At 63.4% G+C, this 112635-nt stretch carries 110 protein-coding genes and 1 tRNA gene (1 of these 111 running past the window's edge); 55 read left to right on the top strand and 56 right to left on the bottom strand.

The annotated features are described in order from the left end of the window. Positions 1-106 precede the first annotated feature (106 nt). Positions 107-571, top strand: a complete 465-nt coding sequence (locus tag QM801_RS08010; protein ID WP_415018686.1) for a hypothetical protein — start codon at positions 107-109, stop codon at positions 569-571. 35 nt (positions 572-606) lie between these two features. Further along, a complete protein-coding gene (locus tag QM801_RS08005; protein WP_415018685.1) occupies positions 607-1698 on the top strand; it encodes a hypothetical protein in 1092 nt (363 codons plus the stop codon). A 37-nt stretch (positions 1699-1735) separates the two neighbouring features. On the opposite strand, the gene QM801_RS08000 is transcribed toward QM801_RS08005, so the two are convergent. The 3 genes from QM801_RS08000 to QM801_RS07990 form a co-directional block, all read right to left on the bottom strand. Continuing rightward, positions 1736-2932, bottom strand: coding sequence for a tyrosine-type recombinase/integrase (locus tag QM801_RS08000; RefSeq protein ID WP_415018684.1), 1197 nt, complete (start codon positions 2930-2932; stop codon positions 1736-1738). A gap of 166 nt (positions 2933-3098) precedes the next feature. Beyond that, positions 3099-3188, bottom strand: a tRNA-Ser gene (locus QM801_RS07995). Positions 3189-3266: 78 nt separating this feature from the next. After that, the gene (locus QM801_RS07990) at positions 3267-4034 is read right to left on the bottom strand and encodes a class II aldolase and adducin N-terminal domain-containing protein (RefSeq protein ID WP_415018683.1); all 768 of its coding nucleotides are present in this window, start codon (positions 4032-4034) and stop codon (positions 3267-3269) included. 81 nt (positions 4035-4115) lie between these two features. Between QM801_RS07990 and QM801_RS07985 the strand changes: the two genes are divergently transcribed. From QM801_RS07985 to mazG, 11 genes are all read left to right on the top strand, one after another. Continuing rightward, the gene (locus QM801_RS07985; RefSeq protein ID WP_415018682.1) at positions 4116-4571 is read left to right on the top strand and encodes a DUF2147 domain-containing protein; all 456 of its coding nucleotides are present in this window, start codon (positions 4116-4118) and stop codon (positions 4569-4571) included. Positions 4572-4621: 50 nt separating this feature from the next. After that, entirely contained in the window at positions 4622-5410 is a 789-nt protein-coding gene (locus tag QM801_RS07980; protein WP_415018681.1) for a tetratricopeptide repeat protein, read from the top strand. A 171-nt stretch (positions 5411-5581) separates the two neighbouring features. Continuing rightward, positions 5582-6640 carry a septal ring lytic transglycosylase RlpA family protein gene (locus tag QM801_RS07975; RefSeq protein ID WP_415018680.1) on the top strand — a complete coding sequence of 353 codons (1059 nt, stop codon included), beginning with the start codon at positions 5582-5584 and terminating at the stop codon, positions 6638-6640. Between the two features lie 92 nt (positions 6641-6732). Then, entirely contained in the window at positions 6733-7902 is a 1170-nt protein-coding gene (locus QM801_RS07970; RefSeq protein ID WP_415018679.1) for a D-alanyl-D-alanine carboxypeptidase family protein, read from the top strand. Beyond that, a complete protein-coding gene (gene tmk, locus QM801_RS07965) occupies positions 7899-8531 on the top strand; it encodes a dTMP kinase (protein ID WP_415018678.1) in 633 nt (210 codons plus the stop codon). The genes QM801_RS07970 and tmk overlap by 4 nt, the downstream gene beginning before the upstream one ends. Then, the gene (locus QM801_RS07960; RefSeq protein WP_415018677.1) at positions 8524-9513 is read left to right on the top strand and encodes a DNA polymerase III subunit delta'; all 990 of its coding nucleotides are present in this window, start codon (positions 8524-8526) and stop codon (positions 9511-9513) included. Before tmk ends, QM801_RS07960 begins: the two co-directional genes overlap by 8 nt. 22 nt (positions 9514-9535) lie before the next feature. Then, positions 9536-11086 (top strand): methionine--tRNA ligase, encoded by a 1551-nt coding sequence (gene metG, locus QM801_RS07955; protein WP_415018676.1) that lies wholly within the window; start codon positions 9536-9538, stop codon positions 11084-11086. Then, positions 11083-11898 (top strand): TatD family hydrolase, encoded by an 816-nt coding sequence (locus tag QM801_RS07950; protein WP_415018675.1) that lies wholly within the window; start codon positions 11083-11085, stop codon positions 11896-11898. The genes metG and QM801_RS07950 overlap by 4 nt, the downstream gene beginning before the upstream one ends. Continuing rightward, a complete protein-coding gene (locus QM801_RS07945) occupies positions 11895-12689 on the top strand; it encodes an MBL fold metallo-hydrolase (protein WP_415018674.1) in 795 nt (264 codons plus the stop codon). The genes QM801_RS07950 and QM801_RS07945 overlap by 4 nt, the downstream gene beginning before the upstream one ends. 24 nt (positions 12690-12713) lie before the next feature. Then, positions 12714-15209, top strand: a complete 2496-nt coding sequence (locus tag QM801_RS07940) for a hypothetical protein (protein WP_415018673.1) — start codon at positions 12714-12716, stop codon at positions 15207-15209. A gap of 166 nt (positions 15210-15375) precedes the next feature. Next, positions 15376-16239, top strand: a complete 864-nt coding sequence (gene mazG, locus QM801_RS07935; protein ID WP_415018672.1) for a nucleoside triphosphate pyrophosphohydrolase — start codon at positions 15376-15378, stop codon at positions 16237-16239. Between the two features lie 7 nt (positions 16240-16246). Here the strand turns inward: mazG and QM801_RS07930 are convergent, their stop codons facing one another. From QM801_RS07930 to dusB, 8 genes are all read right to left on the bottom strand, one after another. Then, positions 16247-16576, bottom strand: coding sequence for a hypothetical protein (locus tag QM801_RS07930; protein WP_415018671.1), 330 nt, complete (start codon positions 16574-16576; stop codon positions 16247-16249). 34 nt (positions 16577-16610) lie between these two features. Then, a complete protein-coding gene (gene hflX / locus QM801_RS07925; RefSeq protein WP_415018670.1) occupies positions 16611-17972 on the bottom strand; it encodes a GTPase HflX in 1362 nt (453 codons plus the stop codon). After that, positions 17969-18214, bottom strand: coding sequence for an RNA chaperone Hfq (gene hfq / locus QM801_RS07920; protein ID WP_415018669.1), 246 nt, complete (start codon positions 18212-18214; stop codon positions 17969-17971). The genes hflX and hfq overlap by 4 nt, the downstream gene beginning before the upstream one ends. Before the next feature lie 96 nt (positions 18215-18310). Then, positions 18311-19702, bottom strand: a complete 1392-nt coding sequence (locus QM801_RS07915; RefSeq protein WP_415018668.1) for a sigma-54-dependent transcriptional regulator — start codon at positions 19700-19702, stop codon at positions 18311-18313. Position 19703: 1 nt separating this feature from the next. Further along, positions 19704-21929 carry an ATP-binding protein gene (locus tag QM801_RS07910; protein WP_415018667.1) on the bottom strand — a complete coding sequence of 742 codons (2226 nt, stop codon included), beginning with the start codon at positions 21927-21929 and terminating at the stop codon, positions 19704-19706. 93 nt (positions 21930-22022) lie between these two features. Beyond that, a complete protein-coding gene (gene ntrC / locus QM801_RS07905; RefSeq protein WP_415018666.1) occupies positions 22023-23483 on the bottom strand; it encodes a nitrogen regulation protein NR(I) in 1461 nt (486 codons plus the stop codon). Between the two features lie 2 nt (positions 23484-23485). Continuing rightward, the gene (locus tag QM801_RS07900; RefSeq protein WP_415018665.1) at positions 23486-24622 is read right to left on the bottom strand and encodes a two-component system sensor histidine kinase NtrB; all 1137 of its coding nucleotides are present in this window, start codon (positions 24620-24622) and stop codon (positions 23486-23488) included. Further along, on the bottom strand, positions 24622-25635 hold the full coding sequence (gene dusB / locus QM801_RS07895) for a tRNA dihydrouridine synthase DusB (protein ID WP_415018664.1): 1014 nt from the start codon (positions 25633-25635) through the stop codon (positions 24622-24624). The genes QM801_RS07900 and dusB overlap by 1 nt, the downstream gene beginning before the upstream one ends. A 123-nt stretch (positions 25636-25758) precedes the next feature. On the opposite strand from dusB, the gene QM801_RS07890 reads away from it, so the two are divergent. Together QM801_RS07890 and QM801_RS07885 are read left to right on the top strand one after the other, a co-directional pair. Beyond that, positions 25759-26931 carry a bifunctional 2-C-methyl-D-erythritol 4-phosphate cytidylyltransferase/2-C-methyl-D-erythritol 2,4-cyclodiphosphate synthase gene (locus QM801_RS07890; RefSeq protein ID WP_415018663.1) on the top strand — a complete coding sequence of 391 codons (1173 nt, stop codon included), beginning with the start codon at positions 25759-25761 and terminating at the stop codon, positions 26929-26931. Between the two features lie 7 nt (positions 26932-26938). Further along, positions 26939-27412 carry a CinA family protein gene (locus QM801_RS07885; RefSeq protein WP_415018662.1) on the top strand — a complete coding sequence of 158 codons (474 nt, stop codon included), beginning with the start codon at positions 26939-26941 and terminating at the stop codon, positions 27410-27412. On the opposite strand, the gene QM801_RS07880 is transcribed toward QM801_RS07885, so the two are convergent. From QM801_RS07880 to QM801_RS07820, 13 genes are all read right to left on the bottom strand, one after another. Further along, entirely contained in the window at positions 27376-27855 is a 480-nt protein-coding gene (locus QM801_RS07880; protein ID WP_415018661.1) for a type II toxin-antitoxin system RatA family toxin, read from the bottom strand. The genes QM801_RS07885 and QM801_RS07880 overlap by 37 nt on opposite strands. Next, a complete protein-coding gene (lipA, locus tag QM801_RS07875; protein WP_415018660.1) occupies positions 27855-28805 on the bottom strand; it encodes a lipoyl synthase in 951 nt (316 codons plus the stop codon). The genes QM801_RS07880 and lipA overlap by 1 nt, the downstream gene beginning before the upstream one ends. Positions 28806-28812: 7 nt before the next feature. After that, positions 28813-29064, bottom strand: a complete 252-nt coding sequence (locus tag QM801_RS07870; RefSeq protein ID WP_415018659.1) for a GlsB/YeaQ/YmgE family stress response membrane protein — start codon at positions 29062-29064, stop codon at positions 28813-28815. A gap of 18 nt (positions 29065-29082) precedes the next feature. Further along, positions 29083-29370, bottom strand: a complete 288-nt coding sequence (locus QM801_RS07865) for a GlsB/YeaQ/YmgE family stress response membrane protein (RefSeq protein ID WP_415018658.1) — start codon at positions 29368-29370, stop codon at positions 29083-29085. 9 nt (positions 29371-29379) lie between these two features. Next, on the bottom strand, positions 29380-29631 hold the full coding sequence (locus tag QM801_RS07860) for a GlsB/YeaQ/YmgE family stress response membrane protein (protein WP_415018657.1): 252 nt from the start codon (positions 29629-29631) through the stop codon (positions 29380-29382). An 80-nt stretch (positions 29632-29711) separates the two neighbouring features. Further along, complete coding sequence (gene lpdA, locus QM801_RS07855; RefSeq protein ID WP_415018656.1) at positions 29712-31151, bottom strand: dihydrolipoyl dehydrogenase; 1440 nt, start codon at positions 31149-31151, stop codon at positions 29712-29714. A 17-nt stretch (positions 31152-31168) separates the two neighbouring features. Further along, positions 31169-31870 (bottom strand): hypothetical protein, encoded by a 702-nt coding sequence (locus tag QM801_RS07850; protein WP_415018655.1) that lies wholly within the window; start codon positions 31868-31870, stop codon positions 31169-31171. A 22-nt stretch (positions 31871-31892) separates the two neighbouring features. Next, positions 31893-32531, bottom strand: a complete 639-nt coding sequence (locus QM801_RS07845) for an SGNH/GDSL hydrolase family protein (protein WP_415018654.1) — start codon at positions 32529-32531, stop codon at positions 31893-31895. A gap of 10 nt (positions 32532-32541) precedes the next feature. Beyond that, positions 32542-33840, bottom strand: a complete 1299-nt coding sequence (locus tag QM801_RS07840) for a pyruvate dehydrogenase complex dihydrolipoamide acetyltransferase (RefSeq protein ID WP_415018653.1) — start codon at positions 33838-33840, stop codon at positions 32542-32544. 18 nt (positions 33841-33858) lie between these two features. Beyond that, positions 33859-34209 carry a DUF5076 domain-containing protein gene (locus tag QM801_RS07835; protein WP_415018652.1) on the bottom strand — a complete coding sequence of 117 codons (351 nt, stop codon included), beginning with the start codon at positions 34207-34209 and terminating at the stop codon, positions 33859-33861. A gap of 18 nt (positions 34210-34227) precedes the next feature. After that, positions 34228-35604 carry a pyruvate dehydrogenase complex E1 component subunit beta gene (locus QM801_RS07830; RefSeq protein WP_415018651.1) on the bottom strand — a complete coding sequence of 459 codons (1377 nt, stop codon included), beginning with the start codon at positions 35602-35604 and terminating at the stop codon, positions 34228-34230. Between the two features lie 15 nt (positions 35605-35619). Further along, positions 35620-36669, bottom strand: coding sequence for a pyruvate dehydrogenase (acetyl-transferring) E1 component subunit alpha (gene pdhA, locus QM801_RS07825; protein WP_415018650.1), 1050 nt, complete (start codon positions 36667-36669; stop codon positions 35620-35622). A 107-nt stretch (positions 36670-36776) separates the two neighbouring features. Next, positions 36777-37079, bottom strand: coding sequence for an FtsB family cell division protein (locus QM801_RS07820; protein WP_415018649.1), 303 nt, complete (start codon positions 37077-37079; stop codon positions 36777-36779). Between the two features lie 125 nt (positions 37080-37204). Between QM801_RS07820 and QM801_RS07815 the strand changes: the two genes are divergently transcribed. From QM801_RS07815 to QM801_RS07800, 4 genes are all read left to right on the top strand, one after another. Next, positions 37205-37621: an RrF2 family transcriptional regulator gene (locus QM801_RS07815; protein WP_415018648.1), complete on the top strand. Its 417-nt coding sequence runs from the start codon at positions 37205-37207 to the stop codon at positions 37619-37621. Between the two features lie 186 nt (positions 37622-37807). Further along, complete coding sequence (locus QM801_RS07810; protein WP_415018647.1) at positions 37808-38296, top strand: PepSY domain-containing protein; 489 nt, start codon at positions 37808-37810, stop codon at positions 38294-38296. A gap of 15 nt (positions 38297-38311) precedes the next feature. Then, a complete protein-coding gene (locus QM801_RS07805; RefSeq protein WP_415018646.1) occupies positions 38312-38977 on the top strand; it encodes a response regulator in 666 nt (221 codons plus the stop codon). Further along, positions 38974-40326: a sensor histidine kinase gene (locus QM801_RS07800; RefSeq protein WP_415018645.1), complete on the top strand. Its 1353-nt coding sequence runs from the start codon at positions 38974-38976 to the stop codon at positions 40324-40326. The genes QM801_RS07805 and QM801_RS07800 overlap by 4 nt, the downstream gene beginning before the upstream one ends. A gap of 61 nt (positions 40327-40387) precedes the next feature. Here QM801_RS07800 and eno read toward each other — a convergent pair whose 3' ends face one another. After that, complete coding sequence (gene eno, locus QM801_RS07795; protein WP_415018644.1) at positions 40388-41665, bottom strand: phosphopyruvate hydratase; 1278 nt, start codon at positions 41663-41665, stop codon at positions 40388-40390. 195 nt (positions 41666-41860) lie between these two features. On the opposite strand from eno, the gene QM801_RS07790 reads away from it, so the two are divergent. Then, on the top strand, positions 41861-42670 hold the full coding sequence (locus tag QM801_RS07790; protein ID WP_415018643.1) for an aspartyl/asparaginyl beta-hydroxylase domain-containing protein: 810 nt from the start codon (positions 41861-41863) through the stop codon (positions 42668-42670). Positions 42671-42687: 17 nt separating this feature from the next. Here the strand turns inward: QM801_RS07790 and QM801_RS07785 are convergent, their stop codons facing one another. Beyond that, on the bottom strand, positions 42688-43323 hold the full coding sequence (locus QM801_RS07785; RefSeq protein WP_415018642.1) for a helix-turn-helix domain-containing protein: 636 nt from the start codon (positions 43321-43323) through the stop codon (positions 42688-42690). Positions 43324-43501: 178 nt separating this feature from the next. On the opposite strand from QM801_RS07785, the gene cysG reads away from it, so the two are divergent. From cysG to xth, 7 genes are read left to right on the top strand one after another with little or no spacing between them, the layout of a single operon-like run. Further along, complete coding sequence (gene cysG, locus QM801_RS07780; RefSeq protein ID WP_415018641.1) at positions 43502-44908, top strand: siroheme synthase CysG; 1407 nt, start codon at positions 43502-43504, stop codon at positions 44906-44908. After that, on the top strand, positions 44905-45243 hold the full coding sequence (locus tag QM801_RS07775) for a DUF2849 domain-containing protein (RefSeq protein WP_415018640.1): 339 nt from the start codon (positions 44905-44907) through the stop codon (positions 45241-45243). The genes cysG and QM801_RS07775 overlap by 4 nt, the downstream gene beginning before the upstream one ends. Positions 45244-45247: 4 nt before the next feature. Beyond that, on the top strand, positions 45248-46903 hold the full coding sequence (locus QM801_RS07770) for a nitrite/sulfite reductase (protein WP_415018639.1): 1656 nt from the start codon (positions 45248-45250) through the stop codon (positions 46901-46903). Continuing rightward, complete coding sequence (locus QM801_RS07765) at positions 46890-47420, top strand: DUF934 domain-containing protein (RefSeq protein WP_415018638.1); 531 nt, start codon at positions 46890-46892, stop codon at positions 47418-47420. Before QM801_RS07770 ends, QM801_RS07765 begins: the two co-directional genes overlap by 14 nt. Further along, complete coding sequence (locus QM801_RS07760; protein ID WP_415018637.1) at positions 47410-48141, top strand: phosphoadenylyl-sulfate reductase; 732 nt, start codon at positions 47410-47412, stop codon at positions 48139-48141. Before QM801_RS07765 ends, QM801_RS07760 begins: the two co-directional genes overlap by 11 nt. 24 nt (positions 48142-48165) lie before the next feature. Then, positions 48166-48927 (top strand): sulfite exporter TauE/SafE family protein, encoded by a 762-nt coding sequence (locus tag QM801_RS07755; RefSeq protein ID WP_415018636.1) that lies wholly within the window; start codon positions 48166-48168, stop codon positions 48925-48927. Positions 48928-48971: 44 nt separating this feature from the next. Next, positions 48972-49751 (top strand): exodeoxyribonuclease III, encoded by a 780-nt coding sequence (xth, locus tag QM801_RS07750; RefSeq protein ID WP_415018635.1) that lies wholly within the window; start codon positions 48972-48974, stop codon positions 49749-49751. Positions 49752-49827: 76 nt separating this feature from the next. Here xth and QM801_RS07745 read toward each other — a convergent pair whose 3' ends face one another. After that, positions 49828-50169: a phasin family protein gene (locus QM801_RS07745; RefSeq protein ID WP_415018634.1), complete on the bottom strand. Its 342-nt coding sequence runs from the start codon at positions 50167-50169 to the stop codon at positions 49828-49830. A 281-nt stretch (positions 50170-50450) separates the two neighbouring features. Here QM801_RS07745 and QM801_RS07740 point away from each other — a divergent pair, with 281 nt between their 5' ends. Beyond that, complete coding sequence (locus tag QM801_RS07740; RefSeq protein WP_415018633.1) at positions 50451-51950, top strand: serine hydrolase; 1500 nt, start codon at positions 50451-50453, stop codon at positions 51948-51950. A gap of 12 nt (positions 51951-51962) precedes the next feature. Here QM801_RS07740 and QM801_RS07735 read toward each other — a convergent pair whose 3' ends face one another. From QM801_RS07735 to QM801_RS07725, 3 genes are all read right to left on the bottom strand, one after another. Beyond that, positions 51963-52652 (bottom strand): DnaJ domain-containing protein, encoded by a 690-nt coding sequence (locus QM801_RS07735; RefSeq protein ID WP_415018632.1) that lies wholly within the window; start codon positions 52650-52652, stop codon positions 51963-51965. A gap of 19 nt (positions 52653-52671) precedes the next feature. Continuing rightward, complete coding sequence (locus QM801_RS07730; protein WP_415018631.1) at positions 52672-53373, bottom strand: VWA domain-containing protein; 702 nt, start codon at positions 53371-53373, stop codon at positions 52672-52674. A gap of 73 nt (positions 53374-53446) precedes the next feature. Next, the gene (locus QM801_RS07725) at positions 53447-54250 is read right to left on the bottom strand and encodes an EipB family protein (RefSeq protein WP_415018630.1); all 804 of its coding nucleotides are present in this window, start codon (positions 54248-54250) and stop codon (positions 53447-53449) included. A 50-nt stretch (positions 54251-54300) separates the two neighbouring features. Here QM801_RS07725 and QM801_RS07720 point away from each other — a divergent pair, with 50 nt between their 5' ends. From QM801_RS07720 to QM801_RS07705, 4 genes are read left to right on the top strand one after another with little or no spacing between them, the layout of a single operon-like run. Then, the gene (locus QM801_RS07720) at positions 54301-55275 is read left to right on the top strand and encodes a 2-hydroxyacid dehydrogenase (protein ID WP_415018629.1); all 975 of its coding nucleotides are present in this window, start codon (positions 54301-54303) and stop codon (positions 55273-55275) included. 9 nt (positions 55276-55284) lie between these two features. Then, a complete protein-coding gene (locus QM801_RS07715) occupies positions 55285-55749 on the top strand; it encodes a RidA family protein (RefSeq protein ID WP_415018628.1) in 465 nt (154 codons plus the stop codon). Then, the gene (locus QM801_RS07710; protein ID WP_415018627.1) at positions 55749-56507 is read left to right on the top strand and encodes a glycerophosphodiester phosphodiesterase family protein; all 759 of its coding nucleotides are present in this window, start codon (positions 55749-55751) and stop codon (positions 56505-56507) included. The genes QM801_RS07715 and QM801_RS07710 overlap by 1 nt, the downstream gene beginning before the upstream one ends. After that, a complete protein-coding gene (locus QM801_RS07705; protein WP_415018626.1) occupies positions 56507-57652 on the top strand; it encodes a GNAT family N-acetyltransferase in 1146 nt (381 codons plus the stop codon). The genes QM801_RS07710 and QM801_RS07705 overlap by 1 nt, the downstream gene beginning before the upstream one ends. 1 nt (position 57653) lies before the next feature. Here the strand turns inward: QM801_RS07705 and metZ are convergent, their stop codons facing one another. Continuing rightward, entirely contained in the window at positions 57654-58853 is a 1200-nt protein-coding gene (gene metZ, locus QM801_RS07700) for an O-succinylhomoserine sulfhydrylase (RefSeq protein WP_415018625.1), read from the bottom strand. A gap of 12 nt (positions 58854-58865) precedes the next feature. Further along, on the bottom strand, positions 58866-59267 hold the full coding sequence (locus QM801_RS07695; protein WP_415018624.1) for a rhodanese-like domain-containing protein: 402 nt from the start codon (positions 59265-59267) through the stop codon (positions 58866-58868). Between the two features lie 193 nt (positions 59268-59460). Between QM801_RS07695 and QM801_RS07690 the strand changes: the two genes are divergently transcribed. After that, on the top strand, positions 59461-61932 hold the full coding sequence (locus QM801_RS07690; protein WP_415018623.1) for a GcvT family protein: 2472 nt from the start codon (positions 59461-59463) through the stop codon (positions 61930-61932). 111 nt (positions 61933-62043) lie between these two features. Then, positions 62044-62700, top strand: coding sequence for a peroxiredoxin (locus tag QM801_RS07685; RefSeq protein WP_415018622.1), 657 nt, complete (start codon positions 62044-62046; stop codon positions 62698-62700). A gap of 53 nt (positions 62701-62753) precedes the next feature. Here QM801_RS07685 and QM801_RS07680 read toward each other — a convergent pair whose 3' ends face one another. From QM801_RS07680 to QM801_RS07665, 4 genes are read right to left on the bottom strand one after another with little or no spacing between them, the layout of a single operon-like run. Continuing rightward, complete coding sequence (locus QM801_RS07680; RefSeq protein WP_415018621.1) at positions 62754-63299, bottom strand: hypothetical protein; 546 nt, start codon at positions 63297-63299, stop codon at positions 62754-62756. Between the two features lie 46 nt (positions 63300-63345). Beyond that, positions 63346-64812 carry an Asp-tRNA(Asn)/Glu-tRNA(Gln) amidotransferase subunit GatA gene (gene gatA / locus QM801_RS07675; RefSeq protein ID WP_415018620.1) on the bottom strand — a complete coding sequence of 489 codons (1467 nt, stop codon included), beginning with the start codon at positions 64810-64812 and terminating at the stop codon, positions 63346-63348. Positions 64813-64814: 2 nt separating this feature from the next. Beyond that, positions 64815-65102: an Asp-tRNA(Asn)/Glu-tRNA(Gln) amidotransferase subunit GatC gene (gatC, locus tag QM801_RS07670; protein ID WP_415018619.1), complete on the bottom strand. Its 288-nt coding sequence runs from the start codon at positions 65100-65102 to the stop codon at positions 64815-64817. Positions 65103-65149: 47 nt separating this feature from the next. Next, positions 65150-65857, bottom strand: a complete 708-nt coding sequence (locus QM801_RS07665) for a GNAT family N-acetyltransferase (protein ID WP_415018618.1) — start codon at positions 65855-65857, stop codon at positions 65150-65152. Between the two features lie 34 nt (positions 65858-65891). Here QM801_RS07665 and ruvX point away from each other — a divergent pair, with 34 nt between their 5' ends. From ruvX to dprA, 5 genes are read left to right on the top strand one after another with little or no spacing between them, the layout of a single operon-like run. Next, positions 65892-66383 (top strand): Holliday junction resolvase RuvX, encoded by a 492-nt coding sequence (gene ruvX / locus QM801_RS07660; RefSeq protein ID WP_415018617.1) that lies wholly within the window; start codon positions 65892-65894, stop codon positions 66381-66383. Positions 66384-66435: 52 nt separating this feature from the next. Then, on the top strand, positions 66436-67398 hold the full coding sequence (locus QM801_RS07655) for an aspartate carbamoyltransferase catalytic subunit (protein WP_415018616.1): 963 nt from the start codon (positions 66436-66438) through the stop codon (positions 67396-67398). Next, positions 67395-68702 (top strand): dihydroorotase, encoded by a 1308-nt coding sequence (pyrC, locus tag QM801_RS07650; RefSeq protein WP_415018615.1) that lies wholly within the window; start codon positions 67395-67397, stop codon positions 68700-68702. The genes QM801_RS07655 and pyrC overlap by 4 nt, the downstream gene beginning before the upstream one ends. A gap of 18 nt (positions 68703-68720) precedes the next feature. Then, positions 68721-69323, top strand: coding sequence for a glycerol-3-phosphate 1-O-acyltransferase PlsY (gene plsY, locus QM801_RS07645; RefSeq protein ID WP_415018614.1), 603 nt, complete (start codon positions 68721-68723; stop codon positions 69321-69323). An 11-nt stretch (positions 69324-69334) separates the two neighbouring features. Beyond that, a complete protein-coding gene (gene dprA, locus QM801_RS07640) occupies positions 69335-70438 on the top strand; it encodes a DNA-processing protein DprA (RefSeq protein ID WP_415018613.1) in 1104 nt (367 codons plus the stop codon). Here dprA and QM801_RS07635 read toward each other — a convergent pair whose 3' ends face one another. Both QM801_RS07635 and QM801_RS07630 read right to left on the bottom strand, forming a co-directional pair. After that, complete coding sequence (locus tag QM801_RS07635) at positions 70439-71110, bottom strand: glutathione S-transferase family protein (RefSeq protein WP_415018612.1); 672 nt, start codon at positions 71108-71110, stop codon at positions 70439-70441. It lies immediately after the preceding gene. Positions 71111-71124: 14 nt separating this feature from the next. Next, positions 71125-72321, bottom strand: coding sequence for an MFS transporter (locus QM801_RS07630; RefSeq protein ID WP_415018611.1), 1197 nt, complete (start codon positions 72319-72321; stop codon positions 71125-71127). A gap of 180 nt (positions 72322-72501) precedes the next feature. Between QM801_RS07630 and topA the strand changes: the two genes are divergently transcribed. From topA to rpmG, 4 genes are all read left to right on the top strand, one after another. Next, a complete protein-coding gene (topA, locus tag QM801_RS07625) occupies positions 72502-75135 on the top strand; it encodes a type I DNA topoisomerase (protein ID WP_415018610.1) in 2634 nt (877 codons plus the stop codon). A 36-nt stretch (positions 75136-75171) separates the two neighbouring features. Further along, the gene (gene rnr, locus QM801_RS07620) at positions 75172-77460 is read left to right on the top strand and encodes a ribonuclease R (RefSeq protein ID WP_415018609.1); all 2289 of its coding nucleotides are present in this window, start codon (positions 75172-75174) and stop codon (positions 77458-77460) included. Positions 77461-77548: 88 nt separating this feature from the next. Beyond that, positions 77549-77968 (top strand): DUF983 domain-containing protein, encoded by a 420-nt coding sequence (locus QM801_RS07615; RefSeq protein ID WP_415018608.1) that lies wholly within the window; start codon positions 77549-77551, stop codon positions 77966-77968. A gap of 55 nt (positions 77969-78023) precedes the next feature. Continuing rightward, positions 78024-78191 carry a 50S ribosomal protein L33 gene (rpmG, locus tag QM801_RS07610; protein WP_415018607.1) on the top strand — a complete coding sequence of 56 codons (168 nt, stop codon included), beginning with the start codon at positions 78024-78026 and terminating at the stop codon, positions 78189-78191. Positions 78192-78626: 435 nt separating this feature from the next. Here the strand turns inward: rpmG and hslU are convergent, their stop codons facing one another. From hslU to hslV, 3 genes are read right to left on the bottom strand one after another with little or no spacing between them, the layout of a single operon-like run. After that, positions 78627-79931 (bottom strand): ATP-dependent protease ATPase subunit HslU, encoded by a 1305-nt coding sequence (gene hslU / locus QM801_RS07605; RefSeq protein ID WP_415018606.1) that lies wholly within the window; start codon positions 79929-79931, stop codon positions 78627-78629. Positions 79932-79943: 12 nt separating this feature from the next. Then, positions 79944-80975: a hypothetical protein gene (locus tag QM801_RS07600; protein ID WP_415018605.1), complete on the bottom strand. Its 1032-nt coding sequence runs from the start codon at positions 80973-80975 to the stop codon at positions 79944-79946. Between the two features lie 2 nt (positions 80976-80977). Then, on the bottom strand, positions 80978-81526 hold the full coding sequence (hslV, locus tag QM801_RS07595) for an ATP-dependent protease subunit HslV (protein ID WP_415018604.1): 549 nt from the start codon (positions 81524-81526) through the stop codon (positions 80978-80980). A 162-nt stretch (positions 81527-81688) separates the two neighbouring features. Here hslV and QM801_RS07590 point away from each other — a divergent pair, with 162 nt between their 5' ends. Continuing rightward, positions 81689-82327: a hypothetical protein gene (locus QM801_RS07590; RefSeq protein WP_415018603.1), complete on the top strand. Its 639-nt coding sequence runs from the start codon at positions 81689-81691 to the stop codon at positions 82325-82327. A gap of 63 nt (positions 82328-82390) precedes the next feature. On the opposite strand, the gene betA is transcribed toward QM801_RS07590, so the two are convergent. Both betA and QM801_RS07580 read right to left on the bottom strand, forming a co-directional pair. Then, entirely contained in the window at positions 82391-84046 is a 1656-nt protein-coding gene (gene betA, locus QM801_RS07585) for a choline dehydrogenase (RefSeq protein WP_415018602.1), read from the bottom strand. After that, a complete protein-coding gene (locus QM801_RS07580) occupies positions 84046-84918 on the bottom strand; it encodes a MurR/RpiR family transcriptional regulator (RefSeq protein WP_415018601.1) in 873 nt (290 codons plus the stop codon). The genes betA and QM801_RS07580 overlap by 1 nt, the downstream gene beginning before the upstream one ends. An 89-nt stretch (positions 84919-85007) precedes the next feature. Here QM801_RS07580 and QM801_RS07575 point away from each other — a divergent pair, with 89 nt between their 5' ends. From QM801_RS07575 to QM801_RS07555, 5 genes are read left to right on the top strand one after another with little or no spacing between them, the layout of a single operon-like run. Further along, positions 85008-85778, top strand: coding sequence for an N-formylglutamate amidohydrolase (locus QM801_RS07575; protein WP_415018600.1), 771 nt, complete (start codon positions 85008-85010; stop codon positions 85776-85778). A 22-nt stretch (positions 85779-85800) separates the two neighbouring features. Next, positions 85801-87177 (top strand): glutamine synthetase family protein, encoded by a 1377-nt coding sequence (locus QM801_RS07570; protein WP_415018599.1) that lies wholly within the window; start codon positions 85801-85803, stop codon positions 87175-87177. A 2-nt stretch (positions 87178-87179) separates the two neighbouring features. Next, a complete protein-coding gene (locus QM801_RS07565; RefSeq protein WP_415018598.1) occupies positions 87180-88574 on the top strand; it encodes an aldehyde dehydrogenase family protein in 1395 nt (464 codons plus the stop codon). Between the two features lie 24 nt (positions 88575-88598). After that, complete coding sequence (locus QM801_RS07560) at positions 88599-89759, top strand: iron-containing alcohol dehydrogenase (protein ID WP_415018597.1); 1161 nt, start codon at positions 88599-88601, stop codon at positions 89757-89759. 13 nt (positions 89760-89772) lie between these two features. Beyond that, the gene (locus QM801_RS07555) at positions 89773-90801 is read left to right on the top strand and encodes a trans-3-hydroxy-L-proline dehydratase (protein ID WP_415018596.1); all 1029 of its coding nucleotides are present in this window, start codon (positions 89773-89775) and stop codon (positions 90799-90801) included. A gap of 7 nt (positions 90802-90808) precedes the next feature. Here the strand turns inward: QM801_RS07555 and QM801_RS07550 are convergent, their stop codons facing one another. The 3 genes from QM801_RS07550 to QM801_RS07540 form a co-directional block, all read right to left on the bottom strand. Beyond that, positions 90809-91450, bottom strand: coding sequence for a class I SAM-dependent methyltransferase (locus QM801_RS07550; protein WP_415018595.1), 642 nt, complete (start codon positions 91448-91450; stop codon positions 90809-90811). A gap of 269 nt (positions 91451-91719) precedes the next feature. Continuing rightward, complete coding sequence (locus tag QM801_RS07545; RefSeq protein WP_415018594.1) at positions 91720-92106, bottom strand: DUF4260 domain-containing protein; 387 nt, start codon at positions 92104-92106, stop codon at positions 91720-91722. Then, positions 92103-93146, bottom strand: a complete 1044-nt coding sequence (locus tag QM801_RS07540) for a threonine aldolase family protein (protein WP_415018593.1) — start codon at positions 93144-93146, stop codon at positions 92103-92105. Before QM801_RS07540 ends, QM801_RS07545 begins: the two co-directional genes overlap by 4 nt. Positions 93147-93286: 140 nt before the next feature. On the opposite strand from QM801_RS07540, the gene QM801_RS07535 reads away from it, so the two are divergent. Further along, a complete protein-coding gene (locus QM801_RS07535; RefSeq protein WP_415018592.1) occupies positions 93287-93703 on the top strand; it encodes a CHRD domain-containing protein in 417 nt (138 codons plus the stop codon). Positions 93704-93706: 3 nt separating this feature from the next. On the opposite strand, the gene QM801_RS07530 is transcribed toward QM801_RS07535, so the two are convergent. Continuing rightward, positions 93707-94609, bottom strand: coding sequence for a DMT family transporter (locus QM801_RS07530; protein ID WP_415018591.1), 903 nt, complete (start codon positions 94607-94609; stop codon positions 93707-93709). 54 nt (positions 94610-94663) lie between these two features. Then, positions 94664-95548 (bottom strand): MBL fold metallo-hydrolase, encoded by an 885-nt coding sequence (locus tag QM801_RS07525; protein ID WP_415018590.1) that lies wholly within the window; start codon positions 95546-95548, stop codon positions 94664-94666. 150 nt (positions 95549-95698) lie between these two features. Between QM801_RS07525 and QM801_RS07520 the strand changes: the two genes are divergently transcribed. The 4 genes from QM801_RS07520 (at position 95699) to QM801_RS07505 (ending at position 103025) form a co-directional block, all read left to right on the top strand. After that, entirely contained in the window at positions 95699-96010 is a 312-nt protein-coding gene (locus QM801_RS07520) for a rhodanese-like domain-containing protein (RefSeq protein ID WP_415018589.1), read from the top strand. A 1-nt stretch (position 96011) separates the two neighbouring features. After that, positions 96012-96794, top strand: a complete 783-nt coding sequence (locus tag QM801_RS07515; protein WP_415018588.1) for a sulfite exporter TauE/SafE family protein — start codon at positions 96012-96014, stop codon at positions 96792-96794. 133 nt (positions 96795-96927) lie between these two features. Further along, positions 96928-101604 carry a glutamate synthase large subunit gene (gene gltB, locus QM801_RS07510; protein WP_415018587.1) on the top strand — a complete coding sequence of 1559 codons (4677 nt, stop codon included), beginning with the start codon at positions 96928-96930 and terminating at the stop codon, positions 101602-101604. Positions 101605-101606: 2 nt separating this feature from the next. Continuing rightward, positions 101607-103025 carry a glutamate synthase subunit beta gene (locus QM801_RS07505; RefSeq protein ID WP_415018586.1) on the top strand — a complete coding sequence of 473 codons (1419 nt, stop codon included), beginning with the start codon at positions 101607-101609 and terminating at the stop codon, positions 103023-103025. Here the strand turns inward: QM801_RS07505 and QM801_RS07500 are convergent, their stop codons facing one another. From QM801_RS07500 to galE, 3 genes are all read right to left on the bottom strand, one after another. Continuing rightward, positions 103026-104147 (bottom strand): DUF459 domain-containing protein, encoded by a 1122-nt coding sequence (locus QM801_RS07500; protein WP_415018585.1) that lies wholly within the window; start codon positions 104145-104147, stop codon positions 103026-103028. A 9-nt stretch (positions 104148-104156) separates the two neighbouring features. Continuing rightward, on the bottom strand, positions 104157-105347 hold the full coding sequence (locus QM801_RS07495; RefSeq protein WP_415018584.1) for a lytic murein transglycosylase: 1191 nt from the start codon (positions 105345-105347) through the stop codon (positions 104157-104159). A gap of 195 nt (positions 105348-105542) precedes the next feature. Continuing rightward, positions 105543-106532 carry a UDP-glucose 4-epimerase GalE gene (gene galE / locus QM801_RS07490; protein ID WP_415018583.1) on the bottom strand — a complete coding sequence of 330 codons (990 nt, stop codon included), beginning with the start codon at positions 106530-106532 and terminating at the stop codon, positions 105543-105545. A 105-nt stretch (positions 106533-106637) separates the two neighbouring features. On the opposite strand from galE, the gene galU reads away from it, so the two are divergent. Then, a complete protein-coding gene (gene galU, locus QM801_RS07485; protein WP_415018582.1) occupies positions 106638-107540 on the top strand; it encodes a UTP--glucose-1-phosphate uridylyltransferase GalU in 903 nt (300 codons plus the stop codon). A gap of 4 nt (positions 107541-107544) precedes the next feature. Here the strand turns inward: galU and QM801_RS07480 are convergent, their stop codons facing one another. The 5 genes from QM801_RS07480 to QM801_RS07460 form a co-directional block, all read right to left on the bottom strand. Further along, positions 107545-108894 (bottom strand): outer membrane beta-barrel protein, encoded by a 1350-nt coding sequence (locus QM801_RS07480; protein ID WP_415018581.1) that lies wholly within the window; start codon positions 108892-108894, stop codon positions 107545-107547. A 76-nt stretch (positions 108895-108970) separates the two neighbouring features. Then, on the bottom strand, positions 108971-109753 hold the full coding sequence (scpB, locus tag QM801_RS07475; protein ID WP_415018580.1) for an SMC-Scp complex subunit ScpB: 783 nt from the start codon (positions 109751-109753) through the stop codon (positions 108971-108973). Between the two features lie 15 nt (positions 109754-109768). Continuing rightward, on the bottom strand, positions 109769-110644 hold the full coding sequence (locus QM801_RS07470) for a segregation and condensation protein A (RefSeq protein ID WP_415018579.1): 876 nt from the start codon (positions 110642-110644) through the stop codon (positions 109769-109771). A gap of 84 nt (positions 110645-110728) precedes the next feature. Next, on the bottom strand, positions 110729-111772 hold the full coding sequence (gene nagZ / locus QM801_RS07465; protein ID WP_415018578.1) for a beta-N-acetylhexosaminidase: 1044 nt from the start codon (positions 111770-111772) through the stop codon (positions 110729-110731). 42 nt (positions 111773-111814) lie between these two features. Next, positions 111815-112635 carry the 3' end of an SPOR domain-containing protein gene (locus QM801_RS07460; RefSeq protein WP_415018577.1) on the bottom strand. The gene runs 1675 nt beyond the window's last position, so 821 of the gene's 2496 nt are visible here — the last part of the coding sequence; its start codon lies off the right edge, out of view; the stop codon is at positions 111815-111817.

Genomic DNA, 112635 nt, shown 5'->3' with positions numbered 1-112635 from the left:
GGTGGTCTTTGATCCAAATGGCACGGTCCGGGTGGTGCCGGCCTCCCTGCAAGGTGCCCCGGGGGCAAGACCCGGCGAACCAAAATGGGTGCCATAGGAGGGGCAAATGAAAGGGCTCATTTTTTTCGCGCTGGTGTCAGCGCAGCTGAGCAGTACCTCAGCGGGAGCATCAGAAGCCACGAAGCTAGGCCGAACAGTTTGGGCTGGTTTCACCTGCGCCACATACGCTGAGCTTTCGAAACAATCCGAAGAGCAGCGTCGCCTATTTGGCCTGGCGCACGACGCGGGTGTTAAGCTCGTTGATGGACTGCTAGATCAAACCATAACACCAAAAGACCTCTCGGACACTCCAATAGCCGTGACTTCCCGACTGCAGGGACCGAACGCCGATTTCATCGTAGGTCGCATCTTTGAAGCAGCAATGAATGAGGCATTTGACAACGTGGTGAAGCGCGATGCCGGGGGCTCCGAGATCAAGGACCCGGCGCATTGGGTGATGGAACCGGCGACGCGCGAACTCGATGCACGAATAAAGTTTCAGAACGCCAACTGCGAACTCGTGGGACGGTAGAGTGGACGTGCTAAGGCTGATCATGAGATAGAAAAATGTTTCGAGCAAAGACGGTTTTAGTTTTGGGTGCCGGTGCGAGCTACGAAGTGAACATGCCCCTAGGAAGCGAACTCCTAGAGCGTATTTGCCGATTGGTGGACATCAGATTCGACCACTATCAACCCATATCAGGAGACCTCTGCATCATCGATGCTCTGCGGGCCATCATCGATGAGGGTCGTTCTGTAGACATATTCAACCAACACATAGGTGCCGCCCGTGTTCTCTTGGAGGCTGCAAAACTTGCACTATCGATTGATAATGTCATTCACACTCTTGAAAACCCCAAAGTCGAAATGCTCGGCAAGCTAGCAATTGCTCGCGCTATATTGCATGCAGAAGGTGAGGCAAATCAGTTTCGCACGACGGAGCGAAGACCAGAAGATCTCGATCTTTCACAGTTTAAAGGCACGTGGTACGAGATTCTTGCGAAGCTCATCACTGAGGGGTTGCGATCAAGCGATCACCAAAGAGCATTCGACAATCTCACAATCGTCAATTTCAATTATGACCGGTGCTTGGAGCACTTTTTGAGGTTCCATATGTCGGGCGCGTTAGGCATTAAGCCGGAACTTGCTGAGCAGGACGTGGTTTCACTTTCAATGTATCGGCCGTACGGGCAAGTGGGACGATTGCCGTGGATGCCTGGGACCGTCCAACCTGCAAAATTTGGAAGCGCAAGCACACGCGATATTCTGGCGACCTACGGGCAAATTAGAACGTTCACGGAGCAAGTGAACGACGACGCGCTTCTTGAGAGCATACAACATGCGCTGAGCGTTGCCGATCGCATAGTGTTTTTGGGGTTTGGTTTCCATCGTCAGAATATTGAACTCATCAAGGCGCCGATTCAAAATCACGCTATTGTGCTGGGCACTGTACAGGGCATCTCTCGGAACGATCAGGAAGTTATCAAAGCTGAGCTCTGCGAGGCATTCCAAATTGATGAAGAATCTGGACAACATCGAATTCGACTTGCTGCCGAAACATGCAATGATTTCATGAAAAACAATTGGCGCACACTTACTGGGGCGGCGCCAGAGAGGCGAGACACGCCTCAATTCTATGATCCACCGTTAGAAAACTAGTGGCAGCTTGTATCTCAATGGGCGAAGCGGATCGGTGCTAGGATCGCGACACAACCGCACCCCAAGCGGCCATGAGCTGCCGGCGTTTTTCGTACAGGTCGCCGCGCCGGTAAGCCGCCTCAGTGTCGCTCTCAACCACATGGGCCAGCGCCATCTCGGCAACTTCCCGCGGGAAGTTCGTCGTCTCCGCTGCCCAATCCCGGAAGCTGGACCGGAAGCCGTGGGCGGTGACGTCGGTGCTGTCCAGGCGCCGGAGCAGCATCAACAGCGCCATGTTGCTCAGGGGCCCATCGTGGCTTGGGGCAGGGAAGACATAGTCCGAATGCTTGCCCTTGGCAGCCTTGAGAACGTCCAGCGCTGCTTCTGACAGCGGCACCCGGTGAGGGCGTCTCGACTTCATGCGCTCGGCCGGGATCGTCCAGACCTTCTTCTCTTCGTCGATCTCCGGCCAAGTCGCCCCGATCACTTCGCCGGTCCGGGCTGCCGTCAGGATCAGGAAGCGCAACGCCAGCGCAGCAACTGACCATTTCTCGGTGAGCTTCGAGTAGAACTCCGGAACTTGGTGGAAGGGCATTGCAGCGTGATGGCTGCGAGTGACCTTGCTATGGCGGGGGAGCAGGTGATCGAGATTGCCCTTCCAGCGGGCCGGATTGTCGCCTGAGCGCAGGCCCTTCACCTTTGCAGCGTCCAGCACCTTCTCAAGGCGCATGCGCACACGCCTCGCAGTCTCCGGCCTGCTTTCCCATACCGGCGTGAGGACTTCGAGAACCTGGTCCACGCCGATCTCGGGCAAGGACAGATTGCGGATCGGTTTGCAGTAGGCGACCCCGAGGGTCATCGACCACTGTGCTGCGTGCTTCTCGTTCGACCACGCGGCCTTGTGGGTCTTGATGTAGTCGTCGGCGAACTTCCCGAACTTGACTCCCTTGGCCTCTGCAGCGCTCTCTGCCAATCGCTTCTTGGCCAGAGGATCCTCGCCGGCCGCCCGGTTCTTCCGGAACTGCTCCGCCCGCTCCCGGGCCTCGGCAAGAGAGACGCCGCCAGCAGCGGCGCTGCCCAGGCCGATCTCGGTCTGGGAACGCTTGCCGTTGACGATGTTGGCGAAGAGGAAGACCCACTGGCGGGAGCCGCCTGGCCGCACCTTGAGATAGAGCCCGCCGCCATCGGAGTAGCGGCCGGAATCGGTGATCGACTGCACCTGCCGAACGGTCAGTCTGTTGAGTGTCCGGGCCATTTTTGGAGGTCTCCGCCTAACACTTGTCCTAGCGTTTGTCCTAGCAGAGAAGCTGGCTCAGGGCAAACGCCGGGAGACGCCCTCGGATAGTGGCGGATTTCAAGGCTTTCGAGTCAATAGCTTAAGAGACGGTGGCGAACAGGGAGAAACAGGCGCGGACGCCAATTGGCGGAGGGGGAGGGATTCGAACCCCCGGGAGGCTTGCACCCCCAACGGTTTTCAAGACCGCCGCGATCGACCACTCTGCCACCCCTCCGCGCCGACGCAACCGCCGTATGGCGGACGGTGCAGGCTTGGTCAAGGACGAGGGCCACGGCCCTCTCAGTCGGCCTCCTCAGTCGGCGTAGCCGGGATCCTTGCCGTCGAGGATCGCCTTCATCTCGGCGAAGTGGGAATGGAACTGCTCGCGGTCGGCCTCCCATTCGAGTGCTGTCTTTTCAGCAATCGCATCCGACATCACATGCAGTTTCTGGCCCGTCGAATAGGCGAGGATCAGGTTCCGGCAGGCGCGCTCCAGGTAGTAGGTGAGGTCGAAGGCCTCTGCCACCGTCGAGGCGCACACCAGCACGCCGTGATTACCCATCATCATGATCGAGCGGTTGCCGAGCGATGAGGCGAGGCGCTCGCCTTCGGCATCGGTGTTGGCCATGCCGCCGTAGTCGAGATCGATGGCAACGCGCTTGAAGAAGCGCGCCGTGTTCTGGTCGATGGGCTTGATCTCGGGATCGGCAAGCGAAGCGAGCGCCGTCGCATAGGGCGGATGCAGATGGATGATGCAGCGGGCATGCGGGAGCAGGGCATGCAGGCGGCCGTGAATGCTCCACGCGGTCAGGTCCGGCGCATCAGGGCGGTCCATCGTGCTCTTGTCATTCGAGTCGAGCAGCATCAGGTCAGAGGCGCGGATGCGGCTAAAGTGTTTCCAGCGCGGGTTCATGAGGAACTGCCGTCCATCCGGCGAAACCGCGAGGCTGAAATGATTTGCCACTGCCTCATGCCAGTCATAGTGGGCTGCCAAACGGAAGGCGGCAGCGAGATCCACCCGCAATTGCCTCTCGGCAGCGTTTGTGGTGGGCTTGCGGTTGAAGGCGGTCACGTCGGCCATGGGCGTTCTCCTCACGATGCGGCAATGCTAGTGCAGGCGGCAGCCACTGGCAAATGACGGCAGAACATGAGGCGGATGCAGATGGCGAAACGGACAACGGCGGTTTCACGCGTAGTGGCGATGGCAATTCTGGCGGCGGGTGTAGTCGCCGGCTCCACAATTCCATCGCTCAGCGACCCGGGCCCGGAAGGGACGTGGCGGCTGAACAGCGGCAAGGTAACGGTGCGCGTGCGCTACTGCGGCGGCAGCCGCCTGTGCGCCACCATCATCGGCCTTGCACATCCGCTCAACAAGGCGGGGAGACCGAAGGTCGATCACGAGAACCCGAACCCGTCGTTGCGCAACCGGCAAATCATCGGCCTGCAGGTGGCAAGCGGGCTCAAGCCCGCAGGCCCAAACCGCTGGAAAGGTTACATCTACAACGCCGATGACGGAGGCACTTACGCGTCAGAACTGCAACTCTCGGGCAACGCCATGACTCTCCAGGGTTGCTGGGGCCCATTTTGCAAAAAGAACCGTTTCATTCGCGTCCCGTAGTGTTATAACCCCATAACGGCGGGGGTAGTTTAATCAATCTGGTGGCTAAAATGGCGTTGCGCCTGCTTTCCTGCGTTCCGCGTGTAATTTTTGCTGTTGTGTTCGCCGGCCTGATTGCCATTTCCGCCATGGCTCAAGACGCCATGCCGTTGGAAGGCCTGTCCTTTGCCAAGAAGATGAAGCTCGCAAAGGCGGGGGATGACACGGCCCAGCTTGCCGTCGGCATCCACTACGAACTGGGCATCGAAGCCAAGAAGGACGCCCAGCAGGCCGCCCGCTGGTATCGCGAATCAACCCTCAAGGGAAACATCGAAGCGCAATACCGCCTTGCCCGCTTGATCAGCCGCGGCGCCAAGGGCCTGACCCCTGACAAGATTGCAGCAGCGACGCTGCTTCAGGCGGGTGCTGAAAAGGGGCACGCGCCTTCGCAGAACGAATTCGGTCTCCGCCTCCAGAACGGCGACGGCATCGATGCCGACAACGAGAAGGCCGCCTTCTGGTTCCAGAAGGCCGCGGACCAGGACTACGCCCCGGCCAAGGTCAATCTCGGATTGCTCTATGTGCGCGGACAGGGCGTGGTGCGCGACTACAAGCTGGCTCTGAAGCTCTTTAGCGAAGCCGCCGACCAGGGGGATGCCTGGGCCCTCAACAATCTCGGCAGCCTCTACGAGATGGGCTGGGGCACCACGAAGGATGTGGTGAAGGCACGTGAATTCTATCGTGCGGCCATCGCCAAGGGCAACCAGATGGCGCAGGCCAACCTGTCCCGCCTCGACGGCATGCAGGCCAATGCAGGCCAGGCGGGTGCGCCGGCCCCTGCACAAACCCAGGGTAATTGATCCCCGTCATCGTGAACAACCGGTGCAGCAAAAGTGTTGCATACGAACCATTAACCAAGATTCTCAACCGGGCATTCAGCCTGTTGGCCGCATTGTGCGTTGAGTGGTCACGGGGGCCACACGACGATCACACCTCCTTTTGGGACGGGGAGGCCGGTTGGGAGTGCAGCCATGCGGCGCCAAGGTTTCTTTCTGGTGGTAATGGGGCTTGTGGCCCTCGGTCTCGTAGGCTGCGCCTCGAGCGGCAAAAAGCTTGATCCCTTCGCGGGCAAGGGCAGCGCCTATTACAAGGGTAAGGGCCCCATCCCGGAAGGCGGTGGCCGCTACTTCGTCGGCAAGCCCTATCAGGTGGCGGGCCGCTGGTACACGCCGAAGGAACAGCCGGGCTACGACAAGACAGGCGAAGCCTCCTGGTACGGTGAGGCCTTCCATGCCCGCCGCACCTCTAACGGCGAATACTTCGACATGAACGATCTGACCGCGGCGCATCCGACGCTGCCGCTGCCCAGCTACGCCAAGGTCACCAACCTCGACAACGGCCGCCAGATCATCGTCCGCATCAACGATCGCGGACCCTTCGTGGGCACCCGTCTGATCGATCTCTCCAAGCGCAGCGCCGATGCCCTGGGCTATCGCAACCGCGGCAAGGCGCCGGTGCGCGTGCAGTGGATCGCCAACGCGCCGCTGAACGACAAGGGCTACCGCCATCTGATGATGATGAACGCTGAGATGGAGCAGGGCGCAAGCATCCGCCAGCTCGCCGCGCTGTCAGACAGCAAGGCGCCGGCCAACACCATGGTGGCCTCCGCCGACCCGCCCGTGCGCAAGCGCCGTGCGCAGCAGCCGCTCTACGACGATCCGCAGGATGACCAGGACAGCCAGGACCCGCAGTCGACGACGGTGGCCTATCAGCCGCCGCCCGAACCGCCTCCGCCGCCGCAACAGCCGCAGGACGACGGTTACGCAACGGCGGGCTTTGTCGTCCATGTCGCCACCTTCGCCAACCGCGACAATGCCGATGCGGCCTATGAGGAGCTCTCAGGCGAACTCGACCTGCAGATGTTCCAGTTCGAGGGCCAGGACGGCCCGCTCTACCGCATCCAGACGCGGCCCGTGGGGGACGAGAACACCGCCACGCAGATTGTCTACCAGCTGCAGGACCGGGGCTACACCGGCGCCAAGATCCGCCGCGTGCGGGTGCAGCAGGTCGCCGACAAGAACGCCGGATAACTGCCGCAATTCCAAGGTCAGAATTGCAATTCGGGTGAGGGGGTCCTAAAACCCGGGGACTGACGAAGTCCCCCTGTTCGATGAGACCTGACATGCGATTTGCCGTGCGTTTTGCGTTCCTTCTGCTCGTCTCGTTGATGACCGTGGCAGCGCCCGCGGCAGCCCAGGCACTGGGTGACGAGACCTATGTCTCGACGGCGCGCGCCGCGATCCTGATGGACGCGAAATCCGGCCGCATCTTCTACGAGAAGGATGCCGATACGCCGCTCGCCCCCGGCAGCATGAGCAAGCTCATGACGCAGGCCGTGGTCATGGACCTTGTGAAGTCCAACGCGCTCTCGCCTGACACCATGTTCACCGTCAGCACTAATGCCTGGAAGAAGGGTGGCGCCGCCTCCAAGGGCACCACCATGTATGCCAAGGCCAAGTCAGAGATCAGCGTGCTCAATCTTCTGCGCGGCTCGATCATCGCCTCGGGCAACGACGCCTGCATCACGCTTGCGGAAGGGATCGACGGCAAGGAGCAGACCTTCGTCAACCGCATGAACACCAAGGCGGAAGAGATCGGCCTCAAGAACAGTTCCTTCCGCAATTCCACAGGCCTTGCCGATCCGGCCCAGAAGATGAGCGTGCGCGATCTTGCACTCCTCGCCCGCTACATCATCCTCAATCATCCCGCTTTCTTCACCATCTACTCCGAGAAGAGCTTCAATTGGAGCGACATCAACCAGCCCAGCCGCAATCCGTTGCTGGTGGACTATCCCGGTGCCGACGGCATGCAGACGGGCTTCACCAAGGACGGCGGCTACGGCATTGTCGGCACCGTCGAACGTGACGGCCGCCGCCTGATCATGGTGCTGGCCGGAATGCCTTCGGTCGACGAGCGCAAGGCGGAAGCCGAGAAGATGCTCGATTGGGGCCTGTCGAAGTTCCGCGCCGTCGAAGTCTATGCCGAAGGCGACCGCGTCGGCCGTGCCCGCGTCTGGGGTGGCAAGGACGATTGGGTCGATCTCGTCACCAAGACCTCCTTCAGCGTCGCCCTCACCAAGGAAGAGCGCAAGACCGCAGAAGTGAAGCTCACCTACAAGGGCCCGCTGCTTGCACCAGTCAAAGCCGGTGACGAGGTGGGCATCGTCAAGGTCTTCATCGAAGGCCGCGTTGTGGCCGAACTCCCCGTGATGACATCGACCTCAGTCGATCCGGTCGACTCCATGTGGCAGAAGGCGCTCGACAGCGCCATGATCATGGCGTTCGGCGGTTGAAGCGCGGAGTCTTCATCACGCTGGAAGGCGGGGAGGGGAGCGGCAAGTCCACCCAGGGCAAGCGCCTCGCAGACGCCCTGCGCGCCACGGGGCGTGATGTGGTGCTGACCCGCGAACCCGGTGGCACGCCCCAGGGCGAGGCGCTGCGGGCGCTTCTGGTGCGCGGCGAAACCGGTGCCTGGTCTGCCGCCTCGGAAGCAATGCTCATGTCTGCGGCGCGCGAGGTCCATGTGCGCACGGTGATTGCGCCGGCCCTTGCGGCAGGCGCCGTCGTCATCTCCGATCGCTTCATGGATTCCACCCGCGTTTATCAGGGTTTTGCCGGGGGCGTTGCGGCAGAAGAGATCGCCGCTCTTGAAAAGATGGCAATCGGGGACTGCAAGCCTGACCTCACCCTGATCTTCGACCTGCCCGCCGAACAAGGCCTTGCCCGCGCCACGGCGCGCGGCAGCGACGCCGAAGACCGCTTCGAGCGCAAGGGCAGGGACTTCCACGAACGTCTGCGCGACGGCTTCCACGCCATTGCTGCGGCCGAGCCGCGCCGCTGCGTGGTGATTGATGCGGCACGGGATGTGGAGGCCGTCTTCGCCGATGTCTGGACAGCAGTGGAGACCCGTCTCCATGGCTGAGGACATAGAAGACCCACGCGAGGTGCCGTGGCACCCTCGCTTCGCAGAACGCGTGCTGGGGCATGAGGCGGAGCGGGAGCGCTTCACCTCCGCGATTGCCTCTGGTCGCCCGCATCACGCCTGGCTCATCACCGGGCCCCGTGGCATCGGCAAGGCGACGCTTGCCTACAAGCTTGCTGAACACGTCCTGTCGCTCACCAATCCGGCGCAGACGCCCCGCTGGATCGCCGCCCGCTCGCACCCCGATCTCTTCGTGCTCGAGCGCGGCTTCACGGACTCCAAGCCGAAGCGCCTCCGTCAGGAAATCGTCGTCGATGACGCTCGCCGCATGTCGGAGTTCTTTGCCCGCACGTCGGGCAGCGGCGGTTGGCGCATGGCAATCGTCGACAGTGCCGATGAACTCAACACCGAAGCCGCCAACGCGCTTCTGAAACTGGTCGAAGAACCGCCCGACAAGGCCCTGATATTGCTGCTCTCCCACCGGCCGGGACGGCTCCTGCGGACGCTCCGTTCGCGGTGCCGCCGCCTCACACTTTCGGCACTCGGGCCGGAGACGGTGGCAGAGATCCTCCGGCAGCTTCCGCTCGACGGCAAGGAGAGCGACGGCCTCGCCGCGGCCGCACGCCTCTCCGGTGGTTCCCCGGGCCGTGCCCTCGAACTTCGCGACAGCCTCGGCGCCAAGGCCTTCGACAGCTTCCTCAAGGCAAAGACCCTGAGCTCCGGAACGAAGCTCGCCGTGGCGGGATACTTTGCCCAGCGGCAGGCGGCGGTGCAGGACTTCGAGATCTTCGCGGACCTTCTTCTGGACTGGCTGGCCCGGGAAGCCGCCGCCGAGCCCGGCACGGGCAGGGCAGCCGCCCTCGCCAAGGCGCATCAGGAGATTTCCGGCGCACGGGGCGTGGTGGCCGGCTACAATCTCGACCGCCGGACTGCCGCGCTCAATGCCCTCGCCACCCTAGAAGATGCCTTGAAGGCGGCCTGATTCCGGGGCACAAGCCCCTGTCATGAGCGAAAAATACCTGATTACGACGGCCATTCCCTATGCCAATGGCGCCCCGCACATCGGCCATGCCTACGAGCGCATCGCCACCGACGTGATGGCGCGCTTCAAGCGCCTCGATGGCGCCGACGTGTTCTTTGTCACCGGCATGGACGAGCATGGCCAGAAGATGCAGCAGACGGCGGCCCGCGAAGGGCTCTCGCCGCAGGGCCTTGCCGACCGCACCGCCGCCCAGTTCGAGGCCATGGGCGATCTCCTCAACGCCCGCGCCGACGACATCGTGCGCACCACCTCGCAGCGACACAAGGACTCCGTCACCGAGATCTGGAAGCGGATGGAAGCCAATGGCGACATCTATCTCTCCAAGTATTCCGGCTGGTACTCGGTGCGCGACGAAGCCTATTACGGCGAAGACGAGATCGAGGAACGCGAAGGCAAGCGCTATTCGCTGAAGACCAATACACTGGTGGAGTGGGTGGAAGAGGAGAGCTACTTCTTCAAGCTTTCGGCCTATGCCAAGCCGCTGCTCGAGTTCTACGCCAGGAACCCGGACTTCATCGTGCCCGAGCAATACCGGAACGAGATCATCTCGTTTGTGGAGCGTGGCCTCAACGATCTTTCGGTGAGCCGCACGACGTTCGACTGGGGCATACCGGTGCCGGGCGCGCCCAAGCACGTGATGTATGTCTGGGTCGATGCACTCACCAACTACATCACCTCGACGGGCTTCCCCGATCCAAGCGCGCCGAAGGCTGCATTCTGGCCGGCGTCGGCCCATGTCATCGGCAAGGACATCACCCGCTTCCACGCCATCTACTGGCCTGCCTTCCTCATGTCGGCGAAGTTGCCGGTACCGAAGCAGATCGTGGTCCACGGCTTCCTGTTCAACAGGGGCGAGAAGATGTCGAAGTCGACGGGCAACATCGTTTCGCCTTCCGACCTTGTTGAACGCTACGGCGTCGATCCGGTGCGCTACTTCTTCATGCGCGAAGTGCCCTATGGCTCTGATGGCTCCTACAGCCACGAGGCCATCATCGGCCGCATGAACGCGGAACTGGCGAACGACCTCGGCAACCTCGCGCAGCGGTCGCTCTCCATGATCAACAAGAACTGCGGCGCCAAGGTGCCGGTGCAGGGCCCGCTTTCGGAGGCCGACACCGCGATGCTCGATGCCGCCAAGGGCCTGCTTGCCGAGGTCCGTGCCCAGCACAAGGCCTATGCCATTTCGAAGGCGATGGACGCGGTGTGGAAGGTGGTGGCCGATGCCAACCGCTATTTCGCGGGGCAGGAGCCCTGGGCCCTGAAGAAGACCGATCCCGCCCGGATGGAAACGGTGCTCTACGTCACCGCCGAAGTGCTGCGCCGCGTGGGCCTGCTGATCCAGCCGTACGTGCCTGCATCCGCCGCGAAGCTGCTTGATCTTCTGGCCGTGCTCGAAGGTGCGCGCCGCTTTGCCGACTTCGATGCGGCGCTCGTCTCCGGTACGGCGCTTCCGGCACCGGCGCCGGTGTTCCCGCGCTATGTCGATCCCGAAGCGGAGACGGCAAAGGGATGAGCGCCATGCGCGTCATCGACAGTCACTGCCATCTCGATTTTCCGGGGATGGCGGAAAAGCTTTCCGGCATCATGGAGCGGGCGGAGGCGGCTGGTGTCGGCCTCATGCTGTCGATCAGTTCGCGCGTCCGCGCCTTTCCCAACCTGCTGAAGATCGCGGAAGCCTATCCGCACGTCTACTGCACGGTGGGCACGCATCCTCACAACGCCCATGAGGAACTCGATGTGCCCGTCTCGGAGATCGTGCGGCTCACCGCGCACCCGAAATGCGTCGGGATCGGCGAGGCGGGCCTCGACTATCACTACGACCTGTCGCCCCGTGACGCGCAGATGACCGGTTTCCGAAATCACATCGCCGCCGCGCGCGAGACCGGCCTGCCGCTCGTCATCCACACGCGCGAGGCGGAAGACGACACCGCCCGCGTGCTGGAAGAGGAAATGCGCAAGGGCGCCTTCAAGGCGGTGCTGCATTGCTTCACCTCGCAGGAGTGGCTCGCCCACAAGGGGGTGGAGCTCGGTCTCTATGTCTCCTTCAGCGGCATCCTCACCTACAAATCGGCGGAGAACCTGCGAGTCACGGCGCGAGCTTTGCCGGAAGACCGCATTCTGGTCGAAACGGATTCGCCCTACCTTGCGCCCGTGCCCCATCGCGGCAAGGACAATGAACCCTCCTTCGTTGTGAAGACGCTGGAACACCTCGCCGCGGCGCGTGGCGCCGACGTCGCCCACATGGCAAAGGTGACGAGCGACAACTTCTTCCGCCTCTTCAGCAAGGTGCCGAAGCCTGCAAGCTATGGCGGGGCATCTGCATGAGCCTGCGCATCACCATTCTCGGCTGCGGCTCGTCAGGTGGCGTTCCCCGCATCGGCAATGAATGGGGTGACTGCGATCCGTCCAACCCGAAGAACCGCCGCCGCCGCTGCTCGGTCATGCTGGAGCAGACAGGTGCCGGCGGAACAACGCGGGTCATTGTCGACACCTCGCCCGACCTCCGCGACCAGATGCTGACCGCCGGCATCGGGGAGATCGATGGGGTCTGGTTCACCCACGAACACGCCGATCATACGCACGGGATCGACGAACTCCGCGTCTTCTTCCTGCGCTCCCGCCGCAAGGTGCCGGTCTGGGCCGATGCGCCCACCACGGCCGTGCTGATGTCGCGCTTTGCCTATTGCTTCGCCTCGCCGGAGGGCAGCGACTATCCGCCCATCCTCCGTCACCACGCCATCGTTGCGGGTGAGCGCTTCGGCACCGAAGGGGCAGGGGGCATGCTTTCCGCCCTGCCGTTCAACATGCAGCACGGCAACATCAAGGCCCTCGGCTTCCGGATCGGCGACATCGCCTATTCGCCTGACGTGAATGACCTCGACGAGGACGCCGTGGCTGCCCTTCAAGGCCTCGACATCTGGATCGTGGACGCCCTCCGGCGCACCCCGCATTCCAGCCATTTCAGCCTGCCCGAAACCCTGGCCTGGATCGACCGGATCAAGCCCCGGCAGGCGATCCTGACCAACATGCATATCGACCTCGATTACCAAACCTTGTTGCGTGAACTCCCATCCCACGTGAAACCGGCCTATGATGGGCTGGTGATCGAATCCTAACTCTTACCTCCTGGAGGATTCTTCATGTTCACCCGCCGCCTTGCAAGCCTTGCGCTTGCGCTTTCCGTGGCCTCGCTGGCCGCCGCCGCGCCATCCTTCGCCCAGACGGCCTGCGCCCCCGAAAAGCTGAATGCCTCCCTCGACCAGTTCGCCCGCGAGCCCTTCAGTGCTGCAAGCTGGCGCCAGTTGAACGGCCTCGGCGCCCCCCAGGTCGATCCCGACAGCCCCTTCAACGGAAGCTATGCCGCCACCGACACCTGGCGCAAGACGACCGCCGAACTCGCCCCCGACATGCCCGAGCTTCAGGACGTGCCCTACGAGTGCCGCATGGGATATCCGCTCGAGGTCCTGAACCAACGCGTCGGCAAGCTGGGCAAGACCGATCCCTACATCAAGCAATGGCTGAAGGCGCAGGCCCGCGTGCTCAAGGCCTGCTCGGGCAATGCCACAGAGGCCGATACGGCGCTTCCCGATCCGATCGAGGTGAAGCCGGAACTGGCGCAGATGCAGTCCGACGATCGCGCCTATCAGGCCGCATCGGTGGCCTTCTACGGCCAGGACAAGACCAAGGCCGTGCAGCTCTTCAAGGCGATCGGCGCCAGCAACTCGGTGCACAAGGCCGCCGCCCGCTACAACGTGGCGAACCTCCTCGCCAATGCCAAGAACCTGACGGAAGCCCGCGCCGAAGCGGCCGCCATCCTCGCTGATCCGTCGCTCGCCTCCGTGCATGGCATCACCAAGGCGCTGCAAGGCTACATCGCCAATCTTGAAGACACCGCCGAAGGCTGGACCACGCTCATCGACAACACCGTCGATGTCCTGAGCAAGCCTGCCTCCGCCATCACCGCCGATCCGAAGGTACAGGCCGAATATGCTGCCGCGCTCTACGACATCGATTTCGTCGGCGTTCGCGACAAGGAGAGCGACTGGTGGGTGAAGGGCACGCTCCCTGAAAACCCGACCGTCTCGAAGGCGCTCGTCGATGCGAGCCGCAAGCACCCCATGGTGCTGTGGATGATGGCGGGCCAGTCCGTCGACAAGATGTATTCGCGTGCGCCCTGGACCATGGTGGGACCGAAGTGGACGGCGTGGTCAGCGGCCTATGTGGATGGCGCCATGGCGGTGCAGCCTGCAGCCGCAGGCATCACGGGGCCTGCGCGTGACATGATCGACGCGCTCAAGACCGGCAGCGACGACGCCAGCCGCGCCGCCCTCTGGGCCAAGGTAAAGGCCGCCGCCGACAAGGTGCAGACCTCCTGCGGTGACGCGCCCGAAGCGGCCGCCATCACGGAACTGGCCGCCCAGGCAACGCGCGCCTCGGTGATCGCCGGCAAGTTCGATGAAGCCTATGCCGGCCTCAAGGACCTGCCGATCACCGGCTCTGTCGGTTACGTCGACATCATCCTGCCGAAGCTGATGCAGAGCGTTCTCGCCACGGGGAACGCGGAGGAGGGGCGTCGCCTGCGCGATGCCCTCGTCACGCCCGCTCTCATCGACGGCATCAACAAGCGCCAGGACTACGACCGCGATGCGACGCTCGCGAACCTCAGCGGCTTCCTCGGCTGGGTGGCCGAAGATCAGGCGAAATTCCTGGAGGCGGTGAAGCTCAGCAACGCGAAGCTCTCGCACCCGGTGCTGAACCTGCTGCCAGCGGCCACGCTGCGCAAGCTCGCCGACGACGCAACCTTCGCGCCCGAACAGAAAGCGCTCCTGCTGCGCGCCGCCTGGACCCGCGACTATGCCCGCGGCCGCACGCCGAAGAAGGCCGACACGGAAGCCATGCTCGCCGCCAATCCGGAGGTGAAGACGGCCTACGAGGCGGTGAAGACGGAGTTCCCGAAACTGCGCGCTGATCGCCAGTGGACGTTAACCATCCTCCGCAATCCGCGCTTCGGCATCTTGGTTAATTCTCCGGACTGGACCGACCCCATCGAGTCCACCAAGCGCGAGTCCTTCGCCGAGATCGACAGCTACGATCACAACGACAAGAACTGGTGGTGCCCGCTGGAGACCGACCGTCACCTCGGCGCCATCCGCAAGCGCTTCGACGATGACGCCGGCCTGACCGCCGTCAAGGACTACAATGCCGACGACCTGAAGCCCGTGCTCGAAGACACCGCCGTTGCCAATGCCGACACGGCGCGTGACGGCTTGCTGAAGGCCCATGCCATGGTCAAGGCCGTGGACTGGTCCGAGGCCGGCAAGCTGGCCAAGGCGCCTCAGGCGCCACGGCTGTTAACGCAGGCGGCCATCCGCTGGGCCAAGGCCACCAAGGACGGTGCTGCGGAAGCCCTGGGGCGCGCCAATCAGGTGGTGCGCTACGGCTGCAACTGGCACGGCGGCCACAAGGCGTACTCGAAGCCGGCGCAGGAGATGTTGCAGAAGCGCTTCGCAGACACGTCCTGGGCCAAGCAGACGCCGTACTGGTTCGACTGCCTGAACAACGAGTGGGACGACCAGGGCAACAAGGTTGCCACCTGCAAGCCCCGGGAATGGCCGAAGCAGGCACCGCTGCGCTGAGGCCAACAGGGAGCGCTCTGGCAATCCGTCAGGGCATCAGGCTATGTCTTTGATGGGGGCACGTTTTCAGGCCTTTGGCCCGGTCTCATGCCTGCATCAGAATATTCCATAATATATATTATGCGAATGGCGCCATGGGAGGCGCGGATCGCGACAGGATACCGTCATGGCCACCTCCACCACGCCCCCCGAACCCTCGCCAGAGACGCCCGGGACGCCTGAGACTACTGAGCGCCTTGACCCCACCACGCTCGATCCCCGCGACATCGGCACGCTCCGGGCGATCATGCAGGCGCTGCGGACACCGGTGACGGGCTGCCCATGGGACCTTGAGCAGGACTTCGCGTCCATCGCGCCATACACCATCGAGGAGGCTTACGAGGTCGCTGACGCCATCGCGCGCGGCAACCGCGCCGATCTCTGCGACGAGCTCGGCGACCTCCTCCTCCAGCCCGTCTACCACGCCCAGATGGCCGCCGAGGAAGGCAGCTTCACCTTCGACGACGTGGTCGAGGGCGTCGTCCGCAAGATGATCCGCCGCCACCCCCATGTTTTCGGTGATGAGCAGGCCCGCTCCGGCGGCGTCGCCAAGGGCTTCTGGGAGGCCAACAAGGCCAAGGAGCGTGCCGCGCAAGGCAAGGCACCCGATCGCGTGCTGGCAGGCGTGCCGCTGGCCCTGCCGGGTCTCACCCGCGCCCAAAAGCTGCAGGCCAAGGCGGCCAAGGTGGGCTTCGACTGGCCGCACGTGGACCACGTCTACGACAAGATCAGCGAAGAGCTGAGCGAGCTGAAGGACGCCCCTGAGGAGAAACGCGCCGAGGAGCTGGGTGACCTGCTCTTCGTTCTCGCCAACCTCGCCCGTCACTACGGCATCGACCCGGAGGCAGCGCTGCGTGGCGCGAATGCGAAGTTCGAGCGCCGCTTCGCCCATATCGAGGACGCCCTGAAGGCCAAGGGCAAGACACCAGCCCAATCCGATCTCGCAGAGATGGATGGCCTGTGGAACGAGGCCAAGGCGAAATGCCTGTGACCCGCCTTCAGAGGAAGAGCGCCAGCCCCACGCCGCTCACCGCAATCACGATCGCCGCCACATAGAGGCGGTAGGTGGTGAAATAGCGCGCCACCTGCACATGGTCTGGCTGCCGGATGTCGAGCAGGCGGAACAGCACGATGCACATCAGCGCAATCGACAGCAGCAGGGTGAAGGCCACCGCCCGGTCGGCATTGGTAAACACGGTAGCGCGGCCCTCGTCTTCCGTCGCCCAGCTGGCGAGGAAGTTCAGGATGAAGCCCATGATGATGCCGATCGAAGTCACCATCGGCTGGCGAAGGGGTGCTATGTCCCGTGGCTTCGGTTCGCTGCTCATGCGGTCCTCTCCCTTGCTCCTCAGCCGAGGTTGCTCATGCCAGCTTGCTCATGGCCCGGCCGAACATGGCCTTGGCCTGGCCTGCCCTGTCCTCGTCCATGCGCACCTCAATCCGGATCTTGCCGTTCTTCTGGTCCTTGCGCGAGATCACCTCACCGCGGCGGTGCAGCCAGGCCAGCCCCTTGCCGTCGTCAGGCGCCACGGTGACGGAATAGATGTCCGCCGTCCGGCTGAGACGCTCTTCGACACGCGCCAGCAATTCCTCGACACCTGTGCCATCCACCGCCGAGACCAGCACGCAGTCCGGCCGCCGCGCCGCCGAGGCTTCATACTTCGCATATTCCAGCCCTTCGAGTTGGTCGGCCTTGTTCCAGACCTCGATCATGTGCTCCCGCCGGTCCTCGCTGATACCGAGTTCCTCGAGCACGCTGAGCACGTCCTTGGCCTGCGCTTCCGTTTCATGATGGCTGACATCGCGCACGTGCAGGATCACGTCTGCGGCCACCACCTCTTCCAGCGTGGCGCGGAAGGCGGCGATGAGTGCGGTCGGCAAGTCGGAGATGAAGCCCACCGTATCGGAGAGGATCACCTTGCGGCCACGCGGCAGCGTCATCACCCGCATGGTGGGATCGAGCGTCGCGAAGAGCATGTCCTTGGCCAGCACCTGCGCGTTGGTCAGCCGATTGAAGAGCGTGGACTTGCCGGCGTTGGTGTAGCCAACGAGAGCGACCACCGGATACGGCACGCGCGAGCGCCCTGCCCGGTGCAGCCCGCGTGTCTTCACCACATCTCCAAGCTGCTTCTCCAGACGCGCGATGCGTTCCTGAATGAGGCGGCGGTCGGCTTCAATCTGGCTTTCACCGGGGCCGCCGAGGAAGCCGAAGCCGCCGCGCTGCCGTTCAAGGTGGGTCCACGAGCGGACGAGACGGCTCTTCTGGTAGCGGAGATGGGCAAGTTCGACCTGCAGCGTGCCCTCGCGGGTGGAGGCGCGCTCGCCGAAGATTTCGAGAATGAGCCCGGTGCGGTCCAGCACCTTGGCCTTCCACGCGCGTTCGAGATTGCGCTGCTGGATGGGCGAGAGCTGGGCATTGACGATGACGAGCCCGGCATCGCGTTCGGCCACGATGGTGGCGATTTCATCCACCTTGCCGCTGCCGATGAGAGTTGCAGGCTTGGGCGTGGCGAGCGGAACGATGAGGGATTGCGCCACCAGCAGGCCGATGGCCCTGGTGAGACCGAGTGCCTCTTCGAGCCGGGACTCGGCCGAGCGCGCGTGTTCGGTCGCGGGGGATTTGGGTTCCACGTGGACGACAACGGCAACACCGGTTTGACCGGTATGGGCTTCTCCGTCGCCGATCGTGACGGACCGCGCCCTGGCGGGCTTACGTGAACTCAAGAGCCACCGCTTTCATCATCGAACAGGCTGATGGGAGCCCCCGGCATGATCGTTGAGATCGCATGCTTGTAGACAAGTTGCGACACGCCATCGCGGCGCAGAAGCAAGCAGAAATTGTCAAACCAGGTGATGATGCCCTGCAGTTTGACGCCATTCACAAGAAATACCGTCACCGGCACCTTGGACTTGCGCACATGGTTGAGAAAGGTGTCTTGCAAATTCTGGGGCTTGTCTTGGGCCATTGGTTCCCTCCGCCTCTTTTGTTTATTCTTGCCACCCAACGCCTGCCCTGACTACCATAATCGCAAAGCAGGCAAAAGATACCATCAGAGCGTGTGCTACTGGGGGAGTTCCCCGGCCTCCTCCTCGCGGGATGCAAGCCCCAGCATCTTGATCTTGCGGTGAAGCGCCGATCTTTCCATGCCGATGAAGCCGGAGGTGCGGGAAATATTGCCTCCGAACCGCGACAGCTGGGCCGCGATGTAGTCACGCTCGAAAACCTCCCGCGCCTCGCGGAGCGGCATGGTGAGCAGGTGCTCGCCACTGAAGCTGCCGTTGCCTGTCTGGGTGGTTTCGGCGGGGAATGTGGCAGCGGTGATTTCGTCGTGTCCCTCGCCAGCTGCGAGGATCATGATCCGTTCAACGTTATTGCGGAGTTCGCGCACGTTGCCGGGCCAGTCGCGGGTTTGCAGCAGGGCAATGGCATCGTCGGCGAAGCGCCGCGTGGCCTGGCCCGACGCGGCCGAATAGCTCTTGGCAAAGTGTTCGATCAGTCCGGGAATGTCCTCTCGCCGTTCCGAGAGCGCCGGCACACGCACCGGCACGACGCTGAGGCGGTGATAGAGATCCTCGCGGAAGGTCTGGGCCACGATGGCCGCCTGCAGGTCGCGGGCCGTCGATGACAGGATGCGCACATCCACCTTCACCTTCTTGGTGCCACCCACCCGCTGGAACGTCTGGTCCAGCAGAACGCGCAAGACCTTCGCCTGGGTTTCGAGCGGCATGTCGGCCACTTCGTCGATGTAGAGCGTGCCGCCATGGGCCTCTTCAAGGGCGCCAACGCCCTGCCCGCCGGTATCACCCTGCTCCACCCCGAACAGGCTTTCCTCAAGACGTTCCGGCGTCATGGTCGCGGCACTGAGGACAACGAAGGGACCATTGGCGCGCGTCGACATGGCATGCAGCGTGCGCGCGACGAGTTCCTTGCCCGAGCCCATCGGCCCCATGATCATCACGCGGCTGTTGGTGGGTGCGATTTTTTTCAGCGTCTGCTTCAGCGTCTTGATCGCTGCCGATTGCCCGATCAGCTCGGCATCGAAGCCGCTGCGGCCCTTCAGCTGCTCGTTCTCGCGCTTCAGCCGCAGGGTTTCGAGCGCCCTGCTCACAACCAGCAACAGGCGGTCGGAATTGAACGGCTTCTCGATATAGTCATAGGCGCCGCGCTTGATGGCTGCGACCGCGGTTTCGATGTTGCCATGACCGGAGATGATCACCACGGGCAGGTCGGGCACACGCTGCTTCAGTTCCAGCAGAAGGTCGAGACCATCCAGCTTCGATCCTTGCAGCCAGATATCGAGCACGACCAGTGATGGCCGCCTCTGCGAGACCTCGGCAAGGGCCGCATCGGAATTGTGCGCAAGCCGGGTTTCGAAGCCTTCGTCCTGCAGAATGCCGGAGATCAACTCGCGGATGTCTGCTTCGTCATCGATGATCAGTATGTCGGCAGCCATGTTAACTCAACGCATCCTCAACAGGTGTATGTTGCAGAACATCAATGGACGGGAAATTCAGCGTCACGCATGCGCCCTGCCCGGCAGGTGAATCAGACAGCGACAGCGTTCCGCCATGCTCCTCCATGATGCGCTTGACGATTGCAAGCCCCAATCCCGTCCCCTTCTCGCGCGTCGTCATGTAGGGTTCGGCGAGGCGGTGACGGTTCTCCTGCGGCAGACCAATGCCATTGTCGATGACCGACAGGTACGGCGCGCCGTTCTTCATGCCGTAGCTCACGATGATGTGCCCCTGCTCGATCTCGTTGGAGGAGATTCGGGGCTCGATCGCCTCGCGGGCATTCTTCACCAGATTGGTCACGGCCTGTGTCACCAGGCGGCGATCGAAGGCGAAAATCGGCACGTCGCTCTCGGCGCGGATCTCGATCCGGGTATCGGCGGCGGAGACACGCTGCAGAACCGTGGCGTCCGAAACCACATCCTGAAGCCGGTTCGGCTCCGGCGCAGCTTTCGGCATGCGCGCGAAAGACGAGAACTCGTCGACGATACGGCCAAGGTCGCCCACCTGCCGGATGATGGTGTCGGTGCATTGCTCGAATACCGCCTTGTCGGAGGTGATCTCCTTCAGGTACTTGCGCTTCAGCCGTTCCGCTGACAGCTGGATCGGCGTGAGCGGGTTCTTGATCTCGTGGGCGATGCGGCGCGCAATGTCGGCCCAGGCGGAATTGCGCTGCGCCGAAACGAGGTCGGTGATGTCGTCGAAGGTGATCACGAAGCCATGCTCGGCATCATCCGAGCGCTCCGTCGTAATTCGCACGAAGAAGCTCTTTTCACGCCCCTCTGCCACCACGTCCACCTGCCCTTCAGCCGAACCCGAGGGGCGGGACTTCGCCAGTTCGAAGAGCTTCGCGAATTCCGGCGTGCTGTCCGCAAGCGAGGTGCCCACAAGATCACCTTCCATCTTGCCGAGAAGATACATGGCCGAACGGTTGACGATCGAAATGCGGCTGCCGGGATCAACACCGATCACGCCGGCACTGACGCCCGAGAGCATCGCTTCCGTGAAGCGGCGGCGCGTATCCAGCTGCTCATTGGTATAAACGAGCTGGTCGCGGTGAAGCGCGATCTGGTCCGTCATCATGTTGAAGGTGTTGGAGAGGGTGACGAGATCTCCCGGGCCGTCGACGGTTGCCACCTTGGCGCTGAAGTTGCCGCGTGCCACGTCCCTCGCGGCATTGAGCAACCGGACAATGGGCGCCACGAGATTGTCAGCGAAGCGCAAGCCCGCCCAGATCGCTGCCAGAAGGAACACGAGCGCCACGAGCGCATAAACGAGGCCGAATGTCACCTGCACGCCGGCCCTCTGCTGCAGCATGCGGTCGTATTCCGCCTTGGCATCGCGGGTCTTTGTGAGTTGGTCGATCACCACCGGCGAGATCAGGCGGTAGATGTAAAGATAGACGTTGTCGTAGCCTTGCAGCTTGACCATGGCGCGGACCACGTTGCCGCCCCGTCCTGGCTGCATGACCACGGCATCGCCACCCTTCGCCTTTTCCAGATTGTAGTCCTCCGGCGCGATGAAACGGATGCGGTCGTTCGCGGTGACGCTGACGTCAATCCGCTTCGATGCGGGATCGAAGACAAATACGCCGGCGAGATTCCGGAGTGCCGCATGCCGCGCCACCCGGCGGACAAAGGCCTGGCGGTCGTTCTTGTAAAGGTCCGTCTGCTGCGAGAGGTCCTGTGATATTCCGGCGAGGTCGTTGCGGGTGGCTTCGCCGGCATTCGTGAGATAGGCCTCGGCCACGGTCGTCGCGGTGTCGACGATATTGCGGGTACGTTCGGAGAACCACGCATCGAGGCCTCGGTTCAGAGTCACAGCGGCGAAGGCGGCAACGAGCAAGGCAGGCGCAACGGCGACGATGGAAAACAGCCCCACAAGGCGAAGGTGAAGCCCGGCACCAGCCGTGCCCCGCGCCCGCTCCCGCAGCAGCTGGATGAGCTGGAAGCCGACGAGCAGCGCCATCAGCACCACGACCGTGACGTTGGTGACCAGGAACCAGGATATGACTTCGTCGTTCGGCCGGATCGGCGTCATGCCGGTCAGGACGAGGAAGGTCGCAAGGCCGACGACCATGCCGGCCACCACCAGCACGAGGGCCGCCACAGCCGTGTACCCGCTGATGCGGGCAGGAATGGACTGTTCGACGAGGCGGCGCAGCTGCATGGGCGCCAATATGCGCCAGACTGTGGCGGGAATTCAACAGATGATGTTGCCGAAAAGATACGGTCGCCGTGTGGTGCCGCTTCTGGCGTTACATTAACTGGAGCTCATAATGCCCCGCATCGGAACGACTTTCCGCTCCCGCAACTTCGACCGCAACGTGTTGCGGTTGATGCCGAGAAGGTCGGCGGCGCGCAGCTGATTGCCATGGGTGGCCGCAAGGGCCGCCCGCAGCAGCGGCGGCTCGATCTCCGCGAGGATGCGCTCGTAGAGGCCGGCCGGCGGCAGGTTCTGGCCGAAGCTGGCGAAGTATTGCGCGAGGTGGCTCTCCATGAAACTCGGCAGGTCCTGGCCCTGTGGCGCCTGTCCGGCATTCGCAGCATGGGGCTGGACCGGCGGCATGCTGGCGAGCTCGCGCTCCACCGCCGCCAGCGGGATGACATCATCCACCTCCATGGCGAGCAGGCGCTTCATCAGGTTCTCAAGCTCGCGGACATTGCCCGGCCAGCGGTGAGTCATGAGCCGCGTCAGGGCATCGGGCGCGATCTCCTTGCGCGGCAGGCCATCCTTTTCGGCCCGGGCGAGGAAGTGCCGGACAAGATCGGGAATGTCCTCGGTGCGCTCACGGAGCGGCGGCAGTCGAAGCGGCACGACGTTCAGGCGGTAGAACAGGTCTTCGCGGAAGAGACCCTGATTGATCAGCTGCCGCAGGTCACGGTGGGTCGCACAAATGATGCGCACGTTGGTCTTGATCGGCGTGGTGCCACCAACCGTGGTGTATTCACCCTGCTGCAGCACGCGCAGCAGCCGTGTCTGGGCCTCCAGCGGCATATCGCCGATTTCGTCGAGGAACAGGCTGCCGACCTCGGCCTGCTCGAAGCGGCCGGCCATGCGCGTCGCGGCCCCGGTGAAGGCGCCCTTCTCGTGGCCGAAGAGTTCGGACTCGATCAGTTCGCGCGGGATCGCCGCCATGTTGAGCGCAACGAAGGGTCCCTTCTTGCGCTTGCTGAAATCATGGAGCGCGCGGGCCACCAGTTCCTTGCCCGTGCCGCTTTCGCCAACGATGGTGACGGTGAGGTCGGTCTGGGTCAGGCGGGCAATGAGGCGGTAGATATCCTGCATCGCCGAGGAGCGGCCAATGATTGGCAGTGGCTCGCCCTGCACCGAGGGCGCGGGCTTTGCCGCCTTGGCGGATTGATCGAGGGCGCGCGCCACCGTCTGCACAAGCGCCGTAAGGTCGAAGGGCTTCGGCAGGTAGTCATAGGCGCCAAGTTCGGCCGAACGGATCGCCGTCATGATGGTGTTCTGCGCGCTCATGACCACCACCGGCAGGGTCGGGCGCATCTTGCGGATGCGCGGCAGCACGTCGAAGGCGTTTTCGTCCGGCAGCACCACGTCGGTGACCACGACGTCGCCCTCTCCTTCACTCACCCACCGCCAAAGCGCGGCGGCCATGCCGGTTGCCCGCACCGTGAAGCCGGCGCGGGTCAATGCCTGGGTGAGCACAGTGCGAATGGCACTGTCGTCATCGGCGATAAGAACGGTACCACTGGCCATGGTCAGCGAGTCTCCAGATTGAGAGGGGCGTTGTCTGCGGAAGGCGTGAGCGGCAGGAGCACGCGGAAGGTCGTGCCCTTGTGCTGCCGGGGTTTGCATTCGACCACGCCCCCGTGGTCACGAACGATCTTGGCAACGAGCGCAAGGCCGAGGCCCCTGCCCGAACGCTTGCTGGATACGAAGGGCTCGAAGATGTGCGGCAGCAATTCATCGGGCACGCCGGGGCCGGTGTCATGCACGCAGACTTCAAGCGGCAGAGAAATGCGCTCGCTCGATCCGGCAACGGAAAGGCGCACACCGGGGCGGAAGGCCGTGGTGAACAGCAGCTCCCCCGACCCTTCCGACAAGCGCATCGCTTCGAGCGCATTCTTCGCCAGATTGAGGAAAACCTGTACGAGCTGGTCGGAACTGCCGTGCACGGCGGGAAGCGACGGATCATATTCCTCACGGATCGTCACGCCGTCGAGGCCGCCTGCGACCATCAGTTGCTTCACGCGGTCCAGAACCACATGGATGTTGACGGGGCGCCGCTCCAGCGGACGCTCGTCGGAAAAGACTTCCATCTGATCGACGAGCTGGCGGATGCGGTCTGTCTCATCACAGATGAGGCGCACAAGGCCGCGGTCCGCGTCACCCAGCGATGGCTCCAGAAGCTGAGCCGCGCCGCGAATGCCGGCGAGAGGATTCTTGATCTCATGGGCCAGCATCGCCGCCATGCCGGATACGGAGCGGGCCGCACCCTGATGGGAAAGCTGCAGATCGAACTTCTGCGCCATGGAACGCCGCAACAGCATCATCATCACGAAGCGGCCATCGTCACCGATGGGGGCGGTCTGCATGTCGACAATGCGTTCGCCACCGAGGCGCGGCGTACCGACGCCGATTGCATATTCATTCACGACGCCCACGCTCTCGCGCACCTTCTTCACCGATTGCAGGGCGGGGCTTGAGAACGGCACCAGTTCCGAAATGCTCAGGCGCGTGAGAACCGTCGAACTCGCCTGGAAGAAATCCTCAGCGGCCGTGTTCACGGCAACGACGCGGTCATAGGCATCAAGAACCACGAGCGGGTTCGGCAGCGCATCCACGACCAGGCGAAGGTCGGGCGGCACGGTGGTGATCTCGGCAAGCGCACCCATCACGCGGCCTCCTCTTCGCCCAGGATTCGGGCATATGTTTCACGAATGCCGCGCGCGACGCGGGCGTTATCCTTGTCGGAAAGAAGCGTGGCGCGAAGGCCTGCATGGACCTCGCTGTCGAGCACGCCGCGAAGTTCCAGGCGCGACAGCGTCCAGCCCAGATGCTTGCGGAAGGTCTTGTTGCCGAGAGCCTGCCCATAGAGCCTCAGCGTCTCGTCCTGATGCCAGAGCAGAATGTCGCGCTCTTCCTCGAGCGAAGGTTCGTCGCGGCCGGAGCCCGGCTCCAGTTCATTCGCGACAACGCCCGGCCACCAGGGGCGGCCATAGCAGGAGCGGCCGAACATCACGGCATCGGCACCGGATGCGGCCATCATGGCGCGGGCATCCGCAGCCGTCTCCCCGTCACCGTTGGCGACGAGCGGAATGGTGATCGCCTCGCGCACGGCCCGGATCGCCGGCCAGTCGGCCTTGCCGGTGTAGAACATGCAACGGGTGCGGCCGTGCACGGTGATCATCTGCGCGCCCGCCTCCTGCGCGCGGCGCGCGAGCTCCGGAGCATTCAGCGTGTCATGGTCCCAACCGAGCCGCATCTTCACCGTCACCGGAACCCGCGAAGCACCGACCGTCGCTTCGATCAGCTTCACCGCGTGATCGAGATTCCGCATCAGCGCCGAACCCGAGAGACCACCCGTCACCTGACGCGATGGGCAGCCCATGTTGATGTCGATGATGTCGGCCCCGAGATCTTGCGCAAGGCGCGCGCCCTCGGCCATCCAATGCTCTTCGCGGCCTGCAAGCTGAATGACGAAAGGAGATATCTTCTGGCTGCCCTGAGCGCGGCGCACCATGTCCGGACGTTCGCGGAAAAGCGCATCGCTCGCCACCATCTCGGAAACGACAAGTCCCGCCCCATGCGCGTGCGCAACCGTGCGAAAGGCTTCGTCGGTCACACCCGACATGGGAGCGAGGAACACGGGATTGCGGAGCCGGACAGGTCCGATAGAGATGCTCATAAATTGTGCAGTACTTATTGACGTTCAAGTTTTGTGCAGAATACGATGTTGCGTTGCACCGTCAACGAAAATCTCATGTCCTCCAGCTTCCCTTGACGGTGCGCACTGGCTATTCCGTTAGACATGTCAGTGGCAGCGGTCATCGTTGCGGGCGGCAGCGGCCTGCGCGCGGGGGGCGAAATCCCCAAACAGTACCAGTTGATCGGCGGAAAACCCGTGATTCGCTGGACACTTGAGGCTTTCCTGAGCCACCCGAACGTGAGCTTTGTCCAGCCCGTGATCGGCCAGGGGCATGAGCATTTCTTCGCCGAGGCGACCCAGGGGATGGATATCCCCAAACCGGTGACCGGGGGGGCCAACCGGCAGGATTCCTGCCGTCTGGGGGTGGAAGCGCTCGCCGGGATCAAGCCCAACCGGGTTCTGATCCATGACGCCGCCCGGCCCTTCATTTCCCATCAGGTGATCAGCAACGTCATTGCCGAGCTGGACCGGGGCGACGCCGTGATTCCCGGCCTGCCCGTGGCCGACACCATGAAATTCGCGCCCGGCGGCGTAATCGAGCGCACCGTCGACCGCGGCTCCATGTGGTTCGTGCAGACGCCCCAGGGCTTCACCTTCGACAAGATTCTCGAGGCCCACCGCCGCGCCGCCCGCGAAGGCCAGATGGGTTTCACCGACGATGCCGCGGTTGCGGAATTCGCCGGCATGCCCGTCCGCATCACCGCCGGCGATCAGGCCAACCGCAAGCTGACCACCTCGCACGATGTGCGCACCGCCGACAGCGAAGTCTCGGCCAAGCTCTTCGTGGAGCGGCCGGATGTACGCAACGGCCAGGGCATCGACTTCCATGTCTTCGAGCCGGGTGATGCGGTGACGCTCTGTGGCATCAGCATTCCGCACACGGCGAAACTCAAGGGCCACTCCGACGCGGACGTGGCCATGCATGCACTCACCGACGCGATCCTCGGCGCTATCGGCGAGGCCGACATCGGCAAGCACTTCCCGCCGAGCGACCCGAAGTGGAAGGGCGCTGCGTCATCCATCTTCCTGTTGAAGGCGGTCGAACTTCTCACCGCACGCAAGGGCATCATTGCCAATGCCGACATTACCATTCTTGCAGAAGCGCCAAGAGTGGGGCCGCACATCGCCGCGATGAAAGCGGTGCTGGCGCCCCTGCTCCAGGTCTCTGCCGACCGCATCGCCATCAAGGCCACCACGACCGAAGAGATGGGCGCCATCGGCCGGAAGGAAGGGATCGCCGCCTTCGCCACCGCTACCGTGCGCCTGCCGCTCTGAGCGCGCCATGAGCCTCGCGCAGGACATCGTCACCGCCTATACCGCCCGCGGCTGGATGATCGCCACGGCCGAAAGCTGCACGGGCGGACTCGCCGCCGCCGCCATCACAGACATTTCGGGATCAAGCGCCGTGCTCGACCGCGGCTTTGTCACCTATTCCAATGCCGCCAAGGTGGAGATGCTGGGCGTGACCCCTGTCACGCTTGATGCACATGGTGCGGTCTCGGAAGAAACAGCGCGTGAGATGGCGGCGGGGGCTCTCGCCCATTCGGCAGCGCACGTCGCCGTCGCGATCACGGGAGTTGCCGGTCCGAGCGGCGGAACGGCGCAGAAGCCTGTCGGCCTCGTCCATTTCGCTTGTGCCGTGAAAGGTCGCGGCATCACCCATGTGGAGCGCCGCTTCGGGCCCTTGAGCCGCGCGGAGATCCGCAGCGCCTCGGTCGATCAGGCGCTGGAATTGCTGATCGCCGCCCTGCGCTGAATGAGCCGCGCCCGCTCTTCGAAGGCGGCCATCACCTTCTGTACCGCCATGGGCATCAGGCCGCCCGCCGCCAGTTGCATCAGCGCACTGCGGAAGGCGTAGTCGATGCGGATGGCGATATCGGAGTCGTTCCCCACCGGGGTGATCTTCCACTGCGCCTCGATGGACCGGAACGGCGGCTCGGTCGAGATCGCCCGCACGGTGCGGGCCTCGCGGCTCACCTCCACGCGGCTGGTGAAGGATTCCGACAGCCCAAGCTTCGGATAGGCAATCGAAAGCTCTGCCGCGAAGGTTTCCCCGCCGGGGATCGGTGTCCGCGCACTGCGGATGACAGACCGCTGCATCAGCGGCAGGAAATCCCGGTAAGCTGCCACATCCGACGCCACTTCATAGGCGATGTCGGGCGGAACGGTGACGCGCTTCGATGTCTGGAAGACCGGCATCAGGCCTTGCCGGCCCGGGCGGCGCGGAGTCGCGCGAAGTCGTCGCCCGCATGGTGCGACGAGCGTGTCAGAGGCGAAGCCGACACCATCAGGAAACCTTTCGCATAGGCAATCGTCTCGAGGGACTTGAATTCATCCGGCGTCACGAAACGGTCGATGGGTGCGTGCTTTCGAGTGGGCTGCAGGTATTGCCCGATGGTGATGAAATCGATGTCGGCGGAACGCATGTCGTCCATCACCTGCATCACCTGCTCACGCGTTTCGCCGAGACCCACCATGATGCCCGACTTGGTGAACATGGTGGGGTCGAGGTCCTTCACCTGCTGCAGAAGGCGGAGCGAATGGAAGTAGCGCGCCCCCGGCCTGATCTTCAGATAGAGGCCGGGCACGGTTTCGAGATTGTGGTTGAACACGTCCGGCTTCGCCGCCACGACTTTCTCAAGCGCCCCATCCTTCTTCAGGAAGTCGGGCGTCAGGATTTCGATGGTGGTGTCGGGCGAGGCCGCGCGGATCGCCTTGATCACGCGGACGAAGTGGTTGGCGCCGCCGTCATCGAGATCGTCGCGGTCCACCGAGGTGATGACGGCATGGGAGAGGCCCATGCGGGCCACGGCATCCGCCACGCGCTCCGGCTCGCCCGCATCGAGTGCATCGGGCAAACCCGTGCGTACGTTGCAGAAGGCGCAGGCCCGCGTGCAGGTGTCGCCCATGATCATGAAGGTGGCGTGCTTCTTGGTCCAGCACTCGCCGATGTTGGGGCAGCTTGCCTCCTCGCAGACGGTGACGAGCTTGTTGTCGCGCACCAGCTTCTGCGTCTCGTGGTAGGTGGCGGAACCCGGCGCCTTCACGCGGATCCATTCCGGCTTGCGCAGGATGGGCGTGTCGGCCTTGTGGGCCTTTTCCGGGTGGCGTGGCCGGGTTCCGCCGCTGTTGTCGATCAGTGTTGCCATCGGAGGCTCAGGCACGTCCCTTGATGGCGCGATAGACGAAGATCAGCACACAGGCGCCCAGGATGGCGACAACGAGCTGTCCGATCAGGCCGCCGAGGCCGATGCCGATGAGGCCGAGAAGCCAGTTGCCGACGATGGCGCCGACAATGCCCAGGATGATGTTCATGATGAGTCCGGTGTCGAACTTCATCACCTTCTCTGCGATCCACCCGGCGAGTCCGCCGAGGATGATCTGCATGATGATTCCATAGCCTTCCATTGTGGTCCCCTTCCCTCGTTAGCGCCTGGAGCCGCGGAACAGCTTCAGCACGGTGAGCAGGATAATCGCACCCGCAGCCGAAACAAGCAAATTGCCCCAGAACCAGCCGTGGAAGATCTCGCCCAACTGGATATCAGCCTTGCTGGCGATGAAGAAGCCGATCCACGAGCCGATCAAACCGATGATCAGGTTCATGATCAGGCCATGGTCAGAGCCTGTGAACTTCTCGGCGAGCCAGCCCGCCAGAATGCCGATCAGCACCGTGCCCCAGAAGCCGACGCCGCCCAATTGCATGATTTGGTCCATGTGTGTCCCTCAGGTCAGGATGTGGGCAATGATCATGACGATCACCGCACCGATGGTGGCCGTGACGATGTCGCGGCCGATTTCGTTCTGGATGCCAAGGCTGATCTTGGCCCGCTGCAACACATAGGAGCCCACGAAGGAGCCCAAAACGCCGCTCACCAAATATTGCAGGAAGCCGCCATGGCCGCCGGTGACGAAGCTTGCCAGCCAGCCGGCAATGAGGCCGATCAGGATGGCAATCAGGATGTTCTTTGTGTCCATGGTGTCCCCCATCAACCTCCGGAAAGGAGCGGGCCTCATATGGCCCGCCCGCCCCGGCGCTTCAAGAGCATGGAATCCCGTCACATATGAATGACGCGGCCATAGGCATCGAGCACGCTCTCATGCATCATTTCGGAAAGCGTGGGATGCGGGAAGACCGTGTGCATCAGTTCCTCTTCGGTGGTTTCGAGGCCCATGGCGACGACGAAACCCTGGATGAGTTCGGTCACCTCGGCGCCCACCATGTGTGCGCCCAGCAGGCGGCCGGTCTTGGCGTCGAAGATGGTCTTGATCAGGCCCTGGTCTTCGCCGAGCGCAATGGCCTTGCCGTTGGCGAGGAAGGGGAAGCGGCCGATCTTGAGTTCGAAGCCGGCAGCCTTCGCCTTGGCTTCGGTGAGACCGACGCTCGCCACCTGCGGATGGCAATAGGTACAGCCCGGGATCTGGTCCTTCTTCATGGCATGCGTATGCAGGCCCTTGATGGTCTCGATGCAGATCACGCCTTCATGCTCGGCCTTGTGGGCCAGCATCGGCGGGCCGGCCACATCGCCGATCGCATAGATGCCCGGAACATTGGTGCGGCCGAAACCATCGGTGACGATGCAGCCCTTGTCGAGCTTCACGTTGAGCGCCTCGAGACCGAGGTTCTCGATATTGGCGACAACACCCGCCGCGGCGATGACGCGATCAACCGTGATCTGCTCGCTCTTGCCACCCGCCTCGATCGTGGCGGTCACGCTGTCGGCCTTGCGGTCGAGCTTCGCCACCTTCGCCGAGAGCTTGAACTTGAGGCCCTGCTTCTCGAGCTGCTTCTGCGCCACCTTGGAGATTTCGGTGTCCTCGACCGGCATGATCTGGTCCATGATCTCGACCACCGTCACGTCAACACCCATGGCGTTGTAGAAGGAGGCGAACTCGATTCCGATGGCGCCCGAGCCGATGACCAGGAGCGACTTCGGCATGGCCTTCGGCACCATGGCCTCGAAGTAGGTCCACACCAGCTTGCCGTCGGGCTCAAGGCCCGGCAGCACGCGGGGACGCGCGCCCGTCGCGATGATGATGTGCTTGGCCTTGTATGTACCGGCACCCGCCACGCCCTTCGGAATGGGGTTCTGCGGCTGCACGATGGCCTTCTTTGTGTCGGTGACGACCACTTCGCCCGCCTTCGTCACCTTGGCCTCGCCCCAGATCACCTGCACCTTGTTCTTCTTGAGCAGGCCGGCAACGCCGCCATTGAGGCGGCCTGAAACGCCGCGCGAACGCTGCACCACCTTCGACGCATCGAAGCTGATGTCCTTGGCCGAAAGGCCGTAGCTGTCGGCATGCTTCATGTAGTGATAGATTTCCGCCGAGCGCAGCAGCGCCTTGGTGGGAATGCAGCCCCAGTTGAGGCAAATGCCGCCCAGGTGTTCGCGTTCCACGATGGCCGTCTTGAAGCCGAGCTGTGCGGCGCGGATGGCCGTCACATAGCCGCCGGGCCCTGCCCCGATGATGAGAACGTCGAAGGTGGTATCGGTCATGGGTCTTGCCTTTCAGATCAGGGTGTTGAGAGAGGTTGCCACAGGAGTTCCGCCTTGGCGGGGTCATTCTCCTGAAGCAGGGATGTGATGAGGAAGGTGTTGCCTGTGGGCTCCACTTGTTTGGCCCAGTATTCGTTTTCCCGCGCGGATGAATCGACAAGGGCCGTCGGATCGACGAGCCACGTTCCATCGTAGGAGCGCACGAAATTCAGGTAGATCCCGAAGCCGAGCGCCATGCTGTAGGCCATGAATTCCGGTTTGCCTGCATAGGCGAGATCGAGATAGCCGCGGGCCGTATTGGGCCCGGTCGGCATCGCCAGGATGACGGTCGCAGTCTGGAACGTTTTCGCCCGCGCCTCCATTGGTTCGAGAGCGGCGTACATGGTGATGGGGTCGGCCGACTGCAGCAGGGTGAGCGGCAACTTTCCATCGCGCACCTGCTTGCGAAGACCCAGCACCGCGGCCCGGCGGGAGAAATCGAGCGCCTCCACTGCGGCGCGCGGCGCCGTGAGCGCAAGCTGACGCACGACATCGGCACGGGCAACGGCTTCCGGCGCCGTCAGGCGGGTGACGAGGTTCCGGTCGCCCGCAAGATAGGCCGCGCGATAGGTGTTGAAGGCCTGCGCAAGTTGCGCATGCGGACCGAACAGATAGACGAGCGCAGCGAGTGCGGCCGCAGCCACGACGATGAGAAGCAGGATGCGGCGGATCACTTTCATCCTGTGCTGCCCCGCCTCCTACTCACAGTCCGAGGATCTTCTTCACGACCGGAACAAGGCCCTCGCCGATCTTCCGGGTGTTGGCGGCATCGAGATGCCCGCCATCGGTCTTGTCGGCCACGGCGACACTGGCGGCGTCGAAGAAATGACATTCATTCTCCTCCGCAACCCGCTTGTAATGCTTGCCAAAAAGCTTCGACTCTTCGATCGCGTGGCCCCACAGGTCGTTGAACCATTCGTCGTCGGTCTTCACCAGATGCGGCGGCGAGACGAGCAGAATCTGCGGCACTGCATAGTCGGCATTGTAGTCGTGGTTCTTCACCAGCCCGACGAGACGCTGCATGCCCATGGAGGCATCGAAGGCGCGGCAGCGGTTGGCATACTTGATGTCGTTGGTACCAAGCATGATGATGACGAGATCAAGCGGATGATGGCTTTCGAGCAGGATGGGAAGGGCAACGGCGCCATTCCGCTCCGCATCGGCCACCGGATCGGGGAACACCGTGGTGCGCCCGTTCATGCCCTCTTCGATCACGCGGGCCTTGCCGCCCAGCCCCGCAGCCAGAACGTTCGGCCATCGGCTCTCGAAGGGATGGCGCTTGAAGGTGCCGGCCTCGAAACCCCACGTCAGGCTGTCACCAAATGCGAGGATGGATTTCATCGTCCCCTCCTTACACCAGCATCAGGCCGGGTTCTTCGAGATAGAGCTTGATGGCGTTGATGAACTCCGCGCCGAGTGCACCGTCGATGCAGCGGTGGTCGGTGGAGAGCGTCATCGTCATCTGCTGTTCGATCGCGATGTCGTTGCCGCGCACCACGGGGCGGCGCGTGCCGGTGCCGATCGCCAGGATCGAGGCATGAGGCGGGTTCACGATGGCCGCGAAGTTCGAGACGTTCATCATGCCCATGTTGGAGATCGCCGCCGAGCCGCCGGTGTATTCCTCCGGCTTCAGCTTCCGGTCGCGGGCGCGCTTGGCATAATCCTTCATCTCGGTCGAGATCTGGGCGAGACCCTTGGTCTCTGCCTTGCGGATGACCGGCGTGATCAGGCCGCCGGGGATCGAAACGGCAATGCCGATGTCGGCATGCTTGTGCTTCACCATCGCGGTCTCGGTCCACGAGACATTGGCATCCGGCACCTTGATGAGGGCCATGGCCATCGCCTTGATGATGAAGTCGTTCACCGAAATCTTCCAGAGGTGCACGCCCTCCTTGTTTTTGGGCGCCTGGGCATTGAGCCGCTCGCGCAGCTCCAGCAGGTGGTCGAGCGTCACATCGACCGAGACATAGAAGTGCGGAATGGTCTGCTTCGATTCCGTAAGGCGGCGCGCGATCACCTTGCGCATGCCGTCGTGCGGCACGAGATCATAGGAACCCGGCTCGAAGAGCCTGAGCACGGCGTCGTCCGATGGTGGCTGGGCAAGGGCAGCGGCAGCGGGCTTGGCAGCCGGAGCCACAGCGCCGGGCTTCGCCTTCTCCACGTCACGCGACACGATGCGGCCATGGGGACCGGTGCCGGTCACCGCAGCAAGATCGATGCCCTTCTCCTTGGCGAGACGGCGGGCGAGCGGCGAGACAAAGACGCGCGCTCCTGAAGCAGCCGGTGCAGCAGCCTTCGCCTGCGGTGCCGCAGCAGCGGCAGCGGGCGCAGAGGCGGCGGCAGGTGCCGCGGCAGCAGCGGGCTTCGCTGCCGGTGCGGCAGCGGCGGGTGCGTCGCCAGCCTTCTCGCCCTCACCCAGGATGACGGCGATCAGCGTGTTGACGAGAACATCCTCGGTGCCCGCCGGAACCATGATCTTGCCGAGCGTGCCTTCGTCCACGGCTTCCACTTCCATGGTGGCCTTGTCGGTTTCGATCTCGGCAAGAACGTCACCGCTCTTCACCTTGTCGCCTTCCTTCTTGAGCCACTTGGCAAGCTTGCCCTTCTCCATGGTGGGAGACAGTGCGGGCATCAGGACATTTGCAGGCATCGGGACGCTCCCCTCGCGTTAGCTCTTGTTGGCGAGAACCGAATTCTGGGCCGCGGCCTTGGCGAGGCCGTCGTTCAGGGTCTTGCGGATTTCCTCGAGATTGGCACCGGCCGTGCCGTGGCCCATCTCGGCCATGGCGCCGGCAACCTGCGAGGCCATGCCGGCCAGAACGTGGCCCCAGATGTCGGCCTTGCCGAAAGCCATGGCATGGAGCGACAGGCTCAGGTGACCGTTGGTGATCCAGGCGCGGGCAATTTCGCCAGCCTTCGGATCATGGAAGACCTCGTGAGGCGGCTGCAGCTGGTGCGGATGGGTCTCGTGCGAATGGTCGTGGTGATGATGATCGTGGTGATCGTGATCTTTGGACATGTAAATTCCTTTTCGGATTTAAGCGTAGAGAACCGACTTCACCGCAGCGATCACTTCATCGACCGACGGCAGGGCAAGCTTTTCGAGATTGGCCGCATAGGGCATGGGCACATCCTTGCCGGCCACGCGGGCAACCGGCGCATCGAGATAATCGAAGGCATGTGTCATGATTTCGGCAGCAAGCTCGCTCGTCACCGAGAAGCGGGGATAACCCTCTTCAATGCACACGCAGCGGTTGGTCTTGCGCACCGACTGGAGAACCGTATCCAGATCGAGCGGACGGATGGTGCGGAGATCAATGATCTCGCAGTCGATCCCCTCTTCCGCCAACTTGTCGGCAGCGGCGTGGGTATAGGTCATGCCGATGCCGAAGGAGACGAGGGTCACATCCGAGCCGGGCCGCGCCACGCGCGCCTTGCCGATGGGAACGGTCCAGTCGTCAAGCTTCGGCACGTCGAAGCTCTTGCCGTAGAGGATTTCGTTTTCGAGGAAGACCACCGGATTGGGATCGCGGATCGCTGCCTTCATCAGGCCCTTCGCGTCAGCCGCCGTGTAAGGCATGACGACCTTGAGGCCGGGGATGTGGCCGTACCACGCGGCATAATCCTGACTGTGCTGGGCGGCGACGCGGGCCGCCGCACCATTGGCGCCACGGAAGACGATCGGGCAACCCATCTGGCCGCCCGACATGTAGAGCGTCTTGGCGGCGGAGTTGATGATCTGGTCGATCGCCTGCATGGCGAAGTTGAAGGTCATGAACTCAACGATGGGCTTGAGGCCCGCGAAGGCCGCACCCACGGCAATGCCGGTGAAGCCGTGTTCGGTGATCGGTGTGTCGATCACGCGCTTGTCGCCGAACTCTTCGAGCATGCCCTGGGAAATCTTGTAGGCGCCCTGATACTGGCCCACTTCCTCGCCCATCAGGAAGACGTCCGGGTCGCGGCGCATCTCTTCCGACATGGCGGCACGAATGGCTTCACGCACCGTCATCTGCACCATTTCGGTGCCCGGCGGGATTTCAGTGTCGACGGGCGCAGGCGTGACAGCCTTTGCGGCAGCCACGGTGGCCTGAAGATTGGCGTGCGGTTTGGTATGGCTCTCGGCGCCCTCGTAAGGCAGCGTGCCCGGCGCCTTTGCGGGCGGCGGCGTTGCGGCATCGGCCTCGCCGATCACGGCGATGGGCGTGTTCACTTTCACGCCTTCGGTGCCGGCGGGAACGAGGATCGAGGTGAGCGGGCCTTCATCGACCGCTTCCACTTCCATGGTCGCCTTGTCGGTTTCGATTTCGGCAATCACGTCGCCGGGCTTGACCGCGTCGCCGACGTTCTTGAGCCACTTGGCCAGCTTGCCCTCTTCCATGGTGGGCGAGAGGGCGGGCATGAGGATTGTAGGCATGGGTGGTCTCGCTCCTCAGCCGTTCACGTAGATGTCGGTCCACAGCTCGGACTCATCCGGCAGCGGATCATTGGTGGCAAAGTCGGACGCCTTGGTGACGATGTCACGGATCTCGGCGTCGATCTTCTTGAGTTCCTCTTCCGAAGCGCGGTTCGACTTGAGAAGGCGCGCCTTTACCTGCTCGATCGGATCATGCTCCTCGCGCATCTTCTGCACCTCTTCCTTGGTGCGGTACTTAGCGGGATCGGACATGGAGTGTCCGCGATAGCGGTAGGTCATCATCTCGAGGATGTACGGCCCCTCGCCCTCCCGGCAGTGTTCTGTGGCGCGGTCTGCCGCTTCCTTCACGGCACGGACGTCCATGCCGTCCACCTGCTCGGCGGGAATGCCGAAGGCTTCGCCGCGGGCGCCGAGATGATCGGAAGCAGCGGTCGAGCGGGTGGCCGCCGTGCCCATGGCGTAACGGTTGTTCTCGATCACGAAGATCACCGGCAGCTTCCAGATCGAGGCCATGTTGAAGGTCTCGTAGACCTGGCCCTGGTTTGCCGCGCCATCGCCGAAGTAGGCCATGGAAACGTTCTGGTTGCCCCGGTAGCGGTTGGCGAAGGCCAGCCCCGCACCGAGCGGCACCTGGGCGCCGACGATGCCATGGCCACCGTAGAAGTTCTTCTCGCGGCTGAACATGTGCATCGAGCCGCCCTTGCCCTTGGAAATGCCGCCCTTGCGGCCGGTCAACTCGGCCATCACGCCGCCCGGGTCCATGCCGCAGGCCAGCATGTGGCCGTGGTCGCGGTAGGAGGTGATCACCTGATCGCCCTCGATGGCCGCCATCTGCATCCCCACCACCACGGCCTCCTGGCCGATGTAGAGGTGGCAGAAACCGCCGATGAGGCCCATGCCGTAAAGCTGGCCGGCCTTCTCCTCGAAGCGGCGGATCAGCAGCATGTCGCGGTAGGCCTGAAGCTCTTCCGCCGCTGTAAAACCTGAGTTCTTGAGATCCGAGTTCTTGGCGCCCTTTGGCACCTTGTCGCCCTTGCGGGCCAGATAAGCAGACTTCACGGCCATGCCTCACCCTCCGTCAGTGCTGTTCTCATAGCATTAAACGGTTGTGTGCACTTGCGAAAATGACGATTAACCGGATTTCGGTTAATCTTCGGAAACACAACGGGAAATCAGTCGTCGAGGCGGACGATCAACTCGTTGCGGCGCGACAATTCGAGTTCCGTGCGGGCCAGTTCCTCGAGCATGTCCGGGTCCACGCGCTCGGGGCGCATCAGCGAAACCTTGGCCTCCAGCCGCTTCATTTCCGCCTCGTCGGAGGAGAGATCGTTCTCAAGCTGCACCGCCTCGGCCCTGAGTTGCTCCAGGAAACCGTAACCCCGGGGTCCCTTTTCGGCGTACCAGGCGAAATAGCTCAACAGGGCGAGGCAGCCGATGGTGACCAGATAGTCGAATCTCTTGAGGCGCAGACGCATGGCCGTTTCTTGCCAGCCCGGCCTTAACACCCCGTAAACCAATTCACCCTGCCCGCCGCCCGCGACACCACGGCCGTGCGATACCCCTTGATTTTCGCAACAGAAGTTACAATTTAGGGCACATCATGTTGTCATCCAGCCGCTTCGTTGTCGCGATTCACGCCCTCTCGGTGCTCGCCCGTCATTCGGGCAAGGGCCCGGTGTGCTCGAACATGATCGCACAGAGCGTGCACACAAATCCGGTGGTGATCCGCCGCCTGATGTCCGAACTCGAAAAGGCCGAGCTGGTGGCATCGACTGCTGGCCGCTCCGGCGGCTTCAGCCTGGCACGCCCTGCCCCGCAGATCACTTTGGCAGACGTCTACAAGGCAGTTGAGGACGATGCGGTTTTCCGTATGCACAAGCTCGACCCTGAGGCGGTGTGCCCGGTTGCTGCACAACTGAGCAAGGTTCTGTCGCCGCCCCTCAAGGCCGCTGAGACCGCCATGACGGCCTCCCTCCAGCGGACGACCCTGGAAGACGTTTCGGCCGCTATCCACTAAAATTGGCCTTCTGGCCGGTTTTGCCAGCGAATTGTCAGCAAGCGGATGCCAGAAAGATTCCCGCCGGCAAACCTTGCTTAGCCACAAACTTGTCCGGTACCCTCGAAACCAGACCCGTGGCGGTTCCTTCTTGCTGCCGTCCAGGAAACAATGCGGGTCTGGTTTCACCCTTTCAGTTAGTTGATTATGAAATCCGAACTCTCACGCCGCTCCCTCCTGCTGATGATGCTGGGCCTTGCCATCGCCCTGCCGGCAGCCGACGCGCCCGCTGATGATGACGACGGAGGTGGAGGTGGAAGTGGCAGCGGTGGCGGCGGTTCCGGATCAGGTTCAGGCAGTTCCGGCAGTGGTGGAGGGTCCGACGACCACGACGGTGGTGATTCCGGCGACGATGACGGCAAGGACGACGACAAGTCTGAAGACGGCGATAACGACAGCGAGATCGGCGAGAGCGGCAGCCAAGAAGCCGCAGAGGCCAAGAACGCCGTCCTGGAAGGCCAAGCCAGGCCACTGAGCGATCTTCTTTCGTATCTCAAACAGAATTATCCCGGACAGATTCTCGATGTCGACCTGAAGCAGCACTCGGGCAAGTTCGAATATCGCCTGAAGATCCTGCAGGACACGGGCAAGGTGATTAAGTTGCGTCTTGATGCTATGACACTGGCGCTCAGATAATCATCAGATACTCCCATGCGAATACTCATCGCTGAAGACGAAGCTACAGTGGCGAAGGCTGTCGCAGCAGCTGTGGAAGCGGCCGGCTTCGTCGCTGACATTGCCTCGAACGGCGAAGACGCCTGGTTCCGGGGGTCAACCGAAGAATACGCAGCGATTGTTCTCGATCTCGGACTTCCCGGCATCGACGGACTGACGGTGCTGCGGCGCTGGCGTTCGGAAGAACTACGCACACCGGTCATCATCCTCTCGGCCCGCGGCACCTGGGCGGAGCGTGTCGACGGAATCGACAACGGCGCAGACGACTATCTGCCGAAACCCTTCGAAATGGGCGAGCTGCTGGCGCGCATTCGCGCCCTTGTCCGCCGCGCAGGCGGACTCGCCTCTTCGACGCTCGATGTGGGGTCGCTCCGCCTCGACCTGAAATCGGCAAAGGCAACCCTCGATGGCCAGCCCGTCGAACTGACGCCCCTCGAATTCCGCCTGCTCCACCATCTCGCCATCAACCCGGGTGTTCAGGTGAGCAAGGAAGACCTTTCGGAGAAGCTCTACGCGGTCAACCACGAGCGTGACCCCAACGCCATCGAGGCGCTGGTCAGCCGCCTCCGCCGCAAGCTCGGCCGCGGCATCATCGAAAACAAACGCGGCTTCGGCTACAGCCTCGCCGTTCCGGAGGCATGACACTGCTTCGCGCGGGCGCACTCCGTTTCCGGCTGACGCTTCTTGCAGCCTTTGCGATCAGCGCGCTTCTGGCCGTGGCAGGCGTGGCGTTTTCGTACCTCTTCGAAGTGCACGTGCAACGCTTCGTTGTCGGCGAACTGAACACCCACTTCCAGCAACTGGCAAGCGGCCTCGCCTATGACACGGACGGCAAGCTTCGCAACAGGGCGGTCATGAGCGATCCCCGCTTCGCTCAGCCCCAGGGGGGCATGTACTGGCAGGTTGACGAAGTGGGGCAGCCGTCGCTCCGGTCGCGCTCCATGTGGGATGAAAGCTTTTCTGTTCCCACTCCCCCGACGGCCCCGGAAGAAGACCACGCCCACGTCATGCCTGGTCCCGGGGGCAAGGATGTGCTGGCGCTCGAGAAGTTGATCTTCGTCACCGACCGGAGTGGCGTCGACCACCGGCTCGTCGTCACCATCGGCATGGAAAAGGCCCGCGTGCAGGGGACCATCTCGAATTTCGGCAAGCCCATGATCGCCGGACTTGCCGTGCTCTATTTCACCCTCCTCGCCTCGGTGCTGCTGATCATTTTCCTCGGAATGCGGCCCCTGAAGATGCTGCGCGAATCCGTCGAGGCGCTGCGCATGGGCAAGGCCACACGGGTCGGCGGCGAGCATCCGGAGGAAGTGGCGCCGCTCGTGAACGAGGTGAACGCCCTCGTGGAAGCTCGCGAAAAACAGCTTGAACGCGCCCGGCAGCGCGCCGGAAATCTGGCCCACGGCCTGAAGACGCCGCTCACCGTTCTCACCGCCACCGCGACACAGCTTGCCGTCAGCGGCCAGACGGAACGATCATCACAGATCCGGCTTGCCGTCGACCAGATGCGCGATCTCGTCGACCGGGAACTGGCGCGGAGCCGCATGGCAGCGGGCGCGAGCAGTCATCGTTCTCCCCTGCTCCCCGCGGTGGAGCGCGTGGTCGAGACATGCCGCCGGGCGCCGCGCGGCGAAGACATCACCTGGGCGGTGGACGTGCCGCCGAGAACACAGATCGCCATAGACGGCACCGACCTGCTCGAGCTTCTCGGCAATCTGATCGACAACGCCCGCAAGCATGCACAGAGTGAGGTGCGCGTGACCCACGATGGGCGCTATCTGGTTGTCGAAGATGATGGTCCCGGCGTGGCGCCAGACAAGCTGGCAACGATCACCCGCCGCGGCGTGAAGCTTGATGCCCTGTCGCCAGGGAGCGGCCTTGGCCTCTCGATCGTCAGCGATCTCGCCGAGGTCTACGACTTCGAACTTGCCTTCGAGAAGAGCAGTCTCGGCGGACTGAAGGCGAGTGTCGGGCTTCCCGCGCTGACATGAAGCCTGACATGAAAAAGGCGGCGAACCCCGGGGTCCGCCGCCTTGCAAAAATGTCCGAAGATCAGCCCTTCAGAATGGCACGGCCCTGATACTGGGCCGCGGTGCCGAGTTCTTCCTCGATGCGGAGGAGCTGATTGTACTTGGCCAACCGGTCGGAGCGGGCCAGCGAGCCGGTCTTGATCTGGCCGCAGTTCGTGGCGACCGCGAGATCGGCAATGGTCGAGTCCTCGGTTTCGCCCGACCGGTGCGACATGACGGCGGTGTAGCCGGCCTTGTGCGCCATCTCGACGGCTTCGAGCGTCTCGGTGAGCGAGCCGATCTGGTTCACCTTCACCAGGATGGAGTTCGCCGTCTTCTTTGCGATACCGTCCTTCAGGCGCTTGGTGTTGGTGACGAAGAGATCATCGCCCACCAGCTGCACCTTGCTGCCGATGAGATCGGTGACCTGCTTCCAGCCATCCCAATCGTCTTCCGAGAGACCGTCCTCGATCGAGATGATCGGATAGGCCTTCGCGAGCTTGGCGAGATATTCCGCCTGCTCCTTGATCGAGCGGGTCACGCCCTCGCCCTCATAGACGTACTTGCCGTCCTTGAAGAACTCGGTCGCGGCGCAGTCGAGCGCGAGATAAATGTCCTCGCCCGCCTTGTAGCCGGCCTGCTCGATGGACTTCATCACGAAGTCGAGGGCCGCTTCGGCCGACGGAAGGTTGGGGGCGAAGCCGCCCTCGTCGCCGACGTTGGTGTTGTGACCCGCCTTCTTGAGGGCGCTCTTCAGCGTGTGAAACACTTCCGCACCCATGCGCAGGCCCTCGCGGAACGACGGCGCGCCCACCGGCATGATCATGAATTCCTGGAAGTCGATCGGGTTGTCGGCATGCACGCCACCATTGATGATGTTCATCATCGGCACCGGAAGGATGCGCGCCGAAGCACCACCCACATAGCGGTACAGCGGCAGGGCCGAGGCATCGGCCGCAGCCTTGGCCACAGCGAGCGACACACCGAGAATGGCGTTGGCACCGAGACGTGACTTGTTGGGCGTGCCGTCGAGCGCGATCATGGCGCGGTCGATGCCGATCTGGTCCTCGGCGTCGAGGTCGGCAAGCGCCTCGTAAATCTCGCCGTTCACGGCAGCGACCGCCTTGGTCACGCCCTTGCCGAGATAGCGCTTCTTGTCGCCGTCACGGAGTTCCACGGCCTCGTGGGCGCCGGTGGAGGCACCCGAGGGAACCGCTGCCCGGCCGAACGAACCATCCTCGAGGGTCACGTCCACCTCGACGGTGGGATTGCCGCGGCTGTCGAGAATTTCGCGGGCGGTGATGTCCAGAATGGCAGTCATAGGGCGCTCCTTGGGCGTGCGTGCGATTGTCCGGCGGCGCTTATGTAAGCATCCCATGACGATTGCAAGAAATTTGAGGGGCGCACATCAGAATGACCCATTTGCGGCGCAGCAACCGCTGACCGCTTGGCGTGGGCCGCCGGGAGTGGTACGTGCTGGCGGGGCTCGAAGTCCGTTCACCGCGAGGATGCAACAATGCAGGACACCCAGCCCGCCACGGCGCCGACCTGGCGGCAGAAGCGCAGGAAGATGGTCAAGAACACCGGGCGCTGGGTGACCCGCCGGCTTTCGGATTTTCTGGGCCGGCAATCGCTTGTGGGCGATACGCCGATCATTGAGACGTCCCACTTTCCTAATCTCAAAGCCTTCACCGACAACTGGGAGGCGATCCGCGCCGAGGTGCAGGAAATCCTCAAGCACCGCGACGCCATTCCCGCCTTCCACGATGTCTCACCCGACCAGCACAAGATTTCCAAGGGCACGAACTGGCGCACCTTCATCCTCTTCGGTTTCGGCGAGAAGCTTGAGAAGAACTGCTCGCAGGCCCCCTTCACCACCAAGCTGCTGTCCGAAGTGCCGAACCTGCAGACGGCATGGTTCTCGATTCTGAGCCCGGGCTACCACATCCGCGCCCACCGTGGCGTGAGCAAGGGAATCCTGCGCGCCCACCTCGGCCTGATCATTCCGAAGGAAGCGGAAAAGTGCCGCATCCGCGTGGGCGATGTGATCAAGGTCTGGCATCCCGGCGAAATCTTCGTCTTCGACGATACCTATGAACACGAAGTCTGGAACGACACCGACGAGGAGCGGGTCATTCTCCTGTTCGACTTCGACCGGCCCATGCGCTTCTGGGGCCGCACGGTCAGCAACACCTTCGTTCGCCTGATGAAGCTCACCGCCTTCTATCAGGAGCCCAAGAAGAACATGCAGGGTTTCGAGGCGCGCTTCGAGGCGGCAACGAAGCGCTACAACGACAATCTCGAGAAGATGTCACACCACGACTGATCAAGCAGCCGTAGGAACTAGCCCTGCGCGCCGAACTGGCGGAGCGCCAGCATCATCACAGCGTGGGCTTCCGTGTCACCGATGTTGACCAACTTGTGCGGAACGTCGGCCCGGTAGCGCAGCGCTTCGCCGGCCTTGGCGATCCGCGTCTCGCCGCCTGTCGTCACTTCAAGTTCCCCCGTCACCACATAGAGGTGCTCGATGGTGCCCGGCGGGTGCGGCGAGGATTCCAGCACGCCCGAGGGCTTGGCGTGGAAGTCGTACCACTGGAAGAAGTCGATCAGGTTGAGAGGTCCGGCAATGGCAAGGCGGCACAGCCCGTCCTGGCTTTCCAGGATCGGCACCGCTGACTTCTGCTGGTGCTCGATGAAGAAGGACTGGGTCTCGCCCCGGAGTACCTCGTCCACCGTTGTGTCGAGGGCGCGCGAAAGCTTCACGACCGTCGACAGCGTCGGGTTCGTCTCGTTCCGCTCGATCTGCGAAATGATGGACTTCGCCACGCCGGATTGCTCCGACAACTCGCCCAACGACAGGTTGTAGGCCTTGCGCAGACGCTGGATCGTCTTGCCCAGGTCGGCAGTCGTATCCTCGGGGGCAGCCTGTGTCCGGGCGCCCCGGCTTCCGCTTCCTGCTGCTCCGCCCTGCCTTGACATTCGCCGCGTCTCTCTCTAAATCCGCTGTTCGGAATAACGAACAGACCGTTCGCAACACTGTTTCCCTGATAAATACCCTGAAAACGGGGCGTTTTACAACCGGAAACATCGGAAAAGGTGAACCGGGCAATTCCGTCCGGCCAACCGAACGGACCGGCCAAACGGGAAGGAAGACGAGATGCGCTATTTCCCCATTTTCGTGGACCTCAAGGACCGCCGCGTGGTCGTGGTGGGGGGTGGCGAGGAAGCCACCCGGAAGATCCGCCTGTTGCTCAAGACCGAGGCCGTGATCGAAGTTGTCGCATCCGAACTCCACCCCGAACTCTCCGCAAACCCCCGCATCCGCTGGGCCGCGAAGGACTTCAGCCCTGACTTGCTCGATGGCGCCGCCCTCGTCTACTCCGCCGACAAGGACCTGAATCCCACCGTCAGCGCCGCCGCCCAGGCCCGCGGCATCCCGGTGAATGCGGTGGACGAGGCTGATATCTCAACCTTCATCGTCCCCTCCATCGTCGACCGTGACCCCGTGGTGGTGGCGATCGGCACGGAAGGCACCGCCCCCGTGCTCGCGCAGGGCATCCGCGCCCGCATCGACGGCATGCTGCCCCACGGCCTCGGCAAGCTCGCCGCCCGCGCCCAGTCGCTCCGTGACAAGGTGGCGTCGATCGTTCCCCACGGCAACCGGCGCCGCGCCTTCTGGCAGGAATTCTTCTTCGGCGGCCCGCGCGCCGCACTCGAAGGTGGCGACGAGGTGGCCTTCGACCTCGCCCTCAACGATGCGCTCTTCAACGAGGGCAAGCCTGCGGCAGGCCGCGTCTCGCTGGTGGGTGCGGGCCCCGGCGATCCCGAACTTCTGACCCTCAAGGCCCACCGCAAGCTGCAGGAAGCGGACGTGATTGTTTACGACCGCCTCGTTTCGCCTGCTGTCCTTGAACTCGCCCGCCGCGACGCGGTGCGTATTCCCGTCGGCAAGACACCTTTTGAGCCCTCGCCCCGCCAGTCGGAGATCAACGACATTCTCCTCCGTGAAGCAAAGAAGGGCCTGCACGTGGTCCGCCTCAAGGGCGGTGACCCCTACATCTTCGGCCGCGGCGGCGAAGAGCAGGCCGCCCTCGAAGCCGCAGGCATTCCCGTTGACGTGGTGCCCGGCATCACCGCCGCTCTCGGCTGTGCGGCCTCCGCCAAGCTGCCGCTCACGCAGCGCGGCCAGAACCGCTCGATCACCCTCCTCACCGCCGCCAGCGAACACGGTGTCGCCGAGCACAACTGGGCGGCACTCGCCCAGCCCGGCCAGGTCTGCGCCATCTACATGGGCGTGAACGCAGCAGGCGACGTGGCAGCGAACCTTCTCAGCGCCGGCATGTCCCCGGCAACGCCCGTCACCATCGTCGAGAACGGCACGCTTCCCACTGAACGCGTGATCGAGACGACCATCGGCAGCGTCTGGGACGCCATACACACCCGTGGCGTCAGCGGCCCCGCCATCATTTATGTCGGCCTGCCGTCTGACCGCGCCGCCGCCAACATTGTTCCCTTCCCCGTGCGCGAAGACATTCGCGACGCCATCCTGAGAGCCGCATCATGAGTGAAGTCGAAAAGGGTCAGGTCATGACCGCAAACCGTTTGCGCGATGGCGAGGTGGTGTTCCTCACCCGCGCTGGCGTGTGGAGCGAGAAGATCGATGATGCCGCCCTTGCGCTTGAACCGCAGGCCAAGGCCGCCCTGGAGGCGCGCGCCGCCGAAGACGTGCGGAAGACGCTGGTGACCGGCCACTACTTCTTCGATGCCGAACGGATCAACGGCAGCATCCGCGCCAATCATTTCCGCGAGCGCGTGCGCACGCTGGGTCCCACGGTGCGCCGCGATCTCGGCAAGCAGGCCCTCGGCACCGCCGGCGCCTTCCCGGTTTTCAAGGACTGATCCCATGTACCGTTACGACGAATTCGATCACCAGTTTGTCCGCGAGCGCACCGCGCAGTTCCGCGACCAGGCCGCGCGCCGACTCTCGGGTGAAATGAGCGAGGACGAGTTCCGCCCCTTGCGCCTGATGAACGGCCTTTACCTGCAGCTTCACGCCTACATGCTGCGCGTGGCCATTCCCTACGGCACGCTCTCGTCCAGACAGATGCGCCAGCTCGCCTACATCGCCGACAAGTGGGACAAGGGCTACGGCCATTTCACCACCCGCCAGAACATCCAGTACAACTGGATCAAGCTGGAAGACACGGCCGACATCCTGCAGGCGCTGGCCGATGTGGAGATGCATGCGATCCAGACCTCCGGCAACTGCATCCGCAACGTGACGACCGACCATTGGGCGGGTGCCGCTGCCGACGAGATCGCCGATCCGCGTCCGGTGGGCGAACTGATCCGTCAGTGGTCGTCGCTGCATCCGGAATTCTCGTTCCTGCCGCGCAAGTTCAAGATCGCCATTACCGGCGCCCCGACGGATCGTGCCGCCGTAAAAGTGCACGACATCGGCCTTCGCATGCACCGCAATGACAAGGGCGAAGCCGGCTGGGAAGTGATGGTGGGTGGCGGCCAGGGCCGCACTCCGATGATCGCCGTCACCGTACGCGACTTCCTGCCCGAGAAGGAACTGATCCCCTATCTCGAGGCGATCATGCGCGTGTACAATCTCTATGGCCGTCGCGACAACAAGTACAAGGCGCGCATCAAGATCCTCGTGCACGAAATCGGCGCCGAGAAGTTCCGCAGCGAAGTGGAAGCCGAATACGCCCGCCATCCGCAGCAGACGACCGAAGTCGAGGAACGCGAACTCGCCCGCATCGCCGCCTATTTTGCCGATCCGAAGTTCGAGAAACTCTCGCGCTTCTCGCCCGGTTTCGAGGAGGCGCGCCGCAAGAACCCGGCCTTTGCCCGCTGGGCCGCCAACAACCTCGCCACCCACAAGACCGATGGCTACACCATCGTCAACATCTCGCTGAAGGCGCCGGGCGAGATCCCGGGCGATGCCACGGGCGAACAGATGCGCGTGATGGCGGACCTCGCCGAAACCTATTCCCATGACGAACTGCGCGTCTCCCACGCCCAGAACATCGTGCTGCCGCACGTGAAGCTGAACGATGTCTTCACCGTCTGGCAGAAGCTCAGCGAACATGGCCTTGCGGCCGCGAACTACGGCCTTGCCGGCGACATCATCGCCTGCCCCGGTCTCGACTATTGCTCGCTGGCGACCGCGCGTTCGATCCCGATTGCCCAGGCGATCAGCCGCCGCTTTGCCGACGACCGACGCCAGGAAGAAATCGGCAACATCAAGATCAACATCTCGGGCTGCATCAACGCCTGCGGCCATCACCATGTGGGCCACATCGGCATCCTCGGCCTCGATAAGGCGGGTGAGGAATATTACCAGATCACACTCGGCGGCTCGTCTTCGGAGAACGCCTCGATCGGCACCATTCTCGGACCGGGCTTCGCCCATGACGACGTGCCCGACGTGATCGACAAGATCCTCGCCACCTATCTCAAGCTCCGCTCACCGGGCGAAGAATTCCTCGCCACCTACCGGCGCATTGGCGTCAAGCCCTTCAAGGAGGCCATCTATGCCGCTGCTTAAGAACAATGCCTTCGTCGAGGATGACTGGATTCACCTCGCTGACAATCAGCCGGTCGGCAGCCTCACCAAGGTCACGGTGACGGCAGAGCGCCTGGTGCGCGACTGGGATGAACTGGTGCGCCTGCCGGGCCTGCTCGGCATCCGCCTGTCCAACACCACACGGGAGTTCGACCTCAATCCCTATCTGCCGCAGCTTGCGCTGGTCGTGCTCCCCTTCCCGGCCTTCAACGACGGGCGTTCCTATTCGATCGCCCGCCAGCTCCGCCTCGATGGTTATCAGTCGGAACTCCGCGCCGCCGGCAACATCCTGCCGGACCAGCTTCAGTTCATGCTGCAGGTGGGCTTCGACACCTTCGACGTGAGCGACCGCTTCCCGCTGGACGTCTGGCAGAAGGCCTCACGCCAGATGTCGCTCGCCTATCAGCGCGGCCTCTTCCGCAAGACCGGAGAACGGGAAGTCTGGTCCGAGCGTCATCAGGGCTTTGCGCCCTGGGAAGAGCAACCCCATGCAGGCTGACACAAACTTCAATGCCGTCGTCGAACGATACGCCGGAATCGAGGGCCGCGACCTGATCCGTCAGGTGGTGCGCGACTATCCCGGCCGCGTGGCGCTGCTTTCGTCCTTCGGGGCGGAGTCCTCGGTGCTGCTGCACATGGTTTCGGAAGTGGCGCCGGACATTCCAGTCCTGTTTCTCGACACGGGCAAACTCTTCGACGAAACGATCGACTATCGCGACCAACTGGTGCGCGAACTCGGTCTCACCGACCTCCGCGTCATCACCCCAGATGCCGGCGACCTCGCCCGCAACGACCCTGACGGCGATCTCAACTCGCGCAACACCGACCTCTGCTGCCACATCCGCAAAACCGTGCCGCTCTCCCGTGCCACCGAAGGATTCGATGTTCTGATCTCGGGGCGCAAGCGCTTTCACGGCGCCACGCGGAGTGATCTCGAATTCGTGAGCATTCAGGACGACAAGCTGAAGGTCGAACCTCTCGCCGCCTACTCGGCCCTCGACCTCAAGACCTATATGCAGACCCATCACCTGCCGTCGCACCCCTTGCGGCTGCAGGGCTATCACTCGATCGGCTGCGTTCCCTGCACTGTTCCGGGCGGAACGGACGACGATCCGCGCGCCGGCCGCTGGGAGGGTAGCGAGAAGACCGAATGTGGCATACACTTCTCGGCGAACGGCACCATCATCCGCACTGTCTCGCGCGAAACGGTCAGCGCCTGACAGACAACAGTGAGCGCCGGGGCCATGTCCGAATTCCTGATCTTTGCCCTCATCGGGTTTCTTGCGCAGCTGTGTGATGGCGCACTGGGCATGGGCTTCGGGGTGATCTCCTCATCCGTCCTGCTCGGACTTGGCGTGCCGCCGGCACTCGCCTCTGCCAGCGTGAATGCAGCGAAGATCCCCACAACCGCGACCGCGGCACTCTCGCATCTCTATCATCGCAATCTGGAATGGGAACTGGTCTCGGCCCTATGCATCTTCGGCGGCATCGGTGGCGCGCTTGGCATGCTGTTGCTCACGGGCCTCAAGGGCACGCTGCTCACCACCCTGCTCTCGGCCTATCTCCTTCTCGTCGGCGGCCTCATTATCGCCCGTGGCCTGCGCGGGGTTGCGCCACGGGTTCTGCCTTCCGCCTGGAAGCGCAGCATCGGCTTTGCAGGCGGCCTCATCGAAGGAATCGGCGGAAGCTGGGGGCCGATCGTCACCACAAGCCTCATGGGTGCCGGCACCGAATCCCGCTTCGCCATCGGCTCCACGAATTTTGCTGAGTTCTTCGTCTCCGTCACAGTGTTCACCGCATATGCCTCGGCCTTCCTGCTCGGGCATTGGGAAGGCGGAGCCGATTGGCACACCGTCGCCATGCCGGTGGCGGGCCTCGTGATCGGCGGCCTGCCCGCGGCCTTCTTCGGCGGCATGCTCTCCAAGATTGCGCCGAAGCGCGCGCTTACCATTGCCGTCGGCCTGCTCGCCGTGAGCATCGGCATCTACCGCTTCATGACCGCCTGAAGCCGAGGCTTGCGGCGGCTGCCCCACACGGGCAATCTCGCTCCATGCGCATCGCCACCTGGAACGTGAACTCCGTCAAAGCCCATCTCGACGCCGTGCTTGCATGGCTCAAGGAGGCGAAGCCTGATGTCGTCTGCCTGCAGGAGATCAAGTGCGAGGACCATGCCTTCCCTGCGCCTGCCTTCGAGGAACTCGGCTATTCCTGCGCGGTGCATGGCCAGAAGACCTACAACGGCGTGGCGCTGCTTTCACGCTACACGCTCGAAGATGTGGAGAAGGGGTTGCCCGGCGGCGACGGCGACGATCACGCCCGCTTCGTCGCCGCAACGGTTCTGGGCCCCAAGGTTGTGCGTGTGGCGTCCCTCTATCTGCCGAACGGCAATCCGGCACCCGGTCCCAAGTATGACTACAAGCTGGCCTGGATGAAACGGCTGGAAGCCTACGCCAGGAAGGCCCTTCTGCTGGAAGAACCGCTCGTGCTCGCAGGCGACTACAACGTGATCCCGGAGCCGCGCGACGCGCGCTTCCCCGAGAACTGGAAAACCGATGCACTCTTCCTGCCGCAGACCCGTGCGGCCTTCACGTCACTGAAGGCGATCGGCCTCACCGACAGCTATCGCGCCATCCACCCGCTCAAGACGGGCGTCTACAGCTTCTGGGATTATCAGGCGGGCGCCTGGCAGAAGGACAACGGCATCCTCATCGATCACCTGCTTCTCTCGCCCCAGGCGGCTGACCGCCTTGCGGGCGCCGAGATCCACAAGCACGTGCGCGGCTGGGAGAAGCCCTCCGACCACGTGCCGGTGATGATCACCCTCAAATGAAAAACCCGCCGGCGGCAACCGGCGGGTCTTTCCAACTCACGCACACTGGCCCGCCGCGAAGCGGGCTTGGGAGGAATTACTTGGGAGCCTTGACGCCGAAAGCGGCGAAGGTGGCTTCGTACGGCTTGTAGGCTTCCTTGGCGGCAGCCGTGTACATCTCGTTGAGCTTCGTGGCCTGGGCAACGAAGGTCTCGTAGGCTTCCTTGGCATAGCCCTGCTGGACTTCAAGAACGCGCTCGAACGAGCGGGCAGCGGTGACCTTCTCGAAGGCGCCCTGGCCGAGTTCGACGGACTTGCGCGAATAGTCAGCAACTTCCTGAGCGATGGCCTGGAGGCCCTTCGTCATTGCGGTGCCAGAAGCAACCATGGCTTCAAAACCTTCCTTGCCGAAAACCTGCATGTCTTCAAACGACTTCATGTCACTTATCTCCGTGGGTTGAACCAGAATGGCCGTCCCGTTGAGGATGATATATGTGCACTGCAACATGATTGTCAAGCTTGAATTTTGCGTTGCAACATGGAGGTTCGTTAACTAAACCGCACATGACCCGAGTTCGACAGGATTTGCCCTGCCCGGGTTTACTTCGTGGTAAGAGCGTATCCGTAAAATTTTAATCTTTCGGTGCTGGCGGTTGGGGACGGCCCAGCAAGAATCGGCCACCAAAACGATTTGAAACAGGTGTAGAATTGCGTTCGACGTTGACCCAGAGGCTTATTGCCCTTCTGCTCTCCTTGGCGTTTGGCATTGCCATCGTTCTGACCCCCGCTGAGGCCGCCGGCAAGTTTGCCGCCCTGACCGTTGACGCGCGCACCGGCAAGATCCTCTACGACAACGATTCCAATGGCTTGCGCCACCCCGCCTCGCTCACCAAGATGATGACGCTCTACATCATCTTCGAGGAGCTGAAGGCCAAGCGCATCACTCTCCAGACACCCATCCGCATGTCGGCCCGGGCAGCCGGAATGGCTCCCTCCAAGATGGGGATCAAGCCGGGCGGCACGCTCACCGTCCAGCAGGCGATCTACTCGCTCGTGATCAAGTCGGCAAACGACGTGGCCGCCGCCGTGGCGGAAAACCTGGGCGGCAGCGAATCAGCCTTCGCCAAGCGCATGACGACCACCGCCCGCCGCCTCGGCATGACCAAGACGACCTACGTGAACGCCTCGGGCCTGCCAAATCCGCGCCAGATCACCACGGCCCGCGACCAGGCCACCCTCGGCCTCCGGCTGATGCGGGACTTCCCCCAGTACTATCCCTATTTCCGCGCCACCCAGTTCGTCTTCAACGGCAAGGTGGTGAAGACCCACAACCGCCTGCTCGGCCGCTATAACGGCACCGACGGCATCAAGACGGGCTACATCAACGCCTCGGGCTTCAACCTCGTCACCTCGGCCAAGCGTGGCAACAAGCGTCTGGTCGGCGTGGTCCTCGGCGGCAAGACAGGCGGCGCCCGCGACCGGTACATGATGACCATGCTGGACTCGAACTTCGGCAAGGCCAAGGACGGCAAGACCGTCGCGGCCAAGGCCGGCAGTGGCGACGGCGTGATCGATCCGCTCAAGAACCTTTCCGCCACCGACGTGGCACAGGCTGACGCCGATCAGGATACCCAGGCCATGGCCCAGGCCGCCAGCATCGCGGCCCAGTCGGGTGCTGCCGTCGACAGCGGCGATGACGACGAGGGCAACGACCAGGCTCAGGCGCCTGCTCAGGCCGCAACGCAGACGGCGGCAACCACGCCCGCCGCCAAGCCTGCGCAGACCAAGGTGGTCGAAGCACAGATGGACGATGGTGCCCTCAGCATTCCCGAACAGGACGTGCAGGCCACCCAGCCCGCCCAGAGCACCATCCAGAAGCAGCAGCCCGCCCCCGGCCAGAAACTCCCCTTCCAGGTCAAGAAGCTCGCCTCGCAGGCCGATGTGGATGACATGTCGGTCGCCTCGGTGCCCAACAACTGGGCTGTCGAGATCGGGGACTTCAAGACCCGCAGCAGTGCCAACGCGGTGATCGCCAAGCTCAAGGCCGGGGACGCCAACCAGCTTGCCGGCAAGGATCAGAAGACGATCCAGGTGAAGCGCAATGGTGCCACCCTCTATCGCCTGCTGGTCTCGGGCTATGACGAAGCGTCGGCCAAGCAGTCCTGCGCCCGCGTTGCCCGCATGGGCAAGGATTGCTCGGTCCTCTCGCCCAACGGCTGATCGGGCAGAGCGTCAGCCCAGCAGCTTGTCCTTCGCGGCATTGATTTTCGCCGCCAGATAATCGCTGCCGCCCTTGTCCGGGTGGAAATCCTTCATCAACCGGCGGTGCGCCGCGCGGATTTCTTCTTCGCTGGCACCGGTCTTGAGGCCGAGAACGGCAAGCGCTTCTTCGCGGCTCATGGGCCCGCTGCTGGATTGGGCAGCCGCTCCACCCTGCCCCCAGGCGCCGCGCCATTCCGGCTTGTTGCGGTCGAGCCAGGCTTCGAAGAGGGCCCGGCTCTGGTCACCGCTTCCCGTGCACAGGAGGTGGAAGGCCCTCAGGTCGGTCTCGTTCAATTGCGAAAGGCGGCGTCCCTTGCTTGGGCCGTTCAGCACCTCGCCATCCATCGTGCCGCTGTCATGGTCGAGTTCCATGGTGAGGAGCGTGGTGGCAACCCTGCTCTTCTGGCCACGGCTCTTGCCGCCCCAGGAGAATCCGTTGGGGAAGGCGCTGGTCTTGCCGATGAGGCCCGCGCCGAACAGGAACATCGGAATGGCGATCTGCATCTGGCCGCGCAGCGTGAGCAGTCCGGCGAAGGCGATGATCGCGCCACCGCCCAGCTTCTGCGCGAAGTTCCGCGCCGCCTGCGGCGGCATCTTGGCCGCCTTGCGGATCAGCCACAGGCCACCGACGACGACGGCAAGGGCAATCAGGAACTGCATCGTGTGGACCGTCTCCGCTTCACTTCAGCTGCTTCAGCAGCACCTGACTTGCATTGCTGGATTTTGCCCGGCTTTCAAGAGCCGTCTGCCCGCCCGTGGCATAGGCCGCAACGGCCCCCAGAAGCTCGGCGAGAATGGCGGGGCTTGAGGAGTCGAGACGGAAGTAGGCGCCACGGGTGAGCCGTGCGATCTCCTTGAAGGCCCTCTCCGCCGCAACGTCGCTTCCTTCCTGGAACATGAAGACACGAGCGCCGAGAAGTCCGAGTTCTCCCGCCGTGCGGCAGACCTGATCGATATTCTCCTCGAAGGCATCGCCGACGAAGACGATGGCCTTGACGCCTGTGCGCGCCGCTTCCGCCTTCACGTGGGTGAGTACACGGCCGATTTGCGTGTGACCACCGCGGCATTCGACGGCCGTCATCAGCCGCGCGAGCGCTTCCGGCCTTGTCACCCACTTGGAGGCGCGGCACTCATCGAAGCCGCGGAAGTAGACAAGCTGCACCTGCAATGACGCGGCCTTGCTGGTTTCGGTGAACATGCTGGCCTGGATCGAGAGCGCCCGGTCCCAGGTGGGCTGGCGGCTCATGGTGGCATCCATGGCGAAGATCAGGCGGCCCTGGGCCTTGGCATCCGCAGGCGCGAATTCGTTCACGGCCTTGAGGAAAGCCGACACATCCGTCTCGCCTGACGGGGCCACCAGTGTCTTGCGCAGGTCGCTCATCGCCTCCCCCATCGGTTCTGGCGCAGAGATAGGCAGCCGGAGGCGGATTTAAAGGAGAAGTTCAACCTGCCGGTCACGGGCAGGTATCGGGCTTGAGCAGTTCCAGCTTCGTCAGTTTGCCGGAAAGCGAATAGCTGCCGTAGTCGAGGACGAGGTCCGTTGAGATGCCGTTCTCGAGCATCAGGAAGCTCGCCTGATAGAGCGGCTGCTCGTCATCCTGCGCATCCTGGGCGTAGTAGCTGATGGAGACAGGCCAAGCGGCCATCTTCGTGAGGTCGCCCGCTCCGTCCGGCAGGCCTTCCGCCAGCTTCTTCGGGCCGATAAAACTGATCGCCCGCATCGCCTTCTCTTCTTCCGAGCCTTCGTAGATCGTCGAGATGTCACGCGTCACGCCCTTGATCGCGGAATCGACAAGCTTGGCCTGATAGGCGGTGGGAAAAACGGCTTCGGGTGTGAGTTCGAACTCCTTCGAGTCGGTGGTGGTGATCAGGCCCTTGGCCGGCGCGGTGGCGGAGTCCTTCTTCACCTTGATACGGCTCTCCGAGTTGACCTTGGAGTCGACATACTGCTTCTGCGTAATATCAAGCTGGAGCCCGTCGCCGGATTCCCACGAGGTCATCTGGCTGTCGATGACCTGCGGCCCACCCTCAGCGTAAACGATGCGGTTGGCGATCCGGTAATTGATGGCATAGCCGTCGCAGGCCGACCCGGTGATCTCGTAGGCGAGCTTGCCGGTGACGGACGAGATATTGTTGCCAGCCTCGAGGCGTTTCACCTCGAGATCGTAATAGGCCCGGTGCGCCTGAAGGGTGGCCGCTGCGGCGGGAAGCGAAAAAAGCAGGAGAAAACTTGCACTGGAAAGAACGAGGCGATTCATGGTCAAAGACGGCATTCCATTGAATTCCATTGATTTGGGTAAATGATAACATGGACCGAGCCGAAAAGAGGCATAAATTACTCGTCACCCGGAAGTTGCCGGACGACGCGGAGGCGGCCTTTGCCAAGGCCTTCGACTGTCAGTTCAACCCTGAAGACAAGCCCTACACACCCGACGCGCTTTGCCGGGCGGCCGACGGCTGTTTCGGCTTGGCCATCACCTCCATGGACAAGTTCAACGCCGACCTGATCGGAAAACTTCCGGCCTCGGTGAAGATCATCTCAACCGTCTCGGTCGGACACGAACACATCGACCTCGCCGCCGTGAAGGCCAAGGGGCTCGTTGCCACCAACACGCCGGGCGTCCTCACCGACGCCACCGCCGACATCGCCCTCCTCCTCATCCTCGGCGCAGCCCGCGGTGCCTATTGGGGAGAACGCATGGTGCGCGAGAACCGCTGGCCCGGGGCCTCCATGGTGAAGCCATTGGGGCACGATGTCTCCGGTCAGCGCCTCGGCATCATCGGCATGGGCCGCATCGGGCAGGCGGTCGCGAAGCGAGCCCGCGCCTTCGGAATGACCATCCACTATCACAACCGGAAAGAGCTCAGCCCCGCGGAGGCAGAAGGCGCGACCTTCCACGCCACGCTCGAAGGCATGTTGCCCCATTGCGATTTCGTCTCGATCAACTGTGCCATGACGCCCGAGACCAAGAACCTGATCAACGCCCGCACCCTGGCGCTGCTGCCCAAGGGCGCGATCGTGGTGAACTCGGCGCGCGGCGGCATCGTCGAGGACGAGGCGCTCATCTCCGCCCTTACTTCCGGCCACATCGCCGCCGCCGGCCTCGACGTGTTTGCGGGCGAACCCAACATAGACCCGCGCTACCGCGACCTTCCCAATGTCTTCCTGCTGCCACATCTGGGCAGCGCCACACTGCGTACCAGAACCAATATGGGTCTGCGTGCGCTCGACAACCTGACGGCCTTTGCCCAGGGCAAGGCGCCGCGTGACCAACTGACGTGAGTGAACCACATGCCTTCGCCTGAAAAGCTCCTGAAAGATCTCGGCATCACCCTGCCCAAACCCGCCAAGCCCGTCGCCAGCTACGAGGGCTTCATCCGCACCGGCAATCTGGTTTTCGTCTCCGGGCAAATTCCCGTAGTTGACGGCAAGGTCGCCGTCATCGGCAAGCTGGGTGGGGGCGTCTCGCTGGAAGACGGCCAGAAGGCCGCGCGCCTCTGCGCCATCAACGTGCTCGCGCAACTGAACGAGGCCACGGGCCACGATCTCAGCAAGGTGACGCGCGTTGTCAAGGTGACCGGCTTCGTCGCCGCCACACCCGACTACACCGACGTTCCCAAGGTGGTGAACGGCGCCTCCGATCTGTTCGCCGCCGTCTTCGGTGACCGCGGCAAACATGCCCGCGCAGCGGTGGGTGTCGCCGTGCTGCCGCTCGACTCTGCCGTCGAAGTGGAAGCCATCGTCGAGGTCGAGTGATGCGCTTCACCCCGCAGGTTCGTGACCTCGCCTGGCTGGTGGAGCGGCCGATCGCCCACCGCGGACAGCACGACAAGGCGAACGGCAATCTCGAAAACACCGAGAGTGCTTTCGCTTCCGCGATCCGTAACAACTACGCCATCGAGTGCGACCTGCAGATCACCGCCGAAGGTGACGCAGTCGTCTTCCATGACGAGACCCTGGAGCGCGTTTGCGAGGCTCAGGGAATGGTCAAGGATTTCACAGTCAAGCAACTGAAAACATACAGTTATCGCATCGGAAAGGACCGCATCCAGACGCTCGGCGAATTGCTTGATCAGGTGGATGGCCGGGTACCGCTGGTGATCGAGTTGAAATCCCATTGGAACGGTGACGATGCGTTGGCTCGCCGCGCCCTCAAGGTGCTCGAGCCCTACGACGGGCCCTATGCGATCATGTCGTTCGATCCCGATCTCGTCGCCGCGGTTGCCGAATACTCGCCTTACACGGTGCGCGGCATCACCGCCGACCGTGCCGTCAATTCCTATTACAACATCCTTTCGATCGACCGGCGTCTCGAGATGCGCACCTTCTCGCATCTGGCCCGAACGCGTCCCCACTTCGTGTCGTTCTATTTCCGGGAACTGCCCTACGCGCCGGTGCAGCGCATCCGCGCCGCAGGTCATCCGATCATCACCTGGACGATCCGCAACGAGGAGCAAGCCCGCCTGGCCCGCCGCTATTCCGACCAGATCACCTTCGAGGGCTTTGCCGCCTGATGGGCGCCCGCGTGCGGGTGGTAGACCGGATCGCGGAGATTCCCGCCACGGTCTGGAACGGCCTGACGCAGGCGGCAGGCGGTGAACGCAATCCTTCCATCTCGCACGCCTTCCTTGCAGCAATGGAAGACTCCGGATGCGTCGGCGGCAAAACGGGATGGGTGCCGCAGCATGTGGTGCTTGAGGAAGACGGCGCCATCACAGGTGTCGCGCCCTGCTATCTCAAGTCTCACTCCATGGGCGAATATGTCTTCGACCACGGCTTCGCCGATGCTTTCCATCGCGCCGGCGGGCGCTACTATCCGAAACTCCAGGTCTCGGTACCCTTCTCGCCCGTGCCGGGACCACGCCTGCTCGCCGCCACCGACGATCGCAAGCAGCTTCTTGCCGAGGGCCTCAAGACACTCGCCCGCGACCTTGGTGCATCCTCCGTGCACATCACATTCGAACCCGAGCAGGACTGGCGGCTGCTGAGGGGCGCCGGCTTCCTGCAACGGCAGGACATCCAGTTCCACTGGCACAATCAGGGCTACGGCAGCTTCCAGGATTTCCTCGCGGCGCTCTCGTCCTCCAAGCGCAAGAACATCCGCAAAGAGCGGGAGGCGGTTGCTGCGCGCGGCATCACCTTCGAACACGCGACGGGTGCCGCATTGACCACTGCGCACTGGGATCATTTCTACCGCTTCTACATGGACACGAGCAGCCGCAAGTGGGGCAAGCCCTATCTGAACCGCGCCTTCTTCGCCCGCATTCACGAGACCATGGCCGACGATGTGCTGCTGGTGCTGGCCAAGCGCGATGACAAGGTGATCGCCGGCGCGCTCAATCTCGTGGGCTCGGACCGCCTCTACGGCCGCAACTGGGGTTGCGTCGAGGATCATCCCTTCCTGCATTTCGAGACCTGCTATTATCAGGCCATCGACTTCGCTATTGCGCGCGGATTGAAGATCGTGGAGGCGGGCGCACAGGGCGAACACAAGCTCGCCCGTGGGTACCTGCCAGTCAAAACCTACAGCTCACATCATTTCGTTCACGCAGGGCTGGCGCGCGCCGTCGACGACTACCTCGCCTCCGAACGCGCCGCCGTGGATGAAAACAGCGAGATCCTCTCCAAACATTCCCCCTTCCGGGTGGAGCGCGAATAGATTAGCCGGCGATGGCCTCGGTCACGTCGGCGAGAATGTCCGCCACGTCTTCAAGGCCGACCGAGAGGCGCAGCATGCCGTCGGTGATCCCCATCATGGCGCGAGCCTCCTCACCGATGTTGCGGTGAGTGGTGGAGGCTGGATGCGTCATCAGCGACTTGGCGTCACCGAGATTATTCGAGATATCGACCAGCTTCAGATTGCGCAGCACATCGAAGGCCTTCTTCTTGCCGCCAGCGACCTCGAAGGTCACCATGGTGCCGCCCTTGGTCATCTGCTTCTTCGCCAGCTCGTACTGCGGGTGCGAGTCGAGATACGGATAGATGACCCTGGTCACGCCCTTGATCGCCGAGAGATGCTCGGCCACCGAGTGGGCGCTCTCGCTCTGCGCCTCGACACGGAGCTTCAGGGTTTCGAGACCCTTGAGCAGCACCCAGGCGTTGAACGGCGACAGCGAGGGCCCGGTGTGGCGCAGGAAGGGCTTCAGCAGCTCTTCCTTGAAGGCCTTGGTGGACACGATGGCACCACCGAGGACGCGGCCCTGACCGTCCATGTGCTTCGTGCCGGAATAGACGATGACATCCGCCCCCATCTCGAGCGGCTTCTGCAGAACCGGTGTCGCGAAGATGTTGTCGACCACGAAGCAGGCACCCGCCGCCTTGGCGATCTTGCCCACGGCGGCGATGTCGATGATCTCGAGGGTCGGGTTCGACGGCGTTTCGAGGAAGACCACCTTCGTGGCGGGCGTCATGGCCCGCTCCCAGGCCGCCATGTCGTTGCCATCCACCAGCGTGTGGGTGATGCCGAAACGCGGCAGGATCGAGGTGATGATCTGGTAGCAGGATCCGAACAGCGCCTTCGACGCCACCAGATGGTCTCCAGCCTTCAACTGGCAGGCGAGAGCGCCGTAGACTGCGGCCATGCCGGAGGCGACGCCGTAGCAGGCCTCCGCCCCTTCCAGAAGCGCAAGGCGCTCCTCGAACATGGTGACGGTGGGATTGCCGTAGCGGCCATAGACGTAGCCATCGTCCTTGTTGGCGAAGCGGTTCTCAGCCGTCTCGGGCGCATCGTAGACGAAGCCGGAGTTCAGGTAGAGCGCTTCCGCCGTCTCGCCATAGGGCGTGCGGTCGAGGCCGCCGCGGACGAGCTTGGTGGCGTCACCCCACTTGGGCGAATTCTTCGTGCGTGTCTTCTTGGTCATGTCGTTCCGCGATCAGCTTTGCACCCAAGGGAGCCCGTGTGACTTCCAGCCGTTGGTCTTGCCACGCTGGCCCTTTGCATCCTTGTCGCCCTCGAAACCTTCGGCGACGTTCCAGACATTGGTGAAGCCCGCGTTGCTCAGCGCCGAAGCGGCAGAGGCGGAGCGTGCACCGGAGCGGCAGATGCACATGATCTCGGTATCCTTGGCGAGCGACATGCCCTCCACCTCGGAGACGAAGCGGGAGTTCACTTCCATTTGCGGATAGACCTGCCAGGAGAGGCGGACGAGACGGTCCACCTGCGGCACGCCGACGAAGGTCCACTCCGGCTGGGTGCGGACGTCGATCAGCACGGCATTGGCGTTCTTCTTGAGCCGGTCAAAGGCTTCGGGGGGAGCAATATCGCCCTGGTACATGGTCACACCATCACATTGAGAGGTCTTGTGTCTGGCCGGGCTCTTAGACGGTTTGCGCGGGAACGGCAAATGCCAAGGCCCGGCCGCCGTTGGTCCGGGGTGAGATTTTTGGGCAACCCGTCGCGGCGTTCTGGCTCTTGGTCGAAAGGCAACCTCTGATAAGCTCAGGCAACACGTTTCCGAGGGATAACAAATGTCTGCTGCAAACCTCCCTGCCCGCGCCGATGTCGTCATTGTCGGCGGCGGTATCGTCGGGTGTTCGATCGCCTATCACCTCACCAAGATTGGCATCACCAACGTGGTGGTGCTGGAACGGAAGCAGCTGACCTCGGGCACCACCTGGCATGCGGCGGGCCTTGTGGGCCAGCTCCGCGCCACCCGCAACCTCACGGAACTCGCCAAGTACACGACCACCCTGTTCGAGGGGCTGGAGAAGGAGACGGGCCAGGCCACCGGCTTCAAGCAGAACGGCTCCATCTCGCTCGCCCTCAACGAGGGCCGTCTCGAGGAACTGCTGCGCGGCGCCTCCATGGCCAAGAACTTCGGCCTTGCCATCGACGTGCTCTCGCTGGGCGAGCTGAAGGAGCGCCTGCCCCACTACAATTTCGAGGGTGTCACCGGCGGCGTCTTCCTGCCCAAGGACGGCCAGGTGAACCCCATCGACGTGACCCAGGCGCTGGCGGCAGGCGCCCGCTCCCGGGGCGGCAAGGTCTTCGAGAACGTCAAGGTCACCCGCATCATCACCAAGGACGGCCGCGCCTGCGGCGTCGAGACCACCAGCGGCACCATCGCCGCCGACAAGGTGGTGGTGGCGGGCGGCATGTGGAGCCGGGAACTGGGACGCAGCGTGGGCGTAAACATCCCGCTCCATGCCTGCGAGCATTTCTACATTGTCTCGGAGCCCATCGACACCCTGCCCCGTAACATGCCCGTGGTCCGCGTGCCGGACGAATGCACCTACTACAAGGAGGATGCCGGCAAACTGATGGTGGGTGCCTTCGAGCCCAAGGCCAAGCCCTGGCCACCCCACGGCAAGGGCATCGGCATCGACGAGGAACATGCCTTCGTGACCCTGCAGGAGGACATGGACCATTTCGAGCCCATCCTCACTTCGGCGATCAACCGCGTACCGCTTCTTGAAACGGCGGGCATCCAGCTCTTTTTCAACGGGCCGGAAAGCTTCACGCCCGACGTGCGCTACTACCTCGGAGAGGCGCCCGAACTGCGCAATCTCTATGTGGCGACGGGCTTCAACTCGATCGGCATCCAGTCCTCGGGTGGCGCGGGCCTTGTGCTCTCGCAGTGGATCAAGGACGGCCACCCGCCCATGGACGTGAACGGCATCGACATCCGCCGCATCCATCCCTTCCAGTCGGTGACGCGCTATGTCCACGACCGCGCCTCCGAAAGCCTCGGCCTGCTCTATGCCATGCACTGGCCCTATCGCCAGGCGGAAACGGCCCGCGGCGTGCGCCGCTCGCCCATTCATCAGTATACGGACAAGCTTGGCGCGGTCTATGGCGAGGTGAACGGCTGGGAGCGTCCCAACTGGTATGCCCGCGACGGCGTGAAGCGCGAATACGAATATTCCTACGGCCGGCAGAACTGGTTCCCTTGCGCAGAGTACGAAGCCGAGCGCCTGATGAACGACGCGGTGTTCTTCGACCAGGCCTCTTTCGCGAAGTATCATGTGGAGGGCAAGGATGCGCTCGCTGTCCTCAACCGCGTCTCGGCCAACAATGTGGACGTGCCGTTGGGCAAGGTCGTCTACACCCAGTGGCTGAACGAGCGCGGCGGCATCGAGGCCGACCTCACCGTCACGCGGCTTGCCGAACAGAAGTTCCTGGTGGTAACGGGTGCAGCACCGCAGACGCGCGACATGGCCTGGCTGAAGCGGCAGGCGGGCGACGCCAATTGCGTAGCCGTCGATATCACCTCGGGCCTTCCGATGATTGCGGTGATGGGTCCGAAGTCCCGCGCCCTGCTGCAGATGGTATCGGGCGCCGATCTCTCCAACGCCGCCTTCCCCTTCGGCACGTCACAGGAAATCGAAATCGGTTACGCCCGCGTTCGCGCCTCGCGCCTCACCTATGTGGGTGAACTGGGCTGGGAGCTTTACATCCCCGCCGAATTCGCGGCCCATGTGATGGAGACGCTGCTGGCGGCAGGGCCGGAGTTCAACCTCACGCCCGCCGGCATGCACGGCATGAACAACGCCCGCATGGAGAAGGGCTACCGCCACTGGGGCCACGACATGTCGGACGAGGATACACCGCTCGAGGCGGGCCTCGGTTTCGGCGTGGCGTGGGACAAGCCCGGCGGCTTCATCGGCCGCGAAGCCCTGCTCAGGCAGCGCGAGATCAAGGTGCTGCCGAAGCGCATGGTGGCCATCGCCCTTGAAGACAACGGTCCCACGGCGCCGATGATGTATCACGAGGAACCGGTCTACAGGAACGGCGTGATCGTCGGCTCCACCACCTCCGGCGCCTGGGGCCACCGCGTGGGCCGCTCACTCGCCTTGGCCTATGTGAAGAACGAGGGCGGCGTCTCCGCCGACTGGCTGGCCTCGGGCACATGGGAAGTGGAACTGGCGTGGAAGAAGCACAAGGCAAAGGTGCAGTTCGCCCCCTTCTATGATCCCAAAGGCGAAAAGATCAAACAATAACAAAGCGCTACATGAGGACTGCAACCGTTCGGCGAGAGGGTAAGATTGTTCTTTATTCCGAACACGGGCAGTCCTATATTCCCGAAGGGACCACAGAAGGAGATCAACGCCATGGCACTGCAACTGGGCGACATCGCACCCGACTTCGAGGCCGACACCACCGAAGGCCGCATCAAGTTTCATGACTACATCGAAGGCTCCTGGGCCGTGCTCGTGTCGCACCCCAAGGATTTCACCCCTGTCTGCACCACCGAACTCGGCGCCATGGCGCTGAAGTCCGGCGAGTTCCAGAAGCGCGGCGTGAAGCTCATCGGCATCTCGGTTGACAGCGTCGATGACCACCTGCGCTGGAAGCAGGACATCAAGGACGTGACCGGCGGCGAAGTGCACTATCCGATGATCGGCGACCACGAGATGACGGTGGCGAAGCTCTACGGCATGATCCACCCGAACGCCTCGGGCTCCGCCAAGAGCCGCACCGCTGCCGACAATGCGACCGTGCGCAACGTCTTCATCATCGGTCCGGACAAGCGCATCAAGCTGATCCTCACCTATCCGATGAGCACCGGCCGCAACTTCGACGAGGTGCTGCGCGTGATCGACTCGCTGCAGCTTACGGCCCAGAAGTCGGTGGCGACACCCGCCGACTGGAAGCCGGGCGACAAGGCGATCATTCTCGCCTCCATCTCGGACGAAGCCGCCAAGGAGAAGTTCCCCCAGGGCTGGCAGGCCAAGAAGCCTTACCTCCGTCTCGTCGACGTGAAGTAACGCATTTCATCATTCTGATTGTGTAGAGCCGGACTGGAAACAGTCCGGCTTTTTCAATGCTCGGGTGGCCGGTCTGAGGGTGCAAGGCCGTTCACGTCCTCGATCTTCTCGATGAGGGCAGAGGCGCCATAGGCGCCGCCATCCACAGTGAGATGCGCGCCGTTATGGAAGCGCAGCCGCGTGCCGCCGAACATTTTTGTGGAGAGACTTTCGAGATCACGCATGGGCACTGCCGCCTGCCCCGACCAGCGTAACGTCTCTCCCCTCCATGCAATCTTCAAGCGGTGAAGGGAAAGGATCAGCCAGCCCATCACAGCCGCCCCGCAGCCGAACAGGAAGGCGAGCCACCAGGCGATCCGCATTTGGGTGGCGCCGTCGGGCCGCGACGAGCCGACGAACATCCAGACCCAGCCGATGAGGCCCGCGAGCGCAAGCGCGAAGATCATGGCCGCCCAGTAGCTGACGCCGGGGGTCACCTGCCGCCAGCCCGGCGTCTGCTTCAGCGGAAAGAGGAGCAGCGCGACAGCCGCCAGTACAAGGCCGACGGTCCAGGGCGCCGCCAACAGGTAAACATCCGCCATATCGATGTCGTCGCGCATGGGCGCAAGACTACCGCGCCATCCTCAACAGATCGTCAAAGATGACTTACCACCACTTCTGGGCGGTGAACTTGCCCGCCGCCTGCTCGATGGCATAGGCGGTCTGGAACAGGGTTTCCTCGTCGAAGGGCTTGCCGATGAGCTGCAGGCCAAGCGGCAGCCCCTGCTCCGACAACCCCGCCGGAACGGCAATGCCGGGCAGGCCCGCCATGTTCACGGTCACGGTGAAGACGTCGTTCAGGTACATCTGCACCGGGTCGGTGATCTCGCCCGGCGCGAAGGCCGCGGACGGCGTCGCCGGGGTGAGCACCACGTCGACCTTCTCCCAGGCCTTGTCGAAGTCCTGCTTGATCAGTGTACGGACCTTCTGCGCACGGACGTAATAGGCATCGTAGTAGCCGGCCGACAAAACATAGGTGCCGATCATGATGCGGCGCTGTACCTCGCGGCCGAAACCGGCGGCACGGGTGTTCTCGTAGGTATCGATCAGGTCGTCACCCGGCACGCGGAGGCCGTAGCGCACGCCATCGTAGCGGGCCAAGTTCGAAGAAGCCTCGGCAGGCGCCACGATGTAATAGGCGGGCAGCGCATACTTGGTGTGGGGCAGCGAAATCTCGACAACCTCGGCGCCCTGCGCCTTCAGCCAGTCCGCACCCTTCTGCCACAGCGCATCGATCTCGGCGGGAAGCCCATCAGGGCGGTATTCCTTCGGAATGCCAATCCGCAGGCCCTTCACCGACTTGCCCAGCACGGCCTCATAGTCCGGCACCGGGCGGTCGACACTGGTCGTGTCCTTGGGATCAACGCTCGCCATCACCTTCAGCATGATCGCGGCATCGCGCACGTCGCGGGCAATCGGGCCCGCCTGATCGAGCGAGGAGGCAAAGGCGACGATGCCCCAGCGGGAGCAGCGGCCATAGGTGGGCTTGATGCCGACCGTGCCGGTGAAGGCGGCGGGCTGGCGGATGGAGCCGCCTGTGTCGGTGGCCGTCGCCGCCGCGCAGATGTGGGCCGCAACGGCCGCGGCAGACCCGCCGGAGGAGCCGCCCGGCACGAGCGCCGCGTTTGAGTTCTTGCGCCGCCACGGATTGGTGACCGGACCATAGTAGCTGGTCTCGTTGGAGGAGCCCATGGCGAACTCGTCCATGTTGAGCTTGCCCAGCATCACCGCACCTTCGCGGAACAGGTTCGCCGACACCGTCGATTCATAGGTCGGCTTGAACTTGTCGAGGATGTGGCTGCAGGCCTGGGTGTGCACGCCACGGGTGGCGAAGAGGTCCTTGATCCCGAGCGGAATGCCTTCCAGTTCACCCGCCGTGCCGGCCTTCAACCGCACGTCCGAAGCCGCCGCACTGGCCCGAGCCTGCTCCGGTGTTTCCACCACGTAGGCATTGAGGCTGCGGGCCGCTTCCACGGCCTTGATGTAGTCTTCGGTCAATTCGACGGCAGAAATCTCGCGCGCCTTCAGCTTGGCGCGGGCTTCGGCAATGGTGAGAGAGGTCAGGCTGCTCATGATCACTCCACCACCTTCGGCACCATGAAGAAGTCATCTTCGCTGGCCGGCGCATTCTTGGTCACGTCCTTCGGAATGCCGCCGTCCGTCACCACGTCGTCGCGCATCTTCATCTTCATGGCCACGACAGAGGTCAACGGCTCGACACCCGAGACGTCCACTTCGTTCAGCTGCTCGACGAAGGAGAGAATGGCATTGAGCTCGCCCGCAAGGCGCGGAACGTCCTCGTCCTTCACCTTGATGCGCGCGAGACGCGCCACGCGCTTCACCATGGCCTGATCAACCGACATGAGTGGATTCCCGAAATTTCAGTTTCGGGCGGGGTGTTAGCAAAGGGTCAGGAGACCTGCAACTTTGCTTTCTGGCGGCCTTCCGCATCGAAATTGTCGTCGGCCAGCCAGGCCTCGAAGCCCTTGCGGATCTTCGGCCATTCCTTGTCGATGATCGAAAACCAGGCGGTATCCCGGTTGCGGCCCTTGATGATGTAATGCTGGCGGAAAATGCCCTCGAAGACGAAGCCGAAACGCTTCGCCGCATCGCGCGAGGGCTGGTTCAGGGCATCGCACTTCCATTCCAGGCGGCGTACGCCGAGGTCATCGAAGGCATGGCGGATGAGGAGATAGATCGCCTCGGTCGCCTCACGTGTGCGCTGCAGGCCGGGGGAGAACCAGATGTTGCCGATCTCGATTGCGCCATTGGCAGGGTCCGCCCGGAGATACGAGGCCATGCCGCGGGCCTCCCCGCTCTTCCGGTCGATGATGGCGTAGAACCATGGGTCACGGCTCTTCTCGCGGCCGTCGAGCCAGGCAGCAAAACTGTCGAGGTCGTCGAATGGCCCGTAGGCCATCCAGGTCCAGACATCGCCGTCCGGGTCGAAGCCGTGGAACGAGTTGAACAGGGATTGGGCGTGGCGGGCCACGCTCACGGGATCGAGCCGCACCCAGCGGCCGTGGAGCGGCCGAAGGTCGGGCAAGGCTCCCGTGGGCAGCGGATCGACGGCAGGCCCCACCGGGCGGGCCGCCTTGGGTTTTGAAGATTTGCTCATTGACCCCTTTTCCTGCCCCGCTATGGCTCTGTCCATGACCAGTTTTGCCTCAGAGGCCCGGACCGCCGCCCTCTCGCTTCCTAAGGGAAGGCGGATGCTCGGCCTCGACCTCGGCACCAAGACCATCGGCATGGCGACGAGTGACTTCACCGGCCAGTTCGCCACCCCGCGGGAAACCATCAAGCGGGCAAAGTTCACAATCGATGCGCAATACCTGCTGGCCTTTGCCGAGAAGGAGCAGATCGGCCTTTTGGTCCTCGGCCTGCCGCTCAACATGGATGGCACCGAGGGGCCCCGCGCCCAGGCCACGCGGGCCTTTGCGCGGAACCTCTCGAAGATGACCACCCTTCCCATCGTCTTCTGGGACGAGCGGCTCTCCACCGCAGCGGTCACCCGCACCATGCTGGAGGCTGACATGTCCCGCGCCAAGCGGGCTGAAAACGTTGACAAATTGGCCGCCGCCTACATCCTCCAGTCGCTCCTCGACGCACTCCGTTCACCACAGGGCGACTTACCCACAGGCTGAGGCGCCATCGCCCTTGCCAGACCCCGCCCTCTCCCCTAAAGCCCCGGCTTTAATGACATCGACAGCCACACGGCCCGCCCTGTTCAAGGCCCAGCACCTGCTGGCCATCTCAGATCTTTCCCCCATTGAAATTGCCGCCGTCCTCGATCTCGCGCACCACTATGCCGAGAGCGGCAAGAACCTGCCGCCCGACGGGCGCTTCCTCGCGGGGCAGACACAGGTCAATCTCTTCTTCGAGAATTCCACCCGCACCCAGAGTTCCTTCGAGATCGCCGGCAAGCGCCTGGGCGCCGACGTGATGAACATGGCCGTCTCCACCTCCTCGCTCTCCAAGGGTGAGACGGTTCTCGACACCGCCATGACCATCAACGCCATGCACCCGGATTTCCTCGTGGTGCGGCATCAGTCGTCGGGCGCCGTGGAGCTGCTCTCACAGAAGGTGTCCTGCGCGGTGATCAACGCCGGTGATGGCCAGCATGAGCATCCGACGCAGGCATTGCTCGATGCGCTCACCATCCGCCGCCACTACGGCCGGCTCGAAGGCCTGACGGTGGCGATCTGCGGTGACATCCAGCACTCGCGCGTCGCCCGCTCCAACATCCATCTGCTCACCAAGATGGGCGTGCGCGTCCGCTGCGTGGCACCCTCCACACTGATCCCCTCGGGGCTTGCCAACTTCGGCGTGGAAGTTTTCCGCGACATGGAGAAGGGCCTCGCGGGCGCTGACGTGGTGATGATGCTGCGCCTTCAAGTAGAGCGCATGAGCGGCGCCTTCATTCCGAGCTTCAAGGAATTCTACCAGTTCTACGGCCTCACCGAAGAATCGCTGGCCTATGCCAAGCCGGGCGCCCTTGTCATGCACCCCGGCCCCATGAACCGCGGCGTCGAAATCGACTCGAGCGTCGCCGACGGCGTGCAGTCGGTCATCCGCGAACAGGTGGAGATGGGTGTCGCCGTACGCATGGCGATCCTCGATGGGCTCGACCGCTCGCGCCGCGCAGGAGTGACGTCATGATCGGGTCTCCCGCACGCAGCCGTCGCGCCTACATCAACGCCCATGTGCTTGCCCCGATGCAGGGCCTGAACGGGCCGGGCGGAATCATCGTGGAAGACGGCTGGATCCTCGCCGTGGGCAAGAGCGTCACCCGCGAGAGTGTGGGCTCGACCGCCACCGTCGTGGACTGCAAGGGCCGCCTGCTCATCCCCGGCCTCGTGGACATGCGCGTCTTCACCGGCGAACCCGGCACCGAATACCGCGAGACACTTGCAACCGCCTCTGACGCAGCAGCGGCGGGTGGCGTCACCACCATCATCGTGATGCCCAACACCAAGCCGGTGATCGACGATGCCGCCATCGTCGACTACGTGCTCCGCCGCGCCCGCGATACGGCGAAGGTCCGCGTCGCCCCCATGGCGGCGATCACCAAGGGCCTCGCCGGCGAACAGATGGCCGAGATCGGCCTCCTCCGCCGCGCTGGTGCGGTCGCCGTGACCGACGCCGTCCGTGCCGTGACCAACGCCAACATCTTCCGCCGCGCCCTCACCTATGCCCGCGACTTCGACATGCTGGTCGTGGGCCATGCCGAGGAGCCGACGCTTTCGGGCGGCGTGATGAACGCAGGCGAGATGGCCTCGCGCCTCGGCCTCTCCGGCATTCCCGCCATGAGCGAAGTGATCATGCTCGAGCGTGACCTCCGCCTCGTAGAGATGACCGGCGCGCGCTACCACGTGGCCCAGGTCTCGTCCGCCCTCTCGCTCGACGTCATCCGCCGCGCCAAGGACAAGGGGCTGCCCGTCACCTGCGGCGTTTCCATCCATCACCTCGTGCTGAACGAGACCGACATCGGCGCCTATCGTACCTTCTTCAAGCTCACGCCGCCGCTCCGCAGCGAGGACGACCGCCGCGCCCTCGTCGCCGCTGTCGCCGACGGCACCATCGACGTGATTGTCTCGTCGCATGATCCGCAGAGCGACGACACCAAGCGCCTGCCCTTCGGCGAGGCCGCCTTCGGCGCCGTCGGGCTGGAGACCATGCTGTCTTCCGCGCTCTCGCTTTCAGCCAACGAAAACATTGCCTTGCCACGCCTTGTGGAAGCGTTGTCGCAACGTCCCGCGGCGATCCTTGGGCTCGAACAGGGCCGCCTCCAACCGGGCGCACCCGCCGACTTTACGGTCGTCGACCCGACGCTGAGCTGGAAGGTGGAGGATGCTTCGCTGCGCTCGCGCTCGAAAAATTCTCCTTATGAGCACCGCACTCTCGAAGGCCGCGCGGTTGAAACCGTCGTTGCAGGCCGCAGCGTTTACGAATACGCTTCGTGAGATGAGGCGGGGGCTCGCGTGAGCACAATTCTATTTCTGGTGATCGGCTATCTCTGCGGCAGCATTCCCTTCGGTTTGCTGCTGACCAAGGCCGCCGGGCTGGGCGATGTACGGTCGATCGGCTCCGGCAACATCGGCGCCACCAACGTGCTCCGCACCGGCAACAAGAAGATCGCCGCACTCACCCTGCTCTGCGATGCGCTGAAGGGCACCATCCCCGTCGTTGCGGCACACTTCCTCGGTGATGACCTCGCCGTTCTCGCCGCAGGCTTCGGCGCCTTGGCCGGACACATCTTTCCGGTATGGCTCAAGTTCAAGGGCGGCAAGGGCGTTGCCACGGGCCTAGGCGTTCTCTTCGGCTGGAACTGGATCCTCGGCCTCGTCTTCGTGGGCTGCTGGATCGGCACGTTCTATCTGACGCGCATCTCTTCCGCCTCGGCGCTCACCGCCGTGCTGATTGCCGTCCCCGTTTCATACCTTCTGGCACAGGCGGGATACTCCACACTGCCGCTCTGGCCCTTCATCATTCTCGCGGCCATCATCTGGGCCACGCACCACGCCAACATCCGAAGGCTCCTCAAGGGGGAGGAGCCAAAATCCTCCTTCTCAAAGAAACCCTGAGGGAGCGTGACGTGGGGGCGGCACGCAAACTCAGCGAAGAGGAACGGATCGCCTGGCTCCGCCTGACGCGGACAGAGCACGTGGGACCTGTCACCTTCCATGACCTGATCAACCGCTTCGGCAGCGCTGCCTCAGCCATCGAAGCCCTGCCCGATCTGTCCCGTCGCGGTGGACGCACGCGGCCGCTTTCGGTCTATCCCCTCGCCCGAGCCGAAGCGGAATTCGCAGCGGCAGCCCGCGCCAATGCCCTCTTCGTGGTGGCGGGCGAACGGGGCTATCCCCCGTTTCTCCGTCACGTGCATGCCGCGCCACCGGTCCTGTGCGTGGCAGGCAACCGGGACCATGCCGACGCGGATTGCGTGGCCATCGTGGGCGCGCGAAACGCGTCGGCGCTCGGACTCAAGTTGACTCGCATGATTGCGCACACGCTCTCCACCCATAACATCGTCGTGGTCTCGGGATTGGCGCGCGGCATCGATACGGCTGCACACGAAGCTTCCATGCAGAACGGAACCATCGCTGTCCTCGCGGGCGGCATCGATCACATCTATCCGCCGGAGAATGCGAGGCTGCATGCCGCGATTGCCGAACGCGGGCTGCTGGTCAGCGAAATGCCGCCCGGCACCGTGCCCAAGGCGGAACACTTCCCCCGCCGCAACCGCATCATCTCCGGCATCTCCCGCGCCGTGATCGTGGTGGAGGCGGCACTCCGCTCCGGCTCCCTGATCACCGCGCGCTTCGCCGCCGAACAGGGCCGCGATGTCTTCGCCGTGCCGGGCTCGCCGCTCGATCCCCGCGCCGAGGGCTGCAACCGCCTGATCCGCGACGGAGCACAAATTCTCACCTCGATCGATGACGTGATGGAGGCGCTGAAGACAGTCGCACCGCCCCGCGCAGACATCTTCCTTGAGCCTTCCGCGCCAGAACCTGTCGCCGAAACGCACGAGAGCGACCGCGAGCACCTGCTCTCGTTCCTCTCGCCCCACGACACTCATGTGGACGACCTGATCCGGGAGAGCAGACTCGATCCGCAGACCGTCTCGGCCCTGCTCCTCGAACTGGAACTCGCGGGCCGCGTCACCCGCTCGCGCGGCGGCCGGGTCGCGCTCGCCTGATCACTCCGCCTCGTCGTGCGGCACGATCCACGGTTCCTTCAGCGCATCGGCCAGCCACGCCTTGAAGGCCGGAGTCGCCATCACGGCATTCATGTAGGCCCGCGTCTCCTTCTTTACCGGAATGGCATAGCTGTCGAGGCGCGTGACGACAGGCGCAAACATGGCATCAGCGCCGCTGAACTTGCCGAAGAGGAAGGGCCCGCCCTTGCCATGCGTTTTGCGGCATTGCGCCCACAGGCTCTCGAGCCGCTTCACGTCGTTCATCACGCCCTCGCTGAAGCCGGCCTTCAGCGGCACCTTCGGACGGCGCAGGTTCACCGGGCAGTCGTTGCGTATGGCGCGGAAGCTTGAATGCATTTCCGCCGAAACAGAGCGCGCCATGGCACGCGCCGCCGCCGTCTTCGGCCAGATGTTCGCCTTGGGCCAGGTCTCCGCCGCGTATTCGATGATGGCGAGCGAATCCCACACCGTGTTGCCCTTGTGCAGCAGCACCGGCACGAGGCCCGCCGCCGAAATCTTCTTCACCTCGCGGCTAAAGCGCGGTTCGCCGAAGCGGATGAGTTTCTCCTCGAAGGGAATGCCACCCATGGCGAGCGCCATGTAGGGCCGCATCGACCACGATGAATAATTCTTGTTGCCGATGACCAGTACGGCCTTGCCTGCTGCTGCCATTTCATCTCTCCGTATCAGAGAGATTTTGGCAGATGCCTCCAGGTTATGAAAGACATGACGGCCGCCAGCAGGCCCACGAGAACGTAGACGATCTGGGTGGGAAAGAGGCTGAGCGCGAAGGCGAAGACGATGCCCGGCACGATGTCGCTGATCTCGATGAAGGTGCGATAAACGCTGGTCATTTCGCGGCGCTCGCGGGGCCTGACGGCGCGCATGTAGGGAATGGCGCCGACACCATCGAGTGCCGTTGCGCCGACCGAGCCTATCAACAGGAAAATGACGGTGACAATCGGCACACTCGCACCCACGATCCCGGCGAGGATCGATGACACGCAGATCAGGGCGAAGGCCGAGGCGATGACGATTCGCACACTCGTCCGCCGCGCGACATATCCCGAAAGCAAGGCCAGCGGCAGCAGCAGCTGGCTTGCCGAGATCACGTAGCCGCCCTGCGTCTTGTTGAGGCCCGCTTCGATGAGAAGGATGGGCCCATAGATGAAAAGCGATGACCAGAACACCGAGCGTGCTGCCGCGATGGACCAGGCCAGCCTGAGGCGCGGCTGCTCGATGAAGCGGCCGACGTTCTTGAGCGGGTTGAAGGGTTGGAGCGTGCCCGAGGGCAGCTTCGCCGGGTCACCCAGCCGGATGATCCAGAAGAAGGTGAGCAAGGTCAGCCCCGCAAGCAGTACCGCGATCTGCGCCGCCACCGGACCCATGTGGGTGTAGAGCCAGAGCCCGAGCGTGGGCCCGATCGTCCACGACACGGTACTGAAGGAGAGCCGCATGGGCTCCACCCGGGCATAGTCGGACTTGTGGATGTGATCGAGAATGTAGAGCGCCAGCGTGACGTTCATCACCGAGGCGCCGGCGTTCCGGAGGTAGGTGCCGGCCGCCTGCCCCGCCACCGTGTGGCTCGCCAGCATCAGGGCGGCGCACATGGAGAGCGCGATGCCGATCGTGTAGGTCCAGCGGCGGCGGGTGCGGCGCATGAGGTACGGGAGCATGAGGGTCGTCACCAGCACGCCCAGCGACGACATGGTCATGATCACCGAGACGTTGCGGCTGCTGCCCAGAAGCTCGTAGGCCTGCACCGAGAGCACGCCCGCGTTCAGGGAGCGGACGAAACTTTCCAGGGTAAACAGGATTGAGAACGTCAGGGCCCCGGCTTTCCGGCCGGAAAAGGGTATGGCGGCGGCGGTATCGGTGGGCATCCGGGGTGATTCCGTGTGCCCTGCGTTTACCGTCTCCATTGACCAAAAAGTAGGCTCCAAACGGGCCCCGGCAGCCCTGCCAAACCCGCATGGCTTGTTTTTCGGGGGGGATACCTATATGAGCGGCGCCCATTTGCAGCGCACAATGATTTCCGGCTGCCACCCACTTTGGAACATTGAATGACCGTTGTCGTCGTCGAATCGCCTGGCAAGGCAAAGACCATCAACAAGTATTTAGGAAAAGATTACAAAGTCTTGGCCTCGTATGGTCATATCCGTGACCTGCCGCCCAAGGATGGTTCGGTCCGGCCGGACGAGGACTTCGCCATGTCCTGGGAAGTGGACGGCAAGGCCGCGAAGCGGGTGTCGGACATCGTCGCCGCCCTCAAGGACCACGACCGCCTCGTCCTCGCAACCGACCCTGACCGGGAGGGCGAAGCCATTTCCTGGCACCTCCTCGAGGTGCTGACCAAGAAGGGCGCCCTCAAGGGCAAGGCGGTGCAGCGGGTGGCCTTCAACGCCATCACCAAGTCCGCCGTGCAGGATGCGATCGCCCATCCCCGCGAGGTGGATATGGCGCTTGTCGATGCCTATCTCGCCCGCCGCGCGCTGGATTATCTCGTGGGCTTCACCCTTTCGCCAGTTCTGTGGCGCAAGCTGCCGGGCGCTCGCTCGGCTGGCCGCGTGCAGTCCGTGGCGCTCCGCCTCGTCTGCGACCGCGAGCTGGAAATCGAAGCCTTCCGCCCGCAGGAATACTGGTCGATCGACGGCACCTTCATCACGCCCCAGGGCGCGAGCTTCGAAGCGAGCCTCTCCCAGATCGACGGCAAGCGCCTCGAAAAGCTCTCGCTCGGCACCGGCGACACGGCGAACAGCATCCTCGCCGCCGTGAAGGGCCAGCCCTTCGCGGTGGACCTGATCGAGAGCAAGCCGATCAAGCGCCATCCCTTCCCGCCCTTCCGTACCTCGACACTGCAGCAGGAGGCCTCGCGCAAGCTCGGCTTCTCGGCCTCGCGCACCATGCAGATTGCGCAGCGTCTTTATGAAGGTGTCGACCTCAAGGGCGAGACCGTGGGTCTTATCACCTACATGCGAACCGACGGTGCCGACATGGCGCCGGAAGCGATTGCCGCCTCGCGCAACGCCATCCTCAAGCATTTCGGCGAACCCTACCTGCCCTCCGTTCCGCGCAAGTATTCCACCAAGGCGAAGAACGCCCAGGAAGCCCACGAAGCCATTCGTCCCACTGATCCCGGCCGCACGCCGGACATGGTGAAGAAGGCGCTCGAGCCCGAGCAGTTCGCCCTTTATGAACTCATCTGGAAGCGCACCATCGCCAGCCAGATGGAAAGCGCCGAACTGGAGCGCACCACCGCCGACATCGCCACTACCGGCAGCGACGGCAAGCACTACAGCTTCCGCGCCTCGGGCTCGGTCGTGAAGTTCGACGGTTTCCTGCGCATCTACAATGAAGACATCGACGACGGCGAGGACGAGGATGCCCGCCGCCTGCCCGCCATGTCGCGCGGCGACAAGATCGGCGTGAAGGAAATCAACGCCAATCAGCACTTCACCGAGCCGCCGCCCCGCTATTCGGAAGCCTCGCTCACCAAGAAGCTGGAAGAACTCGGCATCGGCCGTCCATCCACCTACGTCAGCATCATGTCGACGCTGCGTGACCGCGGCTATGTCCGCCTCGACAAGAAGCGACTGATCCCCGAGGACAAGGGCCGCATCGTCACCGCCTTCCTCGAATCCTTCTTCATGCGCTACGTGGAGTACGACTTCACCGCCGACCTCGAAGAGCAGCTCGATCAGGTGTCTGCGGGCGACCTCAAGTACAAGGACGTTCTCCGCGACTTCTGGCTGAAGTTCACGGCCTCCATCGGCGATGTAAAGGACCTGCGCGTCTCCGAAGTGATCGACGCGCTCAATGATCTGCTGGCGCCCCACATCTTCCCGGCCAAGGCCGATGGTGGCGACGCCCGGGCCTGCCCGTCCTGCGGCAATGGCCAGTTGTCGCTGAAGCTGTCGAAGTACGGGACCTTCGTCGGCTGCACCAACTATCCCGACTGCAAGTATACCCGCCAGATGAGCGTGCCCATCGACGGTGTCTCGGACATCGTTCCGGCCGAAGGCATCACGCTCGGCACCGATCCGGAAACGGGCGCGGCGGTCACCCGCCGCATGGGCCGTTTCGGTCCCTACATCCAGTTGGGCGAGGCAACCGAGGACGGCGAGAAGCCGCGCCGCGCCTCGATCCCGAAGGGCAAGGACCCGGCCTCCGTCACCTTCGAGGAGGCGATGCGCTATCTCTCGCTACCGCGCGAAGTGGGTCTGCATCCCGAGACCAAGACGCCCATCGTCGCCAATGTTGGACGCTTCGGCCCCTACATCTTGCACGATGGCGTCTATGCCAACCTCAAGGACGACGACGTCTATACGATCGGCCTCAACCGCGCCGTTGACCTGCTGCACGAAAAGCGCTCGCGCGGCCCCTCGACCCGCGGCCGGCCCGGCGCGCTCAAGAACCTGGGGCCGCATCCCGATGGCGGCGGCAATGTCGAGATCATGGGCGGTCGCTACGGCGCTTATGTGAAGCATGGCGCTGTCAACGCAACGCTGCCCAAGGACAAGACGCCCGAAGACGTGACCATGGAAGAAGCGCTCGCCCTTCTCGCAGAGCGTGCGGGCAAGTCCGGCGGCAAGGTCAAGGCGGCGAAGAAACCTGCTGCCAAGAAGGCCGCAAAGAAAGCGGCGAAAAAGCCTGCCGCGCGCAAGGCCCCGGCGAAGAAGGTTGCTCCCGCTGCCTGATTGCATTCGCCGCCCTGATGAGGGAGTGTTGTGACCATGAAGCGGCCACCACCCCATCAATCACGGAAGAAGCCGCCCCGCAGCGAGAAGGCTGCGGCTGGTCTGCCAAGTGAAAAGGACATCCTCGAATTCATCGCCACCTCGCCGGGCGTGGTGGGCAAGCGCGACATCGCCCGCGCCTTCGGCCTCAAGGGCAATGCCAAGATAGGTCTGAAGGCACTGCTCAAGGATCTGGAGCAGAAGGGCACGCTTGACCGCAAGGGCAAGCGCCTCGCCAGCAGCAGCAGCCTGCCGCCTGTCACCGTGCTCGAAATCACCAGCATCGATGACGATGGCCACGCCTATGCCGTTCCCACCGACTGGAACATGGCGAACGGCGATCCTCCCACTATCCTGATCGTCGAGGACAGGAAGTCGCCGCAGCCCTCTCCAGGCATCGGTGATCGTGTTCTCGCCCGCCTCGAAGCCCTGCCTGCGGGCAAGAAATCTGTCCTCGGCTACACCTATCAGGCACAGGTGATGCGCCCTCTCTCCCGCGAGGCCCTGCGCATCGTCGGCATCTACCGCCAGGGACCCGGCGCCCATGGCCGCATCATCCCGTCGGGCAAGAAAGACCGTTACGACTATCACGTGCCCCATGGCGAGGATGGCGGTGCCGAAGATGGCGAACTCGTATCGGCCGAAGTGACCAAGCCCGCCTCGCGTGGGCTTCCGCAGGCGCGCATCCGCGCCCGCCTCGGCAATGCCCGTGACCCGCGCAACACCTCGCTCATCGCCATTCACTCTCACGGCATTCCCGACCAGTTCCCGCAAGCCGTCCTGGACGAGGTGCAGCATCTCCGCCTGTTCTCTCCGCAACACCGCGAGGATTTGCGTCACCTCCCCCTGCTCACCATCGATCCCGCCGATGCCCGCGACCATGACGATGCAATCTGGGCCGCGCCTGATGACGATCCGCAGAATGTCGGCGGCCACAAGGTGATCGTCGCCATCGCCGACGTGGCGGCCTATGTGAAGCCGCAATCGGCGCTCGACCGCGAAGCTCGCCGCCGCGGCAACTCCACCTACTTTCCCGACCGCGTCGTGCCGATGCTGCCAGAGCGCATCTCCAACGATCTCTGTTCTCTCCGCGAAGCCGAGGACCGGCCGGCGCTCGCCTGTCACATGGTCTTCGACCGGAACGGCAGGAAGCTCTCGCACCGCTTCACCCGCGCCATCATGCGCTCCGCCGCCAAGCTCGCCTACGAGGACGCACAGGCCGCCATCGACGGCCGCGGCAGCGACAAGGCGCGAATGATGCTCGAGCCTGCCCTGAGGCCATTGTGGGCCGCCTATGCCACACTGTCGCATGCCCGCGAGCAGCGCGGCCCCCTGGAACTCGATCTCCCGGAACGGAAGATCCTTCTCGATGAGGCGGGCAACATCGCCCGCGTCGTCGTTCCCGAACGCCTCGATGCCCACAGGCTGGTCGAAGAGTTCATGATCCAGGCGAACGTCGCCGCCGCGCAGGAACTGAAGAAGCGCAAGACACCGCTGCTCTATCGTGTACACGAGGAGCCCTCGCAGGAGAAACTCCGCACGCTGGCCGACTTCCTCAAGACCGTGAACATTCCCTTCGCGCTCGGCCAAGTGGTGCGCTCGAAGCACTTCAACCGCATTCTCTCCCAGGCCAAGGACACGCCGCACGAGCGGCTGGTGCATGAGGTGGTTCTGCGCTCACAGGCGCAAGCAAACTATCGCCACGAGAACGCCGGCCACTTCGGGCTATCACTCGCCGACTATGCCCACTTCACCTCGCCCATCCGCCGCTACGCCGACCTCATCGTGCACCGTGCCCTGATCAGCGCCTGCAAGCTCGGCCACGACGGGCTATCACCCCAGGACATTGCCGACCTCGTCGATACCGCCGACCTGATCTCCGCTGCCGAGCGCCGCTCGATGGTGGCTGAGCGCGAGACGGTGGACCGCATGGTGGCCGCGCATCTCTCGGGCCGGCTTGGGACCAGCTTCAAGGCCCGGATCAGCGGTGTGGTGGGGGCCGGTCTGTTCGTGAACCTGCTCGACACCGGCGCAGACGGCTTCGTGCCGGTATCGACCCTGGGCCGTAGCTTCTACGTGCTGGACGATGTCCGTCACGCGCTCGTCTCGAGCGAGACGGGCGAGACCTTCCAGCTCGGTGACATCGTCGACGTGAAGCTCACCGAGGTGGCACCTGTGAAAGGCGGCCTCAAGTTCGACATGCTCTCGGACGGCAAGAAGGGGGCAAAGCCGCCCCGCATCGGCCGCCACCGGGTGCGCCGCCCCGAACGGCCGCGCCGCCGCTAGGATTTCTGCCTCTGACATTGCGTCAGGATGCCGCTGCGGCTCATCGCGGCTTTGCGGTTCGGCGCGGGAGGCCCCACATCTGGCGGCCATGCAAGACTTTGCCTTCCCCGCGCCCCGCTCCTGGACCTCGGCCTGCCTCAGAGGCCTGGGCAAGCGCTGCCCTGCCTGCGGCAAGGGACGGCTGTTCTCGGGCTATCTGAGCGTCAATCCCGCCTGCCCGGACTGCGGCCTCGAGCTGCACCACCAGCGGGCTGACGATGCGCCGCCCTACCTCACCATCTTCATCGTCGGCCACATCGTGGTGCCGCTCATGCTGCTGGTGGAGAAGCTGTGGCATCCCGACCTGTGGATCCACTTCGCGCTCTGGCTGCCCCTGACGCTGGGGCTGTCCCTGTGGCTGCTGCCGCGGATCAAGGGGGTCGTGATCGGCCTGCAATGGGCTTTCGGCATGCATGGCTTCGCCCCCGCCGCCGAGGACGAAAACCGGGCCCTCACCCCCGCACCTTGACTTCCCCGGGCAATTGGGGTCTATGCCCGCTCAAATCCCGCATCCGGAGTGAATTATGGCCAAGGGCACCGTTATCAAGATCAAGTTGGCTTCGACCGCCGACACCGGTTACTTCTACGTGACCAAGAAGAATTCCCGCACCAAGACCGACAAGATGTCGCTCAAGAAGTACGATCCCGTGGCCCGCAAGCACGTGGAATTCAAGGAAACCAAGATCAAGTAATCCCGGGTTCTCCCGACGCGAAAAACGCCGCCAAGCCAAGCTTGACGGCGTTTTTTCTGTCTTGAAGAAGGGTGCCGGTCCGGGTTGTTGGGAATCGAGGAGGCCACTCAATTCGTTGCCCGGACCGGCAGACCCATAGGATCAGGTGATGCGGCGGGCCTGACCCCAGGGCCTTCTCGTTGGCAGCATGGGCTGCCGAATGGTGCGGAAGGAGAATGACAATGCCGCGTCGGCTTCTCCTCCTGGCCTCCGGTGGACGTTTGCGAAGTTTCCGTCCGGCCTTTGCCAGTGACTAAAACTGTAAGAAAAAGCGCGCGAACCTGCCAGCGTAACCTATGGTAAACGCTTGGCTTTCCGGCCTTAACATCAACGCTTAAGGTGAACGGGTAAGCTGAATCAAAACGGTGAATCAGCTAAGCCACTGAATCGCCGCGCTTAAAGAATGAACTTCGAGAGATCGGCATTGCGGGCGAGGTCGCCCAGGTTCTTCTCGACAAAGGCGGCATCGATCACGACGGTCTCGCCGGAGCGGTCAGCGGCTGTGAAACTGACCTCGTCCAGCACCCGCTCCATCACGGTTTGCAGCCGCCGGGCACCGATGTTCTCGACTGTCGAGTTGATTTCCGCGGCGATGCGGGCAAGGGCCGCCACGCCCTCCTCCGTCACGTCGAGGTTCACGCCTTCGGTCGCGAGCAGCGCCTTGTACTGCTTGATGAGCGAGGCCTCCGGCTCGGTGAGGATGCGGCGGAAATCATCCTGTGTGAGTGCGCGCAATTCGACGCGGATCGGAAGCCGTCCCTGCAATTCCGGCAGCAGATCGGAAGGCTTGGCGATGTGGAAGGCGCCCGAGGCGATGAACAGGATGTGGTCGGTCTTCACCGGGCCATGCTTGGTCGAGACCGTGGTGCCTTCGATCAGCGGAAGCAGGTCGCGCTGCACGCCCTCGCGCGAGACATCGGCACCGGCGCGTTCGCTGCGGGCGCAGATCTTGTCCACCTCGTCGAGGAAGACGATGCCGTTGTTCTCCACCGCGTCGATCGCCTCGGCGATGATCTTTTCCTGGTCGAGCAGCTTGTCGCTTTCCTCCGCCATCAGCACCTCGTGCGCGTCTGAGACCGTCATGCGGCGGGTCTTGGTGCGCTGTCCGAAGGCCTTGCCCATGATGTCGTTGAGGTTGATGACTGAGGCCGAGCCACCGGGCATGCCGGGAATGTCGAAGCTCGGCACGCCGCCTGAATCCTGGACCTGGATTTCCACTTCCTTGTCGTTCAGTTCGTCGGCCCGCAGCTTGCGCCGGAAGGTCTCGCGGGTGGACTCACTCGCATTGGCGCCCACGAGCGCGTTGAGCACCCGCTCCTCGGCGTTGACATGGGCCTGCGCTTCAACATCCTTGCGCCGCGCCGCCTTCACCATGCCGATGCCGGCTTCCAGCAGATCGCGGATCATCTGGTCGACGTCGCGGCCGACGTAACCCACCTCGGTGAACTTGGTGGCCTCAACCTTGATGAAAGGCGCATTGGCGAGCCGCGCCAGGCGGCGGGCGATCTCCGTCTTGCCCACGCCGGTGGGTCCGATCATCAGGATGTTCTTCGGGCTTACTTCCTCGCGCATCTGCCCCTTCAGCTGCTGGCGCCGCCAGCGGTTGCGGAGCGCGATGGCCACGGCCCGCTTCGCCTCATGCTGGCCGATGATGTAGCGGTCGAGTTCGGAGACGATCTCGCGGGGAGAGAAATTGGTCATGGGGTGGCCGGATCAGTTGGCTTTGAGAGGGGCAAGGTGCGCGGGCGGCACCCGGTTTGATATGGTGGCGGGAAGGAGCTTCAGCAACCCTGCGCGGAGCGGCCGCCACGCGAAGGACATGGCAAGCACGACCGCACCCACGAGCAGCACGACCATCGAGGTGGACGGCAAGGCATTGCCCGCCGACAGGACCGAGTAGATGGCGTAGCCCAGATAGAGCAGCGAGGAGACCAGCACGGCACGGCGGTCGATGGTGAGGGCGACGAGGCTCAGGCCGATGAAGACCAGCAGCGTCAGCGCCGCCTCGACAGGCCCCGGAGTCTCGCCCTTGATGATGTTCTGCATCACCGGGTGAACCACCATGGGTGCAGCAAGCGCATGCAGCCAGAAGGCAATGTCGGTGCGCCGTGTACGCCGCTCCCGGTCGGATGTGTCGAAGACCATGGCAAGCACGAACACCGCAAGACCGATGGGCAGGAAGATCAGACCACCGAGGCCCGTGATGATGTTCGGGAAGACGCTCTCCAATCCGCCCACCAATACGGCGGTTGCCGCAGCACAGGCCGCCGCCACTGTCACCGGCACGCGGAAGCGCCACCAGTGCAGTGCCACGGCCGCACAGGTCGCAAGCCCGCCCGCCGCGATGGCGCCGGCATCGGTCTGCCTCGAAAAGACTGCGGTCACACCGATGAACACAGAACTCGCGAAAGCGAGGAGCAGCAGGATGCTGGGCAGAGCCTGGCGGCGGATGCGGGTGAAGAGTTCCGCGAGAACCCAGGCCGCAACGGCAACGGCGCCACCGGGAATGAGCCAGCCCCCGCCATCAGTCAGGAAGACGAGCGCTCCGAGGAAAAGAACGATGCCGATTGCGACGAAGATATCACCGAAGCCGGTCACGAGGCGGAGCTGCTCGTCTTCCCCGCCATAGGACTCAGGCTCGGCAGTGGTGGACCAGAAGGCCGCGAGACGGTCGGCGGCTGCGCGGTCGATCACGCCTGCCGCGACAGCTCGCTCCAGATCATCACGGGAGGCACCGCTTGCCATGCTCACACCGCGTCCAGCTTCTCAACCGTAAGGCTGTTGTTGGTATAGACGCAGATCTCGGCGGCGATCTTCATCGCCTTGCGCGCAATCGCCTCTGCATCCATGTCCGAATCCATCAGGGCCCGCGCAGCGGCGAGGGCGAAGTTGCCGCCCGAACCGATCGCCGTCACATCGCCTTCGGGCTCCAGCACGTCACCTGTCCCGGTGAGGACAAGAGACACCCGTGCGTCGGCAACGATCATCATCGCCTCCAGACGGCGGAGATAGCGGTCGGTGCGCCAGTCCTTGGCCATCTCCACGCAAGCCCGGGTGAGCTGACTGGGGAATTGTTCGAGCTTGGATTCAAGCCGTTCGAACAGGGTCATTGCATCTGCCGTCGCTCCGGCGAACCCGGCGATGACCTTGCCCGTTCCGAGCGGACGCACCTTGCGCGCATTGCCCTTGATGATGGTGGACCCCAGGCTGACCTGCCCGTCGCCTGCGATCACAACATGTTTACCCTTGCGGACAGTGAGAATGGTTGTGCCGTGCCACGTTTGCGTTTCCGCCATGAAACCAAGTCCTTTCAAGGCAAATCTAGGTGTGCAACCGCAAAATAGCAAACAGTCGGGCCGGTCAAACTGACAAAATCCTGACAGTCGCTGCAAGCGAACTGTCAGTCTTCCGGTTGCAGAAAGTGCGTGACGCAGCGCCGAATCTTACCGGAGAATCACATGAAAAAGACCCTGCTCGCCTCGGCAGCCATCCTCGTTTCACTTTCGGGCATCGCCTCGGCCACAGCCCTCGTCAGCAGCAATGCCCCGACCCTCCTGGCCCAGACCCCGCATCTCCTGCTCGCGGACAAGGGTGGAGATGGTGGAGGTGGCGGCGGAGGCGGTGGTGGTGGCGGCGGCGGTGGCGGCGATGATGACGGCGACGACCATGGTGGCTCCAACGGCGGCAGCGGCGGCAGCAACAGCGGAACCGGCAGCGCCCACAGCGGAACCGGCAGCGCCCACAGCGGAACAAGCAGCGCCAACAGCGGCAAGGGCAGCGTCAACAGTGGCAGGAGACTGCCGACGACAACCACGACCACTCCCCCGACCACCACCGGCACTACGGTCGATGATGATGCTGACGATGTCGATGACGACCTCGACGACGACAGCGCCACCACGGGGACGCCTCCAGACGGGTCAACCGGAGCGGTGACCGGAACGGATGATGACGACAACTCGGCGACCGAGACGGAAAACGAGACCGAGACCGAGCACGCAACCCCCGAAACCGAGACCGAAACAGAGACGACTGACGTCTCCGGCTGCGACAGCGCCCAGGACGTGGCCGAAAATTCCGGTTGTTCTGCCCAGTGATGCGTTGAAGTAGGGGGCCTAGGCAAGAGGGTCAGAGCTTCCCCGGCTCTGGCCCTCTTTCTTTTAACGCTGGCTCGTCCGCCAGTCGGGATTGATCCAAGGCTCGAGATTGGACGGCGGCAGCGGGTTCCGCCCCAGAATGTGGTCGGACGCCTTCTCGCCGATCATGAGCGTCGGCCCGTTGAGATTGCCGTTCGTCACCTGCGGCATGATCGATGAATCCGCAACACGGAGGTTCGCGATGCCGATCACCCGGCACTCCGGATCGACCACCGCCATGGGATCGTTCTTCGCGCCCATCTTGCAGGTGCCGGTGGGGTGATAGGCGCTTTCGCAGTGATGCCGGATGAAGGCGTCGATCTCGTCATCGGTCTGCACCTTCGGCCCAGGCTGGATCTCCTCGGCACGGAAGGGATCGAGCGCCTTCTGCCGCATGATCTCGCGGGTCAGGCGCACGCAGGCCCGGAATTCCGTCCAGTCATCGGGATGGGACATGTAGTTGAAGAGAATGCGGGGGTCATCCTTGGGGTTGCCGTTGCGCACCCGGATGAAGCCGCGCGACTTCGTCCGCATGGGGCCGACATGAACCTGGAAGCCGTGGCCTGCAAAGGCCGCCCTGCCGTCATAGCGCATGGCGGCGGGCAGGAAGTGATATTGGATATCAGGATACTCGATACCCGCACGGGAACGGATGAAGCCGCAGGATTCGAAATGATTTGTCGAACCCAGGCCGGACTGGAACAGCAGCCACTCCGCCCCGATCATGCCCTTCGACAGCACGTTGAGCTTGCCGTTGAGTGTGATGGGCTGCTTGCACTTTACCTGGAAATAGACTTCGAGGTGATCATGCAGGTTCTCGCCCACGCCCGGAAGATCGTGGACCACCGGAATGCCTGCCGCCTTGAGCACTCCTGCAGGGCCGATGCCGGAAAGCTGGAGCAGTTTCGGTGAATTGATGCTGGACGCTGCAATGATCACTTCACGCCGGGCCCGCGCCTCGAAGCGGTTCTGGCCGCGGCTGTACTGCACGCCCACCGCCGTGCGCCCTTCCATGAGAATGCGCTCGGCATAGGCGTAAGTGACGAGCTTTACGCGCTTGGTGAGGCGCGCAGGCCGCAGATAGGCATTGGCGGCAGACCAGCGAAAGCCATTGTGCACGGTCATTTCCATCGGGCCGAAGCCCTCCTGCTGATGGCCGTTGTAATCGTCCGTCACCGGATAACCCGCCTGCCGCCCGGCATCGATGAAAGCCTGGTAGAGCGGGTTGAGGCGCGAGCCGCGCTTCATGTGCATGGGACCGTCGGTGCCGCGCCAGCCCTCCTCGCCGCCTTCGGAATTCTCCATGCGGCGGAAATACGGGAGCACGTTGCGGTAGGCCCAGCCCTTGGCGCCCATCTCTTCCCAAGTGTCGAAGTCGCGGGCATGGCCGCGCACATAGACCATGCCGTTGATCGACGATGAGCCGCCCACCACCTTGCCTCGCGGCGTGGCCAGCTTGCGATTGCCGAGGTGCGGCTCGGGTTCCGTCTCGAAGCCCCAGTTGTAGCGCTTCATGTTCATAGGGATCGACAGTGCCGACGGCATCTGGATCAGTGGGCCACGATCGGTGCCGCCATATTCCAGTACCAGCACGGAATGGCCGGCCTCGGACAGGCGATAGGCCATCACCGAGCCCGCCGAGCCCGAACCCACGATGATATAGTCGAATTGTTCGGTCATCACCGGCCGCGCCGCCCGCCTTCGAGGTACTTGTCTATCTCGCGGATGCGCCCCCGCGTCGCCTTCCAGTTCTGGTTCACAACTGCGGCGACCATGGCTTCCACCACGAACAACGTCACCACGTTGGAATCCCAGCCCGAGGGCACTTCCATGCGCAGCACCAGCGTCTGCGCAGCAAGCCGCGACACGGGGCTCATCCACTGGTCGGTAATGAGCACGATCTTGGCGCCACGCTGCCGTGCCGAAGCGGCAAACTCCTGCACGCGCGCGTCATAACGGCGGACATCGAAGACCACCAGCACGTCGCCGCCCGCAATCTCCAATAGATATTGAGGCCAATGGCTCTCGGGCGCGGGCACGAGCCCTACCCTGCTCCGCGCCATCTGCAGGTGGGTGTGGAGGTAGCCGGCGAGGTGCCCGGTGATCCGCCCTCCGATCACGTGGATGCCGCGAGCCTCATCGCCCAGAAGGTGACTGATCTCGTCGAAAGCATGGTGATCGATGTGGCGGAGGCTGGTGCCGAGATTGTCCATGGCGGCATCGGCCAACGTGTTCAGAATGTGCCCGCGCGGGGCCTTGGACGACCACTGCTCCGGCTTTTCCACCGGGTTCTGCAACTGCGCCGAGACCTCGCCGCGGAGCGCCTGCTGGAAGGCTGGAAAGCCGCTGAAGCCAAGGCGCTTGGCGAAGCGCAGCACCGAGGGCGTGCTCACCCCGGCGGCCCGGGCAAAATCAGAGATGCTGGCAAGACCTGCCACCGGATAATCCGCCATCAGGGCAGCCGACAGCTTGCGGTCTGCGGCGGTCAGCCCGAGGCGGCCGCCGTTGATCTGTTCCGCGATCGTCGATGCCCTGGCACTGCCCTTGACCATCAGGCCTTCACTCCGTGGTTCGGCAAACTGTAACGAAATTGACAAGGCAAAGTCCATCTGAAATGATCATTTCAGTGAACGGGCAGGCAATGATCAAGATCCTTCAGGACGGCGAACCACACCCCGCAGAGGTCATCAATCCGGGTGGAACCTCGCCCTATGTGCTGGTCTGCGAGCATGCCTCCAACCGCATCCCGAAGAACCTTGGCACGCTCGGCCTCTCGGACGAAGACCTGCAGCGCCACATCGCCTGGGACATCGGTGCGGAGGCGACCGCCCGCATCCTCTCCAAGATCCTCGATGCTCCGCTCATCCTGCAGCGCTATTCGCGTCTGGTTTATGATTGCAACCGCCCGCCCGAAGCCGACAGCGCCTATCCCGAGGAAAGCGAGATCTACAAGATTCCCGGGAATGCGAACCTCACGCCCTCGGCGCGGCTCGCCCGCACCCGCGAAATCGCCCGGCCCTTCCATGCCGCCATCGAGGCCTTTCTCGACCAGCGGGCCGTCGAACGCCGCCAGACGCTGGTGGCTTCGATCCACTCCTTCACGCCCGTCTACAAGGGCAAGCAGCGCGACCTCGACGTGGGCTTCCTGTTTGACCGTGACGCCGGTCTTGCCAATTTCCTGATCAAGGTCTTCCCGCCGGACAAGGCCCGCCTGAACGAACCCTACGGCCCCAAGGACGGCGTCATGCATCTGCTCAATCTCCATGCCGCGCCCCGGGGCTTGCGCCATGTCATGATCGAGATCAGGAATGACCTGATCGCCGAACACGCCGGGCAGAACGCCTGGGCCAACTACCTGACCGTGCCCCTGGCACAGGCCGCCATCAAACTTGCATCACAAGCCCGGACATAAAAGGGCAACAGGAGGAAACGACATGGCCAACGGACATCTCACCTTTGACGAACTGAAAAGCCGTGTGAAGGCTGGAGAGATCGACACCGTCATCGCCGCCTTCCCGGACATGCAGGGCCGCCTGATGGGCAAGCGCTTCGAAGCGAACTTCTTTGTCGATGGCGCCTATGAGGAAACCCATGGATGCAACTACCTGCTGGCCGTCGACGTCGATATGGAACCGGTGCCCGGCTACAAGGCCGCGAGCTGGGAAAAGGGCTACGGTGATTTCGTCATCAAGCCCGACCTCGGCACCATCCGCCTCTGCCCGTGGCTGCCCAAGACGGCGCTGCTCCTCAGCGACATCCTCGACCATCACGACCACTCGCCGGTGCCGCACGCGCCGCGCAACGTACTGAAGCGGCAGATCGAGCGTCTCACCGCGCAGAAGATGAAGGCCTACTTCGCTTCCGAGCTGGAGTTCTATGTCTTCGACCAGAGCTTCAAGGACGCCTACAATGGCGGCTACCGCAACCTTACCACGCCCTCGCATTTGAACGAAGACTACAACATCCTTCAGACCAGCAAGGACGAGAACCTCATGAGGGCCATCCGCAATGGCCTCTATGGTGCTGGTATCACAGTGGAAAACTCCAAGGGCGAGGCCTGGGCCGGTCAGGAGGAAATCAACGTCCGCTATGACTCGGCGCTGCCCATGGCCGACACCCATGTGTTCCTCAAGCATGCCTGCAAGGAGATCGCACAGGGCCTTGGCCAGTCGCTCACGTTCATGGCCAAGCCGAACTACACCTGGGCCGGAAGCTCGTCCCACATCCACCAGTCGCTGTGGAGTGCGGACGGCAAGACGCCGCTCTTCTTCGAGAAGGACGGCGACCACGGCATGTCCCAGACGATGAAGCACTACATGGCGGGCCTGCTCGCCCATGCCGACGAGATCACCTATTTCCTCGCCCCCTTCATCAACTCCTACAAGCGCTACATCGCCGGCACCTTCGCGCCGACCCGCGCCGTGTGGAGCTTCGACAACCGCACCGCTGGCTACCGCCTCTGCGGCGCCGACAGCAAGGCGATCCGCGTGGAGTGCCGCGTGGGCGGTTCGGACCTCAACCCCTACCTCGCCTTTGCAGCGTTGCTCGCTGCCGGCCTCGACGGCATCGAGAACAAGCTTGCGCTGGAACCCGCTTTTTCCGGTGACGCCTATGACAAGTCGAAAAAGCTCCGCGAAATTCCCAAGACACTGCGTGAGGCAACCGAGCTCCTCGACAACTCCAAGCTGCTGCGCAAGGCCTTCGGCGACGACGTCATCGACCATTATGTCCACACCGCCCGCTGGGAGCAGTTCGAATATGACCGCCGCGTCACCGACTGGGAAATCCGCCGCGGCTTCGAGCAGTACTGATCATGGCAGACAGCATTTCCTCCATCTCGCCGGTTGACGGCAGCGTCGTCGCGAAGCGCGCCGTCGCCAGCAAGAAGCAGGTGGCGGCAACCTTCGCCGCCGCCCGCGCTGCACAAAAGGACTGGGCCAACCTCTCGATCAAGGAGCGCGCCGCCTATTGCAGCAAGGCGGTTGACGCCATGCTGGCGATGAAGGACGAGATCGTTCCCGAGCTCGCCTGGTCCATGGGCCGACCTGTGCGCTATGGCGCGGGTGAACTCCGTGGCTTCGAGGAGCGCGCCCGCCACATGATCGCCATTGCGCCCGAGGCGCTGGCGAACCTCACGCCCGCCCCCGAGGACGGCTTCGAACGCTTCATCACCCGCGAGCCCGTCGGCATCGTCTTCACCATCGCACCGTGGAACTATCCCTACCTCACCACGGTAAATTCGGTGATCCCGGCGCTGATGGCCGGCAACACCGTGGTGCTGAAGCACGCCAGCCACACGCTGCTGGTGGCGGAACGCTTCCAGAAGGCTTTCGACAAGGCGGGCCTGCCCAAGGGCGTGTTCCAGCATCTTGTCCTCAACCACGAGCAGACCGGCCAGATCATCTCCTCCGGCCTCGTCAACATGGTCTGCTTCACCGGCTCCGTCGAAGGGGGCCGCGTCATCGAGCGCGCCGCCGCCGGGCGCTTCCTCAACGTTGGCCTCGAACTGGGCGGCAAGGACCCCGCCTATGTCCGCCCCGACGCGAACATCCAGCACGCCATCGAGAACCTCGTCGACGGCTCGTTCTTCAACTCCGGGCAGAGCTGCTGCGGCATCGAGCGCATCTACGTCCACAAGGACCTGTGGAAGCCCTTCATCGACGGCTTCATTGATCTCACGAAAACCTATGTGCTCGGCTCACCGCTTGAAGAGGCAACCACCCTCGGACCGATGATCAAGGCCGACGCGGCCTCCTTCGTCCGCAAGCAGGTGGCAAGCGCCGTCCGCGCCGGAGCCAAGGCGCACATCGATCCCAAGCTGTTCCCCAAGGACAAGAAGGGCACGCCCTACATGGCGCCCCAGGTGCTCACGGCCGTGAACCACCAGATGAGCGTGATGCGCGATGAGAGCTTCGGTCCCGTCGTCGGCATCATGAAGGTCTCCTCCGACGAGGAGGCAGTCACGCTGATGAACGACTCGCCCTATGGCCTCACCGCCGCCCTTTGGACCGAGGACGCGAAGGCCGCCAAGGCCATCGGCGCCCGCATCGAAACCGGCACCGTCTTCATGAACCGCTGCGACTACCTCGACCCGGCCCTCGCCTGGACCGGCGTCAAGGACACGGGCCGCGGCGCCACCCTGTCCACGGTCGGCTATGAAATGCTGACCCGCCCCAAGAGCTTCCATCTCAGAACACGCACGGCCTGAGCCGTCGACCACAGGAGACATTCCATGACCATTCCAAACCGCAATTTCGGATTCCCCACGCCGGTGCGCTTCGGCGCGGGCCGCGTCAAGGAACTGCCGGACTTCTGCAAGGCCGCCAACATCCGCAAGCCGCTCTTCGTCACCGACAAGGGCCTCGTGAACACGCCCATGGTGGCGGACATCATCGCCAACCTCAAGGCGGCGGGCCTCAACCCCGGCGTCTTCTCCGACGTGCGCCCCAATCCCACCGAGGACAACGTTCTTGAAGGCTGCAAGGCCTTCCGCGACGGCGGCCATGACGGAGTGATCTGTTTCGGCGGCGGCTCTGCCCTCGACACCGGCAAGATGGTCGCCCTGATGCACGGCCAGAAGATCTCGATCTTCGATCTCGAGGACATCGGTGACTGGTGGACCCGTGCCGACGCCTCCAAGGTGGCACCCAACATCTGCGTGCCCACGACCGCAGGCACGGGCTCGGAAGTGGGCCGCGCTGGCGTCATCACCAACCCCAAGACCCACGAGAAGAAGATCATCTTCCATCCGGACGTAATGCCTAAGTTCGCGGTGCTCGATCCGGAAGTGACCGTGGGCCTGCCCGCCAAGCTCACGGCGGCCACGGGCTTCGACGCCTTCGCCCACTGCCTCGAGGCCTATTCCGCGCCCTTCTATCATCCCCTTGCCGCCGGCGTGGCGCTGGAGGGCATGCGCCTCGTCAAGGAGAACCTCGCCAAGGCCGTGAAGAAGGGCAAGGACATCGATGCCCGCGGCAACATGCTCGTCGCCTCCACCATGGGCGCCACGGCGTTCCAGCGGGGCCTCGGCGCCATCCACGCCCTCTCGCACCCCTTCGGCGGCCTCTATGACGCCCACCACGGTCTCCTCAACGGCATCATCATGCCCTACGTGCTGAAGGCCAACCGCAAGAAGATCGAAAAGGACATCGAGCGCGCCGCCGCCTACCTCGGCATCAAGGGCGGCTTCAACGGCTTCATGAAGTGGGTGCTGGCACTCCGCAAGGAAGTGGGCATTCCCCACGCCCTGAAGGACATCGGCATCGACACCAAGCGTCTCGACGAGGTGGCCGCGATGGCGGTGAAGGATCCGTCGGCGGGCGGAAATCCGATCCAGTTCACCGAGAAACAGTACAAGGCGCTGGCCCGGAAGTGCGTCACCGGCGATCTCTGAGACCGGACCTCACATGCGCACGACCCGCTCCGTTCACATCATCAATTGCCACGCCGAAGGCGAGGTGGGTGATGTGATCGTGGGCGGGGTCGCCCCTCCTCCCGGCAACACGGTGTGGGAGCAATCGCGATTCATCGCGACGGACGGCAAGCTCCGCGCCTTCGTCCTCAACGAACCGCGGGGCGGCGTCTTCCGCCACGTCAACCTGCTGGTGCCGCCCAAGAACCTAAGGGCGCAGATGGGCTTCATCATCATGGAGCCCGAAGACACGCCGCCCATGTCGGGCTCGAACTGCATCTGTGTGTCCACCGTGCTGCTCGATGCCGGCATCATCCCGATGACCGAGCCGGTGACGCGCCTCACACTTGAAGCGCCTGCCGGGTTGATCGAAGTCTCCGCCACCTGCCGCAACGGCAAGGCCGAGAGCATCACCCTCACCAACGTGCCCTCCTTCGCGCAGCATCTGGGGGTGGAGCTTCAGGTGGAGGGCTTCGGCACGGTGAAGGTTGATACGGCCTTCGGCGGTGACAGCTTCGTGATGGCAGATGCCGCCGATTTCGGCCTTGCCATCACGCCGGCAACGGCCCGCGACGTGGCCGAACTGGGCCGCAGGCTGGTGAAGGCGGCGGATGAGCAACTGCCTTTCCACCATACGGAACTTCCGGAATGGCGGCACTATTCGTTCTGTTTCCTGCGGGAGAAACTCGAGCGCCGGGACGGCGTCCTCACCTCGCGCAACGCCTGTGTCGTAAACCCCGGCAAGCTCGACCGTTCGCCCACCGGGACCGGCTGCTCCGCCCTCATGGCCGTACTCCACGCCAAGGGTCTGATGAAGGTGGGAGAAACCTATATCGGCCGCAGCGTCATCGATTCACAATTCACCGGGCAGATTGCCGCCGAAACCACCGTCGGCAATCACAAGGCCATCGTGCCGCAAATCACCGGCCGTGCCTGGATCAGCGGCCAGACCACGCTGATGCTCGATCCTGATGATCCGTACCCCGACGGTTACAAGGTGAGTGATACCTGGCCCAATCCGTAAGGCGGACTCAGTTCGAGAGCGGCTTCCGCAGGATCAGCAGATTGGCGGTGATGATGGGAAGGCCGAGCTTCACGATCAGCGGGCGAAGGCCGCGCTCCACCATGGCAAGCGGCTTGATCCGCTTGTAATAGTCGTGCCCGACATAGCTCGTGTGCTGCAGCACCTCGAAGCCGATCTCTCCATAGGCCCGCCGCAGATTGTCAGACGGCGCGCCGCAGTGATGATAATAGGCCTCGAACTTGCCCTCCTGCCCCGCCGTATCCCGGTGCGGCTGCAAGACCTTGAGCAGGCCATAGGAAACCTTCTCCGGAATCAGGCCATTGACGAAGAGCGGGAAGTTGTTGCGCGAGGGGAACATATGGACGCTGAGGCCGCCCGGCCGCAGCATGCGGAACATGTTGCGGTGGGCCTGCATGGGGTCCGCCACATGCTCGAGCAGCATATGCGAGAAGATCAGGTCGAACGTGCCGGCAAGCGATGCCACCTTGCTGTTGCCGTCCGGGCTCGCGATGTCGAGGCACACCTTCACATGGCGCGGATCGGCGAGGTCGAGCTCAGCCTGGGAAATGTCGAAGAGGTGATAAGCGAGCCCGCGCGAACTCGATGAAATCGCGGCTGATGCGCGGCATCCGCCCACCGCCCACGTCACCCACGGTCTTGGCACGCATCTGGTCGATGAGGTCCATTAGGAAACGCGGCGCCCGTTCCCAGCCGGGAAAGTGGTCGAGCGTGGCAAGGCGCGCGGAGCGGTCCTTGTCCGGCCGCAGGGCACGGCCAAAGCCTGGGGTTGAATGGGAAGTCATCGGGCACGTCCTCGCGTCGGAGCGACGAGGCTCCATGGCATTCGAGTTAAATTGAAACGCGCCGCAACGGGTATGGGAATGTCGTGGTAATGCTAACGGTTAAGATAAACGGCCCTCAGTTCCGCCCGATCCGGCCGAGGTGCGTGTCGTTGAAGCCGCTCGCATATTTGAGGCCATAGCCCAGCATGCGGTCGAAGCCGATATGGGCGAGCCAGATCAGCGCCGTGGCCCAGAGAATGTCACGCAGGATGAAGTCATCGAGCACATATCCGGCGATGCCGATCAGCAGCGGCAGGATGGTGGAATGGCAGATGTTGTAGACCACCGAGCCCACCCGCGGCCCCAGCAGGTATCCGAGGAACGAGAGATCCGGCGCGAGAAACAGGATCGAAAACATCCACCACGACACATTGCCCATGGCGTGGAAGCCAATCAGCGCAGCAAGGAAGAGCGCGGCACCCTCGGCGCGAAGCGTTGCCCTCACGCCGCCCGTCGCCATCATGCGGTCTCGCGGATGAGCTGCAGGAAGCGGTCCACATGCTCCGCCGGCGTGGCGAAGGAGACGACGAAGCGGCAGTGCACCTCGTCATCGGCAAGGCCATCCCACGGCCAGTCGTAGAAATTGGCGCCCTTGGCCTGCAGCGCGTCGAAGAGCTTGCGCGGCATGATGGCGAAGATTTCATTGGCTTCGACCGGTGTTGTCAGGCGCACGCGGTTTGAGGCCTGCATGCCCTTGGCCAGAGTCTGCGCCAGGGTGTTGGCACGACGGGCATTGGGCAACCAGACGTCATCCTGCAGATAGGCCAGCATCTGCGCCGAGAGGAAGCGGCCCTTGGAGACAAGCTGCCCCGTCCGCTTGCGGCGGTAGAGGAAATCCTCGGCGAGTGCCGTATCGAAGAACACCACCGCTTCAAGGATCATGCCACCGTTCTTGGTGCCGCCGAAGGAGAGCACATCAACGCCCGCCTTCCACGTCATCTCGGCGGGGGTGCAGCCGAGCGAGACAAGCGCATTGGCAAAACGCGCCCCATCCATGTGTACCTTCATGCCGCGCGGCTTGGCCACGTCGGCCAGAGCCTTGATCTCGGCGGGCGTATAGACGGTGCCAAGTTCCGTGGCGCTGGTGATCGAAAGTGCGCAGGGCTTCGCGCCATGTTCGCCGTGCCCGAATTGCGAGAGCTTCTCTGCAAACACCGCAGGCGTGAGCTTGGCATCCTTGCCCGGCATGGTGATCAGCTTGCCGCCACCCATGAAGAGTTCGGGACAGTTGCACTCGTCGGTGTTGATATGGCTCATCTCGTGGCAGAACACGCCGCCGAAGGTGGGGCAGATGGCCGAAAGGGCGAGCGAGTTTGCGCCCGTGCCGTTCACGACAAGAAAGGCCTTCACGTCCTTCTCGAAGATCTGCGAGAGCCTGGCTTCGACCTCGCGGGAGCCGTCGTCATGGCAATAGGACACGTCGGTTAGCCTGCTGTTGGCATCGACCATGGCTTGCAGGATGCGGGGATCAACGCCGTAAACATTGTCGGAAGCGAAATTCATGGGGAGGCAAAATCCGGTTAAGTCGCGAAAATGACTGCTTAACGGGATTGTACGAGGTGCGAAACTGCAAAATGGGAACGAAGCCATTCCGCCGGGAGTTGTCCTGTCTTCGGGGCGGCATCCCCACTCAGGAGGTATCCATGACCATTCGCATCCTTGCCCTTTCGGGCGCCGTGCTCTTCGGCCTTTCCACCTTCGCCCACGCCGAAATGCTGACCTTCAAGGCGGACTTGACGCCGGGCAACGAGGCCCCGCCCGCCGCCAACAGCCATGGTTCGGGACAGGCCACCGTCCGCATCGACACCGAGACGAAGAAGGTGACATGGGACATCGCGGTCAAGGATTTGACCGGCGATCCCACCGCCGCCCACATCCATGGGCCTGCCGGCGCGGGCGTGAATGCGCCGCCGCTTGTCGACATGTCCGCCAACATCCTGAAGGGTGAAGGCACCGTCACCGACCAGCAGTTGGCCGACATTCAGGCCGGCCAGACCTACGTCAATGTTCACACCGCGCAGTATCCCGACGGCGAAATCCGCGGCCAGCTCCTCCGCTAATCGTCAGAGCGCATCGACACTCTCCGGTCCCGGGACCGGAGAGCCCTTGCGCTCGAACAGAAGCACGCCAAGCCCGCAGGCGATGATGAGGGCGATGCCGAGCAGCGCCAGGGCGTTCGGCCACTCGCTGAAGAACACCGCGCCGAAGGTTGTCGCCACGATGGTCACGGAATAATAGAACGGCGCCACCGTTCTTGCCGTCGCGAGCCGGAAGGACAGGAACACGAAGAGGTGTCCCAGCATCACGAACATGCCGGAGAAGAAGGCGTAGAGCGCGATCTCGCGCGTCACCGGCGTCCACGTCTCGAAGAGCATGGTGTTCACCAGTGACACCAGCATCACGGCCACCACGATGTTGAAGGTGTTGATCATGCCGGGCGTGTCGTCAGGCACATAGCGCGAGAGCAGGTCACGGCCCGCCGAGGCAAAGGCGGTGATGAAGCCGAGGAGCGCATAGGGCGACGCTCCGGCGCTGCCGGGCTGTGCCACCAGCATGGCGCCTGCAAGGCCGAGACCGATCAGCAGCCAGCGGATGAGACCCACCTTTTCGCCCCACAGGAAACTTGCGCCTGCGATGACCAGCAGCGGTGCGATCTGGTAGATCGAGGTGATGTCGGCCAGCGGCACCCTGGCAAGGCCGAGGATGAAGGCCGACACGGCCACGACTTCAAACAGCGACCGCAGCATCACCCAGAAGCCGAAGGCCTTGGGCAGATGCCGCCACAGGCCCATGGCGGTCACCAGCACCGTGGCCCAGAGCGTGGCCGAAATGCCGCGCAGCACGAGGGCCTGAAGCGGCTGCACCCCCTCCCCGATCAGCAGTTTGAGGAAACAGTCGCAGGAGACAAAGGTCACCGCCGAAAGCAGCATCGCCACGATGCCGCGGAAGTTTGTGGATTGAGACATGTTCCCGCCTTGAAGGTGCCTTTTAGGCGGGATTCGCCACGGCGCAAATGCGGGTTACGCAGCCGCACCCTGCGGCAAAGTCACGGGTACCTTGATGTAGTGAATGCCGTTCGACTCCGCCGGGGGCAGCTTTCCCGCCCGCATGTTGATCTGGATCGAGGGCAGCAGCAGCACCGGGGCCGAGAGCGTGCGGTCGCGGGCCGTGCGCATGGCCACGAAGTCCTCTTCACTCACTGAGGCATTCACATGGATGTTGCGGTCAAGTTCCTCGCCCACCGTCGTCTCCCAGGCGAAGGACTTCCGGCCCTCCTTGGGCAGGTAGTCATGGCACATGAAGAGGCGCGTTTCGCGCGGAAGCGCCAGCAGCTTGCGGATCGAGCGGTAAAGGGTGCGGGCATCACCACCCGGGAAATCGGCCCGCGCCGTGCCATAGTCCGGCATGAACAGCGTGTCGCCCACGAACACGGCATCGGCAATCTTGAACGAGACGCAGGCCGGCGTGTGCCCGGGCGTTTCGATCACCGACACGGTGAGGCTGCCGAGCTTGAAGGTGTCACCCTCCTTCACCAGCACGTCGAACTCCGCACCGGAACCCGAAACATCGAGTGCGTTGAAGATGGGCCGGAAAATCTGCTGCACCTGCCGGATGTTCTCGCCGATCACCACCTTGGCGCTGGTCTTGAGCTTGAGATAGGGCGCTGCGGAAAGATGGTCGGCATGGACGTGGGTTTCGAGAACCCAGTCCACCGTGAAGCCCTCCTCCGCTGCCTTTGCCAGAACGGCATCGGCCGAGGTCACGTCCGCCTTCCCCGACTTGTGGTCATAGTCGAAGACCGGATCGATGATCGCTGCACGCTTGGTGGCAGGATCGGCCACGAGATAGGTGACGGTATTGGTAGCGTGATCGAACCAGGCGTGGATGAAGGGACTGTCAGGCACGTTTCAACTCCTTTGACGGGTTGACATATATGCGCGTTACCTTATATAAGCAACAGCGAATATGAAGCACCGCTGTTGCGGATACGGACTCCCTCGATCATGAACCTGTTCAAGACCATTCTCAAATCCCTTTTGCCGGAGAGAAAGCCCATGAAGATCGTCACCATCACGCCCCAGGAAGCCAAGGCCCTTGTTGATCAGGGCGCGGTTCTTGTGGATGTGCGCGAGCCCGGCGAGCGGGCCTCCGGTTGCATTGCCAACGACCGCAACCTGCCGCTGTCACGGCTGACACCCGTGCCGGTCGAAAGCAACGGCAAGCCCGTGATCTTCTATTGTGCCAGTGGTGCGCGCACCCGCATGAATGCCTCTGCCCTCGACGCGATCGGCGGACCGGAACCCAAAATCCTTGCCGGCGGCATCATGGGCTGGGTCCAGGCGGGTCTTCCCGTCGTCCGGGGATAAGGTGGGACCGGAGCTCATCACCGTTCTCTCGGGCGGGCTCGTCGAACTCGTTCTCGGTCTTGTTGGCGGCGGCGGATCGATCCTGGCAGTGCCCCTGCTCCTCTACGTTGTCGGCATGCCGTCGGCACACGCAGCTCTGGGCACCAGTGCAGTCGCTGTCGCACTGAGCGCGCTCGCCAACCTCATGGGCGCCATGGCCCGTGGCCTCGTGAAATGGCCATGTGCGCTAGTCTTCACGGCGGCCGGTATCGTGGGCTCCACGCTGGGCGCACAACTCGCGCTCTCGCTTCCCGGCGCTCGCATCATTCCCCTCTTCGGCGGTCTCATGCTGGTAGTCGGCCTCATGATGCTGCTCCGCAAGAACGCCGAAGGTGACCCGGATGTGCGCCTCAATCTCAAGACCGCCCGCTCCATGCTGCCCTGGCTCATCGGCCTCGGGCTCACCGCAGGCGGGCTCGCCGGCTTCTTCGGCATCGGCGGCGGCTTCCTCATCGTGCCCGCCCTGATGCTCGCGACCGCCATGCCCATTACCTACGCAATCGCGACCTCGCTCGTATCCATCACCGCCTTTGGCCTCGTCACCGTCGCGAACTACGCCCTCGCCGGCGAAGTGGTGTGGAGAACGGTCGGACTCTTCGTGCTGGGCGGGGTTGCGGGCGGCGCCATCGGCCAGACGGCGGGCGCCCGCCTCTCGTCCCACAAATACCTGTTGCAGATGGCCTTTGCCTTTGCCGTGGCCGTCACTGCCGTCGGCGGCTACATGATCCTGCGCGGGCCCCCTTGATGCGCAACTTTGTTTCGTTTTACGATCAGCTTTGAATTTTTACTTGCGCATTTGACACGGCCTTGTCATTAAAGGACAGACATACTGTCCTTTCTGCCTGTTCTTCAGGTAAAGTCAATGAGGAGCGCCCATCATGACCATCCATCACTTCCACCCGGAAGGTCTGCCCGAGGCCCATGGCCTCTACGATCCGCGCAACGAACACGATGCCTGCGGCATCGGCCTCCTCGCCAACATCAACAACATCAAGAGCCACAAGACCGTGGCGGATGCGCTCCGCATCCTCAAGAACCTTGAGCACCGCGGTGCCGTGGGCGCCGACCCCAAGGCGGGCGACGGTGCGGGCATCCTGATCCAGATTCCCCACGACTTCCTTGCCGCGGAAGCCGCGCGCATCGGATTCGATCTCCCCGCCGCCGGACAATATGGCGTGGGCTTCCTGTTCATGCCGCGCGAACCTGTCTACCGTCAGGACATCGAGCGCATCTGGTGGGAAACCGCCCGTGAGGAAGGCCTGAAGGTACTCGGCTGGCGCGACGTGCCGGTCGACCGGTCGGTGCTGGGCTACTCCGTCATCGACACCGAACCCATGCACCGTCAGGTGTTCATCGGCCGCGGCCCCACCATCCGTGACGAAGCCCACTTCGAACGCAAGCTCTTCGTCTGCCGCAAGGTCGTGTCGAACCGCATCGTCGAAGTGCTCGGCAAGAAGGCCCGCGCCTATTATCCCGTCTCCGTCTCCTGCCGCACCATCGTCTACAAGGGGCTGGTGCTCGGCGCGGAGATTCCCAACTACTATCTCGACCTGAAGGACGAGCGCGTCGCCTCCGCCTTTGCGCTGGTGCACCAACGCTTCTCCACCAACACCTTCCCGAGCTGGCCGCTGGCACACCCTTACCGCTTCGTCTGCCACAACGGCGAAATCAACACCGTGCGCGGCAACTTCAACTGGATGGCGGCCCGCCAGGCCAACATGAAGTCGGAAGTGCTGGGACAGGACCTCTCCAAGCTCTGGCCCATTTCCTACGAAGGCCAGTCCGACACCGCCTGCTTCGACAACGCGCTCGAGCTTCTCTACATGGGCGGCTATTCGCTGCCGCACGCCATGATGATGCTGATCCCGGAAGCCTGGGCCGGCAACCCGCTCATGGATGAAGACCGCCGCGCCTTCTACGAGCACCACGCCGCGATGATGGAACCGTGGGACGGCCCTGCCGCCATGGTCTTCACCGACGGCAAGGTGATCGGCGCCACGCTGGACCGCAACGGCCTGCGCCCCTCGCGCTACCTCGTCACCGACGACGGCTACGTGATGCTCGCCTCGGAAATGGGCTGCCTCGAATTCCCGGAAGAGAAGATTGCCCGCAAGTGGCGCCTCCAGCCCGGCAAGATGCTGCTCATCGACCTCGACAAGAAGGCGATCATCTCGGACGAGGACCTGAAGAAGGAACTCTCCACCCAGCATCCCTACAAGGAATGGCTGAAGCGCACCCAGGTCGTGCTCCGCGATTTGCCCAAGGCGAAGACCACGCGTCCGAAGCCCGCCGTGCCGCTGCTCGACCGTCAGCAGGCCTTCGGTTACACGCAGGAAGACACAAAGATCCTGATGGCGCCGATGGCGACCACGGGCCAGGAAGCCGTGGGCTCCATGGGCAACGACGTGCCCGTCTCAGCCCTTTCGGACCGCCCGAAGCTGCTCGACACCTATTTCAAGCAGAACTTCGCCCAGGTGACGAACCCGCCCATCGACCCGATCCGCGAGGAACTGGTGATGTCGCTCGTCTCGTTCATCGGCCCGCGCCCCAACCTGCTCGACCTCAAGGGCACCTCGAAGCACATGCGCCTCGAAGTGGCCCAGCCCATCCTCACCAACGAGGAACTGGAGCGCATCCGCAACATCGGCGAGGTGCGCGAGAACCCCTTCCGCACCGTGACCATCGACATCACCTATGATGTGGCCAACGGCGCCCGCTACATGGAAGCGGCCCTCGACTCGGTGATGGGCCAGGCCGAACGCGCGGTGCGCGACGGTTACAACATCATCATCCTGTCGGACCGCTCGGTCTCCGCCGAACGCGTGCCGATCCCGTCGCTGCTGGCAACCTCCGCCACGCATCATCACCTGATCCGCAAGGGTCTGCGAACCCAGGTGGGCCTTGTGGTGGAATCGGGCGAGCCCCGCGAAGTGCACCAGTTCTGCGCCCTCGCCGGCTACGGCGCCGAGGCGATCAACCCCTATCTGGCCTTCGAGACGCTGGAAGCCCTGCTGCCGACACTCGATGAAAAGGTCTCCGCCTACGAAGCCGTGAAGCGCTACATCAAGGCGATCGACAAGGGCATCCTCAAGGTCATGTCCAAGATGGGCATCTCGACCTACCAGTCCTATTGCGGCGCGCAGATCTTCGACGCCGTCGGCCTCTCCTCCGACTTCGTGCGCAAGTACTTCACCGGCACCGCCACCACGGTGGAAGGGATCGGCCTCAACGAGGTTGCGGAAGAAGCCTTCCGCCGCCATGTCGATGCCTTCGGCCTGAACCCGGTTCTTGCCACCCAGCTCGATGTAGGCGGCGACTATGCCCAGCGCATCCGCGGCGAAGCCCACGTCTGGACCAGCGAAACCGTCTCGACGCTGCAGCACGCCGTTCGCGGCAACAGCCAGGACAAGTATCGGGAATATGCGCGGCTCATCAACGAGCAGAACGAGAAGCTAAAGACCCTGCGCGGCCTCTTCCGCCTCAAGTCGGCAGACGAAATGGGCTCAAGCCCGGTACCGATCGACGAGGTCGAGCCCGCCAAGGAAATCGTCCGCCGCTTTGCAACAGGTGCCATGTCCTTCGGCTCGATCAGCCGCGAGGCCCACACCACGCTGGCGATCGCCATGAACCGCATCGGCGGCAAGTCCAACACCGGCGAAGGCGGCGAGGAAGCCGACCGTTTCGTGCCCATGGCGAACGGCGACTCCATGCGCTCCGCCATCAAGCAGGTGGCCTCGGGCCGCTTCGGCGTGACGACGGAATATCTCGTCAACTCCGACATGATGCAGATCAAGATGGCGCAGGGTGCGAAGCCCGGCGAAGGCGGCCAGTTGCCCGGCCACAAGGTGGATGCGGTGATCGCCAAGGTGCGTCATTCCACGCCGGGCGTCGGACTCATCTCGCCGCCGCCGCACCATGACATCTACTCGATCGAAGACCTCGCCCAGCTCATCTACGACCTGAAAAACGTGAACCCGAAGGCGCAAGTCTCAGTGAAGCTCGTTTCGGAAGTGGGCGTGGGCACGGTGGCCGCGGGCGTCTCCAAGGCCCATGCCGATCACGTCACCATCTCGGGTTATGAAGGCGGCACGGGCGCTTCGCCACTCACCTCGATCAAGCACGCAGGCAGCCCGTGGGAAATCGGCCTTGCCGAAACCCAGCAGACGCTCGTGGCCAACGATCTCCGCGGCCGCATCTGGGTGCAGGCCGATGGCGGCGTGCGCACCGGCCGCGACGTGCTGATCGCCGCACTGCTGGGCGCTGACGAAATCGGCTTTGCCACCGCACCGCTGATTGCGGCGGGATGCATCATGATGCGCAAGTGCCACCTCAACACCTGCCCGGTCGGCGTCGCCACCCAGGACCCGGAGCTGCGCAAGCGCTTCAAGGGCCAGCCGGAGCACGTGATCAACTTCTTCTTCTTCGTCGCCGAAGAACTGCGCGAGCTGATGGCCGCCATGGGCATCCGCAAGTACGAGGACCTCGTCGGCAAGACCGAATGGCTCGACACCAAGAAGGCGATCTCGCACTGGAAGGCCAAGGGCCTCGACTTCGGCAAGCTCTTCGCCAAGGCCGACGTGACGGGCCCGATCGCGACCCGCCGCACCCACGCCCAGGACCATGGTCTCGATGAGGTTCTGGACCGTGACCTGATCGCCAAGGCCGCCCCTGCCCTCAACGACAGGAAGCCGGTGGTGATCGACGCCAAGATCAAGAACAACAACCGCACCGCGGGCGCCATGCTCTCGGGCGAAGTGGCCCGCCGCTATGGCCATACCGGTCTTCCGGAAGACACAATCACGGTGAAGTTCACCGGCGTCACCGGCCAGAGCTTCGGCGCCTGGGCGGCCCATGGCGTCACGCTCGATGTCACCGGCGAAGGCAACGACTATGTCGGCAAGGGCCTCTCGGGCGGCAAGATCATCATCAAGCCGCACGCCAAGACAGGCTTCAAGCCGGAAGAGTCGATCATCGTCGGCAACACGGTGCTTTATGGCGCCATCACTGGCGAAGCCTATTTCCGCGGCGTGGCGGGCGAACGCTTCGCCGTGCGCAACTCCGGCGCCGTTGCCGTTGTCGAAGGCACGGGCGACCATGGGTGCGAATACATGACGGGTGGCTGCGTACTGGTCATCGGCCCAACGGGCCGCAACTTCGCGGCAGGCATGTCGGGCGGCGTGGCCTATGTCCTCGACGAGGACAAGGGCTTCGAGAAGCGCTGCAACCTGTCGATGGTCGATCTCCAGCCGGTGCCGGAAGAGGAGGAACTCCTCGAGAAGCATCAGCACTCGGGCGGCGACCTGATTTCGCACGGGCTTGTGGACATCACCTCCCACATGGACCGACACGACGCCACACGCATTCATGAACTGCTGGTGCGGCACCACCGCTACACCGGCTCGGCCAAGGCCAAGACCATTCTCGACAACTGGTCGGCCTACCTTCCCAAGTTCGTCAAGGTCATGCCGGTCGAATACGCCCGCGCCCTTGCCGAACTGGTCAAGGCACAGGAAACAAGTGACGGCCTCACGGTCGGTGTGAAGAGGAGCGCATAACCATGGGCAAGATCACGGGCTTTCTCGAAATCGACCGCCAGGACCGCAAGTATGCGCCAGCGGCAGATCGCGTGCGGAACTACAATGAATTCGTGATCCCGCTGGGAGACGAAGGCACCAAGAGCCAGGCGGCGCGCTGCATGAACTGCGGCATCCCCTATTGTCACAACGGCTGTCCGGTGAACAACCAGATCCCGGACTGGAACGACCTCGTCTACAATGACCTGTGGGAAGAAGCCTCGCGCAACCTCCACAGCACCAACAACTTCCCGGAATTCACTGGCCGCGTCTGCCCTGCGCCCTGCGAGGCCTCCTGCACCCTCAACATCGAGGACGTGCCGGTCACCATCAAGACGATCGAATGCGCCATCGTCGACAAGGCCTGGGAGAACGGCTGGCTGAAGCCGATCGTGTCAGCCGAGAAGACGGGCAAGAAGGTCGCCGTGGTGGGCTCAGGCCCCTCGGGCCTTGCCGCCGCGCAGCAGCTGGCCCGCGCCGGCCACAGTGTCCACGTCTTCGAGAAGAACGCCAAGGCGGGCGGCCTCCTCCGCTACGGCATTCCCGACTTCAAGATGGAAAAGAACCTGATCGACCGCCGCGTCGAGCAGATGGAAGCGGAAGGCGTGACCTTCCACTATGGCGCCCACATCGGCGTCACCCAGGATGCCAAGCAGCTCACCGACTCCTTCGATGCCGTGCTGATCTGTGCGGGCTCGGAAAAGTCCCGCGACCTGCCCGTGCCGGGCCGCGACCTTGACGGCATCCACTTCGCCATGGACTTCCTGCCGCAGCAGAACCGCCGCGTCGGCAAGGAAGCGCCGCTCGACAACAAGCCCATCCTTGCCAACGGCAAGCATGTGGTGGTGATCGGCGGCGGCGATACGGGCTCGGACTGCATCGGCACCTCGATCCGCCAGGGTGCGGTTTCCGTCACCCAGATCGAAATCATGCCGAAGCCGCCCGAGAAGGAAAACAAGGCGCTCACCTGGCCCAACTGGCCGATGAAGCTCCGCACCTCGTCCTCGCACCAGGAGGGCGCCGAGCGCGACTTCTCGGTGCTGACCACCGGCTTCCGCGGCGAAGACGGCAAGGTGAAGGCGCTGCAGTGCGCCCGCGCAGGGGCCGACATGAAGCCGGTTCCCGGCAGCGAATTCGAGCTGAAGGCCGATCTCGTGCTGCTCGCCATGGGCTTCGTACATCCGGTACACGAGGGCATGCTGAAGAGCCTCGGCGTCAAGCTCGATGGCCGCGGCAACGTGGAAGCGAATGTGCGTGACTACAAGACCTCGAGCGACAAGATCTTCGCAGCGGGTGACGCCCGCCGTGGACAGTCGCTGGTGGTCTGGGCCATCCGCGAGGGCCGTCAGGCGGCGCGCGCCGTGGACGAATTCCTCATGGGATCGACCACCCTGCCGCGCTGATCAGGGCTTTGTGCCGGAAACGCTGAAGTCGTCGAAGCGGCCGTAGGGTACGCCGATGGCCTGACCGGTACGGTAGAAGCGCTGTGCCAGCGAATTACGCTGGATACGCAAGCCAAGCTTTCCGGCATTGGACAGGTCAGGCGTGATCTTCTGCGGCACTTCCTTGGCCAGGGCCTCCGCCTCGAAGCTCACCGTTGTCCCGTCAACGCCCTGTTGACCAAAGAGCGGCGAGGTCGTTGTCGTGGGCACGGCCACGGCAACCTGGGTTTCCGCCGGCTGGGAATCGTCAGCGGATTGCAGCTCGGCCACGCCTTCGGTCTTGCGGATGGCCCCCATGACCAGATCGGCCACATAATCATTGCCCTGCCGCGAGAAATTGATGCCGTCCTTGCCACGCAGGCGGCGCGCCTTGCCCTTTTCATCCACGTCACTGGCCATGAATTCGCCTTCGGGCGTAAGCAGCGGCGGGCGGATATCCACGAGGATCTGGTTTCCGGTCACCACCTGTTCGCGCTGGAGGCCCGAGATCATCTGCATCTGCGTATCGTATTCTGCATTCTGCATGGGCGGCAGCGTGATCCAGTAGACCCGCGCGCCGTTGCTGCGGGCGCTGGCAAGGATGTCGTCGACATTCGCCTTGTAGCGCGTTTTCCATTCATCCGTCCCCGGATCAAACGCGGCATCCGCTGTCTTGATGGGGCGGTAGTCGTTGACGCCCATCAACACCACCACAGCATCGAATTTGCTGGAGCGCAGGATCTTCGGGATCGCCGCCGGCCAATTGTAGATTTCGGGCCGCGCCACACCAGACGCATCATTGGCGCGGGTCACGACCTCGAAACGCGGATCCAATTCGGTGAGTTTTTCAAGAGCTCCACCCACGCCGCGGGCGAGTGCATCACCCACCACGACGAAGCGGAACACACCGTCATCTCCGCCAAAGCGTTGGCCGGGCGCATAGACCTGGGCCGGCGCCACCACGACGGCCTCCGGCGCCGGAGCGGCCGGCTGCTGTGCGGCAACCTCGTTGGGTTCTGGAATGGCCGCCGGCTGCTCCTGCGCGAGAGCCTGAGCCGCAAGGCCGAAGAGCAATCCGAATGCGATGATCAAGCGCCTGAACATGGGAGAACCCTAGAGGCCTTGGCGCAGGCGCTCAAGCACCTTCCGGCTCGGCCTGCCATCGAGCGGCAATCCCACCTTCTTCTGGAAGGCGATCACGGCCTCGTAGGTGCGCGCCCCGAAGCGTCCGTCCGAACCTCCGGTCTCGAAGCCGAACTGCGTCAGGCGGCGCTGCATCTCCACACGTTCCTTGAAGGAGAGATCGACATTCACAGCAGGCCAGGTGCCGAGGAAGGGCCCCTGCCCGCGGATGCGGTCGCCCAGATGACCGACGGCAAGCGCATAGGAGTGGGAGAGGTTGTAATCCATGATGGCGAGGAAATTCTGCGTCACCAGGAAGGCCGGGCCATCGATTCCCTGCGGGATCATCACGAAGGCCTTGGCATTGGCCGAGCCGAAGCGTTCGCCATCGGCGCGCTTCAGGCCCATCTTCGACCACTCCGCCACCGTCTTCCAGTGATCGCGGCCAATGTTTACGCGGTTGAAGCCGTCGGGCAGCGTCACTTCCCAGCCCCAGGGGCGGTCGTTCTTCCAGCCCGCCTTGGCGAGATAGTTTGCGGTGGAGGCGAGCGCATCCTCCTTCGAACCCCAGATGTCCTTCTTGCCGTCACCCGTCCAGTCGACGGCGTAGGAAAGGTAAGAGGTGGGGATGAACTGCGTGTGGCCCATGGCAGCGGCCCAGGAGCCCGTGAAATCATCCGGGGAGCGGATGCCCGACTTCAGGATGCGGAAGGCGGCGATCAGCTGTTCCTGGGCATACTGCTTCTTGCGGCCCGCATACATCAGAGTCGCCAGCGAGCGCATCACGCCCATGGAGCCCTTGTCCTTGCCGAAGTTCGATTCCATGCCCCATATGCCGAGCAGGATGTGGCGGTCGACGCCGTACTTCTTTTCGATGGCGCCGAGCAGCTTGGCTTCCTGCTGCTTCATCTGCTGGCCGGTCTGGATGCGGATCGGGGTGACCGCCTTGGCGAGATATTCGGAGGTTGTGGAGGTGAACTCGGGTTGCACCTCCGCGAGCTTCAGCACCACCGGATCAGGTTCGGTGACGCCCGCGAAAGCCTGGTCGAAAAGATCACGGGAAAAGCCTGCGGCCTTCACCCGCGGCCAGAGGGTTTGGACGAAAGCCTCGAACTTGGCGTTCGCCTGAGCCGTGCCGGCCATGGCCAGCGACAGAAATGCCGCCAAAACAAGTTTCCGCATGAGCCTGTCCCACTCCTCGTTGCACGATTCGCCCGTCGCCCGAGCTTACAGGAGGGAAATTCAGTCACAAAATGCGGCAGAACAAGGATTTGGCGTTACACTTCCTCTCCATGCCCGGCCTTGAGCCGGGCATCCATTTTGGCAGGACCGGAAGACTGGATGGCCGGGTCGAGCCCGGCCATGAAGAGTTCTCAATCACCCGGCGTTGCGGCGTTCGAGGTGGCGTTCCCAGTCGAGGGCCGATTTCACGATGAGATCGAGATTGTTGTACTTGGGCTGCCAGCCGAGGATGCGGCGCACCTTGTCGGCCCCGGCGACGATGCCGGCGGGGTCGCCCGGGCGGCGCGGTCCCAGCGTGTGTCGAACCGGAGCGCCATTTGCGCGTTCTACCGCCCGGATCACCTCAAGCACGGAATAGCCCTTGCCATACCCGCAGTTGAAAATTCCCGACGCACCCCCGTTCCGGAGGTGGGCGAGCGCATCCATGTGTGCCGCAATGAGGTCGCTCACATGGATGTAGTCGCGGATGCAGGTGCCGTCCGGCGTGTCGTAGTCCGTGCCGAACACGTCCATCCCCTGCCGCTGGCCAAGTGCCGTCTGGCAGGCCACCTTGATCAGATGGGTGGCGCGCGGCGTGGACTGGCCGCTGCGGCCCTGCGGATCGGCACCCGCCACGTTGAAATAGCGGAGCGCCACGTAATTGAGGCCGTAGGCCGCGTGGCTGTCGCGCAGCATCATCTCCGTCATGAGCTTAGAGGTGCCATAGGGCGAGATCGGCGCGGGCTCATCGGTTTCGAACACGGGCAGGCTCTTCGGATTGCCATAGACCGCCGCCGTCGACGAGAAGATGAAATTCTTTACGCCCGACTTCACCGCCGCATGCATCAGGGCGCGCGACTTCACGGTGTTGTTCAGGTAGTAGCCCAGCGGATCGGCAACGGACTCCGGCACCACGATGGATCCGGCGAAGTGGACGATGGCAGTGACGCCGTGCTGCTTGACGAGCCCCATGACAAGGTCCTCGTCGCCGATATCGCCCTCCACCAGGGTGGCCTTGGGCGAAACGGCCCAGGGAAAGCCGGTGGAGAGATTGTCGAGCACAACCGTCTTTTCGCCGGCGTCGGTCAGCGCCAACACCATGTGGCTGCCGATGTATCCCGCCCCACCCGTCACCAGTACCGTCATTTCAAATTCCTTCCTGTCTGCGTTCCGAGGCATTTAATGCAATTTTCAGAACGCGGGTTTAAAGCCTTAAAGAAAGCACAATCATAGGGTTAAGAGCGCGTAAACATGCCACGTCCCATCCGCAAAGCCGTCTTCCCCGTCGCCGGTCTCGGCACCCGCTTCCTGCCCGCCACCAAGGCCATGCCGAAGGAGATGCTGACGGTTGTTGACCGTCCGCTCATCCAGGTCGTTGTGGACGAGGCCCGCGAAGCAGGGATCGAGCACTTCATCTTCGTCACGGGCCGCAACAAGTCCGTCATCGAAGACCACTTCGACAAGCAGTACGAGCTCGAGTCCACGCTCCGCACGCGCGGCAAGTCGGCGGAGCTCGACATGCTGGAAATGGACCTGCCGGGTGCCGGCGAGACGAGCTTCACCCGCCAGCAGGAGCCGCTGGGCCTTGGCCACGCCGTATGGTGTGCCCGCAACCTCGTGGGCGATGAACCCTTTGCCGTGATCCTGCCGGACATGATCATGAAAGCCTCTCCCGGGTGCCTGAGCCAGATGGTCGAGGTCTATAACGCCCGAAACGGCGGAAACGTCATCGCCGTCGAAGAAACACCGTGGGAGCACGTGCACCGCTATGGCGTGGTGGGTGGCACCGACTGGAAGGACAATCATTTCACCATCAACCAGATGGTGGAAAAGCCGAAGCGCGAAGTGGCGCCATCTAATCTCATCATCTCCGGCCGCTACATTCTCCAGCCGGAAATCTTTGCCATCCTCGACAAAAAGGAAAAGGGCGCGGGCGGTGAAATCCAGATCACCGATGCCATGAAGCTGCTGATGGAACGGCAACCGTTCCACGGCGTGCGCTACAACGGCATCACCTATGACTGCGGTGACAAGGTGGGCTTCCTTGCGGCCAACGTGGCGCTCGCGCTTGACCGCGAAGATATTGCGCCCGCCTTCCGTGAGGTGCTGAACCAGATCATCTCCACCCATGGTGGAAAACTCACCTGGGACTGATCCTTCAGCGTTTGAGGATGATCCCGGTCAGCAGGCGCTGCTCGTTGTAGTCGCTGCTGCTGCCTGGGCTGTCACCCCACTCGCCTTCGTACAGAAGCGACCATGAGATGAGCGGATTGAGTTTCCAGTCCAGCCCGGCGGATGCGCCATAGGTGTTGTCACGGCCGCCGCTTGCATCAGCTGTCGAAATCGAAACGCCGGACAGAAGATTGAGATTGTCTCTCAGCGCATGCGTGACCTTGGCGGACGCGGTCCATGTCGGCTTGCCGCCACTTCCGGCGTCAGAGGTCTCGTCGATGGTCATGCCTGCAGAGAGATCGACCTTTGAAAGTTCCGTCGGACGCCACTGCAGATTGGCGAGAAGGCCGGGAGCACTTTCCGTCGCCAGTGTCGGATCCTCATAGTCGCGCACGAGATAGGTCAGGCCCACCTCGCCGCTCCACAACGGGTCATCATCGATGCGGAGGCCGAGCGTGGCCGCATAACCCTGCGAATCGCGCCGGAGGCCGTTGCGGTCAGTACTCTGGTCATGAATGCGCGGCGCGTAGGACGCTTCGAGGAAGGGCCGCAACATCGCCCCGCGGTTGAAGGTGCCGCGCAACGTGACGCTGGGCTCGACAAAATCACGGTCGCCATTGTCCTCAACACCGCCGCCCGACAGCTTCACGTTGTCGTAAAGCTCGCGGCGCACGCCCGTGCCGAGGCGCAGGTCGGCAAAACCGGCCTCATGCTCGACAGCAGCACCGGCCGTGAGCACGTGGGAAATCTGGTCGCTGACGGCAGTATCGGGCACTTCACTGTCTGATGCGCCCGTCGAGATCAGTTCGTAACCTGTCTCGACGTCGATGGTGGTGCCACGGCGCACATCGAGACGGAGATTCGCCTTGGCGTCAACGCCATAGGTCGAGAGCTTTTCCTCGCGGAGATAGCGCACCGCCTCGCCCGAGATCGACGCCGAGAACAGATGGCGCGACCGGTCGCTTTCGATTTCGAGTCCGGGCTTCAGCCGGAGGCCGGCATCGGCCTTTCCACCCTTTGCCGCCTGCCCCACATTGCTCGTGGCGGCCATGCCCGTTTCAAGCGTGGGAAACAGCGTGAAGCTGCCGAGGCGAAGGCCCTGCGCCGCATAAGGGTCGGCGTTCTGCTGGCGGGTGCGGCGGAGAAGCGGCGAATTGGCGGCTGAGAGATCCTGAAAGGCCGGCGGTGGCGGAGCAGGCTCAGTGCCGCTGGCCGTATCCGATGTCTCCGCCGGATCATCAACGGCGAGGTCTTCCGCGCTCGCATGAGGTGCCACGGCGAGCGCATACAGGCTCACCGTGGCGAGTACACAGACCGGGCGACAAACAAACCACATCGCCGACTGTCATAGAAAAACATGGTTAACAGGGGCTTGACGCCCTGTCCCGAAACTCTGACCGGAAAACGGGGCCTTAGCCCTCGTCGCGGGGCGTGTCCGGGGCCTGTTCCTCGGGCTGGTCCGGGTCAGGGAGGTGCATGTCGAGCGGGATCTGCTCGGTGCCGTCAAGCGGCTCCTCGTCGGCCGTGAGGTCGTCCGGCGCCTTGGGCACGGGCACGTCGAAGCCCGGCGGAAGATTCGCTTCGAGAAGACCCGCGGCCTTGAGTTCCTGCAGGCCCGGCAGGTCGGTGATGTCGTTCAGGCCGAAGTGCTGCATGAAGGTCTCGGTGGTGCCGTAGGTCACGGGGCGCCCCGGCGTCTTGCGGCGGCCGCGCATCTTGATCCAGCCGATGTCGAGCAGCGTGTCGAGCGTGCCCTTCGAAATGGCGACGCCGCGGATATCCTCGATCTCGGCACGGGTGACCGGCTGGTGGTAGGCGATGATGGCCAGCGTCTCGAGGCCCGCCTTCGTCAGGCGCTTCTGCTCCTGCACGTCCTTGCGCAGCACGAAGGCCATGTCCTCGGCGGTGCGGAACATGTACTTGCCCGCAAGCTGCACGAGGTTGACGCCGCGGTTTGCATAGTTCTCGCGCAGGTCTTCGAGAAGGCTGGCCACATCAGCCGTCTCCGGCAGGTGTTCCTTGAACTTCTCGACGCTCACCGGCTCTGTCGCGGCAAAGAGGATGGCCTCCAGAATGCGCAGGTGCTGGCTGCGCTCGGCATGGGGATGCAGCGTCACGACGGCGGCAGCTTCCGCCGCCGTTGCCTCTTCGCCTTGCTCGTCGCTGATCTCGATTGCTGTCATAGTCGATGGCATTCTCAGTCCTGTGTCTTATGCGGCAGCCGTGCGGCGGCGCAAGTAAATGGGCTTGAAGGCGTCGTCCTGGCGCAGTTCCAGAACCCCTTCCCGGGCAAGCTCGAGGCTTGCGGTGAAACTCGAGGCGCGCACCGAGCGGCGCAGTTCCGGCGTCGAGAAAAAGCGTTCGAGCCAGCGGTCGAAGGTGCCCCAATCGTCCATGGTGCCCACAAGCCGCTCCAGCGTTTCGCGCGCTTCCTTGATGCTCCAGACGGGCTGGCGCTTCACCGTGTAGGTCTGCCGCACGATCTTGCGGGCGCGGCGCTCGGCATAGGCCTTGAGAAGGTCCATGAGCGTGTCGGCATATTCACGCTGCTTTTCGATCACCAATGGTTCGGGCGCACCGCGGAAGAACACGTCCACGCCCAACTGGCTGCGGTCCATCAGGCTCTGGGCCCGTTCACGCATGGCCTGCAAACGCTGCAGGCGGAAGGCAAGGCGCGCTGCCATGTCCTGCGGGGTTGCCTCGCCATCGAGCGCGGGCGGGGCCGGAATGAGAAGGCGCGACTTCAGGTAAGTGAGCCAGGCCGCCATCACCAGATAGTCGGCGGCAAGTTCGAGGCGCATGGCGCGTGCCCGTTCCACATAGGCAATGTACTGGTCGGCAAGAGCGAGGATGGAAATCTGGGAAAGGTCGATCTTGTGCTGGCGCGCAAGGTCGAGCAGCAGGTCGAGCGGGCCTTCGAAGCCTTCAACGTCGACGATGAGGCGCTCGTCATCCGACGGTAACACATCCTTGCGTACGTCGCCCTCGCCGTCCGGCCATGCCTGCTGAGTTGCAGCATCCTGCGAATCAGGTGCAGCGGCATTTGCGCCCGCGGAACCGGGGGGTGTTTCGGTGGTATCGCTCATGCCCTGCGTTTTAGCGCCAGCCCCTCTGCTTGCCCACCTTTATGGCGGGGGTTTCAACGGTAATTTCGCCCTGAATCGGCCCGTTCAGGCGGCGTTCTTGAGCCCTGCCCCGGCCACCGATTCCAGGTCCCGCAGGGCCATTTTCTTGTCGTAAGGCAAGGGTTTGCGGCGGCTCTTCAAGGCGGCCTTTGCACGCGCCAGCGGCTTGCCCTTGAGGATGCCGGCGGCAGCGGCCACTTCCTCCATCTCGGGAAGGATTCCATTGCAATGCAGGACCAGATCAACACCCGCAAGCAAGGAGCTGCGGGTCTTCTCGGTGAGCGAACCGGAAAGCGCCTTCATCGACAGGTCATCCGTCATCAGCAGGCCGGAGAAGCCGAGCTGCTTGCGGATCACATCGCGGATCACCCACTTCGATTGCGTCGCAGGCTTCTCGGAGTCGATCGCTTCGAGAATGACATGCGCCGTCATCGCCATCGGACACGCCGCCATGCCCGCGAAGGGGCGGAAGTCATGGGCTTCGAGTTCTGCACGTGAGGCCTTGATCACGGGCAGATCATAGTGGCTGTCGACGACCGCACGGCCATGACCGGGAATGTGCTTCATGACGGGCAGCACGCCGCCGGAAATGAGTCCGTCGACATAAGCACGCGCGAGAACGAGCGCACTGTCCGGCCGGGTCGAGAACGCCCGGCTCGAGATCGCCGCTGTGGTATCGGGCCGCGGGAGATCGAGAACCGGCGTGCAGTTCACCGTGATGCCGACGCTTTCCAGATCCTCTGCCATCAGGCGGCCCACAAGCCGGGTGGCGCGCAGTGCATGAAGCGGGCTCGACTCGTAGAACTTGCCGTAGTCTTCCGCTGCAGGATACTTGCGCCACTCCGGCACGGGAGGGCCCATGCGCTGCACCCTTCCGCCTTCCTGGTCGATCAGCACGGGCGCATCCTTGCGGCCCACGGCGGCGCGGAAATCGCCGGTCAGCTTGCGCACCTGTTCGGGCGTCTCGCAATTGCGCTTGAACAGAATCAGGCCCCACGGATTGCTGCGTGCAAAAAAGGCCTTCTCGCCCTCAGTCAGGACAATACCGGAGCAACCGCTGATGAAAGCGCCAATCGGCTTGCGCGTCATTACACCCTCTCACTCAATGGGATTCTTGCCTGCGGGTTTTGGCTACTGACGGCGCACAAGGCAATCCCGTTCCCCGCCCGCGAACAGTTTTGCGCACAGTGCACTCGCCTGTTCACGACTTGGCATGACGCCAACTGCCAAACGATAGCGGGTGCTTCCACCGACGACAGCCTGTGTCACGATCGGAGAGAGACCGGAGAGTGCCGGACCATGCTTCGACTTGAGTCGCGCATATTCCATCGTGGCGTCACGCTGATTGGCAAAGGAGGCAAGCTGGGCCACGTACCCGCTGCCAACGGGAGATGCCTGCGGCGGCGCAGGCGCCGGAGCGGGCGCCACCTGCTTCGGCTGCACCGCAGCCTGTTGCTGCAGCGGAGCGGGTGCCGGTGCTGGCGCAGCAGCAGCCGTCTCGTCAGCATTATCGTTACGGAAGAGGTCGGCAATGGTGCGCTTCTTCTTGGGCGCGGTTGCCGCCGGGGCTTGAGCAGTAGCGGGTGCCGTCTGTTCGGTGACGGTATCACTTCCGTAAATGCCACCACCCTGCGCGCCACCTTGGGCGCCACCCTGCGCCACAGTGATCGGCTGCGGCGCTTGATCTGCCGGTGCCGCATCATCCACGATCGGCGGCGCATTCTTCGCGGGCGGCACGAGAACAACGGGTTTCGATCCCAGGTTCTCGGTCTGCTGAACCTTCTTCTTCGGCGCAGTCGCCTTCTTCTTCACGGGCTCAGCGGCGGGATCAGTCGCATCGGCCGAATCGGTCGAATCGGAAATGCTTTCGCTGCCGCCACCGGGCGGCGGCGAAGAACCGTTCGACACCACTGAAGACACGTCAGCACTGCTGCCGGATCCTGTGCTTTCCT

The sequence above is a fragment of the Aestuariivirga sp. genome (assembly GCF_047600585.1).
GTDB lineage: Bacteria > Pseudomonadota > Alphaproteobacteria > Rhizobiales > Aestuariivirgaceae > Aestuariivirga.
Note: the sequence above shows the minus strand (reverse complement) of the source record. Positions and strands in the feature narration are given on the sequence as shown.

Bases quoted from the DNA above. Each gene is read 5' to 3' on its own strand.
- QM801_RS08010 (WP_415018686.1), top strand. From the start codon at position 107: ATGAAAGGGCTCATTTTTTTCGCGCTGGTGTCAGCGCAGCTGAGCAGT.
- QM801_RS08005 (WP_415018685.1), top strand. From the start codon at position 607: ATGTTTCGAGCAAAGACGGTTTTAGTTTTGGGTGCCGGTGCGAGCTAC.
- QM801_RS08000 (WP_415018684.1), bottom strand. From the start codon at position 2,932: ATGGCCCGGACACTCAACAGACTGACCGTTCGGCAGGTGCAGTCGATC.
- QM801_RS07990 (WP_415018683.1), bottom strand. From the start codon at position 4,034: ATGGCCGACGTGACCGCCTTCAACCGCAAGCCCACCACAAACGCTGCC.
- QM801_RS07985 (WP_415018682.1), top strand. From the start codon at position 4,116: ATGGCGAAACGGACAACGGCGGTTTCACGCGTAGTGGCGATGGCAATT.
- QM801_RS07980 (WP_415018681.1), top strand. From the start codon at position 4,622: ATGGCGTTGCGCCTGCTTTCCTGCGTTCCGCGTGTAATTTTTGCTGTT.
- QM801_RS07975 (WP_415018680.1), top strand. From the start codon at position 5,582: ATGCGGCGCCAAGGTTTCTTTCTGGTGGTAATGGGGCTTGTGGCCCTC.
- QM801_RS07970 (WP_415018679.1), top strand. From the start codon at position 6,733: ATGCGATTTGCCGTGCGTTTTGCGTTCCTTCTGCTCGTCTCGTTGATG.
- QM801_RS07960 (WP_415018677.1), top strand. From the start codon at position 8,524: ATGGCTGAGGACATAGAAGACCCACGCGAGGTGCCGTGGCACCCTCGC.
- metG (WP_415018676.1), top strand. From the start codon at position 9,536: ATGAGCGAAAAATACCTGATTACGACGGCCATTCCCTATGCCAATGGC.
- QM801_RS07950 (WP_415018675.1), top strand. From the start codon at position 11,083: ATGAGCGCCATGCGCGTCATCGACAGTCACTGCCATCTCGATTTTCCG.
- QM801_RS07945 (WP_415018674.1), top strand. From the start codon at position 11,895: ATGAGCCTGCGCATCACCATTCTCGGCTGCGGCTCGTCAGGTGGCGTT.
- QM801_RS07940 (WP_415018673.1), top strand. From the start codon at position 12,714: ATGTTCACCCGCCGCCTTGCAAGCCTTGCGCTTGCGCTTTCCGTGGCC.
- mazG (WP_415018672.1), top strand. From the start codon at position 15,376: ATGGCCACCTCCACCACGCCCCCCGAACCCTCGCCAGAGACGCCCGGG.
- QM801_RS07930 (WP_415018671.1), bottom strand. From the start codon at position 16,576: ATGAGCAGCGAACCGAAGCCACGGGACATAGCACCCCTTCGCCAGCCG.
- hfq (WP_415018669.1), bottom strand. From the start codon at position 18,214: ATGGCCCAAGACAAGCCCCAGAATTTGCAAGACACCTTTCTCAACCAT.
- QM801_RS07915 (WP_415018668.1), bottom strand. From the start codon at position 19,702: ATGGCTGCCGACATACTGATCATCGATGACGAAGCAGACATCCGCGAG.
- QM801_RS07910 (WP_415018667.1), bottom strand. From the start codon at position 21,929: ATGCAGCTGCGCCGCCTCGTCGAACAGTCCATTCCTGCCCGCATCAGC.
- ntrC (WP_415018666.1), bottom strand. From the start codon at position 23,483: ATGGCCAGTGGTACCGTTCTTATCGCCGATGACGACAGTGCCATTCGC.
- QM801_RS07900 (WP_415018665.1), bottom strand. From the start codon at position 24,622: ATGGGTGCGCTTGCCGAGATCACCACCGTGCCGCCCGACCTTCGCCTG.
- dusB (WP_415018664.1), bottom strand. From the start codon at position 25,635: ATGAGCATCTCTATCGGACCTGTCCGGCTCCGCAATCCCGTGTTCCTC.
- QM801_RS07890 (WP_415018663.1), top strand. From the start codon at position 25,759: ATGTCAGTGGCAGCGGTCATCGTTGCGGGCGGCAGCGGCCTGCGCGCG.
- QM801_RS07885 (WP_415018662.1), top strand. From the start codon at position 26,939: ATGAGCCTCGCGCAGGACATCGTCACCGCCTATACCGCCCGCGGCTGG.
- QM801_RS07880 (WP_415018661.1), bottom strand. From the start codon at position 27,855: ATGCCGGTCTTCCAGACATCGAAGCGCGTCACCGTTCCGCCCGACATC.
- lipA (WP_415018660.1), bottom strand. From the start codon at position 28,805: ATGGCAACACTGATCGACAACAGCGGCGGAACCCGGCCACGCCACCCG.
- QM801_RS07870 (WP_415018659.1), bottom strand. From the start codon at position 29,064: ATGGAAGGCTATGGAATCATCATGCAGATCATCCTCGGCGGACTCGCC.
- QM801_RS07865 (WP_415018658.1), bottom strand. From the start codon at position 29,370: ATGGACCAAATCATGCAATTGGGCGGCGTCGGCTTCTGGGGCACGGTG.
- QM801_RS07860 (WP_415018657.1), bottom strand. From the start codon at position 29,631: ATGGACACAAAGAACATCCTGATTGCCATCCTGATCGGCCTCATTGCC.
- lpdA (WP_415018656.1), bottom strand. From the start codon at position 31,151: ATGACCGATACCACCTTCGACGTTCTCATCATCGGGGCAGGGCCCGGC.
- QM801_RS07850 (WP_415018655.1), bottom strand. From the start codon at position 31,870: ATGAAAGTGATCCGCCGCATCCTGCTTCTCATCGTCGTGGCTGCGGCC.
- QM801_RS07845 (WP_415018654.1), bottom strand. From the start codon at position 32,531: ATGAAATCCATCCTCGCATTTGGTGACAGCCTGACGTGGGGTTTCGAG.
- QM801_RS07840 (WP_415018653.1), bottom strand. From the start codon at position 33,840: ATGCCTGCAAATGTCCTGATGCCCGCACTGTCTCCCACCATGGAGAAG.
- QM801_RS07835 (WP_415018652.1), bottom strand. From the start codon at position 34,209: ATGTCCAAAGATCACGATCACCACGATCATCATCACCACGACCATTCG.
- QM801_RS07830 (WP_415018651.1), bottom strand. From the start codon at position 35,604: ATGCCTACAATCCTCATGCCCGCCCTCTCGCCCACCATGGAAGAGGGC.
- pdhA (WP_415018650.1), bottom strand. From the start codon at position 36,669: ATGGCCGTGAAGTCTGCTTATCTGGCCCGCAAGGGCGACAAGGTGCCA.
- QM801_RS07820 (WP_415018649.1), bottom strand. From the start codon at position 37,079: ATGCGTCTGCGCCTCAAGAGATTCGACTATCTGGTCACCATCGGCTGC.
- QM801_RS07815 (WP_415018648.1), top strand. From the start codon at position 37,205: ATGTTGTCATCCAGCCGCTTCGTTGTCGCGATTCACGCCCTCTCGGTG.
- QM801_RS07810 (WP_415018647.1), top strand. From the start codon at position 37,808: ATGAAATCCGAACTCTCACGCCGCTCCCTCCTGCTGATGATGCTGGGC.
- QM801_RS07805 (WP_415018646.1), top strand. From the start codon at position 38,312: ATGCGAATACTCATCGCTGAAGACGAAGCTACAGTGGCGAAGGCTGTC.
- QM801_RS07800 (WP_415018645.1), top strand. From the start codon at position 38,974: ATGACACTGCTTCGCGCGGGCGCACTCCGTTTCCGGCTGACGCTTCTT.
- eno (WP_415018644.1), bottom strand. From the start codon at position 41,665: ATGACTGCCATTCTGGACATCACCGCCCGCGAAATTCTCGACAGCCGC.
- QM801_RS07790 (WP_415018643.1), top strand. From the start codon at position 41,861: ATGCAGGACACCCAGCCCGCCACGGCGCCGACCTGGCGGCAGAAGCGC.
- QM801_RS07785 (WP_415018642.1), bottom strand. From the start codon at position 43,323: ATGTCAAGGCAGGGCGGAGCAGCAGGAAGCGGAAGCCGGGGCGCCCGG.
- cysG (WP_415018641.1), top strand. From the start codon at position 43,502: ATGCGCTATTTCCCCATTTTCGTGGACCTCAAGGACCGCCGCGTGGTC.
- QM801_RS07775 (WP_415018640.1), top strand. From the start codon at position 44,905: ATGAGTGAAGTCGAAAAGGGTCAGGTCATGACCGCAAACCGTTTGCGC.
- QM801_RS07770 (WP_415018639.1), top strand. From the start codon at position 45,248: ATGTACCGTTACGACGAATTCGATCACCAGTTTGTCCGCGAGCGCACC.
- QM801_RS07765 (WP_415018638.1), top strand. From the start codon at position 46,890: ATGCCGCTGCTTAAGAACAATGCCTTCGTCGAGGATGACTGGATTCAC.
- QM801_RS07760 (WP_415018637.1), top strand. From the start codon at position 47,410: ATGCAGGCTGACACAAACTTCAATGCCGTCGTCGAACGATACGCCGGA.
- QM801_RS07755 (WP_415018636.1), top strand. From the start codon at position 48,166: ATGTCCGAATTCCTGATCTTTGCCCTCATCGGGTTTCTTGCGCAGCTG.
- xth (WP_415018635.1), top strand. From the start codon at position 48,972: ATGCGCATCGCCACCTGGAACGTGAACTCCGTCAAAGCCCATCTCGAC.
- QM801_RS07745 (WP_415018634.1), bottom strand. From the start codon at position 50,169: ATGAAGTCGTTTGAAGACATGCAGGTTTTCGGCAAGGAAGGTTTTGAA.
- QM801_RS07735 (WP_415018632.1), bottom strand. From the start codon at position 52,652: ATGCAGTTCCTGATTGCCCTTGCCGTCGTCGTCGGTGGCCTGTGGCTG.
- QM801_RS07730 (WP_415018631.1), bottom strand. From the start codon at position 53,373: ATGAGCGACCTGCGCAAGACACTGGTGGCCCCGTCAGGCGAGACGGAT.
- QM801_RS07725 (WP_415018630.1), bottom strand. From the start codon at position 54,250: ATGAATCGCCTCGTTCTTTCCAGTGCAAGTTTTCTCCTGCTTTTTTCG.
- QM801_RS07720 (WP_415018629.1), top strand. From the start codon at position 54,301: ATGGACCGAGCCGAAAAGAGGCATAAATTACTCGTCACCCGGAAGTTG.
- QM801_RS07715 (WP_415018628.1), top strand. From the start codon at position 55,285: ATGCCTTCGCCTGAAAAGCTCCTGAAAGATCTCGGCATCACCCTGCCC.
- QM801_RS07710 (WP_415018627.1), top strand. From the start codon at position 55,749: ATGCGCTTCACCCCGCAGGTTCGTGACCTCGCCTGGCTGGTGGAGCGG.
- QM801_RS07705 (WP_415018626.1), top strand. From the start codon at position 56,507: ATGGGCGCCCGCGTGCGGGTGGTAGACCGGATCGCGGAGATTCCCGCC.
- metZ (WP_415018625.1), bottom strand. From the start codon at position 58,853: ATGACCAAGAAGACACGCACGAAGAATTCGCCCAAGTGGGGTGACGCC.
- QM801_RS07695 (WP_415018624.1), bottom strand. From the start codon at position 59,267: ATGTACCAGGGCGATATTGCTCCCCCCGAAGCCTTTGACCGGCTCAAG.
- QM801_RS07690 (WP_415018623.1), top strand. From the start codon at position 59,461: ATGTCTGCTGCAAACCTCCCTGCCCGCGCCGATGTCGTCATTGTCGGC.
- QM801_RS07685 (WP_415018622.1), top strand. From the start codon at position 62,044: ATGGCACTGCAACTGGGCGACATCGCACCCGACTTCGAGGCCGACACC.
- QM801_RS07680 (WP_415018621.1), bottom strand. From the start codon at position 63,299: ATGCGCGACGACATCGATATGGCGGATGTTTACCTGTTGGCGGCGCCC.
- gatA (WP_415018620.1), bottom strand. From the start codon at position 64,812: ATGAGCAGCCTGACCTCTCTCACCATTGCCGAAGCCCGCGCCAAGCTG.
- gatC (WP_415018619.1), bottom strand. From the start codon at position 65,102: ATGTCGGTTGATCAGGCCATGGTGAAGCGCGTGGCGCGTCTCGCGCGC.
- QM801_RS07665 (WP_415018618.1), bottom strand. From the start codon at position 65,857: ATGAGCAAATCTTCAAAACCCAAGGCGGCCCGCCCGGTGGGGCCTGCC.
- ruvX (WP_415018617.1), top strand. From the start codon at position 65,892: ATGACCAGTTTTGCCTCAGAGGCCCGGACCGCCGCCCTCTCGCTTCCT.
- QM801_RS07655 (WP_415018616.1), top strand. From the start codon at position 66,436: ATGACATCGACAGCCACACGGCCCGCCCTGTTCAAGGCCCAGCACCTG.
- pyrC (WP_415018615.1), top strand. From the start codon at position 67,395: ATGATCGGGTCTCCCGCACGCAGCCGTCGCGCCTACATCAACGCCCAT.
- QM801_RS07635 (WP_415018612.1), bottom strand. From the start codon at position 71,110: ATGGCAGCAGCAGGCAAGGCCGTACTGGTCATCGGCAACAAGAATTAT.
- QM801_RS07630 (WP_415018611.1), bottom strand. From the start codon at position 72,321: ATGCCCACCGATACCGCCGCCGCCATACCCTTTTCCGGCCGGAAAGCC.
- topA (WP_415018610.1), top strand. From the start codon at position 72,502: ATGACCGTTGTCGTCGTCGAATCGCCTGGCAAGGCAAAGACCATCAAC.
- rnr (WP_415018609.1), top strand. From the start codon at position 75,172: ATGAAGCGGCCACCACCCCATCAATCACGGAAGAAGCCGCCCCGCAGC.
- QM801_RS07615 (WP_415018608.1), top strand. From the start codon at position 77,549: ATGCAAGACTTTGCCTTCCCCGCGCCCCGCTCCTGGACCTCGGCCTGC.
- rpmG (WP_415018607.1), top strand. From the start codon at position 78,024: ATGGCCAAGGGCACCGTTATCAAGATCAAGTTGGCTTCGACCGCCGAC.
- hslU (WP_415018606.1), bottom strand. From the start codon at position 79,931: ATGACCAATTTCTCTCCCCGCGAGATCGTCTCCGAACTCGACCGCTAC.
- QM801_RS07600 (WP_415018605.1), bottom strand. From the start codon at position 80,975: ATGGCAAGCGGTGCCTCCCGTGATGATCTGGAGCGAGCTGTCGCGGCA.
- hslV (WP_415018604.1), bottom strand. From the start codon at position 81,526: ATGGCGGAAACGCAAACGTGGCACGGCACAACCATTCTCACTGTCCGC.
- QM801_RS07590 (WP_415018603.1), top strand. From the start codon at position 81,689: ATGAAAAAGACCCTGCTCGCCTCGGCAGCCATCCTCGTTTCACTTTCG.
- betA (WP_415018602.1), bottom strand. From the start codon at position 84,046: ATGACCGAACAATTCGACTATATCATCGTGGGTTCGGGCTCGGCGGGC.
- QM801_RS07580 (WP_415018601.1), bottom strand. From the start codon at position 84,918: ATGGTCAAGGGCAGTGCCAGGGCATCGACGATCGCGGAACAGATCAAC.
- QM801_RS07575 (WP_415018600.1), top strand. From the start codon at position 85,008: ATGATCAAGATCCTTCAGGACGGCGAACCACACCCCGCAGAGGTCATC.
- QM801_RS07570 (WP_415018599.1), top strand. From the start codon at position 85,801: ATGGCCAACGGACATCTCACCTTTGACGAACTGAAAAGCCGTGTGAAG.
- QM801_RS07565 (WP_415018598.1), top strand. From the start codon at position 87,180: ATGGCAGACAGCATTTCCTCCATCTCGCCGGTTGACGGCAGCGTCGTC.
- QM801_RS07560 (WP_415018597.1), top strand. From the start codon at position 88,599: ATGACCATTCCAAACCGCAATTTCGGATTCCCCACGCCGGTGCGCTTC.
- QM801_RS07555 (WP_415018596.1), top strand. From the start codon at position 89,773: ATGCGCACGACCCGCTCCGTTCACATCATCAATTGCCACGCCGAAGGC.
- QM801_RS07545 (WP_415018594.1), bottom strand. From the start codon at position 92,106: ATGATGGCGACGGGCGGCGTGAGGGCAACGCTTCGCGCCGAGGGTGCC.
- QM801_RS07540 (WP_415018593.1), bottom strand. From the start codon at position 93,146: ATGAATTTCGCTTCCGACAATGTTTACGGCGTTGATCCCCGCATCCTG.
- QM801_RS07535 (WP_415018592.1), top strand. From the start codon at position 93,287: ATGACCATTCGCATCCTTGCCCTTTCGGGCGCCGTGCTCTTCGGCCTT.
- QM801_RS07530 (WP_415018591.1), bottom strand. From the start codon at position 94,609: ATGTCTCAATCCACAAACTTCCGCGGCATCGTGGCGATGCTGCTTTCG.
- QM801_RS07520 (WP_415018589.1), top strand. From the start codon at position 95,699: ATGAAGATCGTCACCATCACGCCCCAGGAAGCCAAGGCCCTTGTTGAT.
- gltB (WP_415018587.1), top strand. From the start codon at position 96,928: ATGACCATCCATCACTTCCACCCGGAAGGTCTGCCCGAGGCCCATGGC.
- QM801_RS07505 (WP_415018586.1), top strand. From the start codon at position 101,607: ATGGGCAAGATCACGGGCTTTCTCGAAATCGACCGCCAGGACCGCAAG.
- QM801_RS07500 (WP_415018585.1), bottom strand. From the start codon at position 104,147: ATGTTCAGGCGCTTGATCATCGCATTCGGATTGCTCTTCGGCCTTGCG.
- QM801_RS07495 (WP_415018584.1), bottom strand. From the start codon at position 105,347: ATGCGGAAACTTGTTTTGGCGGCATTTCTGTCGCTGGCCATGGCCGGC.
- galE (WP_415018583.1), bottom strand. From the start codon at position 106,532: ATGACGGTACTGGTGACGGGTGGGGCGGGATACATCGGCAGCCACATG.
- galU (WP_415018582.1), top strand. From the start codon at position 106,638: ATGCCACGTCCCATCCGCAAAGCCGTCTTCCCCGTCGCCGGTCTCGGC.
- QM801_RS07480 (WP_415018581.1), bottom strand. From the start codon at position 108,894: ATGTGGTTTGTTTGTCGCCCGGTCTGTGTACTCGCCACGGTGAGCCTG.
- scpB (WP_415018580.1), bottom strand. From the start codon at position 109,753: ATGCCATCGACTATGACAGCAATCGAGATCAGCGACGAGCAAGGCGAA.
- QM801_RS07470 (WP_415018579.1), bottom strand. From the start codon at position 110,644: ATGAGCGATACCACCGAAACACCCCCCGGTTCCGCGGGCGCAAATGCC.
- nagZ (WP_415018578.1), bottom strand. From the start codon at position 111,772: ATGACGCGCAAGCCGATTGGCGCTTTCATCAGCGGTTGCTCCGGTATT.